95 protein-coding genes and 3 rRNA genes (1 of these 98 running past the window's edge) are annotated in these 114,932 nt (G+C 63.8%); 46 read left to right on the forward strand and 52 right to left on the reverse strand.

Annotated features, from left to right (window positions below):
- Positions 1-245: 245 nt before the first annotated feature.
- From ACTAQI_RS00005 to ACTAQI_RS00035, 7 genes are all read left to right on the forward strand, one after another.
- Positions 246-1,769 (forward strand): 16S ribosomal RNA (locus ACTAQI_RS00005).
- Between the two features lie 497 nt (positions 1,770-2,266).
- Positions 2,267-5,396, forward strand: a 23S ribosomal RNA gene (locus tag ACTAQI_RS00010).
- Positions 5,397-5,565: 169 nt separating this feature from the next.
- Positions 5,566-5,682 (forward strand): 5S ribosomal RNA (rrf, locus tag ACTAQI_RS00015).
- Together the 16S, 23S and 5S rRNA genes form the textbook arrangement of a ribosomal RNA operon.
- A gap of 157 nt (positions 5,683-5,839) precedes the next feature.
- The gene (locus tag ACTAQI_RS00020; RefSeq protein WP_457948674.1) at positions 5,840-6,643 is read left to right on the forward strand and encodes a phosphotransferase; all 804 of its coding nucleotides are present in this window, start codon (positions 5,840-5,842) and stop codon (positions 6,641-6,643) included.
- A gap of 189 nt (positions 6,644-6,832) precedes the next feature.
- Entirely contained in the window at positions 6,833-7,591 is a 759-nt protein-coding gene (locus ACTAQI_RS00025) for a LamB/YcsF family protein (RefSeq protein ID WP_457948675.1), read from the forward strand.
- Positions 7,592-7,593: 2 nt separating this feature from the next.
- Entirely contained in the window at positions 7,594-9,255 is a 1,662-nt protein-coding gene (locus tag ACTAQI_RS00030; RefSeq protein ID WP_457948676.1) for a 5-oxoprolinase subunit B/C family protein, read from the forward strand.
- Positions 9,248-10,996 carry an acetyl/propionyl/methylcrotonyl-CoA carboxylase subunit alpha gene (locus tag ACTAQI_RS00035; protein WP_457948677.1) on the forward strand — a complete coding sequence of 583 codons (1,749 nt, stop codon included), beginning with the start codon at positions 9,248-9,250 and terminating at the stop codon, positions 10,994-10,996. Before ACTAQI_RS00030 ends, ACTAQI_RS00035 begins: the two co-directional genes overlap by 8 nt.
- Positions 10,997-11,003: 7 nt before the next feature.
- Here the strand turns inward: ACTAQI_RS00035 and ACTAQI_RS00040 are convergent, their stop codons facing one another.
- Entirely contained in the window at positions 11,004-11,987 is a 984-nt protein-coding gene (locus ACTAQI_RS00040; RefSeq protein ID WP_457948678.1) for an adenosine deaminase, read from the reverse strand.
- A 69-nt stretch (positions 11,988-12,056) separates the two neighbouring features.
- Between ACTAQI_RS00040 and ACTAQI_RS00045 the strand changes: the two genes are divergently transcribed.
- Entirely contained in the window at positions 12,057-12,734 is a 678-nt protein-coding gene (locus ACTAQI_RS00045; protein WP_457948679.1) for a GntR family transcriptional regulator, read from the forward strand.
- Between the two features lie 54 nt (positions 12,735-12,788).
- Here ACTAQI_RS00045 and ACTAQI_RS00050 read toward each other — a convergent pair whose 3' ends face one another.
- On the reverse strand, positions 12,789-12,947 hold the full coding sequence (locus ACTAQI_RS00050) for a hypothetical protein (RefSeq protein WP_457948680.1): 159 nt from the start codon (positions 12,945-12,947) through the stop codon (positions 12,789-12,791).
- On the opposite strand from ACTAQI_RS00050, the gene ACTAQI_RS00055 reads away from it, so the two are divergent.
- The 4 genes from ACTAQI_RS00055 to ACTAQI_RS00070 all read left to right on the forward strand — a co-directional run bounded on the left by ACTAQI_RS00055 (position 12,946) and on the right by ACTAQI_RS00070 (position 16,191).
- The gene (locus ACTAQI_RS00055) at positions 12,946-13,659 is read left to right on the forward strand and encodes a DUF969 domain-containing protein (protein ID WP_457948681.1); all 714 of its coding nucleotides are present in this window, start codon (positions 12,946-12,948) and stop codon (positions 13,657-13,659) included. The two genes, ACTAQI_RS00050 and ACTAQI_RS00055, sit on opposite strands and share 2 nt — an antisense overlap.
- Complete coding sequence (locus ACTAQI_RS00060) at positions 13,656-14,627, forward strand: DUF979 domain-containing protein (RefSeq protein WP_457948682.1); 972 nt, start codon at positions 13,656-13,658, stop codon at positions 14,625-14,627. Before ACTAQI_RS00055 ends, ACTAQI_RS00060 begins: the two co-directional genes overlap by 4 nt.
- A gap of 34 nt (positions 14,628-14,661) precedes the next feature.
- Complete coding sequence (locus ACTAQI_RS00065; protein ID WP_457948683.1) at positions 14,662-15,741, forward strand: DUF2891 family protein; 1,080 nt, start codon at positions 14,662-14,664, stop codon at positions 15,739-15,741.
- Positions 15,742-15,930: 189 nt separating this feature from the next.
- Positions 15,931-16,191 carry a hypothetical protein gene (locus ACTAQI_RS00070; RefSeq protein WP_457948684.1) on the forward strand — a complete coding sequence of 87 codons (261 nt, stop codon included), beginning with the start codon at positions 15,931-15,933 and terminating at the stop codon, positions 16,189-16,191.
- On the opposite strand, the gene ACTAQI_RS00075 is transcribed toward ACTAQI_RS00070, so the two are convergent.
- The 6 genes from ACTAQI_RS00075 to ACTAQI_RS00100 all read right to left on the reverse strand — a co-directional run bounded on the left by ACTAQI_RS00075 (position 16,188) and on the right by ACTAQI_RS00100 (position 22,770).
- On the reverse strand, positions 16,188-16,415 hold the full coding sequence (locus ACTAQI_RS00075; protein WP_457948685.1) for a hypothetical protein: 228 nt from the start codon (positions 16,413-16,415) through the stop codon (positions 16,188-16,190). The genes ACTAQI_RS00070 and ACTAQI_RS00075 overlap by 4 nt on opposite strands.
- Before the next feature lie 48 nt (positions 16,416-16,463).
- Positions 16,464-16,622 (reverse strand): hypothetical protein, encoded by a 159-nt coding sequence (locus ACTAQI_RS00080; RefSeq protein ID WP_457948686.1) that lies wholly within the window; start codon positions 16,620-16,622, stop codon positions 16,464-16,466.
- A 19-nt stretch (positions 16,623-16,641) separates the two neighbouring features.
- Positions 16,642-17,256: a hypothetical protein gene (locus ACTAQI_RS00085; RefSeq protein ID WP_457948687.1), complete on the reverse strand. Its 615-nt coding sequence runs from the start codon at positions 17,254-17,256 to the stop codon at positions 16,642-16,644.
- Positions 17,257-17,359: 103 nt separating this feature from the next.
- Positions 17,360-20,188 (reverse strand): FAD-binding and (Fe-S)-binding domain-containing protein, encoded by a 2,829-nt coding sequence (locus ACTAQI_RS00090; protein WP_457948688.1) that lies wholly within the window; start codon positions 20,186-20,188, stop codon positions 17,360-17,362.
- Positions 20,189-20,202: 14 nt separating this feature from the next.
- Positions 20,203-20,955 carry a FadR/GntR family transcriptional regulator gene (locus ACTAQI_RS00095; protein WP_457948689.1) on the reverse strand — a complete coding sequence of 251 codons (753 nt, stop codon included), beginning with the start codon at positions 20,953-20,955 and terminating at the stop codon, positions 20,203-20,205.
- 69 nt (positions 20,956-21,024) lie between these two features.
- The gene (locus ACTAQI_RS00100) at positions 21,025-22,770 is read right to left on the reverse strand and encodes an L-lactate permease (protein WP_457948690.1); all 1,746 of its coding nucleotides are present in this window, start codon (positions 22,768-22,770) and stop codon (positions 21,025-21,027) included.
- 191 nt (positions 22,771-22,961) lie between these two features.
- Between ACTAQI_RS00100 and ACTAQI_RS00105 the strand changes: the two genes are divergently transcribed.
- From ACTAQI_RS00105 to ppsA, 5 genes are all read left to right on the forward strand, one after another.
- Positions 22,962-23,765: a (Fe-S)-binding protein gene (locus tag ACTAQI_RS00105; protein WP_457948691.1), complete on the forward strand. Its 804-nt coding sequence runs from the start codon at positions 22,962-22,964 to the stop codon at positions 23,763-23,765.
- Entirely contained in the window at positions 23,762-25,312 is a 1,551-nt protein-coding gene (locus ACTAQI_RS00110) for a LutB/LldF family L-lactate oxidation iron-sulfur protein (protein ID WP_457948692.1), read from the forward strand. The genes ACTAQI_RS00105 and ACTAQI_RS00110 overlap by 4 nt, the downstream gene beginning before the upstream one ends.
- Positions 25,309-25,947 carry a LutC/YkgG family protein gene (locus ACTAQI_RS00115; protein ID WP_457948693.1) on the forward strand — a complete coding sequence of 213 codons (639 nt, stop codon included), beginning with the start codon at positions 25,309-25,311 and terminating at the stop codon, positions 25,945-25,947. The genes ACTAQI_RS00110 and ACTAQI_RS00115 overlap by 4 nt, the downstream gene beginning before the upstream one ends.
- Before the next feature lie 9 nt (positions 25,948-25,956).
- Positions 25,957-26,775, forward strand: a complete 819-nt coding sequence (locus tag ACTAQI_RS00120) for a pyruvate, water dikinase regulatory protein (RefSeq protein ID WP_457948694.1) — start codon at positions 25,957-25,959, stop codon at positions 26,773-26,775.
- A 146-nt stretch (positions 26,776-26,921) separates the two neighbouring features.
- Complete coding sequence (gene ppsA / locus ACTAQI_RS00125) at positions 26,922-29,351, forward strand: phosphoenolpyruvate synthase (protein ID WP_457948695.1); 2,430 nt, start codon at positions 26,922-26,924, stop codon at positions 29,349-29,351.
- Between the two features lie 28 nt (positions 29,352-29,379).
- Here the strand turns inward: ppsA and ACTAQI_RS00130 are convergent, their stop codons facing one another.
- From ACTAQI_RS00130 to ACTAQI_RS00155, 6 genes are all read right to left on the reverse strand, one after another.
- Positions 29,380-29,895 (reverse strand): DinB family protein, encoded by a 516-nt coding sequence (locus ACTAQI_RS00130; protein ID WP_457948696.1) that lies wholly within the window; start codon positions 29,893-29,895, stop codon positions 29,380-29,382.
- 87 nt (positions 29,896-29,982) lie between these two features.
- Entirely contained in the window at positions 29,983-30,720 is a 738-nt protein-coding gene (locus ACTAQI_RS00135) for a hypothetical protein (RefSeq protein ID WP_457948697.1), read from the reverse strand.
- Positions 30,721-30,835: 115 nt separating this feature from the next.
- A complete protein-coding gene (locus tag ACTAQI_RS00140; protein ID WP_457948698.1) occupies positions 30,836-31,696 on the reverse strand; it encodes a carbohydrate ABC transporter permease in 861 nt (286 codons plus the stop codon).
- Between the two features lie 27 nt (positions 31,697-31,723).
- Positions 31,724-32,683 carry a carbohydrate ABC transporter permease gene (locus tag ACTAQI_RS00145; protein WP_457948699.1) on the reverse strand — a complete coding sequence of 320 codons (960 nt, stop codon included), beginning with the start codon at positions 32,681-32,683 and terminating at the stop codon, positions 31,724-31,726.
- A gap of 61 nt (positions 32,684-32,744) precedes the next feature.
- Positions 32,745-34,034: an ABC transporter substrate-binding protein gene (locus ACTAQI_RS00150; RefSeq protein ID WP_457948700.1), complete on the reverse strand. Its 1,290-nt coding sequence runs from the start codon at positions 34,032-34,034 to the stop codon at positions 32,745-32,747.
- Between the two features lie 40 nt (positions 34,035-34,074).
- On the reverse strand, positions 34,075-36,042 hold the full coding sequence (locus ACTAQI_RS00155) for a glycoside hydrolase family 127 protein (protein WP_457948701.1): 1,968 nt from the start codon (positions 36,040-36,042) through the stop codon (positions 34,075-34,077).
- A gap of 204 nt (positions 36,043-36,246) precedes the next feature.
- On the opposite strand from ACTAQI_RS00155, the gene ACTAQI_RS00160 reads away from it, so the two are divergent.
- Positions 36,247-37,263: a LacI family DNA-binding transcriptional regulator gene (locus tag ACTAQI_RS00160; protein WP_457948702.1), complete on the forward strand. Its 1,017-nt coding sequence runs from the start codon at positions 36,247-36,249 to the stop codon at positions 37,261-37,263.
- A gap of 2 nt (positions 37,264-37,265) precedes the next feature.
- On the opposite strand, the gene ACTAQI_RS00165 is transcribed toward ACTAQI_RS00160, so the two are convergent.
- The 3 genes from ACTAQI_RS00165 to ACTAQI_RS00175 all read right to left on the reverse strand — a co-directional run bounded on the left by ACTAQI_RS00165 (position 37,266) and on the right by ACTAQI_RS00175 (position 40,744).
- Positions 37,266-38,156, reverse strand: coding sequence for a potassium channel family protein (locus ACTAQI_RS00165; RefSeq protein ID WP_457948703.1), 891 nt, complete (start codon positions 38,154-38,156; stop codon positions 37,266-37,268).
- 143 nt (positions 38,157-38,299) lie between these two features.
- Positions 38,300-39,976, reverse strand: a complete 1,677-nt coding sequence (locus ACTAQI_RS00170; protein WP_457948704.1) for an FAD-binding dehydrogenase — start codon at positions 39,974-39,976, stop codon at positions 38,300-38,302.
- A 228-nt stretch (positions 39,977-40,204) separates the two neighbouring features.
- The gene (locus ACTAQI_RS00175; RefSeq protein WP_457948705.1) at positions 40,205-40,744 is read right to left on the reverse strand and encodes an SRPBCC family protein; all 540 of its coding nucleotides are present in this window, start codon (positions 40,742-40,744) and stop codon (positions 40,205-40,207) included.
- A gap of 186 nt (positions 40,745-40,930) precedes the next feature.
- Between ACTAQI_RS00175 and ACTAQI_RS00180 the strand changes: the two genes are divergently transcribed.
- From ACTAQI_RS00180 to ACTAQI_RS00190, 3 genes are all read left to right on the forward strand, one after another.
- Positions 40,931-41,740 carry a slipin family protein gene (locus ACTAQI_RS00180; RefSeq protein ID WP_457948706.1) on the forward strand — a complete coding sequence of 270 codons (810 nt, stop codon included), beginning with the start codon at positions 40,931-40,933 and terminating at the stop codon, positions 41,738-41,740.
- A 163-nt stretch (positions 41,741-41,903) separates the two neighbouring features.
- Complete coding sequence (locus ACTAQI_RS00185; RefSeq protein WP_457948707.1) at positions 41,904-43,289, forward strand: OFA family MFS transporter; 1,386 nt, start codon at positions 41,904-41,906, stop codon at positions 43,287-43,289.
- 1 nt (position 43,290) lies between these two features.
- Positions 43,291-43,437 carry an MFS transporter small subunit gene (locus tag ACTAQI_RS00190; RefSeq protein WP_457948708.1) on the forward strand — a complete coding sequence of 49 codons (147 nt, stop codon included), beginning with the start codon at positions 43,291-43,293 and terminating at the stop codon, positions 43,435-43,437.
- Between the two features lie 141 nt (positions 43,438-43,578).
- Here the strand turns inward: ACTAQI_RS00190 and ACTAQI_RS00195 are convergent, their stop codons facing one another.
- Genes ACTAQI_RS00195 through ACTAQI_RS00205 form a run of 3 tightly spaced genes read right to left on the reverse strand, consistent with a single transcriptional unit; the run spans position 43,579 to position 46,330 of the window.
- Positions 43,579-44,007, reverse strand: a complete 429-nt coding sequence (locus tag ACTAQI_RS00195) for a DUF2177 family protein (RefSeq protein WP_457948709.1) — start codon at positions 44,005-44,007, stop codon at positions 43,579-43,581.
- Positions 44,004-45,872, reverse strand: a complete 1,869-nt coding sequence (locus ACTAQI_RS00200; RefSeq protein WP_457948710.1) for an AMP-dependent synthetase/ligase — start codon at positions 45,870-45,872, stop codon at positions 44,004-44,006. The genes ACTAQI_RS00195 and ACTAQI_RS00200 overlap by 4 nt, the downstream gene beginning before the upstream one ends.
- The gene (locus tag ACTAQI_RS00205; RefSeq protein ID WP_457948711.1) at positions 45,869-46,330 is read right to left on the reverse strand and encodes a MarR family winged helix-turn-helix transcriptional regulator; all 462 of its coding nucleotides are present in this window, start codon (positions 46,328-46,330) and stop codon (positions 45,869-45,871) included. Before ACTAQI_RS00205 ends, ACTAQI_RS00200 begins: the two co-directional genes overlap by 4 nt.
- A gap of 141 nt (positions 46,331-46,471) precedes the next feature.
- Between ACTAQI_RS00205 and ACTAQI_RS00210 the strand changes: the two genes are divergently transcribed.
- Positions 46,472-47,341 (forward strand): DUF1295 domain-containing protein, encoded by an 870-nt coding sequence (locus ACTAQI_RS00210; protein ID WP_457948713.1) that lies wholly within the window; start codon positions 46,472-46,474, stop codon positions 47,339-47,341.
- A gap of 127 nt (positions 47,342-47,468) precedes the next feature.
- Positions 47,469-48,365 (forward strand): diacylglycerol/lipid kinase family protein, encoded by an 897-nt coding sequence (locus tag ACTAQI_RS00215; RefSeq protein WP_457948715.1) that lies wholly within the window; start codon positions 47,469-47,471, stop codon positions 48,363-48,365.
- A 61-nt stretch (positions 48,366-48,426) separates the two neighbouring features.
- Here ACTAQI_RS00215 and ACTAQI_RS00220 read toward each other — a convergent pair whose 3' ends face one another.
- The 3 genes from ACTAQI_RS00220 to ACTAQI_RS00230 form a co-directional block, all read right to left on the reverse strand.
- The gene (locus tag ACTAQI_RS00220; RefSeq protein ID WP_457948716.1) at positions 48,427-48,693 is read right to left on the reverse strand and encodes a hypothetical protein; all 267 of its coding nucleotides are present in this window, start codon (positions 48,691-48,693) and stop codon (positions 48,427-48,429) included.
- A gap of 145 nt (positions 48,694-48,838) precedes the next feature.
- A complete protein-coding gene (locus tag ACTAQI_RS00225; RefSeq protein WP_457948717.1) occupies positions 48,839-49,279 on the reverse strand; it encodes a hypothetical protein in 441 nt (146 codons plus the stop codon).
- Positions 49,280-49,542: 263 nt separating this feature from the next.
- Complete coding sequence (locus tag ACTAQI_RS00230; protein ID WP_457948719.1) at positions 49,543-50,064, reverse strand: hypothetical protein; 522 nt, start codon at positions 50,062-50,064, stop codon at positions 49,543-49,545.
- 125 nt (positions 50,065-50,189) lie between these two features.
- Between ACTAQI_RS00230 and ACTAQI_RS00235 the strand changes: the two genes are divergently transcribed.
- The 3 genes from ACTAQI_RS00235 (at position 50,190) to ACTAQI_RS00245 (ending at position 52,340) form a co-directional block, all read left to right on the forward strand.
- The gene (locus ACTAQI_RS00235; RefSeq protein ID WP_457948720.1) at positions 50,190-50,777 is read left to right on the forward strand and encodes a hypothetical protein; all 588 of its coding nucleotides are present in this window, start codon (positions 50,190-50,192) and stop codon (positions 50,775-50,777) included.
- Positions 50,778-50,857: 80 nt separating this feature from the next.
- On the forward strand, positions 50,858-51,244 hold the full coding sequence (locus ACTAQI_RS00240) for a VOC family protein (RefSeq protein ID WP_457948722.1): 387 nt from the start codon (positions 50,858-50,860) through the stop codon (positions 51,242-51,244).
- Between the two features lie 100 nt (positions 51,245-51,344).
- A complete protein-coding gene (locus ACTAQI_RS00245) occupies positions 51,345-52,340 on the forward strand; it encodes a squalene cyclase (protein ID WP_457948724.1) in 996 nt (331 codons plus the stop codon).
- On the opposite strand, the gene ACTAQI_RS00250 is transcribed toward ACTAQI_RS00245, so the two are convergent.
- Positions 52,328-53,389 (reverse strand): glycerophosphodiester phosphodiesterase family protein, encoded by a 1,062-nt coding sequence (locus tag ACTAQI_RS00250; RefSeq protein ID WP_457948725.1) that lies wholly within the window; start codon positions 53,387-53,389, stop codon positions 52,328-52,330. The genes ACTAQI_RS00245 and ACTAQI_RS00250 overlap by 13 nt on opposite strands.
- Positions 53,390-53,675: 286 nt before the next feature.
- Here ACTAQI_RS00250 and ACTAQI_RS00255 point away from each other — a divergent pair, with 286 nt between their 5' ends.
- The gene (locus ACTAQI_RS00255) at positions 53,676-54,548 is read left to right on the forward strand and encodes a GmrSD restriction endonuclease domain-containing protein (protein ID WP_457948727.1); all 873 of its coding nucleotides are present in this window, start codon (positions 53,676-53,678) and stop codon (positions 54,546-54,548) included.
- 8 nt (positions 54,549-54,556) lie between these two features.
- Here the strand turns inward: ACTAQI_RS00255 and ACTAQI_RS00260 are convergent, their stop codons facing one another.
- Positions 54,557-55,033, reverse strand: coding sequence for a hypothetical protein (locus ACTAQI_RS00260; protein ID WP_457948729.1), 477 nt, complete (start codon positions 55,031-55,033; stop codon positions 54,557-54,559).
- An 86-nt stretch (positions 55,034-55,119) separates the two neighbouring features.
- Between ACTAQI_RS00260 and ACTAQI_RS00265 the strand changes: the two genes are divergently transcribed.
- On the forward strand, positions 55,120-55,386 hold the full coding sequence (locus tag ACTAQI_RS00265) for a hypothetical protein (RefSeq protein ID WP_457948730.1): 267 nt from the start codon (positions 55,120-55,122) through the stop codon (positions 55,384-55,386).
- Between the two features lie 230 nt (positions 55,387-55,616).
- Positions 55,617-55,958, forward strand: a complete 342-nt coding sequence (locus ACTAQI_RS00270; protein ID WP_457948731.1) for a hypothetical protein — start codon at positions 55,617-55,619, stop codon at positions 55,956-55,958.
- Between the two features lie 99 nt (positions 55,959-56,057).
- On the opposite strand, the gene ACTAQI_RS00275 is transcribed toward ACTAQI_RS00270, so the two are convergent.
- The 3 genes from ACTAQI_RS00275 to ACTAQI_RS00285 are packed head-to-tail and all read right to left on the reverse strand — an operon-like array spanning position 56,058 to position 60,011.
- Entirely contained in the window at positions 56,058-56,657 is a 600-nt protein-coding gene (locus tag ACTAQI_RS00275) for a TMEM175 family protein (RefSeq protein WP_457948733.1), read from the reverse strand.
- 37 nt (positions 56,658-56,694) lie between these two features.
- Complete coding sequence (locus ACTAQI_RS00280) at positions 56,695-59,328, reverse strand: PEP/pyruvate-binding domain-containing protein (protein WP_457948734.1); 2,634 nt, start codon at positions 59,326-59,328, stop codon at positions 56,695-56,697.
- Positions 59,325-60,011, reverse strand: a complete 687-nt coding sequence (locus ACTAQI_RS00285; protein ID WP_457948735.1) for a DUF998 domain-containing protein — start codon at positions 60,009-60,011, stop codon at positions 59,325-59,327. Before ACTAQI_RS00285 ends, ACTAQI_RS00280 begins: the two co-directional genes overlap by 4 nt.
- Positions 60,012-60,313: 302 nt before the next feature.
- Here ACTAQI_RS00285 and ACTAQI_RS00290 point away from each other — a divergent pair, with 302 nt between their 5' ends.
- A complete protein-coding gene (locus tag ACTAQI_RS00290) occupies positions 60,314-60,634 on the forward strand; it encodes a GYD domain-containing protein (RefSeq protein ID WP_457948736.1) in 321 nt (106 codons plus the stop codon).
- 445 nt (positions 60,635-61,079) lie between these two features.
- Here ACTAQI_RS00290 and ACTAQI_RS00295 read toward each other — a convergent pair whose 3' ends face one another.
- Entirely contained in the window at positions 61,080-61,775 is a 696-nt protein-coding gene (locus tag ACTAQI_RS00295; protein WP_457948738.1) for a DUF2306 domain-containing protein, read from the reverse strand.
- A gap of 200 nt (positions 61,776-61,975) precedes the next feature.
- Between ACTAQI_RS00295 and ACTAQI_RS00300 the strand changes: the two genes are divergently transcribed.
- The 4 genes from ACTAQI_RS00300 to ACTAQI_RS00315 are packed head-to-tail and all read left to right on the forward strand — an operon-like array spanning position 61,976 to position 66,001.
- Complete coding sequence (locus ACTAQI_RS00300) at positions 61,976-63,256, forward strand: alpha-hydroxy acid oxidase (RefSeq protein ID WP_457948740.1); 1,281 nt, start codon at positions 61,976-61,978, stop codon at positions 63,254-63,256.
- Between the two features lie 16 nt (positions 63,257-63,272).
- The gene (locus ACTAQI_RS00305; protein ID WP_457948742.1) at positions 63,273-64,181 is read left to right on the forward strand and encodes an ABC transporter substrate-binding protein; all 909 of its coding nucleotides are present in this window, start codon (positions 63,273-63,275) and stop codon (positions 64,179-64,181) included.
- A gap of 6 nt (positions 64,182-64,187) precedes the next feature.
- Positions 64,188-65,237 carry an amino acid ABC transporter permease gene (locus tag ACTAQI_RS00310; RefSeq protein ID WP_457948743.1) on the forward strand — a complete coding sequence of 350 codons (1,050 nt, stop codon included), beginning with the start codon at positions 64,188-64,190 and terminating at the stop codon, positions 65,235-65,237.
- Positions 65,234-66,001 carry an amino acid ABC transporter ATP-binding protein gene (locus tag ACTAQI_RS00315; RefSeq protein ID WP_457948744.1) on the forward strand — a complete coding sequence of 256 codons (768 nt, stop codon included), beginning with the start codon at positions 65,234-65,236 and terminating at the stop codon, positions 65,999-66,001. The genes ACTAQI_RS00310 and ACTAQI_RS00315 overlap by 4 nt, the downstream gene beginning before the upstream one ends.
- A 30-nt stretch (positions 66,002-66,031) precedes the next feature.
- Here the strand turns inward: ACTAQI_RS00315 and ACTAQI_RS00320 are convergent, their stop codons facing one another.
- The 3 genes from ACTAQI_RS00320 to ACTAQI_RS00330 all read right to left on the reverse strand — a co-directional run bounded on the left by ACTAQI_RS00320 (position 66,032) and on the right by ACTAQI_RS00330 (position 68,642).
- Positions 66,032-67,294 (reverse strand): alpha/beta fold hydrolase, encoded by a 1,263-nt coding sequence (locus tag ACTAQI_RS00320; protein WP_457948745.1) that lies wholly within the window; start codon positions 67,292-67,294, stop codon positions 66,032-66,034.
- A gap of 182 nt (positions 67,295-67,476) precedes the next feature.
- Positions 67,477-67,965, reverse strand: coding sequence for a hypothetical protein (locus ACTAQI_RS00325; protein ID WP_457948746.1), 489 nt, complete (start codon positions 67,963-67,965; stop codon positions 67,477-67,479).
- 359 nt (positions 67,966-68,324) lie between these two features.
- Complete coding sequence (locus ACTAQI_RS00330; protein WP_457948747.1) at positions 68,325-68,642, reverse strand: hypothetical protein; 318 nt, start codon at positions 68,640-68,642, stop codon at positions 68,325-68,327.
- A gap of 250 nt (positions 68,643-68,892) precedes the next feature.
- Between ACTAQI_RS00330 and ACTAQI_RS00335 the strand changes: the two genes are divergently transcribed.
- Both ACTAQI_RS00335 and ACTAQI_RS00340 read left to right on the forward strand, forming a co-directional pair.
- A complete protein-coding gene (locus ACTAQI_RS00335; RefSeq protein WP_457948748.1) occupies positions 68,893-70,110 on the forward strand; it encodes a virginiamycin B lyase family protein in 1,218 nt (405 codons plus the stop codon).
- 387 nt (positions 70,111-70,497) lie between these two features.
- A complete protein-coding gene (locus ACTAQI_RS00340) occupies positions 70,498-70,749 on the forward strand; it encodes a hypothetical protein (protein WP_457948750.1) in 252 nt (83 codons plus the stop codon).
- Positions 70,750-71,077: 328 nt separating this feature from the next.
- Here ACTAQI_RS00340 and ACTAQI_RS00345 read toward each other — a convergent pair whose 3' ends face one another.
- The 8 genes from ACTAQI_RS00345 to ACTAQI_RS00380 form a co-directional block, all read right to left on the reverse strand.
- The gene (locus ACTAQI_RS00345; protein ID WP_457948751.1) at positions 71,078-71,827 is read right to left on the reverse strand and encodes an SDR family oxidoreductase; all 750 of its coding nucleotides are present in this window, start codon (positions 71,825-71,827) and stop codon (positions 71,078-71,080) included.
- Positions 71,828-71,930: 103 nt separating this feature from the next.
- Positions 71,931-72,443 (reverse strand): hypothetical protein, encoded by a 513-nt coding sequence (locus ACTAQI_RS00350; RefSeq protein ID WP_457948753.1) that lies wholly within the window; start codon positions 72,441-72,443, stop codon positions 71,931-71,933.
- A 71-nt stretch (positions 72,444-72,514) separates the two neighbouring features.
- Positions 72,515-72,970, reverse strand: coding sequence for a hypothetical protein (locus tag ACTAQI_RS00355; RefSeq protein ID WP_457950952.1), 456 nt, complete (start codon positions 72,968-72,970; stop codon positions 72,515-72,517).
- Positions 72,971-73,029: 59 nt separating this feature from the next.
- Complete coding sequence (locus tag ACTAQI_RS00360; protein ID WP_457948755.1) at positions 73,030-73,371, reverse strand: hypothetical protein; 342 nt, start codon at positions 73,369-73,371, stop codon at positions 73,030-73,032.
- A 245-nt stretch (positions 73,372-73,616) separates the two neighbouring features.
- Positions 73,617-77,102, reverse strand: a complete 3,486-nt coding sequence (locus ACTAQI_RS00365; protein ID WP_457948756.1) for a DUF3376 domain-containing protein — start codon at positions 77,100-77,102, stop codon at positions 73,617-73,619.
- Positions 77,103-77,681: 579 nt separating this feature from the next.
- On the reverse strand, positions 77,682-78,347 hold the full coding sequence (locus ACTAQI_RS00370; RefSeq protein WP_457948757.1) for a hypothetical protein: 666 nt from the start codon (positions 78,345-78,347) through the stop codon (positions 77,682-77,684).
- A gap of 295 nt (positions 78,348-78,642) precedes the next feature.
- Positions 78,643-80,301 carry a thiamine pyrophosphate-binding protein gene (locus ACTAQI_RS00375; RefSeq protein WP_457948758.1) on the reverse strand — a complete coding sequence of 553 codons (1,659 nt, stop codon included), beginning with the start codon at positions 80,299-80,301 and terminating at the stop codon, positions 78,643-78,645.
- Between the two features lie 119 nt (positions 80,302-80,420).
- Positions 80,421-80,924 (reverse strand): Lrp/AsnC family transcriptional regulator, encoded by a 504-nt coding sequence (locus ACTAQI_RS00380; RefSeq protein WP_457948760.1) that lies wholly within the window; start codon positions 80,922-80,924, stop codon positions 80,421-80,423.
- 93 nt (positions 80,925-81,017) lie between these two features.
- Between ACTAQI_RS00380 and hisC the strand changes: the two genes are divergently transcribed.
- Together hisC and ACTAQI_RS00390 are read left to right on the forward strand one after the other, a co-directional pair.
- Entirely contained in the window at positions 81,018-82,115 is a 1,098-nt protein-coding gene (gene hisC, locus ACTAQI_RS00385; RefSeq protein ID WP_457948762.1) for a histidinol-phosphate transaminase, read from the forward strand.
- Positions 82,116-82,160: 45 nt separating this feature from the next.
- On the forward strand, positions 82,161-83,573 hold the full coding sequence (locus tag ACTAQI_RS00390; RefSeq protein WP_457948763.1) for an amino acid permease: 1,413 nt from the start codon (positions 82,161-82,163) through the stop codon (positions 83,571-83,573).
- Positions 83,574-83,666: 93 nt separating this feature from the next.
- Here the strand turns inward: ACTAQI_RS00390 and ACTAQI_RS00395 are convergent, their stop codons facing one another.
- Both ACTAQI_RS00395 and ACTAQI_RS00400 read right to left on the reverse strand, forming a co-directional pair.
- Entirely contained in the window at positions 83,667-85,052 is a 1,386-nt protein-coding gene (locus ACTAQI_RS00395; protein ID WP_457948765.1) for an MBL fold metallo-hydrolase RNA specificity domain-containing protein, read from the reverse strand.
- Between the two features lie 42 nt (positions 85,053-85,094).
- Positions 85,095-85,559: an Hsp20/alpha crystallin family protein gene (locus tag ACTAQI_RS00400; RefSeq protein ID WP_457948767.1), complete on the reverse strand. Its 465-nt coding sequence runs from the start codon at positions 85,557-85,559 to the stop codon at positions 85,095-85,097.
- 277 nt (positions 85,560-85,836) lie between these two features.
- On the opposite strand from ACTAQI_RS00400, the gene ACTAQI_RS00405 reads away from it, so the two are divergent.
- Positions 85,837-86,583, forward strand: a complete 747-nt coding sequence (locus ACTAQI_RS00405; RefSeq protein ID WP_457948768.1) for a glucose 1-dehydrogenase — start codon at positions 85,837-85,839, stop codon at positions 86,581-86,583.
- A gap of 44 nt (positions 86,584-86,627) precedes the next feature.
- Positions 86,628-87,083: a universal stress protein gene (locus tag ACTAQI_RS00410; protein WP_457948769.1), complete on the forward strand. Its 456-nt coding sequence runs from the start codon at positions 86,628-86,630 to the stop codon at positions 87,081-87,083.
- A gap of 514 nt (positions 87,084-87,597) precedes the next feature.
- Here ACTAQI_RS00410 and ACTAQI_RS00415 read toward each other — a convergent pair.
- The gene (locus ACTAQI_RS00415; protein WP_457948770.1) at positions 87,598-87,933 is read right to left on the reverse strand and encodes an FCD domain-containing protein; all 336 of its coding nucleotides are present in this window, start codon (positions 87,931-87,933) and stop codon (positions 87,598-87,600) included.
- Between the two features lie 210 nt (positions 87,934-88,143).
- Here ACTAQI_RS00415 and ACTAQI_RS00420 point away from each other — a divergent pair, with 210 nt between their 5' ends.
- The gene (locus ACTAQI_RS00420) at positions 88,144-89,043 is read left to right on the forward strand and encodes an APC family permease (protein ID WP_457950953.1); all 900 of its coding nucleotides are present in this window, start codon (positions 88,144-88,146) and stop codon (positions 89,041-89,043) included.
- 47 nt (positions 89,044-89,090) lie between these two features.
- Positions 89,091-89,870 (forward strand): carbon-nitrogen hydrolase family protein, encoded by a 780-nt coding sequence (locus ACTAQI_RS00425; RefSeq protein ID WP_457948771.1) that lies wholly within the window; start codon positions 89,091-89,093, stop codon positions 89,868-89,870.
- Positions 89,871-90,113: 243 nt separating this feature from the next.
- Here ACTAQI_RS00425 and ACTAQI_RS00430 read toward each other — a convergent pair whose 3' ends face one another.
- Entirely contained in the window at positions 90,114-91,361 is a 1,248-nt protein-coding gene (locus ACTAQI_RS00430) for a hypothetical protein (protein WP_457948772.1), read from the reverse strand.
- A 234-nt stretch (positions 91,362-91,595) separates the two neighbouring features.
- On the opposite strand from ACTAQI_RS00430, the gene ACTAQI_RS00435 reads away from it, so the two are divergent.
- Entirely contained in the window at positions 91,596-93,383 is a 1,788-nt protein-coding gene (locus ACTAQI_RS00435; protein WP_457948773.1) for a DUF262 domain-containing protein, read from the forward strand.
- Between the two features lie 182 nt (positions 93,384-93,565).
- Positions 93,566-96,715, forward strand: a complete 3,150-nt coding sequence (locus ACTAQI_RS00440) for a DUF3427 domain-containing protein (protein ID WP_457950954.1) — start codon at positions 93,566-93,568, stop codon at positions 96,713-96,715.
- Positions 96,716-97,095: 380 nt separating this feature from the next.
- Here the strand turns inward: ACTAQI_RS00440 and ACTAQI_RS00445 are convergent, their stop codons facing one another.
- The 7 genes from ACTAQI_RS00445 to ACTAQI_RS00475 form a co-directional block, all read right to left on the reverse strand.
- Positions 97,096-98,235: an IS30 family transposase gene (locus ACTAQI_RS00445; RefSeq protein WP_457950955.1), complete on the reverse strand. Its 1,140-nt coding sequence runs from the start codon at positions 98,233-98,235 to the stop codon at positions 97,096-97,098.
- 1,200 nt (positions 98,236-99,435) lie between these two features.
- Positions 99,436-102,495, reverse strand: a complete 3,060-nt coding sequence (locus ACTAQI_RS00450) for a type I restriction endonuclease subunit R (protein ID WP_457948774.1) — start codon at positions 102,493-102,495, stop codon at positions 99,436-99,438.
- A 28-nt stretch (positions 102,496-102,523) separates the two neighbouring features.
- Complete coding sequence (locus ACTAQI_RS00455; protein ID WP_457948775.1) at positions 102,524-102,871, reverse strand: hypothetical protein; 348 nt, start codon at positions 102,869-102,871, stop codon at positions 102,524-102,526.
- On the reverse strand, positions 102,868-104,970 hold the full coding sequence (locus ACTAQI_RS00460; protein WP_457948776.1) for a GmrSD restriction endonuclease domain-containing protein: 2,103 nt from the start codon (positions 104,968-104,970) through the stop codon (positions 102,868-102,870). The genes ACTAQI_RS00455 and ACTAQI_RS00460 overlap by 4 nt, the downstream gene beginning before the upstream one ends.
- Positions 104,967-106,133: a restriction endonuclease subunit S gene (locus ACTAQI_RS00465; protein ID WP_457948777.1), complete on the reverse strand. Its 1,167-nt coding sequence runs from the start codon at positions 106,131-106,133 to the stop codon at positions 104,967-104,969. Before ACTAQI_RS00465 ends, ACTAQI_RS00460 begins: the two co-directional genes overlap by 4 nt.
- Positions 106,134-106,189: 56 nt before the next feature.
- Positions 106,190-108,232, reverse strand: a complete 2,043-nt coding sequence (locus ACTAQI_RS00470; RefSeq protein ID WP_457948778.1) for a type I restriction-modification system subunit M — start codon at positions 108,230-108,232, stop codon at positions 106,190-106,192.
- Between the two features lie 338 nt (positions 108,233-108,570).
- Positions 108,571-109,776: an HNH endonuclease gene (locus tag ACTAQI_RS00475; RefSeq protein ID WP_457948779.1), complete on the reverse strand. Its 1,206-nt coding sequence runs from the start codon at positions 109,774-109,776 to the stop codon at positions 108,571-108,573.
- A 499-nt stretch (positions 109,777-110,275) separates the two neighbouring features.
- Here ACTAQI_RS00475 and ACTAQI_RS00480 point away from each other — a divergent pair, with 499 nt between their 5' ends.
- Positions 110,276-111,343, forward strand: coding sequence for a helix-turn-helix domain-containing protein (locus ACTAQI_RS00480; RefSeq protein WP_457948780.1), 1,068 nt, complete (start codon positions 110,276-110,278; stop codon positions 111,341-111,343).
- 912 nt (positions 111,344-112,255) lie between these two features.
- Here the strand turns inward: ACTAQI_RS00480 and ACTAQI_RS00485 are convergent.
- On the reverse strand, positions 112,256-113,686 hold the full coding sequence (locus ACTAQI_RS00485; protein WP_457948781.1) for a hypothetical protein: 1,431 nt from the start codon (positions 113,684-113,686) through the stop codon (positions 112,256-112,258).
- A 728-nt stretch (positions 113,687-114,414) separates the two neighbouring features.
- Here ACTAQI_RS00485 and ACTAQI_RS00490 point away from each other — a divergent pair.
- On the forward strand, positions 114,415-114,932 hold the 5' portion of the coding sequence (locus ACTAQI_RS00490) for a hypothetical protein (protein ID WP_457948783.1). It continues 133 nt past the right edge of the window; 518 of the gene's 651 nt are visible here — the first part of the coding sequence; it begins with the start codon at positions 114,415-114,417; its stop codon lies off the right edge, out of view.

Consider the following 114,932-nt stretch of genomic DNA (forward strand, 5'->3'; position numbering starts at 1 on the left):
ATCGGTAAGTTTGAAAAGTTGCTCCGGAGCGATCCTGAACGAAAGTTTGGGTGGTGCCGGGTGTGTCTGTTGTTTGAGAACTCAATAGTGTGCCAAGTTTGTTGATACCGATTTTTTATAAAAATTGGTTGATTGTGCTGGGTTTGTCCACCCCGTGGATGGGCCTGGTGTTTTTAGCTGGTTTCAAATTTTGTGCAGCTGTTTCCGCCGTTATTTCCGGTGGTTGTGGTTGTGTCTGTTTGTTTTCAACGGAGAGTTTGATCCTGGCTCAGGATGAACGCTGGCGGCGTGCTTAACACATGCAAGTCGAACGATGAACCTCACTTGTGGGGGGATTAGTGGCGAACGGGTGAGTAACACGTGAGTAACCTGCCCTTGACTCTGGGATAAGCCTGGGAAACTGGGTCTAATACCGGATATGACCGACTATCGCATGGTGGTTGGTGGAAAGCTTTTGTGGTTTTGGATGGACTCGCGGCCTATCAGCTTGTTGGTGGGGTAATGGCCTACCAAGGCGACGACGGGTAGCCGGCCTGAGAGGGTGACCGGCCACACTGGGACTGAGACACGGCCCAGACTCCTACGGGAGGCAGCAGTGGGGAATATTGCACAATGGGCGCAAGCCTGATGCAGCGACGCCGCGTGAGGGATGACGGCCTTCGGGTTGTAAACCTCTTTCAGTAGGGAAGAAGCCGCAAGGTGACGGTACCTGCAGAAGAAGCGCCGGCTAACTACGTGCCAGCAGCCGCGGTAATACGTAGGGCGCAAGCGTTATCCGGAATTATTGGGCGTAAAGAGCTCGTAGGCGGTTTGTCGCGTCTGCCGTGAAAGTCCGGGGCTCAACTCCGGATCTGCGGTGGGTACGGGCAGACTAGAGTGATGTAGGGGAGACTGGAATTCCTGGTGTAGCGGTGAAATGCGCAGATATCAGGAGGAACACCGATGGCGAAGGCAGGTCTCTGGGCATTAACTGACGCTGAGGAGCGAAAGCATGGGGAGCGAACAGGATTAGATACCCTGGTAGTCCATGCCGTAAACGTTGGGCACTAGGTGTGGGGGACATTCCACGTTTTCCGCGCCGTAGCTAACGCATTAAGTGCCCCGCCTGGGGAGTACGGCCGCAAGGCTAAAACTCAAAGGAATTGACGGGGGCCCGCACAAGCGGCGGAGCATGCGGATTAATTCGATGCAACGCGAAGAACCTTACCAAGGCTTGACATGAACCGGTAACGCCTGGAAACAGGTGCCCCGCTTGCGGTCGGTTTACAGGTGGTGCATGGTTGTCGTCAGCTCGTGTCGTGAGATGTTGGGTTAAGTCCCGCAACGAGCGCAACCCTCGTTCTATGTTGCCAGCACGTGATGGTGGGGACTCATAGGAGACTGCCGGGGTCAACTCGGAGGAAGGTGGGGACGACGTCAAATCATCATGCCCCTTATGTCTTGGGCTTCACGCATGCTACAATGGCCGGTACAAAGGGTTGCGATACTGTGAGGTGGAGCTAATCCCAAAAAGCCGGTCTCAGTTCGGATTGGGGTCTGCAACTCGACCCCATGAAGTCGGAGTCGCTAGTAATCGCAGATCAGCAACGCTGCGGTGAATACGTTCCCGGGCCTTGTACACACCGCCCGTCAAGTCACGAAAGTTGGTAACACCCGAAGCCGGTGGCCTAACCCCTTGTGGGAGGGAGCTGTCGAAGGTGGGACTGGCGATTGGGACTAAGTCGTAACAAGGTAGCCGTACCGGAAGGTGCGGCTGGATCACCTCCTTTCTAAGGAGCACCTACAACGATCACGTACCGGCGCATGTTGGTGTGTGGTGTTGTCAGGAAGCAAGCCCGCAGCATGGACGATTGTTCCGTGGCGGGTGCTCATGGGTGGAATATCAACAAATAGGTGCCTGGTGGCACGGACCATTGTTAGTACGGATGCTTTCCTTTGTGGGGGTTGTCCTGGAACGCGGTTGGTTTGTTGCTGCTGGGTAGTGTTTGGCACACTGTTGGGTCCTGAGGCAACAGGGCCGGGGGTTTTTGCCTTCGGTACTTTGTTTCTGGTTTCCCTGCCATGGCGGTCCGTGCACGTGTTTGTGTGTGGGGTGTGTGGTGTGGGGTTGTTGTTTGAGAACTACATAGTGGACGCGAGCATCTTGTATAAGAAGCAATTTCCAAGATTAATGAACCTGGATCTGGTTCGTGTGCTGTGACTCTTTTGGGGTTGTGGTGCGTGGAACGGTTTTCATGGTTCTCTCGAAAATGTTTTTGATCTTTGTGGTCAAGTTTTTAAGAGCACACGGTGGATGCCTTGGCATTAGGAGCCGAAGAAGGACGTAGGAATCTGCGATAAGCCTGGGGGAGTCGATAACCGGACTGTGATCCCAGGGTGTCCGAATGGGGAAACCCCGCCGAGCGCGCGAGTGACTCGGTGACCCGTACCTGAACACATAGGGTGCGTGGGGGGAACGCGGGGAAGTGAAACATCTCAGTACCCGCAGGAAGAGAAAACAATAGTGATTCCGTTAGTAGTGGCGAGCGAACGCGGATCAGGCTAAACCGTTCCATGTGTGATAGCCGGCGGGCGTTGCATGGTCGGGGTTGTGGGACTTTCCATACCAGTTCTGCCGGGCTGGTGGGGTGTGATGTGCGCGCATAGGTGAACGGTTTTGAAAGGCCGGCCAGAGAGGGTGTTAGTCCCGTAACCGTAATGTGTTTGTACCGCCTGTGAGAGTATCCCAAGTAGTACGGGGCCCGAGAAATCCCGTGCGAATCTGTCAGGACCACCTGATAAGCCTAAATACTCCCTAATGACCGATAGCGGACCAGTACCGTGAGGGAAAGGTGAAAAGTACCCCGGGAGGGGAGTGAAACAGTACCTGAAACCGTGTGCTTACAATCCGTCGGAGCCAGTCTGATTCTGGTGACGGCGTGCCTTTTGAAGAATGAGCCTGCGAGTTAGTGTTACGTCGCGAGGTTAACCCGTGTGGGGCAGCCGTAGCGAAAGCGAGTCTGAATAGGGCGTGTGAGTGGCGTGATCTAGACCCGAAGCGAAGTGATCTACCCATGGCCAGGTTGAAGCGACGGTAAGACGTCGTGGAGGACCGAACCCACTTCAGTTGAAAATGGAGGGGATGAGCTGTGGGTAGGGGTGAAAGGCCAATCAAACTTCGTGATAGCTGGTTCTCCCCGAAATGCATTTAGGTGCAGCGTTGCGTGTTTCTTGCTGGAGGTAGAGCTACTGGATGGCTAATGGGCCCTACAAGGTTACTGACGTCAGCCAAACTCCGAATGCCGGTAAGTGAGAGCGCAGCAGTGAGACTGTGGGGGATAAGCTTCATAGTCGAGAGGGAAACAGCCCAGACCACCAACTAAGGCCCCTAAGCGTGTGCTAAGTGGGAAAGGATGTGGAGTTGCCCAGACAACCAGGAGGTTGGCTTAGAAGCAGCCACCCTTAAAAGAGTGCGTAATAGCTCACTGGTCAAGTGATTCCGCGCCGACAATGTAGCGGGGCTCAAGTACACCGCCGAAGTTGTGGCATTCAAGCATTGACTAAGCCTTCGTGGTTCAGGTGTTTGGATGGGTAGGGGAGCGTCGTGTGGGCGGTGAAGTCGCGGTGTAAACCAGCGGTGGAGCCTACACGAGTGAGAATGCAGGCATGAGTAGCGAAAGACGGGTGAGAAACCCGTCCGCCGAATGATCAAGGGTTCCAGGGTCAAGCTAATCTGCCCTGGGTAAGTCGGGACCTAAGGCGAGGCCGACAGGCGTAGTCGATGGACAACGGGTTGATATTCCCGTACCGGCGAAAAACCGTCCATGTTGAACAGGGGATACTAACCGCCCGAGACCTGACCGATCACCCTTGTGGTGTGAGGTTTTTGGTGGAGCGCGGGACCTGATCCTGGGAGGCAAGCGTATTAACAGGTGTGACGCAGGAAGGTAGCCGAGCCGGGCGATGGTTGTCCCGGTCTAAGGATGTAGGGCGAGTGGTAGGCAAATCCGCCACTCATTGTGCCTGAGATCTGATGGGACCCCCGTTTGGGGGGATTTGGTGATCCTATGCTGCCGAGAAAAGCATCGACGCGAGGTTTTAGCCGCCCGTACCCCAAACCGACACAGGTGATCAGGTAGAGAATACTAAGGCGATCGAGAGAATTATGGTTAAGGAACTCGGCAAAATGCCCCCGTAACTTCGGGAGAAGGGGGGCCCCAACCTTGAACGGACTACGCGTCCGGGAGGGGATCGGGGCCGCAGAGACCAGGGGGAAGCGACTGTTTACTAAAAACACAGGTCCGTGCGAAGTCGCAAGACGATGTATACGGACTGACTCCTGCCCGGTGCTGGAAGGTTAAGAGGACCGGTTAGCCTGTAAGGGCGAAGCTGAGAATTTAAGCCCCAGTAAACGGCGGTGGTAACTATAACCATCCTAAGGTAGCGAAATTCCTTGTCGGGTAAGTTCCGACCTGCACGAATGGAGTAACGACTTCCCCGCTGTCTCAACCATAAACTCGGCGAAATTGCAGTACGAGTAAAGATGCTCGTTACGCGCAGCAGGACGGAAAGACCCCGAGACCTTTACTATAGTTTGGTATTGGTGTTCGGAGTGGCTTGTGTAGGATAGGTGGGAGACGTTGAAGCCCGGACGCCAGTTCGGGTGGAGTCATCGTTGAAATACCACTCTGGTCACTTTGGACATCTAACTTCGGCCCGTAATCCGGGTCAGGGACAGTGCCTGATGGGTAGTTTAACTGGGGCGGTTGCCTCCTAAAAAGTAACGGAGGCGCCCAAAGGTTCCCTCAGCCTGGTTGGCAATCAGGTGTCGAGTGTAAGTGCACAAGGGAGCTTGACTGTGAGAGAGACATCTCGAGCAGGGACGAAAGTCGGGACTAGTGATCCGGCGGTACATTGTGGAATGGCCGTCGCTCAACGGATAAAAGGTACCTCGGGGATAACAGGCTGATCTTGCCCAAGAGTCCATATCGACGGCATGGTTTGGCACCTCGATGTCGGCTCGTCGCATCCTGGGGCTGGAGTAGGTCCCAAGGGTTGGGCTGTTCGCCCATTAAAGCGGTACGCGAGCTGGGTTTAGAACGTCGTGAGACAGTTCGGTCCCTATCCGCTGCGCGCGCAGGAAATTTGAGAAGGGCTGTCCTTAGTACGAGAGGACCGGGACGGACGAACCTCTGGTGTGTCAGTTGTACTGCCAAGTGCACCGCTGATTAGCTACGTTCGGATGGGATAACCGCTGAAAGCATCTAAGCGGGAAGCTCGCTTCGAGATGAGATTTCCATACACTTTATGTGTGAGAGGCCCCCAGCCAGACCACTGGGTTGATAGGCCGGATGTGGAAGCGAGGACTAACGACTCGTGAAGCTGACCGGTACTAATAGGCCAACAACTTACACCACACAGAAACATACAAAACACTGTGCTTGCGTCCACTATGTGGTTCCCAACCAACAACCCCGCCACGGGGAACGGTTACACGGAACCAACAACTGAATAACAACACCACAAATGTTGTAACCACCAGTCTTCCCACCCCCAAAGCATCACCGGGGGACCGGGTAAAAGGGTTACGGCGGTCATAGCGTGGGGGAAACGCCCGGTCCCATTCCGAACCCGGAAGCTAAGACCCACAGCGCCGATGGTACTGCACCCGGGAGGGTGTGGGAGAGTAGGTCACCGCCGGACACACATTAAAAATGGTCGAGGCCCCAACCACACGGTTGGGGCCTCCCACATTTAACCCCGCCGATACCGGCGGATTCGGGGCTGCCGGCGCGCAGGATATTCTGCAGGAATGCAGTCCTGGCACCTGAACCGTCTGAGTATGAGGCAGGCTGAGCTCGTGGAAGCCTGGCTCCCAGGCGTTCGCCTGGTCAACGATCTCTCCTGGAACCTCGTGGATACTGCGGTACTCGAGGTGGAACATGAGGAGTACAGATATATCGTCAAAGCGGGCGTGCCTTCCAACCACCACATAGGGCGTGAGATCGAAGCCCACCAATCCTCCACCGGTGTTTTGGCCCGTCGGAATCGCGCACCGAAGCTCATTCGCTCAGACCGTTTCTTGAACATCCTGGTGACGGGATACTTGGAAGGTTGCCTCGTTGAAGGCACCGACGCCGAGTATGCGATAGACACGTATATCCAGGCCGGGCGTCTCCTCCGTGCTTTTCACGACCAAGCCGGTCGCAGCGACGAAAACTATGAGTTGGCAGCCACTGCCAAAGCTGTGGCTTGGCTGGATGCACCCCACCGCATCGAAGAGTCCGTCGCAGCGAAGGCGAGGGCCATACTCGGCGCCTATGAGCCGGAGCCAGTTGTTGTCGTCCCTACTCACGGTGACTGGCAACCACGCAACTGGCTCATCGACAAGACCGAGTTAAGGGTCATCGACTTTGGCAGGTATGAGCTAAGACCAGCTGCCAGCGCTTTCTGCCGCCTCGCCGTACAACAGTGGAGAACGGCTCCCCAGTTGGAGTCAGCTTTTTTCGAGGGTTACGGGACAGATCCCAGGGATAATGAGCTCTGGAACGCGATGCTACTGCGCGAGGCGGTTTCCACTGCTGCTTGGGCACACCAGGTTGGCGACCATGAGTTCGAGAGACAAGGCCACCGGATGCTCCGTGACGCCTTGGACAATTTCTGAAGCACTCCCTTCCGGGCAGTCCACCCAGGCCTGAGTGTGTAACCGCAGGTAGTGATGGAGGATGCCAGGGAAACCGGCAGGATCTGATGAGGCGTCTGGAAGGTGCGCGGTAATGGGTCCGTAGGATTGTTGAACAATCCGAGTTTTTAGGGCATTCTTGAAGGACAGCAATCCGAGACGGAGATCACAATGCCCAGCATCGACCTGAACAGCGACGTCGGCGAGTCCTTTGGGAACTGGTCCTTCGGCGATGACGCCGCCATTTTTGAGAGTGTGTCCAGCGCAAACGTAGCCTGCGGCTTCCACGCGGGCGACCCCGTGGGCATCATGGCCACCTGCCAGGCCGCGGTGAAGGCCGGCGTCACCGTGGGTGCCCACCCCGGCTACCGGGACCTGGCCGGCTTCGGCCGCCGGTTCGTGGACATGACGCCGGAGGAGCTGACCGCAGACGTCGTCTACCAGATCGGTGCGGTCCAGGCCGTTGCCCTGGCGGCCGGAACGGCCGTCCGTTACGTCAAGCCCCACGGTGCCCTCTACAACACCATCGTGAACCACCCGAAGCAGGCCGGCGCGGTCGTTGCCGCCATCCTGGCCGTGGACCCCACCCTGCCCCTCATGGTGCTCCCCAACTCGGAGATCCAGCGCCAGGCGCAGGCCGCCGGGCTGCGGACCGTGGCGGAAGCGTTCGCTGACCGCGCCTACAACCCGGACGGCACGCTGGTCTCCCGGCGCGAACCCGGCGCCGTGCTGCACGAGGTGAAGGACGTCGTCGAACACGTCCTCCGCCTGGCCGGCGACGGCGTGGTCCGCGCCACCGACGGATCGCTGGTCACCGTCAAAGCCGAGAGCATCTGCCTGCACGGTGACACCCCCGGCGCCGTGGCGATGGCCGCCGCCGTCCGCACCGCACTGGTAAATGCCGGCATCCAGATCCAAAGCTTCGCCTAGCCATGCCCATCACGCAGCAGCAGGCAACCAGTCCGTCCGCACACGCCCAACTCACCGGGATCCGGCCGGCGGGGGACCGCGCCATCCTGGTGGAGCTGTCCTCGCTGGACGCGGTCCTCAGCCTCCAGGCGCAGCTCACCGCGCATCCGCGGCCGGGCCAGATCGATGTCATCGCAGCAGCAGCAACCGTGCTCATCACCGCGGATTCACCCCAAGCCGTCCAGGCCCTGGCCCGGCACGTCAGCGGCCTTGACCTGCAAGCCCCCGCGGAGACCGACAGCATGCTGGTCACCGTCGACGTTGTGTACGACGGCGAGGACCTGGACGAGGTTGCGGCGCTCACCGGCCTGGGCCGCGAGGCAGTAGTGGCCGCCCACGCGGGCCAGCTGTGGACCGCTGCCTTTGCCGGCTTCGCGCCCGGATTCGCCTACCTCACCGGCGAGAACTCCAGCCTTGAGGTCCCGCGCCGCCATTCGCCCCGCACGGCTGTCCCTGCCGGAGCCGTGGCCCTGGGTGGCGCCTACTCCGCGGTCTACCCCCGCCAGTCACCCGGCGGCTGGCAGCTCATCGGCCGGACCGACGCCGCCATGTGGGACTTGAACCGGGAAAACCCTGCCCTGATCCGCCCCGGCGATACCGTCAGGTTCAACGCAGTCCGTGCGCGGGCCGCGCTGGTCCAGCAGCAGGAGACCCCCACCAACCAGGCCCCGGCAGGGGAACAAGCTCCCGCAGGCCTTGCCGTCCGCAAACCCGGGCTGCAGGCCACCGTCCAGGACCTGGGGCGCCCGGGGTACGCATCCCTTGGCGTCAGCAGCGCCGGTGCCATGGACCGCGGAGCCCTGCGCCGCGCCAACCGACTGGTGGGCAACACGGAGGACGCCGCCGGGATCGAACTGCTCTTCGGCGGACTCGAACTTGAAGCCCTCAGCGACCAGGTCCTTGCCGTCACCGGAGCCACTGTTGCGCTCCAGATCACCCCGGAAGGCGAGGCATCACAGCGGACGACGGCGGCACGGCAGCCCGATTGCGACGTCCCCTTCCCGCTGCTGGCAGGGGAGAAGCTGACCGTGGGAACCCCCACCGCCGGGCTGCGCTCCTACATTGCGGTCCGCGGCGGACTGGGTGGCCCCGAAGCCCTGGGAAGCCGTTCCACTGACACGATGTCCGGGATCGGTCCCGAACCGCTCCAGGCCGGGGCCATCCTTCCCGTCCAGGCCCCGAAGCCGGGCAGCGTGGTGGGCCACCCCGAGGTATCACCCCTCCCGGACCAGGACCACGCCACCGTGCTGCGCGTGGTCCCCGGACCAAGGCAGGACTGGTTCAGTGCCGACACGCTGCAGACCTTCCTGTCCCAGGAGTGGACCGTCACGCCGCAATCGAACCGGATCGGACTGCGATTGAACGGCCAGGCACTCACCCGCAACCGGGACGGCGAACTTGCCAGTGAAGGCACCGTCCGCGGCGCCGTGCAGGTGCCGCCCGAAGGCCAGCCAGTACTCTTCCTCTCCGACCATCCCGTGACCGGCGGGTACCCGGTGATTGCCGTCGTCGTCCATGCCGACCTGGACAAGGCCGCGCAACTTCCCCCCGGCACCACCGTGCGGTTCGCCGCTGCGGCACCCCAGGCAGCACTGCCCGAAACACCAAAGGAATCCCATGCGTAAAGTCCTCATTGCCAACCGCGGCGAAATTGCCGTCCGAATCGCCCGGGCCTGCGACGATGCAGGCCTGGACAGTGTGGCCGTCTATGCCGATCCCGATGCAGACGCGCTCCATGTCTCCGCAGCCACCGAGGCATACTCCCTGGCCGGTGCGCGGCCGCAGGAAACGTACCTGGACATCGAAAAGATCCTGGCGGTCGCGGCGAAGAGCGGCGCTGACGCCGTCCACCCCGGCTACGGTTTCCTGTCCGAGAACGCCGGCTTCGCCCAGGCAGTGATCGACGCCGGCCTGACCTGGATCGGCCCCTCCCCGGAGACCATCCGGCTGCTGGGGGACAAGGTCAGTGCCCGCGAGGTAGCCGTCCGCGCCGGCGCGCCGCTGGCACCCGGCAGCGACGGACCGGTGGCCAGCGCCGCCGAGGTCCGCGCCTTTGCTGAGCAGGTTGGCCTGCCGGTGGCCATCAAGGCTGCCTTCGGCGGCGGCGGCCGCGGCCTCAAGGTGGTCCGGAACCTGGCCGACGTTGAGGAAAGCTTCGACTCCGCGGTGCGCGAATCCCTGGCCGCCTTCGGCCGGAGCGAGTGCTACGTGGAGAAGTTCCTGGACCGGCCGCGCCACGTGGAAGCCCAGGTCATCGCGGACACCCACGGCAACGTGGTGGTGGTGGGCACCCGCGACTGTTCGCTGCAGCGCCGCCACCAGAAACTGGTGGAGGAGGCCCCCGCTCCCTTCCTCACCCCCGAACAGCGGACCGCAATCCACGCCTCGGCCAAGGCCATCTGCCGGGAGGCCGGGTACGTCGGCGCCGGCACCGTGGAGTACCTGCTGGACGGTTCCGGCTTCCTGAGCTTCCTGGAGGTCAACACCCGGCTGCAGGTGGAGCACCCCATCACCGAGGAAACATCCGGCGTGGACCTGGTGGCTGCCCAGCTGGCCATCGCTGCGGGGGAGACGCTTCCCATCCTGGAGGACCCCGAGCCGCGCGGGCACGCGTTTGAGTTCCGCATCAACGCCGAGGATCCAGGCCGCGGCTTCCTGCCATCCCCCGGAGCAGTCACGGAGTTCGAGGTGCCCACGGGGCCCGGGATCCGCCTGGACACCGGCGTCCGCGCAGGATCCGTGGTGCCCGGGCAGTTCGACTCGCTGCTCGCCAAGCTCGTGGTGACCGGCGCGGACCGGCAGCAGGCCCTCCGCCGCGCCCGCCGCGCCCTGCACGAGTTCCGCATCGGCGGCCTGGCCACCGTGCTGCCGTTCCACCGGGCCGTGGTGGATGCCCCCGACTTCACCCGTGTGGACGCCCTGGGCGTCTACACCACCTGGATCGAAAACGAATTCACCACCGCCCTCGAGGCTGATCCCGCGTTCAGCCCCGCCGCCCCGGAGGAACCCCGCCGGACCATCGGCATTGAGGTCGACGGCAAACGCATGGAATTGGGGCTGCCCAAGGCGCTGCTGGATTCCCTGCTGGATGGCGGCGGCCGGCGCGGTGCCGAGGCTCCGGAAAGCCGGGCGGAGACTGCGGCGGAGAAGAACGACGGCGACCTGCTGGCCACCATGGCCGGCACCGTGGTCAAGTGGCTGGCTGAGCCCGGGGCCAGCGTTGCGGAAGGCGACACGGTGCTGGTGCTCGAAGCCATGAAAATGGAAACGGCCGTTGCCGCCCACCGCGCCGGCACCCTGGGGGAGCAATTCGCTGCCGCCGGAGACGCCGTGGCGCCCGGACAGGTGCTGGCCACCATCGGGTGAGCCGGCCTCACGAGGGCATACGCGCGAACACGCGGCACACTGCCAGGCTGAACCAGAGCTGGAGGTCGTGGAACCTGTCCCGGAGCAGGTGGCCGGTGAAGAGCCCGGACGGTTCCTGGTGTGCGGCCAGCCAGTCGCGCGCCTGGTCGGTTTTTTCCGATCTGAAGCCGGGGCGGATGATGCTGATGGCGTCGAGGGCGGAAACGAGGTCCGTCATCCAGAAGGGAAAGCTAAATTCGGTCCAGTCGGAGACGCGGCCCTTATCCGGATAGGCGTCCGGCTCGAAGAAGCGGCCCGCCAGCAATTCCGCAGCCTTCTGGGCGGAGGTGCCTGCGCGGTGCCTGGGATGGGCTGCGTAGGCCCTGAGCACGACCCCGGTGATCAGGTGCGAGAACGGCTGTGCAGGATCGCCGGGGACGGTCTGCGGATCCTCGAGCGCGTCGAGATTCCTCCCTCGGGTGCGCAGCGGAAGGGCCCAGCCACCGTCGTCCTGCCGGGACGCCTCAAGCCAGCTAAACGCGCGTTCCACGCGGGGGTCGTCGCAGTACCCCGCTTTGCTCAGGAGCCCGATGAGGGCCGCCGTGTAGTTGGGAGACACCTGGTTGCCGTAAATCCCTCGAATATCACCTTGGGCGGACTGGTGTGAGAGCACATGGGCGGCGGCTGCGGCGAGAGCCGGGTGCCGGTGCGTCAGCCCGAACATCTCCACGAGGAACCCGAGTTGCCGGTAGGTCTCCAGCAGGTCGTAGTCCGTGCTGGCCCGCGGCCGCCTTCCCGGATAGGCCCACGAACCGTCGGCCGCCTGGCGCCGCAGGATCCCGCGCGGGATCGGAAGGTCCCAGAGTGCCTCGTCGGGTGCTCCTGCCGGGGTGGGTGGCAGCCCTGCCGGCCCGGGAAGCAGCTCCCGGACGGCCCAGGAGCGCACGGCAGGGTGCCCGCTGGACAGCAGCGGGGCGATTGGGTCGAACTGGAGGCCGTCCAGCCACGTCATGGTCACCATGATGGCGGAATACGTTCGGTGCGGACAGAGTGCCGGTATCCGGCCCGATATCGTGGTGCCATGACGTTTGACGAGGTACTGGCCGATCTCCAAGCCCAGGCCAGGACCACCAAGCACGCCGAAACAGGCCTCTGGGTGGCCGCCCAGCTCCGCAGCCGCATCGCCGCGGGCCAGCTCGCGCCCGGCTCCAAGCTCGCGGAGGAAGCCCTCCGCGAGGCCCTTGGCGTCTCCCGCAACACCCTCCGGGAGGCGTTCACAGCGCTGCACGCCGAGCACATCGTCACCCGCATCCCCAACCGCGGCGTGTTCGTTGCCCACCCCACGGCGGACGACATCCGCGAAATCTACCGCGTGCGCCGGTTCCTGGAGCCCGCCGCGGTGCTGTGGTCCGGCGAAGCCTCGATGGAGTCCCTCACGGGCATCATCAAGGCCGCCAGGGCCGCCGCCGTGGAGGGCGACATTCCCGGCATGGCCGGGGCCAACCAGGACTTCCACCGCGCCATCGTTGACCGCGCCGGAAGCGAGCGGCTCAACAGCCTCATGGACCAGGTCCTGGCCGAAATGCGCCTGGTCTTCCACTCGATGGCCGCCAACCCCGCGTTCCATGAGCCCTACGTCGAGGACAACGCCCGGATCGTGGAACTCCTGGCAGCCGGGGACCGGGCCGCGGCAGCGGACTTCCTGGCCGCCTACCTGGACCGTGCCGAAGCCCAGCTGCTCGACGCCGTCGGCCGCTAGCCAACACCTTCCCCCAAAAGGGGGTTGCAGGATTGTTGAACAAAAAGCTATGCTTTAGATCACACCGTTGTTCTGCAGCTCACTTAACCCTGCAGCGCCAACGTGCCGGGGCTCCCGCCCCTCGGCGCCGTCACCCCAACTGACCAACCCCATGGACGCGCCGGCCCCCACTTTCGCAGACCCGTCACGGGTCCCCTGGGAAGGGATAATCATGCTTGTACTCATCGGGGTGCTGCTGGTGATCGTTGGCTTCGCCATCCGCCTGAACCCCCTGATCGTCGTCACCGTCGCCGGCATCGTCACCGCACTGCTGGGCGGAATGAACCCGGCGCAGATCCTCGACTCGTTCGGCACCGGCTTCGCCAGCAGCCGATCGGTCACCATCTTCGTTGCGGTGCTGCCGGTGGTTGGCATCATCGAGTTCTTCGGGCTGCAGGAGCAGGCCAAGATCCTCATCGGACGCCTGGCCAAACTGACGGCAGGCCGCGTCCTGATCGGCTACCTGGCAGTGCGCCAGCTGACCGCCGCCGTAGGCCTGAACAGCATCGGCGGCCACGCCCAGACCGTCCGCCCGCTGGTCTTCCCCATGGCCGAGGGCGCCGCGCTGCGCCGCTACGGGCACGTGCCGGAAAAGATCAGCGAGAAGATCAAGGGCCACTCCGCCGCCGCGGACAACGTGGGCGTGTTCTTCGGCGAGGACGTGTTCGTGGCGGTCGGTTCCATCCTGCTGATCACCACCTTCGTTGACACCACGTACCACCTGCACCTGGAACCGCTCCAGCTGGCCCTCTGGGCCATCCCCACCGCCATCGCGGCCTTCCTCATCCACGGCTTCCGGCTCCTGCGCCTGGACAAGCAGCTGGACAAGGAATACCGCGAGTACGAGCTCACCGCCCAGAAGGAAACCGCAGGAGAAGCCAAATGATCAACGTTGAAGCCGTCTACTGGCTGATCGGCATTCTGTTCGTCGCCTGGGCATCACTGATTGCCGCCGACACCAACCACCCCCGCCGGTGGGGCAGCTCCGCCTTCTGGGGCCTGCTGGGCCTGTGCTTCTTCTACAGCACCTGGGTCCAGGCCGGCACCGCGCCGGGCTGGATCCTGGGCATCGCCGTCCTGGTCCTGGTGGTGCTGGCATCCACCGGCCTGCTGGGCCACGGCAAGCACCGCTCCTCCACCGGCCCCGAGCGCGAGGCCTACGCCAAGCGCTTCGGCAACAAGCTCTTCATCCCGGCGCTGACGCTTCCCCTGGTTACCGTGATCCTGGTGCTCGCGGCACCCCTGCTGTCCATCGGCGGCACCCCGCTGCTCGACCCCAAGAACACCACGCTGGTAGCCCTGGCCATTGGCGCGGTGGCCGCCGTCGTCGTCGCCCTGGTGATCCTCAAGCCCAAGAACCCGGCCACGCCCATTTTCGAAAGCCGCCGCATCCTTGAGTCCATCGGTTGGGCGGCGCTGCTGCCGCAGATGCTCACCACGCTGGGCATCCTCTTCACCAAGGCCGGCGTGGGCACCGCCGTGGGCAGCCTCGCCTCCGGGCTGCTGCCCAAGGGCTCGCTGATCGCCGGTGTGATCGTCTACTGCGTGGGCATGTTCCTGTTCACCGTGCTGATGGGCAACGGCTTCGCGGCGTTCCCCATCATGACCGCGGCCATCGGCTGGCCCGTGCTGGTGGAGACCTTCCACGGCGACCCCGCCATCGTCTTCGCCATCGGCATGCTGGCCGGCTTCTGCGGCACACTCTGCACCCCCATGGCCGCCAACTTCAACCTGGTGCCGTCCGCGCTGCTGGAGATGAAGAACAAGTACGGTGTCATCACGGCGCAGGTGGGAACGGCCATCCCGCTGCTGGCGGTCAACATCGCACTGATGTACTTCCTGGCCTTCCACTAACCCTGCCTTCCCCTGACCTGCCTTTCAAAGGAGCATGATGGACAACGATCTTCGCGCACAGGCGGCGCCGGACTACGCAGCCGTGGTGCTGGGCAACCTTTCCGAGCCCTTCCCGCACTCGGCCCACCACACCCAGGTGTCCGCCGACGACCGGCCCACCCCCGAGCAGATCCACCCCGCCTTCTGCACCTCCTTCGACTGGCACTCCTGCGTGCACATGCACTGGCTCGGCGCCAGCCTGCTGGGCGGGGCTTCGCCTCAGGCAGGAGCGTCCGACGGCGGGACGGCGGCCTGGGTGGATGGCGCCACTGAAGCATCACTTCGGGAAGCGCTGGGCGCCAACCTGACCGCGGCCAAGCTGGCGGTGGAGCGGGACTACCTGCTGGCCAATCCGTCCTGGGAGCGGCCGTACGGGTGGGCCTGGCTGATGCGGCTGGCCGCCACATGTGCCGCCTCCTCCGATGCCCAGATCCGCGAGTGGGGCACTGCCCTGGATCCGCTGGTGGATGCCGTGGCGGACCTCAGCGCCGCGTGGATGGTCAAAGCCCAATATCCGGTGCGGCACGGGCTGCACACCAACGCCGCGTTCGGCGTGGGCTACATGCTGGATGCGTTCCGGTCGCTGGGCCGCGATGATGCCGCGAAAGCGTGCGAGGAAGCCGCGCGCGGCTGGTTCGGCAACGACCGCGGCTGGCCGGGCGACTGGGAGCTCAGCGGCCAGGACTTCCTCTCCGCCGGCCTGAGCGAGGCGGACCTGATGCGCCGCGTGCTGCCGGCAGACGAGTTTGCTTCCTGGTTCGCAGCGTTCCTCCCGGAGCTTTCCGTGGAGTCGCGGATCCTGCAGCCCGTGAGCGTGACGGATGAGACCGACGGCTACCTGGTGCACCTGCACGGGCTGAACCTCACCCGCGCCGGGCAGGTGGCACGGATCATCGCCACGCTTCGGGCATCCGCCACACCGGAGGCTTCCACCGCTGCCGCCGTGCTCAGCGAGGCACTGGACCCGCTGTTGAAGGCCGGGCTGTCCGGGCTGGAGAGCGGCGACTTCATGTCCACCCACTGGCTTGCCAGCTTCGCGTGGGACGCACTGGGTTCGGTGGCGGCGCTGGACTGAGTTTTTCCGGGCCCGGCATGCCCACCGGCGCCCACGGGACGGGCAGTCACACTCCGTCCCGTGGGCGCCGGCTGTGCATTCCGGGGTACCGGCGCGTTAGTCTTGCTGCACCACGCCGGAGGGCGTGACCTGGAGCAGCGGGCAGGGTGGTAATGAGCTGACCATCCGCCCGCGAGCCCGAGGAATCCGATGCGCCAGCACCCCACCCCCTGCCCGTCAGACCTTGCCATGGCGGGGGAAACCGCCACGCTCCGGCCCCGAAGGAAGCGGACCAGGCATCCACGGCTGGCGGTGGGGGACCGCGTCCGCTTCGCCGAAGGAACCCTGGCCGGCACCGGCGTGGTGGACGCCGTGACGTCCGACTATTCGGTCATCTGGGTGTGGGCCGACGAAGGCCAGGGCCGCCGCATGTTCCTGCAGGGCTACGGAAGCATCGTCTCGGCAATTTAGGTACGACGGCGGGCACCCGGCGGCAGGGGACGTCCGGCCACGAGCCACGCAACTCCGCCGAGCACGCTTCCGAAGACGAGGAGCACCAGCCAGACGTCCCTGCTGAAGGTGCGGATGTCCCGTTCGTCCGTCTGGCTGAAGTCGATCAAGCTGTAACCCCAAATGGCCACGCACGGGATGAGGACCAGCCAGGGCAACCACCACGTGGCACCTGTCGCGTTCATAGGACCAGTATGCGCCGGTTCTGTCGCAGCAGGCATGGGGCGGGAGTGTCAGCGGACGGTCCCGTCAGGTTGTTCTGAACGCTTGGCGCGGCGCTCGTCGGCCTGGCCGATCCCGTCGCGGACCGCGGCGCGGATCACGCCGTACAGGATGTAGAAGAAGATCGCCCCGAAGAGCACAAACAGCACAAGCCCGGCCACGTCACCCATCGTTGCGCTCCTCCTCCGGCTAGTACGGCTGAACGGACGCCGCCGCCTGACGCAACGTCCCGCCGTCGAGCATTAATGACGTTTCTTCCAGGCCGAAATCCGTCCACTGGCAAACCAGCCGGAGATCCCCGGCTGGGGGCAGCGGCCACAGCCAGAGCGTGCCGCTGCCGGAGAATTCGTCGTCACCGCCGCTGCCGCCGCCGTTGTTCAGGACGAGGGTGGGAGGCTCAGGCTCCTGGCCCCGCTCCATCAATCCATGAGGCCCAAGGGCACCGGTGCTGGCCTTTGAACCATCAGGGAATTCGACGCCGAACATCAGCCCGGTCTGCCGGCCACTGCCGCGGCGGATGCCCCTGCCCGGCTGGAAAAACAAGTGCTGCAGGTCTGCCCAGTCCTCCTCCGTCTGATCCGCCCTGCGAAGGACCCAGGACAGATTGAACAAGCACCCTGTGGAGAACACGTCCGCGCCCTTGATCGCCACCACCATGCTCGGGCTCCGGCTCACGAACCTGCCCAAATGGACGGCGGCCGGCAGCTCGTAAACCGGGGCCGCTGCCCACGGCGGCGGGACGTACCTCGTGGTCCGCGGCCGAGGCGGCAGGGGAGGGACCGGAAAGTCCTGGAAGAAAGTCATGATGATCCTTGGGTCCGCTGGCTGCGACCGACCAGCGGAACAGCGGCAGCGCCGCCCAGGATCCCCCAATCCGTCCTTGCCCGGCCAGTCTAGCGGGGAAGCCTCAGGGCCGCGTGGCCTCCTCAAGGATTTCCAGCAGGTGGCGGTACGAGTGACCGGTCGCCTTGGACATCCCCAGCTCGCAGGTGCGGTTGGTGGAGGCATAGGCGTCGAACTCCCGCTCGTTGATCTCGCCGGCCTGCCGGTTGGTCGCGGAATCGGTGAGTTCAGGATGGAGCAGGCCCCGGTCGCCTGCGAACGCGCAGCAGCCCCAATTCAGCGGCACGAACACATCCTCCGTGACAGCCTTGGCAATCTCCAGCAGCGCCGGGTTGGTCCCCATCTGCGTGGATGAGCACGTGGGGTGCAGCGCGATGGAACCCAGCGGGGCAGTTACCGTGAGCTGGCCCAGAACGTGTTCGTGCACAAACTCCACGGAGTCCACAAACCGCAGCCCGGCGTACCGTTCTCCGCCCGCACCCGCAAGGCGCTTCATGGTGTCCAGGCCTTCCGTGCAGGAGGCGGCATCGCACACCACCGGCAGCGCGCCCCGGCCGCTGGCCTCGTACAGCCGGTCCAGGACCTTAACCGTCATGGCCTCGTAGCCCTGGGAGAAGCCCTTGGACTTCCACGGGGTCCCGCAGCACAGGCTGTCGATGCCTTCCGGAACGGTGATCTGCACGCCGGCGCGTTCGCAAAGGTCCAGGAAGGCCTGGGCCGAGCCCTTCGCGGCGCCTTCCGGAGCATCGGCCGGGCCGAACATGGTGCCGATGCAGGCGGGGAAGAACACCGCGATGCTGCCTGGGTCCCGGCGTGCCCGGCGCCTGAAACCACCGCCGGGCAGTACGTCGGCGTAGGCAGGTACCGCTTCGGGCCCCAGCAGGGCACGGCCGACGGCGGTCGCGGCCTTTGGCAGCGGGCCCGGCATGGCCTTCGCCACGGTTAGGGCCAGCCCGCCGGCGGCGGTCACGGCGCCCCAGCTTTCGGCGGCCTTGTTCCAGCCGGCCGCGGCCACGGTGTTCGCGTTCTCCTTTCGCAGCCGCCGCACCAGGTCGCCGGTGTTGATGAGCACCGGGCAGGCGGTGACGCACATGCCGTCGGCGGCACAGGTCTGCACGCCGTCGTAGTCGTAGTCCTTGCGGAGGCTGGCGGCGAGGGCATGGTCGCCGCGTTGCTCAGCGGCAGCAATGTCGCGCCGGAGCACAATGCGCTGGCGGGGTGTGAGCGTGATGTCCTTGCTCGGGCAGACCGGTTCGCAGTACCCGCACTCGACGCAGCGGTCCACTTCCTCCTCCACCGTCGGTGCCACCTTGAGGTTCTCGATGTAGGAGAGCGGCTCATCGGCGAGCAGCACGCCCGGGTTCAGAAGGTTGAGCGGGTCGATCAGCCGCTTGATCTCCTGCATGACTCCGTAGAGCTCGTCGCCGTACTGGCGGCGGACAAAGGGCGCCATGATGCGCCCGGTGCCGTGCTCGGCCTTGAGCGAGCCGCCCGCGCCGAGGACCAGGTCCACCATCTCGTCGGTGAAGGCCTGGTAGCGCAGGAGCTGGGCCGGATCGTCAAAACGCTCGTTGAGCATGAAGTGGACGTTCCCGTCCTTCGCGTGTCCGAAGATCACCGATTCCTTGTAGCGGTGCTCGTGGAAGAGCCGCGTCAGTTCGCCGCAGGTGTCCGCGAGGGCGGGGACCGGCACCACGATGTCTTCCAGCAGCGCGTTGGTTCCCGACGGGCGGGCACCGGCCACAGCGGTGTACAGGCCTTTGCGCACGTGCCAGAGGGCAGCCCGGTCTTTGGGGTCCGAGGTCAGCGCGAAGGGCGTGGCCAGGTCCAGCGAGTCGAACAGCTGCTGCGAGCCTGCCCGCTTGCCGGACAGCTCCGCGGCGTCCGAGCCCTGGTGTTCAACCAGCAGCGCGGCGTGTCCCTGGACGGGCAGTGTCCGGATGGCGGCGGGGGCATCGGCGGCACCCTGGGCGACCTTCAGGGCCGCCGCGTCCATGAGTTCGATGGTGGCCAGGCCGGTGGAAACCAGGTCCGGCAGGGCTGCGGTGGCCGCGTCCAGGGTGTTGAATACCAGTAGGCCAGTGGCGACGGCGGGCTTGACCTCGACGGTCCGGAAGACAGCCTCGGCTACGAAGCCCAGGGTGCCTTCGCTGCCGATCATGAGGTGCATCAGGATGTCGACGGCCCGTTCATAGTCCAGGAACGAGTTCACCCCGTAGCCCATGGTGTTCTTCATCGAGAACAGCGAACCGATGATGCGGACGGAGTCTTCGTTGCCCACCACCCGGCGGCGCAGCCTCAGCAGCCCGTCGTGGAGTTCCGGTTCCAGCGCCCGCAAACGCCCGTCGGCGTCGGCGTCCGCTGTGTCGATGACCGTTCCGGAGGGCAGCACCAGCACCATGGATTCCAGCGTCCGGTAGGTATTGAACTCGGTGCCGCACGCCATCCCGGAGGAGTTGTTCGCGATGACACCGCCCACGGTGCAGGCGATCTCGCTCGCAGGATCCGGGCCGAGTTTGCGTCCAAAGGCGGCCAGCCGGGCGTTGACGCTGCGCACCGTGGCGCCGGGCTGGACGCGGACCCGGGCGCCGCCGTCGAGGACCTCGATGCCCCGGAAGTGCTGGCGGGTGTTGATCAGCAGGCTGTCACTCAGGGCCTGACCCGACAGGCTGGTGCCGCCGGACCTGAAGGTGGCGGGAATCCTGAGCTCCCGGCTGCGCTGCAACAGGGCGCCGACGTCTGCGGCGTTGCGTGGAGTGGCTACTCCCTGCGGGACCAGGAGGTAATGCGACGCGTCGTGGGCCATGGCATGGCGGTCCAGGTCCCGCGTGCTGACGGTCTCCAGGTCCAGCTGTTGGATGGGGGATTCGGCTCCTGCCGCTGTGGTTCTCATGCGTGCTCCAAAAATCAGGTGACGGTGCGGGGCTGGGGCGCGGTGGCGTCCCCGGCCCGCTGGTAGAACCATTCGATGTGCTCGCGCAGCAGGCGCGCGGCGAGCTCGCCGTCCCGGGACTGGACGGCATCAAAGATTCCGTGGTGTTGGGTGCGCAGGACTGCCAGGACGGCCGGCCAGTCCTCCATCGCGTCCATGGCTCCCTTGACGTAGCCGACGATCGAACCGCTGAGGGACTCCATGATGGTGGCCATCACCTCGTTGCCCGCGAGCGAACTCAGGGCCACATGGAACCTGGCATCCAGCTCGTGGAAGGCTGCGCGGTCCACCTCGGGGTGGTCCATGGCTTCGAGCAGTTTGCCCGCCTCTTCCCGTTCCGCGTCACCGCCTTCGCGCGCCGCGCCTGCATGCGCCGTCCAGGTTTCCAGGAGGATACGGGTTTGGACGATGTCCTGGACCGGCAGCCGGCTGCTGGCAACATGCAGCCGGAGGGCGGAGGAGAGCCCGGCGGACGGATCGGAGACCACGATGGCGCCGGAGGTGGGGCCTGAGCCCACCGAGCTGCGGACCACGCCCATGGCGTCCAGGATACGGATGGCTTCGCGTACCGACGCCCTGGAGATCCCGTAGTTTTCGGCCAGGGTCCGTTCGCCCGGGAGCCGGTCGCCGACCTTGATTTTTCCGTCCCGCAGGTCCGCTTCAATGTCTTTCAGGAGCGCGTCGTGGGTTCGGCGTCGGGGGGTTGCTCCGGCTGCGGCGGTTGTCACGGGCCATCCTCTGGGGTGGGGGAGTGCGGGCCGGCGGGCCCGCACCCCGGTTGTGCGCGGGTGGTTGGGCTACGGAAGCATCCAGCCCAGGACTGGGGTGGACTGCAGGTAGACGATGGTGCACAGCACCAGAAGCAACCCCACGCTCCATCCGACTACCTTACGCAGAAGGACCGACTCCTGGCCGTCAAGGTTGACGGCGGTGGCGGCAATGGCGAGGTTCTGCGGGCTGATGAGTTTGCCCACCACCCCGCCGGCCGTGTTGCCGGCCACGAGCAGGTTGGGATCGATGCCTGCATTCACGCCGGCAGTCTGCTGCAGCTTGGCAAACAGGGCGTTCGCGGAGGTGTCCGAGCCGGTCACGGCCGTGCCCAGCCAGCCGAGCACGGGGGAGAGGAACGCGAAGAAGCTCCCGGTACCGGCCAGCCAGACGCCGATCGAGACAGTCTGGCCGGAGTTGTTCATGACGTAGGCCAGGGCGAGCACCGTGATGATGGTGAGGCCGGCCCAGCGCATCTTGAAGATGGTCCGTCCGATTTCGGCCACGGCGTTGCCTACAGTCATGTGGAAGCGGCCGTGGTCATCGAAGCGGGCGTAGACCACAGCCACAATCAGGCCCGTGATCAGCAGGAGCGTACCGGGGCTGGACAGCCACTGGAAGACGTAGGTGGTGGAGGACAGCGGCTTGCCGTCGGCGCTTACCAGGGCGTCGTGGAGGACAGGCCACGGGACCTTGACATCGGTGGCGGCGAGGACGGCGGGAAGGTCGACGCCGAGCTTCCACAGTTTGGCGATACCGAACACCACAATGACGAGGAAGTAGGGAAACAGCGCGAGCCACGTGCGTGCCGGGGTGAGGCCTTCGCCGTCCGCGGCGTGTACGGTGGCGACGCTTCCTGCGCGGGCGCTTCGCGAACCCTGGTTTCGCGCCCTGGTGCCAGCGGCGGTGGCTTCCACGGCGACGCCCAGCCGGTCACGTGCCGCCGCGGTGCCCCTGGGCTTCCAGAAGCGGAAGAACAGGACGGCCGCGCCCAGGCCCACCAGCGAGGCCATGATGTCCGTGAGTTCGTAGGAGAAGTAGTTGGAGCAGAGGAACTGAGCTGCGGCGAAGGAGAATCCGATGACCACAGCGGCGGGCCAGCAGTCTTTCAAACCCTTGCGGCCGTCAAGGATGAAGAGCAGGATCAGCGGGACGAAGGTCGCCAGCAGCGGGGCCTGGCGGCCCACCATGGCACCAATGTCCGTCGCGTGCAGGCCGGTGAGCCCGGCAGCGGTAGTGATCGGGATGGCCATGGCACCAAAGGCCACCGGTGCGGTGTTGGCAACCAGGACGGCGGCAGCGGCCCGCAGCGGCGGAAGGCCCAGGGCCAGGAGCATGGTGGCGGTGATGGCCACCGGCGCGCCGAATCCGGCAAGGGCCTCGAGCAGCCCGCCGAAGCAGAACGCAATCAGGACGCCCTGCAGGCGGACATCGCCGCCGCCAATGACATCGAAGACCCTGCGGAGGTCTTCAAAGCGGCCGCTGAGCACCGTCACCTGGTAGAGCCACACGGCCATGACCACGATCCACAGGACGGGGAAGGCGCCGAAAACCCCGCCTTGGGTGGCGGACAGGAGCGCCAGGCCGGCCGGCATCTTGAAAGCCAGGATGCCTACCGCCAGGGCCACCAGCAGGGCAAACGCCCCCGCCACGTGGGCTTTGGTCTTGACGACGGCGAGAAGGACAAAGAAGGTCAGCAGCGGCAACAGGCCGACGATGGCCGACCAGGCAACGCTGTTCAGCACCGGGTCGGTGCTTGGGGTGAAGTGGTCCACGGAGTTCCTCCACGTTGAGGGCGATGGGGATGGCTTTGGTCAGACCACTATGGTCCGACCACGGAAGTGTAGCCCACAATCTGCCCCGACTGTGAGCCCGTTCACCATCGGGCGCCGGGGTTGTACGTGGCGGCCATCACGTGGTCTACTGTGGTCAGACCATACGCTCAACCCCATTCTGGAAGGCCGTCATGAGAATTGCCTTGTTCGCCACCTGCATCGTGGATGCGATGTACCCGGCCACGGCGAGGGCTACTGTCAGGATCCTGGAGCGGCTGGGACACGAAGTGGTGTTTCCCTCCGGCCAGGCCTGCTGCGGCCAGATGCACGTCAACAGCGGCTACCTCAAGGAGGCCGTCCCCGTGGTGGCCAACCACGTGGCCGCATTCGATACCGCGGACTACGACGTTGCCGTGGCCCCCTCCGGTTCCTGCGTGGCCTCGGTCAAGCACCAGCACCCCATGGTGGCCCGCTCCTGCGGCGACGCCGCGCTGGAAGCCCGCGCCACCGCCGTCGGCGCCAAAACCTACGAGCTGTCCGAACTGCTGGTGGACGTGCTGGGCGTGACCGACGCCGGCGCGCAGCTGGGCTCCTACTTCCCGCACCGGGTGACCTACCACCCCAGCTGCCACGGCATGCGCCTGCTGCGGCTCGGGGACCGGCAGTCCCGCCTGCTTCGGACCGTGCAGGGGATTGACCTGGCCGACCTGCCTGAAGCGGACCAGTGCTGCGGCTTCGGCGGCACGTTTTCCATGAAGAACGCCGATGTTTCGTCGGCCATGCTCCAGGACAAGGCGGCCAACATCGAGGCCACCGGCGCCGAGCTCTGCACTGGGGGTGACGCTTCCTGCCTGATGCACATCGGCGGCGGCCTGTCCCGCCAGGGCAGCCCCACCACCACCCTCCACCTGGCCGAAATCCTCGCCAGCACCATGGAAGAACCGGCGTCCGTCACCGGCGAAGTCCGCGTCTCCACCGGAAAGGCCCTGCGATGACCACCTTCCTGGGAATGCCCGCCCTTCCCGCCTTCGGCTCGGGCAACCTGTTCGCGGGGGAGTCCTTCCCCAAGGCGGCGCACCGCGAACTGGGCAACGCCCAGCTGCGCGCCAACCTTGGCCATGCCACGCACACCATCCGCGACAAGCGCCAGGCCGTGGTGTCCGAACTGCCGGACTGGGAACAGCTGCGCGATGCCGGGTCCGCCATCAAGCAGTCGGTGATGGCCAGGCTGCCTGAACTCCTTGAAGAGTTTGAAGCGAACTTCACCGCCCGCGGCGGCGTGATCCACTGGGCCCGCGACGCCAACGAAGCCAATCAGATTGTGGCCGGACTGGTCCGGGACACCGGCGAAACCGAGGTGGTCAAGGTCAAGTCCATGGCAACCCAGGAAATCGGGCTCAACGAGTACCTCGAGGAGCAGGGAATCGAGGCCTTCGAAACGGACCTTGCCGAGCTCATCGTCCAGCTGGACCACGACAAGCCCAGCCACATCCTGGTTCCCGCCATCCACAAGAACCGCACCGAAATCCGGGACATCTTCCTCCGTGAAATGCCCGGCGCGGACCCCGCCCTCACCGACGACCCTTCCGTTCTGGCCATGGCTGCCCGCGAGCACCTGCGCCGGAAGTTCCTTACCGCCAAGGTGGCAGTGTCCGGGGCCAACTTCGCCCTTGCCGATTCCGGCACCCTGGCGGTGGTCGAATCCGAAGGCAACGGCAGGATGTGCCTCACCCTTCCCGAAACGCTGATCACCGTGATGGGCATCGAGAAGCTGCTGCCCACGTGGCAGGACCTGGAAGTGTTCATGCAGCTGCTCCCGCGTTCTTCGACGGGGGAGCGGATGAACCCGTACACCTCGCTCTGGACCGGAGTGACGGAGGGCGACGGGCCGCAGAACGTGCACCTGGTGCTCCTGGACAACGGCCGCAGCGCCGCACTGGCCGATGAAATGGGCCGTTCCGCCCTGCACTGCATCCGCTGCAGCGCGTGCATGAACGTCTGCCCGGTGTACGAGCGGACCGGCGGCCACGCCTACGGCTCCACGTATCCCGGGCCCATCGGCGCCATCCTCTCACCCCTGCTCACCGGTATCGAGGCGGAGGAAAACAGCTCCCTGCCGTACGCTTCTTCGCTCTGCGGGGCCTGCTACGACGCGTGCCCCGTCAAGATCAACATCCCTGACATCCTGGTGCACCTGCGCAGTGTGGACGTGGACAGCAAGCGCGGAAAGAAGAAGGTCCCCAGCCAGATGGACGTCGGCATGAAGGCCGCCTCCTGGGCACTGTCGTCCGGCAAGCACCTGGGCCTGGTGGAGAAGGGGCTGCCGCTCGGCCGGCTGGCCGCCGGACGGGACAAGAAAATCAAGAAGCTGCCCGGCATCGCCGGCGGCTGGACCCAAAGCCGGGACATCCCGGCGCCGCCGGCACAGTCCTTCCGTGATTGGTGGGCCAAGGAACATCGGAACGCCGGCGGGTCGCACGGCCAGACGGACACCGGGCCGTCCCACACGCCGTCACCAGATACAAAGGAAGCCCAGCAATGACCGCACGCGAAGACATCCTTTCCCGGGTCCGGGCCGCACTGCAGGACAGCCCCGAGGCACCGCAGATTCCGCGGGAATACCGGGCCGCATCAGGGATGGGCGCCGACGAGCTCATCGACTTGCTGGTGGACCGGCTGGTGGACTACAAGGCGCAGGTGGCTGTGGTGCCGGAAACCGAGGTGCCTGCCCGGATTGCGTCGCTCCTTGACGGGGCACGGACCTACGTGGTGCCCCAAGGGCTCGACGGAGGGTGGCTGGCAGGGGTAGACGACGGCGGCAGCGGCGGCTCCCGCCGTCGGCTGGACTCCCCGGCGGAACCGCTCAGCGTTGCCGAGCTCGATAGCATCGATGCGGTGGTGACCGGCAGCGCCGTGGCCGTGGCCGAAACCGGAACCATCATCCTGGACGGCAGCGCCAACCAGGGCCGCCGCGCCATCAGCTTGGTCCCGGACCACCACATCTGCGTGGTGAAGGCCGCGGACATTGCCGGGATCCTGCCCGAGGCGCTGCGCCGGATCGACGGGACCCGGCCCATCACCATGATCAGCGGGCCCAGTGCCACCAGCGACATCGAGCTTGAACGCGTGGAGGGGGTCCACGGCCCGCGCAGGCTTGACGTCATCATTGCCCGCTAGAGTTCTGCCATGACCACTGCTGCTCTACGGCCTGTCTACTTCCTGTCGGACAGCACCGGCATCACCGCGGAAACCTTGGGGAATACGCTGCTGACGCAGTTCCCCGTGGACAACTTCGACCGCGTCACCATCCCTTTCATCACCACGGCTGAACAGGCGCGGTCCGTGGTGCGGACCATTGACGGCCTTGCCGCCACCGGGCCGCAGCCGCTGGTCTTTTCCACCGCCGTCAGCAGCGAGATCCGCCAGATCCTGGGCGGCTGCAAGGGCGTCATCGTGGACCTGATCGGGACCCATGTGGGCGTCCTGGAACAGGCGCTGGGGGCACCGGCCAGCGGCGAACCGGGCAGGGCGCACGGGCTGGGGAACGCCGCGCGCTACCAGTCCAGGATGGCGGCGGTGGAGTATGCGATGGAGCACGACGACGGCCAGAGCCTGCGTGCGCTGGAGAAGGCACAGGTGATCCTGGTGGCCCCGTCCCGGTGCGGCAAGACACCCACCACTATGTACCTGGCCCTGCAGCACGGAATCTTCGCCGCCAACTTCCCCCTGGTGGATGAAGACTTCCAGCGGGACGGCCTGCCCAAGCCGCTGCAGCCGTTCGTGTCGAAGTGTTTCGGCCTGTCCTCCAACCCGCTGCGGCTGAGCCAGATCCGCACTGAACGGCGGCCCAGTTCGCCGTACGCGTCGCTGCGGCAGTGCGGCTTTGAGCTGCGCAGTGCCGAGCAGCTGTACGTTTCGCACCGGATTCCGTACCTGAACTCGGCCACCGTGTCCGTGGAGGAAATGGCGGCCACCATCCTGCAACGGATGAACCTCAAGCATTAGCCCGTGAATTCACAAACGTGGCGTAGCGCACATCATGTGGAAAGTCCGTAGAAGACCTGAAACTGTTAGCAGGGTTTTTCTTCCGGCCGGCACTACCGTGACCGGCGGGCAATGCCTACGCCACCCTCTGCAAAGGAGCAGTAAATATGACGACAGACGTTCTGTGGTTCTCTGAACTTGGACTCAACGACCTGGACAAGGTGGGCGGCAAGAACGCCTCCCTGGGCGAGATGGTGCAGAACCTGACCTCTGCCGGCGTCCAGGTCCCGGACGGGTTCGCCACCACGGCAGACGCATACCGCAGGTTCCTGTCCGATTCGGGCCTGGACCAGAGGATCGCCGACCGGCTGGTGGGGCTGGACACGGACGATGTGACGGCACTGGCCGCTGCCGGCCAGGAGATCCGGTCCCTGGTCCGCGATACGCCCTTCCTGCCGGACTTCGAGGCGCAGGTCCGCGAGGCGTACCAGCAGCTGGTGGACAAGCACGCCGGTTCCGCCGACCTGTCCTGGGCGGTCCGCTCCAGCGCCACGGCAGAGGACCTTCCCGATGCCTCGTTCGCCGGGCAGCAGGAAACCTTCCTGAACGTCCGCGGGATCGAGAACATCCTGCAGGCCATCAAGGACGTCTTCGCCTCGCTCTACAACGACCGCGCCATCGCCTACCGCGTGCACCACAAGTTCGAACACGCCGAGGTGGCACTCTCGGCGGGCATCCAGCGGATGGTGCGTTCCGACGTCGGTGCTTCCGGCGTCATGTTCACCATGGACACCGAGTCCGGCTTCCAGGACGCCGTCTTCGTCACCTCCTCCTACGGGCTGGGCGAAGCCGTGGTGCAGGGCGCCGTGAACCCCGACGAGTTCTACGTGTACAAGCCCGCCCTGGAGGCCGGCCGCCCGGCGATCCTCAAGCGGGGCCTGGGCGAGAAGGCCCTGCAGATGACGTACACCGACAGCAGCGAGATCGGCCGCACCATTGATTTCGTGCCGGTGCAGGCTTCGCTGCGCGCGCGCTTTAGCCTGACGGACGACGACGTGGAGCAGCTTGCGCGCCACGCCGTCGCCATTGAGAAGCACTACGGCCGTCCCATGGACATTGAGTGGGGCAAGGACGGGATCGACGGCGGCCTGTACATCCTGCAGGCGCGTCCGGAGACCGTGCAGTCCCGCCGGGCGCCCGGCAGCCAGAGCCGTTTCCGCCTGAACGCCACCGCCCAGGTGCTGGTGGAAGGCCGCGCCATCGGCCAGCGGATCGGTGCCGGAAAAGTCCGGATCCTCACCGCGATCGACCAGATGGCCTCGTTCCAGACCGGCGACGTGCTGGTGGCGGACATGACCGACCCCGACTGGGAACCGATCATGAAGCGCGCCTCCGCCATCGTCACCAACCGCGGCGGACGTACCTGCCACGCCGCCATCATCGCCCGCGAACTGGGGATTCCCGCCGTCGTCGGCACCGGCAACGCCACGGACACCCTGGCGGACGGCCAGGAAGTCACCGTGTCCTGTGCCGACGGCGAGACCGGGAGCATTTACGAGGGCCTGCTGGACTTCAGCGTTGAGGAAACCGGCGTCACCCAGCTGCCCGAGGCGCCGGTGAAGGTCATGATGAACGTGGGCACCCCGGAGCAGGCATTCACCTTCGCGCAGCTGCCCAACCACGGCGTGGGCCTGGCCCGGCTGGAGTTCATCATCAACCGGCAGATCGGCATCCACCCCAAGGCGCTGCTGAACCTGGACAGCCAGCCGGAGGACGTGGCCGCCGTGATCAGGGAACGGATCAGCGCCTACAGCAGCCCCCGCGACTACTACATCAAGCGCCTGGCCGAGGGCGTGGCCACCATTGCCGCGGCGTTCGCGCCGGAACCGGTGATCGTGCGAATGTCCGATTTCAAGTCCAACGAGTACGCCAACCTGATCGGCGGCCCGGCTTACGAGCCGCACGAAGAGAACCCGATGATCGGTTTCCGCGGCGCCTCACGGTACCTTGAACCGTCCTTCCGGGACTGCTTCGACCTTGAGTGTGAGGCCCTGTCCTTCGTGCGGAACGAGATGGGCCTGACCAACGTCAAGCTGATGATCCCGTTCGTCCGGACCCTGGACGAGGCGCGGGGCGTCATCGAACTGCTCGCCGAGAACGGACTGCGCCGCGGCGAGAACGGCCTCGAGGTGATCATGATGTGCGAGCTGCCGTCCAACGCGCTCCTGGCCGACGAGTTCCTGGAGTACTTTGACGGCTTCTCCATCGGCTCCAACGACATGACGCAGCTGACCCTTGGCCTGGACCGGGACTCGGCGATCGTGGCCAACAGCTTCGATGAGCGGGACGCGGCCGTGAAGAAGCTGCTCAGCATGGCCATCAAGGCCTGCCGGGCCCGTGAAAAGTACGTCGGCATCTGTGGCCAGGGCCCCAGCGACCACCCCGACTTCGCGGAGTGGCTGGTGAAGGAAGGCGTCAACTCCATCTCCCTGAACCCGGACACCGTGGTGGACACCTGGCTCCGGCTTGCCGGGGCGTCGGAGGATGCCGTGAACGGTGACGCGAACGCCGCTGCGGTTGCCGCCGTCGGCGCCTAGCCGGTTATCAGTCCCCTGGGCGGGCCCGTCACGGCTGAAAGGCCATGACGGACCCGCCCAGGATCTGCTCGCGGAGGATGTCCGCATGGCCGCAGTGCTGCGCCAGTTCCCGGAGCATATGCAGGTAGACCCAGCGCAGCGGCACGGGTCCCCGCCGGTTGCCGGTCACCACGTCATCCAGGCGTAGAGGGGCGGCCGCCGTCCGGGACGCGGAGCACGCTGCCAGGTGCGCGGCCCGGATGGACTCGATGGTGTCGCCGTCGTCCAGGATGAATGACTCGTCCGGCGTGGCAGGGATGCCAATTTCGCTGCGCGGCCGGCCGGTGAAGGCCTCATCGAACCAGACTTTCTCCACGAAGGTGGCGTGCTTCACCAGCCCCATCAGGGTGGTGCGGGAGGGGACCAGCCTGCGCCGGGCCTGCTCCTCGGTCAGCCCGTCCAGAGAGTCGTTGAGGGCGGCCCGGTGCTCATCCAGGAAGAACTCGAACTGGACGCGCTCAGGTTCGTTGATGACGTCGTCCATCGAGTGGGAGAGGGATGCCATACGCAGACCCTAGCAAGCGGGCACGGCAAAACACCCCTGCAGGTCTATACCGGTGGCGCGGCCAACCGTCCCGGAGGCGGGCCTCGCCTATGGGGCGTTGCGGGCGGTGGCTGGGAGATGCTGAGTTGGGTCGAACTGGTCGAAGGACGAGGCGCCGATCACGAAGATGCCGCGTTGGGGGATCCAGAAATCGCCCAGCCGTGACTGGACGGGCAGCGGCTGCGGGCTGCCCAAGTCCTCGCCGCCAAGGGTTGCTGAACTTCGGGTGATGAACCACATCCGGCGGGGTTTGGCCCGGAAGCCCTGCCTGTTGGGTACGCGTCCCGCCAGTCCTAGCCGTCCGGCGCTGAGCATGGGGCCGGCAGCGGAGCCCATGGTTTTGAGGAATGCCATGCTGGACAAGAGTGTGTTGGGCAGTGCCGTCATGAACGCAGTCATGGCAGCCGTGACGGCGGTGGACCCCAGCTCCAGTTTCCATGTCAGGTCCACATCGCCGCCGATGCCCACCGTAAAGGAGTTGTCGGTGGTCCAATCGACACTGATCCGGCACTGGACCGCGTCCTCCAGGGCTGACCCGAAGTAGCGTGCGCAGGAAACGTCCGGTGCTGCGTCCGCGTAGATGGTCCAGGTTCCGGTGGGCCGCCGCAGCCAAACCGAGGTGTAACCGGGCCCCACGCTGGTGACGGGGAAGCGACGCATGGCCAGGACGTAGCCGGAGCTGAAGGGCAGTCCCATCACGCCGTACCCGGAAAACCGCTCATCGTTACCCGGCCCGAGCGCGGCCTTCTGTTCAGCCTGGATGGCCTGCGTCCGGATGCTCTTCATGGCTTCCCGCCTCCGTGTGGATGGTGGGGTGAGTCTACGCCGGGGCCTTCACGGCGACAACGGACTTCGTGGCCGGCTGCTGCCACGGGTGCTGGCTGCCCTTGCCGTGACGGGTCTACTTCATCGCCCCCGTCAGCATGCCTCCCACGTAGTACTTCTGGAGCAGGACGTAGATGACGATGCAGGGGATGATGGTCACCGCGACGCCCGCCTGCAGGGCACCCCAGTCCAGCGTCCCAAAGGTGCCGCTGGAGAGCACGTTCAAGGCAACCGGAAGGGTGTACTTTGACTGGTCTGTCATCAGGATCAGCGCGGCGAAGAACTCGTTCCACGAGGCGAAGAAGGTGAACAGTGCGGTGCTGATTACCCCCGGGATAGCGACCGGAAGCAGCACCCGGACCATGGCCCGCAGCACCCCGCACCCGTCCACCAGGGCGGCTTCCTCAATGCTCGACGGCAGTGCGGCGAAGGAGTTCCGCATCAGGAAGATACCGAAGGGCAGGTTGAAGGTGGTGTAGACGAGCATCAGGCCCAGGAGGTTGTTCGTCAGGCCGATCTGGTGCAGCACCAGGTACAGCGGAGTGATGACCGCCTGGAAGGGAATCATGAAGGTGGCCAGCGTGGCGAAGAACAGCACGTTGCTGCCCCTGAACCGGAGCCTGGCGAAGCCGTAGCCGGCGAGCGTGCTCAACACGATGGTCAGGAGGGTGGCCCCAACGGAGACCAGGACGCTGTTGCCCAGTTGCTGGATGAAGCCTGCACCGCCGTTCTCGTTGCTGAACAGCTTGGCGAAGTTCCCCCACGAGAAGGAGCCGGGGAACAGGGTGGGCGGCGCGGCGGCAGCCTCCGCGGGCGATTTGATCGACTGGGAGAGCACCACCCAGAACGGATAGAGGAACAGTGCTGCGAGGCTGGCGTTGATGATCCACCAGGCTGCGCGGGGCACCGGGCGGAGACTGGACTGCAGTGAAGTCATGGAGGGGTCCGTTTCCGATGTGGTGGACTAGTTGTGGTCCGAGTTGCGAAGGATGAGCATCTGGACGGCGCTGACGATGGCGAGCACGATCATCAGCAGGGCCGAGAGCGCGGCGCCGTAGCCGAGCTGGAAACCCTGGAAGGAAACCCGGTAGATGTGGTACACCGCGGTGATGGTCTGGTTCGCCGGACCGCCGCTGGTCATGATGTAGAACTGGTCGAAGGCCAGCAGGGAGCCGGCCACCGAGAAGACAAGCACCAGGGCGAGGGTGGGCCGCAGCAGCGGCAGGATGATGTAGCGGAATACCTGCGTCCGGCTTGCACCGTCGATCCTGGCCGCTTCCTCGAGCTCAACGGGAATGGACTGCAGCCCGGAATTCAGCAGCAGCATCTGCATGCCTGCAACCTTCCAGACCACCATCGCGCACACGATGCCCAATGCGGTGGCAAAGGTGCCGAACCAGTTGTCCGAGTGCGAGGCCAGCCCGCTGCGGGTGAGCAGGTCCAGCAGGGGCCCGATGTTTGGCTGGGCCATGAAAAGCCACAGGTAACCGGCGGCGGCAAAGCCGACGACCACCGGCAGGAAGTAGATGGACTGGAAGACCCTGGCTGCTTTCCCTGGGCGCCGGATCAGGAGTGCCAGCGCGATTCCAATGACCAGCAGCAGGGGAGTCATGATCAGCGTGTAGAGAAGGGTGAAGCCGGCTGCCCGCAGGAAGTCCTGGTCCTGGAACGCGGCCGTGTAGTTGCCCAGGCCGATGAAGCTGATCTTTCCCAGCAGCGGCCAGCGGTTCAGCGACATCCACAGCATCAGGACCACCGGCAGGAAGAAGAAGACGGTGAGGAGGATCAGCGCGGGGGTGACCACCGCGGCGCCGAGCCTGCTGCGCGAGGTGGAAAGGGTCCGGCGGCGCCGCTGTGGGTGCGGAGGCACCGACGGGCGTCCGGGCTTGCGGGGCCGCGCCGTCACGATGGTGTTGTGTGCCAAGGTAGTTCTCCTTTAGGACAAGACGGGTGCTGCCGCGGCCCGCGGCAGCACCCGTGGAATGTCAGGGTCCGGTCTGGATGATCTGCTGGGCGGCCTGCTGCGCCTTCTGCTGTGCTGCCTGGACGTCGCCGCCGAAGACGGCCTCGTTGATCATGGTGGCCCAGGGCCCGTTGTTGTCGTTGAACAGCTTGTTTTCCACGACGCTGTACGGGGTCTTTCCGGTCTCCAGTGCCTTGCTGAAGATCTCGTTGCGGGGGTCCGCCGAAGCGTAGACGCTCGTCACGAGGTCAGTCCTGACCGGAACGATGGAGTTCTTCGCCAGCAGGGTCTGGGCCTCGTCGCCGGTGGCCCACTTCACGAAGTCCCACGCAGCAGGCTTGTTCTTCGACCCGGTGGTGACCGCGATGTTGTCGCCGCCTGCGAAGGAGGCCGAGCCGCCGTTCTCACCCGGGATGGGGGCGATGCCGTAGTCGATCTTCTTATCCGTGTTCAGCGTCTGGGTGAAGAAGGCGCCGAGCACCACCATGCCCACTTTTCCGCCCTGGAACAGGGCTGGCTGGGCTGTGCCGGAATCGGTCTTCGCCGCCTCAGGCATCACGCCGGCGTCGTGCATCTGCTTGTAGAACGTCAGCGCCTTGGTGACCTCGGGGGAATCCAGTTTGGCGGTCTTGCCGTCGGCGGAAAGCACGTCGCCGCCGCTGGCCCAGACGCTGGGGGTGAACTCGAAGATGTTGCAGCCGCCGCATTGCCCGGCCATGGTGAAGCCGTAGGTGTCCGGACCCAAGGCGCGGATCTTCTTGGCCGCGTTGAGGATTTCCTCGTAGTTGGCCGGCGGCTTGGCCGGATCAAGGCCTGCCTTTTGGAAGAGTTCCTTGTTGTAGAACAGCACCGACGCTTCCGCCGTAAAGGGCAGGGCATACGTCTTGTCCTCCCAGGTGGAGAGGCGTTCGTGGGACGGGCTGAGCTTGTCCTTGTAAGGCAGCTTCGATGCCTCGTCCGTGATGTCCTGCAGGACCCCGGTGGAGGCGAAGTAGGGCAGGTAGACCAGGTCGATCGAGGCCACGTCCGGTCCCGACCCGCCGGCGGTGGCCGTGCCAAATTTCTGCACGAAGTTCCCGCTGGGCACGATCGTGACCTGGACCTGCGCCTTGTGCGACTTGTTGTACGCGTTCGCAAGGATGTCCATGAACCCTTTTTGCGAATCGCGTGCCCAGAGCGTGATGGTCCCGCTGGGCTCCCCGCCGGAGGAGGCCTGCAGCGAGCCGGAGTCGGAGGGTCCGCCGCAGCCGGTGGCCGTGAGGGCGAGGGATGCCGCCAGCGCCAGTGCTGCGGCGAGTTTTGTGCGTTTCATGTGCCGTTTCCTCTTCATAGGGATGGGGGTGGAGGTGCAACTAGGCCACGGGGATCCAGACCCGCATGGCGGCCGGCCCACGGTTGGCCCAGCGGAAATACGGAATGGCAGTCAGTGTGACGGAGCGCTGTTCCGCGGCATCTTGTCCGGCAACGCTGTAGAGCGACTGCTGCGCCGGGGGACGGGCCACGCCTGCGGCCTTAAGTACCGTGCGCACCCCTGGGATGCCGTCCGCCGTTGCGATCCCAACCGGCGCCGTTGCGTCGATGGCGAGGTCTTCGAGCACGACGCCGTCTGGCTGGTCATGCTGTTCCAGGCAGTAGACCACGGGTCCACGGACCAGGGCGACGGTACCGCGCACGGCATCCACGCGGGGATGAGCGCTAACAACCTGGACCGGCATGGGCAACGTGAGCAGGACGGTGGTGCTGCCTTCCCAGTCGCGGCGCAGGCGCAGGTAGCCGGACGCGTCCGGCACTGCCTCCACGGGAGCGCCGTCGATGGTTACCTGCGGGTCTTTGCACCAGGCGGGGATGCGCACAGCCAGCGTCCATTCGCCGGCTGGGGCCGTGACCGCGATGCTGGCGGTTTCGTCCCACGGATATTCCGTCGTCGTGGACACCGTTACTTCACCGCCGAACGGCTCGCCCGACGCGCGTACTTCGCCGTCGTGCAGCAGCTGAAGCTGCAGTCCGGACTCATCCTGCGTGGCCACGTAGTGGTGCAGGGATGCCACCAGGCGTGCCAGGTTCGGCGGGCAGCAGGCGCATGCGTACCAGGACAGGCGTTCCGACGGTGCGTCCTCGGTGGATCCATCATGGCCCGTGCGCAGCTGCAGGGGGTTGGAGTAGAAGAAGCTGGTGCCCTCAATGGAAGTCGAAGCGGCGATGCCGTTGTAGAGCGCACGCTCCATCTCATCGGCGTATTTGCCATTGCCTGTGGCGAGCAGGAGCCGCCAGCTGAAGTGCAGGCTCGCGATGGACGCGCACGTCTCGGCATAGGCACGGTCCGGCGGCAGTTCGTAGGCATCGCCGAACGCCTCGTCCCGGTGGCGTGATCCGAGGGCCCCGGTCAGGTAGGCCTTTTCGGAGAAAATGTTCTCCCACAGCGCTTCGGCGGCCTCCAGCAGGGACGGGTCGCCGTTCTCGAGGTAGGCATCGGCGACTCCGGTGGAGAGGTACACCTGCCGCACCGCGTGCCCTGTTGCCTCGTGGGCGGCCTTGCGGATGGGAAGGTGGTCCTGGAAATATTGGCGGCCGAACCTGTCATCGGGCAGGATGCCGTGACCGCGCAGGTCCAGCTGCCGCACCGCAGTGTCGAGGTAGCGCTTGTCTCCGGTCAGGCGGTAGAGCTCCACCAGGGCGGTTTCCACTTCCGGGTGTCCGTCAATCTTTTCAACGCCACCGGGGCCGAAGGTCTCCACGATGCAGTCAGCCACCCTGCGGGCGACCTCCACAACGGTTTCGTTTCCGGTGGTGCGGGCCACTGCCACGGCTGCCTGGAGCAGGTGGCCGGCGCTGTACAGCTCGTGGCTCCATTGCAGCTTGTCCCAGCGCTGGCCGGGCTCGACACCCTGGACCCAGGTGTTCAGGTAGCCGTCCGGCTCCTGGACTTTGGCCAGCAGCGCGCCCATGGATTCCACGTATTCTTCCCACCGCGGGTCGGCCTGGCGCCCGGCCTCCCAACCCACAGCCTCCAGCGTCTTGTAGAGGTCCGTGTCCTGGAACCAGAAACCACGGAAGGCCGCGTCGGTCTCGCCGGCCAGCCGCCGGAAGTTGTCCAGGGCGCCGCTGGATTCCACGTTTTCCATGCAGTGGGGGATGGTGGCGGTCCGGTTGAGCTCCTGCCAGCCGCCCAGGTGTCCCTCAGGGCGCAACCGCACCGAATCGAAGGCCAGCGGGCGCAGGGCGTAATGTCCGGACGCCGTCGCCCCGACGGGTCCCGCTGCGGTCCCGTGGCCGGCGTCCTGCCCTATGGGCGGTGCCGGAATGTGGTGAACAGATGTCATCAGTGACCTCTTCCAAGGTGTGTCGAAGGGTGATGCGACAGAATCCGGAAACCCGGAAACGGAAAATTCGGAAATCGTCTTCCGAGGCCCGACTCTAGGTGACCTGCGTCTCACCTGTCAACGGTTTCTGGTAGGATACGTAAGGATTACGAGCATCAGATGCGGAACGGGGGAGCTTGTAGGCCCGCGTCAGGAGAGGGTGGCATGTCGGAAAATAGTTTCCGTAATTCCGGCATTGCGGCTGTGGCCGCGCTCGCGGGAGTTTCGACCGGAACGGTGTCAAAGGCCCTGAACGGCACGGGCCAGCTGCGGGAATCGACCCGGCTGCGGGTCCGCGCTGCCGCCGAGGAGGTTGGCTGGCTTCCCAACGGCGCGGCGCGGAGCATCCGCAGTGGCAGGACCTACACCGTGGGGGTGATCACCACCGACAGTTACGGCCGCTTCAGCATCCCGATCCTGCGTGGCGTCGAGGATGCGCTCGGCCTGGGGGAGATGCTCTGCTTCCTGTGCGACAGCCGGGACGATCCCATCCGGGAGCAGCACTACTTGCGCACGCTGCTGGCCCGGCAGGTGGATGGAATCATCGCCGTCGGGCGCAAAGTGGATCCGCGGACGCCGCTCGGGGAGAACCTTCCCGTGCCGGTCATCTACGCCTTCGCGCCGTCGACCGATCCGCAGGACTGCTCCGTCACCGGGGACGAGCGCGGCGGCGCGCGCCGTGCCGTTGACCACCTGGTGAAGACCGGCAGGCGTCGGATCGCGCACATCACCGGCCTGGAAAACCATGCCTCCGCGGCGCTGCGCGCGGAGGGCTTCCTTGCCGCCATGGCCGATCAGGGACTGGAGCCGGTAGGGGATGTCTGGTACGGAAGCTGGACCGAGGAATGGGGACACAACGGGGTCCGCGCGCTGCTGGCGAACCACCCGGACGTGGACGCCATCTTCTGCGGCAGCGACCAGATTGCCCGGGGCGCCGCCTACGAACTAGAGCGGCACGGCCGGTCCATCCCGGACGACGTGGCCCTGATAGGCGTGGACAACTGGTCCCCGTTCACCGATGGGTACCGGCCGCATCTTTCCAGCGTGGACCTGAACCTTTCCACCATCGGCCGGCGCGCGGGTGAGGCGCTGCTGTCAGCGCTGGACGGGGTACCCCGCCCGGGAATTCATATCGTGGACTGCGACCTCATCGTGCGGGAGTCCTCCGGTCCACGGGGATAGCGTCACCGTCGCTGTTCCGGCGGCCGCCGGTGTCTGTGGTGGAGCTCGTAGTGGTCGAAGACGTCTGATGACGTGTCGCCCACATGGCCGAACTTCCCGCGCAGCACTTGTGCCAGGTCATCCAGCGCCGCGTAGAGCATGCGCCCGGCGAACCGGAGTTCGGGGTTGTCGCTGCCCCGGGCGTCCAAGGCCAGCTGGTGGGCGTACGCAATGGTGGCCGGAAGGGAGCCCCGCTGCTCCACCTCATGGAAGTAGTAGGTCTCGTGGAAGGACAGGAGATCGATGCTCACGGAGGCCACGTTCTCAGCCATGGACTCCAGTAACCCCGCCGCATGCCGGGCCTCCAAGGAAGCGACGCCGGAGGGCCCTGCCGCTTCCCGGAACAGGTTGAGCTGGTGGGCAAGGGCGCGCCGGCGGCTCAGGGCCGGGTAGGTCTGCAGGATCCAGGACACCGTGGCGGTTAGCAGGCCAAAACCGGCCACAGCCTGGAAGGCCATCACCAGCCGAAGCAGCGGGTGGGTGGCAACGATCTCGCCGAATCCTGCAGTTGAGAGGGCCACCAGCGAGATATACAGCGCTTCCGGGAAGTCAGCCTGCCGGGGGATACCTGCCGAGTAGGTGAATCCGTCCGGCAAATGGGGGAGGTACAGCAGGGCCCAGCCCACGGCGGCAAGGGCGGCCCAGGCGGCGATGACTGCAGCCATGGCCAGCGGTGCGGCGATGGAGGAGGCCCCGCCCCTGAGTTTCCTGGACAGCAGCCAGAACCCGCGCATGATGGTCCTGCCCACCGGACCCGAGCCATGCGGGTAGAGCAAGGTGTTGAAGACGTCGGCGATCATCAGCAGAATCAGCGCGGCGCCTACCGCAGTCAGGAGCACGTCTTCGAAGTCCATGCCTCATCTTAGGGGCCCCGGTTCACCGGACCTGCGGGCGGGGCAGGCAACGTACGACGGCGGCACCTGGGCTGGGTGCCCGGGTCCACTGGCTACGCTGTAGTACGACGACCGCGCTGGGCTTGGCTCCGGTGCCCTGAGTTTTACAGCGCTTTCGCGAGGGAACGTCCAGCAGTCCTGCCGGTGAAGATGCAGCCGCCCAGGAAGGTGCCTTCGAGGGCGTTGTAGCCGTGGGCACCGCCGCCGCCGAACCCGGCTGCCTCGCCTGCGGCATAGAGCCCGGGAATGGGAACGCCGTCGTGGCCCAGTGCCTGGCCGGAGAGGTTGGTCTGGATCCCGCCCAGCGTCTTCCGCGTAACCACATGCAGCCGCACGGCGATCAACGGGCCGGCGGCGGGGTCCAGGATCCGGTGCGGTTTGACCGTGCGGAACAGCCTGTCGCCCAGGAAGCGGCGGCTGTTGCGGATGCCCGCCACCTGGGTGTCCTTGGAGTACGGGTTGCGGATCTCCGCGTCGCGCTCCCCGATCTGCCGCCGGAGCTGCGCGTAGTACAGCAGCGGCTCCTCCGTCAGTCCGTTCATCCCGCGGACCAGGTCCTGCAGGTTGTCCGCCACCACGAAATCGGCGCCGTGCTCCTTGAACGCCTCGATGGGGCCGGACGCGCCGCGGCCCAGCCGGGTCTTCAGCAGCAGCTTGAGGTCGCGGTTGGTGATGTCCGGGTTCTGCTCCGAGCCGGAGAGGGCGAATTCCTTTTCGATGATGCGCTGGTTGAGGATGAACCAGGAATGGCTGTGCTGCTGGAGCTCCAGGGTGGTCCGCAGGAGCCGGAGGGTGCCCATGGTGTCGTAGCCGGGCAGGCCGGGCGAGGGCAGGCGGCGGCCCAGGGCATCGAACCACAGGGATGAAGGGCCGGGCAGGATGCGGATGGCGTGGTCCGGCCAGATGGGGTTCCAGTTCTGGATCCCCTCGGTGTAGTGCCACATGCGGTCCCGGTTTACCAGCCGCACGCCGGACTGATCCGCGATGTCCAGCATCCGCCCGTCCACGTGCTGTGGCACCCCGGTGACCATCTTCGCCGGCGGCGTCCCCAGCCGGTCGGGCCACCAGCGGCGCACCTGCCCGTGGTTCCCGCCGATCCCGCCGGAGGCAATCACCACAGCCTGCGCCCGCAGCTCGAATTCGCCCACGACATCGCGGTTGGACGACACCCCGCGCGGGGAAACATCAGGCGCCAGCACGGCGCCGCGCACCCCGGTGACCGTGCCGCCGTCGTACGTTAAACCGTCCACCCGGTGCCGGAAGAAGAACCCGACGCTGCCCGCCGACGCTGCTTCCCGGGCCTTGTCCGCGAACGGCTCCGACACACCGGTGCCGGTACCCCACGGGACGTGGAAGCGGGGGACCGAGTTGCCGTGGCCGCCGGCCCGGCCGTCGCCGCGCTCGGCCCAGCCCACCAGCGGCGTGAACCGGATGCCCTGTTCCCTTAGCCACCCGCGCTTCTCACCCGCTGCGAATTCGACGTAGGCGCGGCCCCACTGCTGCGCCCACTCATCCTCGGGGTGGGTGCCGGACAGCCTGTCCCACTGCGCCGAACCCTGCCAGTCCTGCCACGCCAGTTCGAAGGAATCCCTGACGCCCAGGCGGCGCTGCATCGGCGTGTCCACCAGGAATAACCCGCCCAGTGACCAGAACGCCTGCCCGCCCAGGTTGGCCTCGTTCTCCTGGTCCACGATGGCCACCCGCTTGCCGGCCCGGACCAGCTCGTTGCTGGCCACCAGCCCGGCCAGCCCGCCGCCGATGATGATGACGTCCGCGTCCATGCCGTACCTGCCCCGGGTTCGAAAGCTGCTGTGAATACTGGCCCAAGCTACCGCACGCCTGGGCTTGCGCCCCGGTTTTCCGAGTTTGCCGCGTAGCCGCCGCGGCATGAGGCGTCCGGCAGCGTCACACTGGCCCAGTTTTCAGGGAGAAACGGCGGCGGGAACCGCGGATTTTTTGAGACTTAATTGTGAAAACTGGGCCAGTCTGACGTCACGCTGGGCATGCTTTCACGGCAATTGACGACGGCGAGCCCCGGGTTTCCAGGGTTTCGTCCCCGCGGGTGGGTTGAAAGTCTGCTCTGCGTGACGCGGCTCCACACCGGCGCTCCGGGCGGCCACACCCAGCTTTTCAAACGAATCGCTCCACCCGTTCCGGTGCAGGGCCAGCCGCTCCTCGGTCAGGAACGGTCCCTGCGAGAGGACCACCCGGGTCCCGGTTCCGGTACTCGCCAGGGAGAGGTCCACCAAAGTCTCCCGGTCGTCCGGCGCCGGTTCCTCCCAGGCGAAGGTGTAGACCAGACGCCAGGGCGGATCGATCTCCAAGGACTCGCCCGAGAGGTGGAACGGCTCGCCCTCCGGCGGGGCCATGCGGAACCGGTAGCGGCCGCCCACCACCAGGTTGACGTCCACTTCCGGGATGCTGAAGCCGTGCGGGCCCCACCATTCGGCAAGCCGGACCGGGTCCGTCAGCAGCCGGAACGTTGCCTCCGGCGGGGACGGCACCGTGCACTCCAGGTCCAGGACCAGGCCGGCGGGTTGCTCACTCATCGTCCCACTCTGCCACCCGCTGCCGCCGGCCGAAAGCAGGGCGGCGCGGGACCACGGCAAAAGGCAGATTCCGGCAACCGATTCAAGGCTTCCGCCCGCTGGTTGGTGGGACAATGGAGCCAGGACACCTGTCACGACGCCGTCCCCGGCGACGGCACGTCCCGCCACTTATAGGAGGGGATCCTGATGGACCCCACCACATTAGTTGTCATCGTCCTGGTCATCCTGCTGCTCATCGTCGCGAGAATGTCCATCCGGATCGTGCGCCAATTCGAGAAGGGCGTGCTCTTCCGGCTTGGCCGGGTCATCGGCGTGAGGGAGCCCGGCCTCCGGCTGATCATCCCGGTCATCGACCGGCTGCCGCTGGTCAGCCTGCGGATCGTGACCATGCCCATCCAGTCCCAGGGCATCATCACCCAGGACAACGTGAGCGTGGACGTTTCCGCGGTTGCCTATTACCGGGTAGTGGATGCCGTGAAGTCCGTCATCGCGATCGAGAACGTGGCAGCGGCCATCGACCAGATCGCCCAGACCACCCTGCGGAAAGTCGTGGGCCAGCACACCCTGGACCAGACCCTGTCCGAAACCGCACGGATCAACGCCGACATCCGCGAATTCCTCGATGTGCTCACCGTCGACTGGGGCGTCGAAGTCACCTTGGTGGAACTGAAGGACATCCAACTGCCCGAAAGCATGAAGCGCGCCATGGCCCGCCAGGCTGAAGCCGAACGCGAAAAGCGGGCAAAGATCATCGCCGCCGAAGGGGAGGCCATTGCCGCAACGGCCCTCGGCGACGCGTCCGACACCATGATGGCCCACCCCCTGGCGCTGCAGCTCCGGAACCTGCAGTCCCTGGTGGAGATCGGCGTGGACAAGAACACCACCGTCGTCTTCCCGGCGCCGCTGATGAGCACCATCGGCGAGCTGTCCGCCTTCCTGGCCCGCGAAGGCCAGGCGGCTTCCTCCAGCAGCACCTCACCCATCAAAGCGGCCTGACGCCGCCGCTCGGCACAAAAATCCCGCCGCTCGGCGCGCCAACAGTACGTTTACTGATGATTTGCATGATGATGGCCGAAGGCAACGGGCCCGGCAAATGAAAGGCCTTTAGCCTCTGGATCGAGCAGACACCGACGTCTTCGACAAACAAAGGGAATCAACCATGGGCTTCCTGGACCGTGACCACTCCATCGCCCCGCCGGGCTTCAACCGCTGGCTGGTGCCGCCCGCCGCGCTCGCGGTCCATCTGTGCATCGGGCAGGCCTACGCCACCAGCGTGTACAAGACCGCGCTGGTCAAGCACTTTGGCGCCAGCCTCACCGAGATCGGCGTGATCTTCTCCATCGCCATCGTGATGCTCGGCCTTTCCGCCGCGGTCATGGGTACCTGGGTGGACACCAACGGGCCGCGCAAGGCGATGTTCACCTCGGCCATGTTCTGGGTGGGCGGCTTCCTGATCGGCTCGCTGGGCATCTTCACCCACCAGCTCTGGCTTGTCTATCTGGGCTATGGCTTCGTGGGCGGCATCGGGCTGGGCATCGGCTACATCTCGCCCGTGTCCACCCTTATCAAGTGGTTCCCGGACCGGCCCGGCCTGGCCACCGGCATGGCGATCATGGGCTTCGGCGGCGGCGCGCTGATCGCCAGCCCGGTGTCCCAGGCACTACTCAAGGCGTACGACCCCAACTCCGGTGCCCAGGGCTGGGTGGCCAGCGGCGACGCGGTGGGCAAGCTCTTCCTGACCCTCGCCGTCGTCTACCTCGCCTACATGCTCTTCGGTGCGTTCACCGTCCGGGTGCCGGCAGAAGACTGGCGGCCCGCCGGGTTCGACCCCTCCAAGGTCAAGGCAGCAAAGCTGGTCACCACGGAGAACGTCTCTGCCAAGAACGCTATTAAGACGCGGCAGTTCTGGCTGGTGTGGGTGGCGCTGTTCTGCAACGTCACCGCCGGGATCGGGATCCTGGAGCAGGCCGCGCCCATGATCCAGGACTTCTTCCGCCAGTCAGACGGCAAGTCCCTGGTCAGTGCCGGCGTCGCGGCAGGCTTTGTGGGGCTGCTGTCCATCGGCAACATGACGGGCCGGTTCGCCTGGTCCGCCACCTCCGATGTCACCGGCCGCAAGCGGATCTACATGATGTACCTGGGAGTCGGTACCGTGCTGTACACGGTGCTGGCATTTGCCGGTTCCAGTGCCACCGCGCTGTACGTGGCGCTGGCATTCGTCATCATCTCGTTCTACGGCGGCGGCTTTGCCACGGTCCCGGCGTACCTGCGGGACCTTTTCGGGACATACCAGGTGGGCGCCATCCACGGCCGGCTGCTTACCGCATGGTCCGCGGCCGGGGTGGCGGGACCGCTGATCGTCAACGCCATCCTGGACGCGCAGGGCAAGCCGGGCCAGCTGAACGCCGCGTCCTACCAGCCGGCGCTGCTGACCATGGTGGCGCTGCTGATCATCGGGTTTGTGGCCAACCTGCTGGTCAAACCCGTCGACGCCCGTTTCCACGAACCCCGCCCCGAGCGGCACACATCTTCCATGGAGGCCTGACATGAGCAGCACTGCACAAACCCCCGGCGCACACCAGCCGGCCAAGCGGTCCACCGGAAGGCTGGTCCTGGGCTGGGTCTTGGTGGGAATCCCGCTGGCCTACGGGGTCTTCCAGACGCTCACCCAGGTGGCCGCCCTCTTCGGGTGACGCTCGCGCTTGGCGTGCGTGTCACGCCGAGCAGGCTTTCATGGCAACGGACGACGACGAGCCCCGGGTTTCCGGGGTATCGTCCGCACGGGTGGGTTCAAAGGCTGCCCGGCGTGACGCAGGGGACGAAGCGAAGGCGCGTCAGGGCGCCCGTGTCTCGAGCCGCCGTCGGAGGGTCACCGAAGTCACCCACGTAACAAGGCTGCAGGCTGCGGCACCCCAGAGGATGTCCGTCACCGCCACCAGCGCCGTGAAGTCCTTGAGCACGGCGAACCCGGTCAGCGCCCACGTGGCATAGGTGAAGAACCCGAACAGCGCGGCGCCCGTGACCCGCTGCCGCACCGTGGCATCGGGGTTGTTGGGCCGGACGCCGTAGTGCACCATTCCCGCCACGAAGATGACGTAGAAGAGGACGGCGCCGGGCAGGTTGGCCTTCGGCGCCAGCAGGTGGCCGATCTGGTTCTGGTACAGCGGGTTGGCCACCAGCAGGATCCACACCACGTCCAGTACGGCGAAAATCAGGGCGCTGACAATGTAGGCGGTCAACCAGTTCTTGGTGCGGGGGCTCATGCTTGGCTCCTTGCGTCGGTGTACAGGTGGTCCACAAAGTGGCGGGTGCGCTCGGTGAACACCGTGCGTTTGAGCTTCATGGTGGGGGTGACCAACCCGCGGGACTCGTTGAGGTCGGCGAGCAACAGCACGAACTTCCGCACCTGCTCCGACCGTGCCAGCCGGGCGTTGGCGCCACTGACCGCCGTGCCCACCACGCTGAGGAGCCGGTCGTCCTCGATCTGGACCGGGCCGCCGTCGTCCGGTATCCGCAGCCCGGCCAGATCGGCAATGCCTTCCCGCTCCGCCCAGGCAGCCACGGACTCGGGGTCCAGCAGCACCAGCCCGCCCAGATAGGGCTTGCCCTCGCCCACCATGACGGCGTGTGCCACCAGGGGATCACCCTCCACATAGCCTTCCCAGATGGCGGGGGTGACGGTCTTGCCGCCAGCGGTGACGATCACGTCCTTGATCCGGCCCTTGAGGGTGAGCCGGCCCTGGGAGTCGAGCTCGCCCAGGTCACCGGTGCGGAAGAACCCGTCAATGAACGCGTCGGCGTTGTCGGCGGGCCGGCGGTAGCCTGCGAACACGCCCACGCCGCGGGCCAGCACCTCGCCCTGGTCCGAGATCCGGAGGGTGGTTCCGGGCATGGGCACGCCCACGGACCCGGAGCGGATGGCGCCGGGCAGGTTCCCGGTCAGCGGAGCCGTGGTCTCGGTGAGGCCGTAGCCCTCGATGACGGGCAGGCCCAGGCCGCGGAAGAAGAGGGACAGTTCAGCGTCCAGCGCGCCGGCGCCGGAGAGCAGGCAGTCCAGCCGGCCGCCCACCAGGGTGCGCAGGCGGGCGTAGAACAGCCGGTCAAACACAGCGTGCCGGGCACGCAGGCCGAGCGGTCCACGGACCGAGGCGTCGGCGTCGTGCGCTTCCGTGAACCTGCCCCATTCCACAGCCGTACGCTGCGCCAAAGCCCAGGCCCGGCCCAGGTGCTTCTGAGCGGCGGCTGCGGCAGCGGATGCCTGGATCTTCTGCAGCACGCGGGGGACCACCACCAGGAAGGTGGGCTTGAGGGCGCCAAGGGCGGGCACCACGTCCCGGGGATCGGACAGGTGCGCGATGCGCATGCCGTTGGCCAGGCAGATCAGCTGCAGGCCGCGGGCCAGGACGTGCGCCATGGGCAGGAAGATGATGGTGTTGCCGCCCTCATGGACCACGGACGTGTAGGCGGCGCCCACATTGCGGATCTGGCCCACAAAGTTGCCGTGCGTGATCAAGGCGCCCTTCGGCGCGGCGGTGGTGCCGGACGTGTAGACGATGGTGGCCACCGATTCCAGGTCCGGCAGCAGGCGCCGTTGCCCCACCTCGCCGTCCGGGATGCCGGCGCCGCGTTGTACCAGGGCGTCGAGGTCAGCGCCCGGGCGGCCATCCATGGTCCAGACGCCCAGGTTTTCCAGCCCCGCCTGCGCGAGCCCTTTGTCCAACAGGGCGGCATGCCCGGCGGTCCCGGCAATGGCCAGGCGGACCCCGGCGTCGGCCAGCACGGCGGTCACCTGGGGTTGGGCGGAGGTTTCGTAGACGGGGACCACGACGGCGGCGGCGAACCACGCAGCCATGTCCGCCACCGCCCATTCGTACCGGGTGGGGGACATAATGGCCATTGAGTCGCCGGGCTGCAGGCCGACGGCGATCAGGCCCTTGGCCAGGGCTTTGACCTCTTCCACGAACTGCCGGGTGGTCACCTGCCGCCAGGGATCGGTGATGGAAGCGCCCTCGGTCCGCACCTCGAAGGCGATGTGCTCCGGGGAGGTGTGGAAGCGGTGCATCAGCAGGTCGGTGGCGTTTCGGTGGCCGGACAGGTCAGCCAGCGGCGGGGAGGTGAAGTCTCTCAAGGGGTGTCCTTCCCGGAAAGTGTGTGGAGGTGCTCCTGCATGAGGGTCAGGGCGACGTCCAGGAAGTTCCCGACGGCGTCCTGCTGGGCGGCGGGGAGAGTTTTGATGTGCTCGCTGGTGGCGTCCATGAGGGGGCGCATCAGGTCCATGATTTCCTTGATGGCCACGGACGTTGCATTCACGTGGACGTGGCGGCGGTCTTCTTCCGAGCGGAGGCGCTCGGCATAGCCACGGGCCTCAAGCCGGTTCACGATGGCGGTGGTGGTGGCAGCCGTAGCGCCGAGGGTTTCGCCGAGCGCGCCCGCCGTGACAGGCCCGGACTGGGCCAGTGCCGAGAGGGCGCGGTAGTCGGTGAGGTTCAGGTCCAGCCTGCGGGCCACTTCGCGTTCGATTTCGTTGGCGAGGTTGAACAGTCCCTGGAGCGCGGACGTGGCCGGGTGGTGCGGCAACAGGCTCACGGTTCCTCCTCGGCTTTCCAGCATCTATAGTAGTTATTGCTCTCTAGTGATCAAAATAGATTGAATACAAGGAAGGCTAGCAGGAGTGGTGGGACCGGCCGTGCAGCAGCGCGCGGCGGCCCAGGGGAAAGGAATCTGTTCGTGGACGAAAAGAGCCGCAAGGCGCTCATCAGTACCGTTATTGCCGTGGTGGTGGCGGTGCTCATCGCCATTGCCGGAAGCCAGGACGGTTCCAGGATCGGCGGGTTCCCGGTGTTCGCGCTGGGGGTGGCCATTGCCTTTGTGATCCAGTGGCTGGTGTTCATCCCGTCCTACAAGGCGCAGACGGAGAAGTTCTACGATCTCACCGGCGCCCTGACGTACATCTCCATCACGGTGTTCCTGGTGCTGGCCAGCCCGGGCGTGGATGCCCGCGGCATGCTGCTGGCGGCCATGGTGGTGCTGTGGGCCGCGCGGCTGGGCAGCTTCCTGTTCCTGCGGATCAGCAAGCACGGCAAGGACGACCGCTTCGATGAGCTCAAGCCTGACTTCTTCCGCTTCCTGAACACGTGGACCATCCAGGGCCTGTGGGTGGTGCTCACAGCGGCGCTCGCGTGGGTGGCCATCACCTCGGACAAGAAAGTGGGGCTGGACTGGTTCTTCTGGGTGGGCCTGCTGGTGTGGCTCACGGGCATCACCATCGAGACCGTGGCGGACGTCCAGAAGAACCGGTTCAAGGACGACCCCGCCAACAAGGGCCGCTTCATTAACACCGGGCTGTGGTCCAAGTCGCGCCACCCCAACTACTTCGGTGAGATCACCCTGTGGGTCGGCGTGGCCATCATCGCCCTGCCGGTACTGCAGGGCTGGCAGTGGGCGGCACTGGTTTCCCCGGTATTCGTGGCACTGCTGCTGATCAAGGGCAGCGGCGTGCCGCCCCTGGAGAAGAAGGCCGACAAGAAGTGGGGCGGCCAGGCGGACTACGAGGAGTACAAGAAGAACACTCCCGTGCTTGTACTGAAACTGAAGTAGGGCTTCTCCCTGCAGGACGGACGACGGCGGCACCCGGCTTGGGTGCCGCCGTCGGCGTCTCCTTCGGAACTACGGGGTCCAGGGCTAGGCTGGAAACCGCACCAGGAACCGGGAGAACGGGCACGCCATGGCTGATGACAGAGCACCCGCCGCGCCCTTTGACCGCGCCGTGGTGATCTTCAACCCGGGCAGGGCGGGGATGGGCCAGCGGATAGAGGCCCTGCGGCGGGAACTGGCCGCGGACCTGCCGGGTATGCCTGTTGACCTGCGGCCTACCGACTATGCCGGGCACGCCCGCGGGCTTGCCCGGACCGAGGCCGGGCGGGGTGCTCCGCTTCTTGTATCGGTCAGCGGTGACGGCGGGTACAACGAGGTGGTCAATGGCGTGATGGACGTTCCCGGCAGCAAGGCGGTCTGCACCGTGCTTCCTGCAGGCAACGCCAATGATCACTTCCGGAGCTTGCCGCCCCGGCCCCTCCGTGATGCTCTTCGGACCGGCGGTGTCCGGCACATCGACCTGCTGCGGGTAACGTTCCGCACCGCAACTGGAGGGCAGGTCCAGTACGCGCACTCCTATGTGGGGTTCGGGCTCACGCCCTTGATGGCCATCGGCATCGAAAAGGGCGGCAAAGGAAAAGTCCTGGAACTGGTTTCCGTTGCCCGCACCCTGTCCGGCCTGAGGCCGTTCGAGCTGGTGCGCGACGACGGGGCCACCGCGAAGTTCGACAGCCTGATCCTGGCCAACATCTCGCGCATGGCAAAGTATGGAACGGTGAGCGAGTCCCACTACCCGGACGATGGCCGGTTCGAGGTGGTGACGCTGCCCCATGCAGGGCTCATGAAGATGGCGCTGATGACGCTCCGGGCCGTCACGCTGGGACTCGGGCATCAACCCAGCGTCACAAGCTTTGCCTTCTCCACGCGGGATGCTGTCCCGTGCCAGATTGACGGCGAGGTGGTGCACATTCTGGCAGGAACCCATGTTCTGGTGGAAAGCGCCAAGGGCGCCCTGGCCACTATCTGACCCATCGCCATGGGACGACGCGGACAGGGTTCCGGGTGCGCGGGGTTCGGGCCGGATGTGCCTACGGCTGGACGGAGTCGAAGAACGTATAACCGGGGTCCGGCTGTCCGGACTCGGCCTCACGGGACTTCATGCGGATGAAATCCAGGTCTTCCTGGCACAACGTGGTCTCGCCGTGGGGATCGGTATTGACCGCTTCGCCCGTGGCTGCACTGATTTCCGCGGAGATTGTCCGCGGAAGGATCATGCAGCCGGGATTTTCCATCAGCCACTGCGTCACAGGGGAGGGAAGCCGGTTCCACTGGTTTCGGATGCTCAAATCTGTCATGGTGTGCCTTTCGGGGGCTCTGGTTCATGGGTCGGCGGGCTGGCGAAAAGACTGGACAAGGGAGAGCGCCGGGCGGTTCACCCCCCGGGATGCGCCACGGGGTTGCCGGCCGCAACTCACACGGCCGCCATTGAATTGCCGGGGTTTAGTCGAAGTGGATCTCGGAGGCCGCCCGGCGGAGCGACTCAAGACGCTGTTCCTCGACCAGCCCCAGGGCTTCCAGTTCTTCGCTGCGGTCAGTACGTTCCTGTGCGGCCTGGGCGGAGATGTCGTGCAGGATCACGCCAAGGAGGTGGGCCAGTCCCGACTTGAGGTCTGCCAGATTGGTGTTGGTGATCAGGAGGCGGCGGTCCGACACATGGACGTCCACGTCGCCGTACCCGGCCTCGGCGAGGCGGCGCTTGGTGCCTGCGCCGTGCAACAGATCGATCTCCCGGGGCTGGGGCCGGCGGGAGAAGACAGCCGGGACGGTGTAGCGCGTGGGCCCCTGGGCGGTGCCCAGATCATGCGGCAGCGCGGATGCGAGGACTCCGCTGAGCGTTAGTGCCGAGTCGGCACGGACGGCAGAATCTTGGGTGGTGGTCATGGTGTTCTACCAGCGTTCTAGAAGATGCACTGCCGGATCCCGTGAGGTGGCGGCTGTGAAAGGCGGCAGGGGACCCGGGTCCGGGCCGGCTGCGGGGAGGGAACGGCTGGATGCCGTTTGGGCCTTTGGTTCGATCTTGGCCGCCCTCGTCGTCCTAATTCCCTGAAGCGCCGGAGTCGAAGTCGCTCGGTACGGCGCTGGTCAGCAGCCCAGGAGAGCTGCAGAGAGAATTGAACTCGTTTCTCGGTAGACCGGACGTCCAGTCACGGTGTCCCGAGGTAATTTGAGTCTACGCTCATTAGCGCGTCTTCGTGGGGCGGAAGGGTACCGGTGCCCCCGAATGAGGGACGACTGCCAGACCGGTAGGCAGAGTCGATGACCGATTCGAGTTCGTCCAGCACAGTGTGGTTTCCGGGGAGAACCACGTGGGCCAAAAATTCTGATTCAAGGGTGGCGATGCCGGCCGCCGCCGCTCCGAGCTTGGCGTCTATGGTCATGGCAAGGGCATGCCAGGATTTGCGGTTGGCGCGTTCCAGGACTTTTGCGTTCGCTTCGTGGAGCCGGCTGTCTGCGATGTCCCCGCGAATAGCAAGCGCCCCTTCGGACTGCAGTAACGGCATGACAATCCGGAATTGCCTTCCGTCACCCCTGAAGGCGAGGGCGCCCTGGTTCCCCCGTTGGGTGAAGAGGATGTCCGTTGCCCCGTAGTCAGTGAGCGCCTGCCTGATGTGTTTCCGGGAAGCTTCGCTGCTGAAGGAGTCGCCGCGGGTGTAAGGGCTAGTCATCTCCTAACTATGCGCCTCGCCGCCGCTCTTTCCTAACGTTGCCATAACGCATCAGGGGCAGAACGGCAATGGACCCGGCAAACGGTGCAATGCATCCGCTGCCGGGGCGCCCCTAAGCTGTGGTCATGGACATAACACCGATGGGTTCCGCGAAGCCGATGAAGTCCCTGCTCTACTGGCGAAAGAGCATGATCAACGGAGCCAAGACCGTTCCTGTCATAGTGGGCATGGATTCAGCGGGCACGTTCAGCATGCGAGACGCCGCCGGGGTGCCGGTATTTTCCCTGCCGGCATCCCAGGCCACAGTCCGGTTCACGAGTATGGGGACCATGGTCGTCACGGCCCAAGGCCGCAAGCACGACATCCTGGGCGTCGGCGCTTCATTGTCGCCAAGCCCGTCACCATGGCAGATGGCAGAAATGGCAGCAGACTCCAGCGGCCACTCTGACCACACCGGCCTCAGCCGCGCCGGTTCAGCGGGAGCGGCCATGAGCGGTGCGGGGGGAATGGGCGCGGTGGCAGGCGTAGCCGGCAGCGCCGCCATGATGTTTGCCTACTACCAGGGGCTTGAGGCAATAGAGGCCTGGCAAGAGGTGCTTCCGGAGACCGGCGCCGCCGTCCAGAAGAGCTCGATGAAGGCCGGGGTCTATCTGACGCTGGGGCTCGTCGCAGCAGTCGTTATCGGCTTAGTGGTTGCGCTAAGCCTCCGCTGACCGTCACCAGCGCGCGCTCTTGAATCTCAGGGGTCCTGGACGTCAGATGGTGTCAGAGAACCACAGCCAGGGAGGCCACCATGACGGTCACTTTCAACCACACCATCGTCTACGCAACTGACAAGCACCGTTCGGCGAAGTTCCTGGCCACCGTGCTCGGACTGCCGGAACCCCAAGCCATGTGGTCTTTCATGACCGTACCCCTTGACGATGGGGCAGCCCTCGATTTCGCCACGGCAGACGGTCCCATCGCCCCGCAGCACTACGCCTTCCTGGTCAGCGAGGAGGACTTCGACGGAATTTTCGCGCGGATCCAGGCCGGGGGCATCCCCTACTGGGCGGACCCGGGCCGGTCCCGCCCACAGCAGATCAACCACAACGACGGCGGACGCGGCGTCTACTTCGCGGATCCTGACGGACATTTCCTCGAGGCGATCACGCGTCCGTATGGATCGGGGTCCACTTGAGCTGTGCATTCCTTTGAAGAAGATGCTGAGTTAAAGCGCCCGCTGGTCGCCCCGGACAGTAGCGGGCTGGCCTGCCGGGCGCAGTGGTAGTGTCCCCGTTATGGCCGCAGACCCCGGACTGATCAACTGGCTGCTCGACTCCGATCCTGCCCTGAAGTGGCAGGTGGAGCGTGACCTGGCAGGTGCGCCGCCGGCCCAATGGGAACGTACCCGTGCCCGAGTTCGGACCGAGGGATTCGGCGCCGAACTGCTGGCGCTGCAGGACCCGGACGGGCAGTGGGCCGGCGGCGCGTACTTCCCCGCGGACTTTGACTTCGAAGGGCCGGAGGCCGCGGCCGATGCCGGCCAGCCGTATACCGCCACCACCTGGTCCCTGAACATGCTGCGGGAGTGGGGGCTGGACGCGGCTGCGCTCGCCGGCACGGCCGAAAAGCTCGCCGCCAACAGCCGGTGGGAGTACGAGGCCTTGCCGTACTGGGGCGGCGAGGTGGATTGCTGCATCAACGCGTTCACCCTGGCCAACGGTGCATGGCTGGGGGCGGACGTTGCGGGGCTTGCGCGGTGGTTCGTGGAGCATCAACAGGAGGACGGCGGCTGGAACTGTGAGTGGGTGAACGGGTCCCAGCGGTCCTCGTTTCACTCCACCATCAACTCGCTCGAAGGCCTGCTGTACTACGAGGGGGCCACTGGCGGTTCGGCGGAGCTCCGGGCGGCCCGGCACCGCGGCGAGGAGTACCTGCTGGAACGCAAGCTGCTGTACCGGATGGCCACGCGGGAGCAGGTGGCACCATGGGTGTCACACTTCGCATACCCGTTCCGGTGGTTCTACAGCGCGCTGCACGCGCTGGATTACTTCCGGGCTGCGGCACTGTACGACGACGCGGCCCCGGATCCCCGGTTGGCCGACGCCATCGAGCTGGTGCGGTCAGCCCGGCAACCCGACGGCACGTGGATCCAGGAACGCCGGCACCTAGGCCGGGTGTGGTTCGAGGTGGACGTGCCGCCGGGTGAGCCGTCCAAGTGGCTCACGTTCCATGCCAGCAGAGTGCTGGACTGGTGGGACGGGCCCGCCCCGGCGCAGGCTCAGACCCCGTAGGCCTTCGGCAGCTTCAGGCCGCGCTCCTCCATCAGCGTGCGCAGGCGGGTGGGGTAGTCGGTGATGATGCCGTCCACGCCCAGGTCCATCAGGCGCGCCATGTCCGCAGTCGTGTTCACGGTCCACGGGATGACGGCAAGTCCCAGCTCGTGGGCGTCGGCGATCATCTTGGGGGTGACCGAACTGAACGTGGGGGAGACGACGTCGTACCCCTGGGCAGCTGCCGCCTTGGGAAGGGAACCGTCGTAGTCGTCGATGTCGACGCCGCCCAGGTTGGGGCTGGCGCCGGGAATCCCCACGCCCATCCAGGCGTCCCCGCTGGACAGGGCCACGAGTGTCAGTTCGGGCGCGATCTTCTTGGTCAGGTTCAGGGAGGACCAGTCGAAGGACTGCAGGGTGGTCCGGTCCGACATGCCTGAATCCCGGATTTCGGCAACCACCGCGCGGGTGAGGGACTCCATGCCGGCGCCGCCAATTTCGCTGTCATTGACTTTGGTTTCCACGTTGAAGCGGACCTTGTCAGCCTTGCGGTCGCGGGCCAACTGGTAGACGTCCTTGAGTTCGGCGATCCGGTTGCCCTCCACCACGTCCTGCTCCGGGAAGCCGGGCAGCTGCTTGAAGCCGCAGTCCAGCGTCTTCAGCTGCGCCAGGGACAGGTCGGCCACGCGGCGGCCCACGTAGGGGAATTCGGGATCGCCTGCTGCAGCCGGTGCGGTGTCGGTGCACTTGTTGGCCTGGATGGTGTCGTCGTGCCACACCACCACCTTGCCGTCCTCGGTCAGGTGCGTGTCCAGCTCGAGGGTTGTCACGCCCAGCGCCAGGGAGTTCCCGAATGCCGCCAGGGACTCCTCGGTCCACTGGCCGCGGCCGCCGCGGTGGCTTTGCAGGTCGAACGAGCCGTTGCGCTCGTTCACCTTCAGGGCGGAGGTGGCGGCTCCGGCAGCGTTCGACGACGGCGCGCCGGCTTCGTTGCCATCGGCGGCGACGGCGGGGCTCGCCATGGCGGCGATGAGGGCGGCGGCTGCCGCGGCAGTCAGGACGTGGCGCATGGGTGGTTCCTCCAAGGGGTGCGGGGCCGGCGGTGGGCCGGGTGACCCGTCCACGCTAGGGAAGGCAGGTTGCGCGGCGGGTGCGGCGAGTTGGAGCGGAGGTGAACGCGAGGTGCGGGGCCCGGTTGAAGCCGCCGCAGGATACCCGCAGGAGTCGGGAAGGATTGGCCCAGTTGCTCCGGAACCGGCAAATTCAGGGCTCCACGGCCGCTAGGCTCATCCGTGGCGTCAGCGATCATGGGGGCTGACGCACCTAACCTTCATGCAAACAACCTGGGGAACCTGCATGTCCAGCCACACGTCCTTGCCCGAAGCCGCTCCTGCGTCCGGCACCCGGTGGGCGGCCGCCGTCGCCCTTTCCGCCGTGCTGGCGCTCTTCGGCGCAAACCTGCCGGCGGCTGCTGCCGACGCCACCACCACGGCCGGCGCATCGTCGGATACCGTCCAGGCGGCGGACCTGCTGGAGACCCTCCCGGTGAAGGGCCGGGCGCCCAAGACCGGGTACGAGCGCTCGCTGTTCGGGCCCACGTGGGCGGACGTGGACCAGAACGGCTGCGACACCCGCAACGACATCCTCCAGCGGGACCTGACCGAGGTGACCTTCACCGGCAGCGTGCCCTGCACGGTCAAGACCGGGGTGCTCGCGGACCCCTACACAGGCACCGTGATCGACTTCGTGCGCGGCACCACCACCAGCAGCGCCGTGCAGATCGACCACGTGGTGGCGCTCAGTGACGCGTGGCAGAAGGGTGCCCAGCAGCTGAGCTTGGAGCAGCGAACGGCGTTCGCCAACGATCCGCTGAACCTGCAGGCCACCGACGGTCCCATCAACCAGCAAAAGGGCGACGGCGACGCCGCCACCTGGTTGCCGCCGGTCAAGGGCTTCCGGTGCGGGTACGTGGCGCGGCAGGTGTCCGTGAAGGCCCGGTACGGGCTGTGGGTGACGCAGGCTGAGCACGACGCGATCGCCGGCATTCTGGCCGGATGCCCGGGGCAGCTGGCGCCGACCACCGTGGCGGCCGCTTCCAGTTCCACCGTTGTCTACTACGCCAACTGTGCCGAGGTGGTGGCTGCCGGAGCGGCACCGCTGTACGCCGGCACCGCCGGGTACCGCGCAGGCCTGGACGGCGACGGCGACGGGGTGGCCTGCGAGGGGTAGCTGCGGGCCTAAAACTCGGGGGAGGGGTTGGGCCCGGTCTGCGGCGGTCTGTCCTTCAGCAGGACGGTCGCCGCGATGAGACCGCCGGCAGCGACAAGGACCAGCGGCGTCTGGCAGATGGCGCCCAGGATGGCGAACCCGGAGTCTGCCATGGGCTTCGACGCCGCGACCAGCCCTGCAAGGTCCATCGCCAGGGCCACCAGGTAGCCGGCAACGAAGACCACCATCAGCGCGGGCGGCCGGTAGACCTTGGTGAAGGCCCGCACTGCTGAGTCGTAGGCCAGGTATTTGAGCCCGATCAGCGTGGGCGTGAAGGTCAGGACGAAGAAGTGGTCGACTTCCTGCGGGAATTTGATGAGCGGGACGTTCGACGTGCCCCGGTAGACGCCCTCGGAAAAGAACCACAGGCTGCCCAGATGGACTCCGATCAAGACGGCCGAGACCAGCCCGTACCGCAGCCACGTTCCCCGCCGTGTCATCCCCATGGCCCAGTATCGCACCGGCCGTGGAGGGGTTTTCAAGGGATCTGCGGCAAACTTGAGTCTGCTCCCACGAACGAAAGCAGGACCCCGTGATCACCCTCCAGCAGGACGCCGACGGCTTTATCCGCATGAACCGGCACTACCCGGCCAGCGTCCGCATCCGGATCGCCTTCAACGACGGCAGCACCGGCGAGTTCTCCGGGCTGACCCTCAACAACGCATACGACGCCGCGCTCGCGGAGTTCCGCGCCAAGAACGGACTGGATGCGCGGGGATTCAACCGCGCCCCCGCGCGCCGAACCAACTCCGGAAACAAGGTGGACTTTGTTCCCGTGCACCCGGGCATGGGGGAGTAGCCGGCGCCTGGCGCTAAGCGGAACGGGTGGCACCCGGGGCGGGTACCGCCGAAGCGTGCCTGATGGGGAGAGCTCCCCATCCCGCCCCCTGTATTTCATTTATTAAAGGCCTTTCGCTGCTGGTCGCTGTCGGGGCCACAACCGGCGCCTCCCTAGTGGCGGCGGTCCCTGCCACCGCAGCAGGCCCATGCGGCACGGGATACACGTATATCGGCTCGCACCCCATTACCGTGCCGACCTACAGCAAGGACTACCGCTACGGAAAACCGGGCACCAAAACCGGATCCATTGACGTGTACTGGAACTCCACGGCACGCAAGAACTGCTCTGTGGCGTACGCGTACGGCCCCACCTACGGCGTGCGGATGTACCGCGAGAACATGATCGGGAGGTACCCCTCCCACGGCCCGGACGATGTCTCGCACGATTACTACTCTTACTATGCGGGACCGGTCTACACGGACACACAGCCGGTCGGCGGCCAGTGCATCACCCTGGACGCGAGCTTTGGGCCGAACGCAACCGACAAATTCAGCTGGGGTGCCGCGTTCTACAGCCCGGTTCATTGCTGACCCGCTGACGTCGTCTTTGCGAACGTTCGACGTCGGCACCCGGGGTGGGTGCCGACGTCGCGGGCTTCTGCGGCAAACGTGAGGCCCGGTCGGGCCCAGTTATCGGCCGGCGTCGCTTTCGTGGGCCTTGACGACGAAGTGTTCCACGCGGCGGTCCGGCACCAACCAGATCAGCGCCACGATGGTGAAGACGGCGACTCCCAGCAGGGGCTGGACCAAGGTGAGGGCGATGCCGAGAAGGTAGATCAGTGGCGAGGCTTTACCCTTCCAGTCCTTTCCCACAGCCTGGGCGAGCGCCCCTTCCCTGCCCTGCACTGCGATCAGCCGCCGTTCCAGGATGAAGTAGGCGATCGCGGCGCACAGCAGGTTGATTCCGTACAGCAGCACGGGGACCTGCATGAAGCCGGACTCGTCCATCCACCGCGTGGTGAATGGGAACAGCGACAGCCAGAACAGCAGGTGAAGGTTGGCCCAGAGGATGGTCCCGTTCACCCGGCTGGCGAGGTGGATCATGTGGTGGTGGTTGTTCCAGTAGATCCCCACGTACACGAAGCTCAGGAGGTAGGTGAAAAGCGTGGGCAGGACGGCCGCGACGCCCGCCCACGTTGGTTCGTCCGGGGTGTGCAGTTCGAGGACCATGATGGTGATGATGATGGCCAGTACGCCGTCACTGAAGGCTTCGAGCCGGTTTTTGTTCACCCGAATATCATGCCCGCAAAGTCATCCGGCCGGAGCATCACAGGATGGTGACCGTCCCTGCGTCGCCGTCCACGCTCACTTTCTGGCCGCCGGCCAGCCGCTGCGTCGCCACCCCGGTGCCCAGGACCGCGGGGATGCCGTACTCGCGGGCCACGATGGAGCTGTGGCTCAGGGGGCCGCCAACGTCCGTGACCACACCGGACGCCATCGCGAACAGCGGCGTCCAGGCGGGCGTGGTCATGCGGGCCACCAGCACCTCGCCGGGCTGCATTTGGCCGAAGTCCTCGGGGCCGCGGAGGACGCGCGCGGCTGCAGTCACGCGGCCCGAGCTTGCGCCGGCACCCTTGATCACGTCGCCGGACTGGTGCTGCGGGCCCGCCGGCATCAGCGAGCCGAAGGCCTTCTCCATCCACGCCTTCTGGGGGAGCATCTGCGGGGCGGCGGCCTTCGCCTGGCCGCGCCACAGCATCCTGCGCTCCGCCACGGCGGCGGCACGGACGGGCCGGGATGCACCGGCAAGGGAAATCTCCGCATCCGCCTCCGCCAGCCCGAACTCCACCGCACTCTGGAGCTCCTGGAACCGCAGCCAGAACACGTCATCAGCTGATGCGATCACGGAAGAGGCAACCAGCCGCCGTCCCAGTTCCAGCAGTATCCGGCGCAGCAGCGGCCAGGCGAGTCCGACGTCGGCCAGCGCGTCTTCGCGGACCGGTGCGGTCTCCTGCGCCCACTTCAGCACACGGAGGAACAGGGCCCGGCGCCGCGGCCCCAGCCGGTCTGCCATCCCGCGGGTCAGCTCCTCCCGGCGTTCGGTGAGCAGCCGCTGCCGCTCATGTGGGTCGGTGCCCTGCCCGCGCAGGTAGAACTTGACGGTCTCCAGCTGGGCGGACGGGTTGTCGGCCGGGACCGGGGTGGCGAAGTCCAGGTTGTAGACCGCGTGGCCGAACAGGTCCAGATGCTCCTGGAAGGTGAAGCGCCATTCCTGCCACAGGACCCCGTCCACCCCTTCCGGCGCCGAACCCGTGCGCTGGCACTCGGCGAGTTCCGTCGTCGGCCGTTCCAGCAAAGCCTTTACCAGCCCGGGGTCGCTGCGCGCCCAGCCTGCGAGATCGTACAGCGACTTTTCCGCCCGGATGGGTTCGCTGTCGAAGCCCAGCAGGAACGCCTGGGCCGGGGGATCGCCGTCGCGCCGGACCGACTTGTAGAAGGCGCGGAAGGAAAGTTCGCTCATGTCGGCCAGCGGAATGATGGACTGTACGGCGGTGTAGTACACGGTCCCGGCGTCCAGGAGTGCCTGCACGCCCGCCAGCAGCTGTCCGCCGGAAAGCTCCGTGGGCGGTTTCGCTGACCAGTCCTTGATGATCCGCTCGTAGTGCGGATGCGAATAATTCCGCCAGCCCGCGATGCCCATGTGCGCTTTGCCGCCGAACAGCGCGCCGAGCGCGGGCACCGTCCGGCCGGTCATCCGCAGCATGGGCCAGGTGCGGTAGTAGTAATAGGCGTAGCCGTTGATGGTGGGGAACCGGACGTCGCCCTCGCGGAGGGAGCCCGGACCCAGCGCCTGGTTCATCAGGGCGGACAGCGAGCGGGACACCGAGCCGTCGACCAGGTCGGCGAAGAGCGGGGAGAGCGGCTCCGGCATCTGCTCCACGATGCTCGCCCGGAAGTAGAGGCCCTTGGGGTAGGGGACGGGCCAGTCCGTTGGGGTGTCGGCCGCCGGTTCGGGCAGCGCGGTGATGGGCCGGGACTGGAGCAGGAAGAACTTGCCGCCGGCCCGCGCCCACTCGATGTCCTGCGGTGCCCCGAAGTGGTCCGCGATCCGCTGGCCGTGGGCGGCGAGCTCGGCTGCCGCGGCGTCGTCAAGGACAGGTGCACGACGGCGGGCGTCCGCCACTTTTTCCTCGGCCGTCCCGTTCTCCGTGGGTATTGTCATGACCTCCTTGTCGGCTGTCTGCCGGGCCAGGACTGTGCCCGTTTCGGTGTCCACGGTCAGGTCATCGGTGGTGACCTGTCCGCTGACCACGGCCTCGCCGAGGCCCCAGGCGGCGCTGATCACCGTCTGGTCGCGGCGGCCGTTCGCCGGGTTGGCGGTGAACATCACCCCGGCTGCGTCGGCCTCCACCATGTGTTGGATCACGACGGCGAGCCGCACCTGGTCCGGCCGCACGCCTTCGCGGGCACGGTAGGCCATGGCGCGCGCCGTCCAGAGGGAGGCCCAGCAGTTGATGACGGCTTTGGTGAGCGCGTCCATGCCGCGGATGTTGAGGTAGCTTTCCTGCTGCCCGGCGAAGCTTGCCGAGGCGAGGTCCTCGGCGGTGGCGGAGGAGCGGACCGAAACCGGTGTGTCCCCGCCGCCCAGGCGTTGGTAGGCGGCCTCGAGTTCGGCTTCGATGCCGGCCGGCATGCTGCCTTTGCTGAACAGGGTCCGGATCAGCGCGGAGGCGTGCTCGTACTCCTCCGGCGACGCTTCGGGTGAGAGCACTGCGAGGTCCTGGATGGCTGCCCCGAGGTTGTTGTCGGTGACGAAGTCAGCGTATGCGGTGGTGGTCAGGACCACCCCCGGCGGGACCGGCAGCCCGGCCTGGATCAGGCCGCCGAGGCCCACGGCTTTACCGCCGGCTTCGGGGATGTCGCTCCGGCCCACGTTGCCCAAGTCGTTGACGTAGGTCATGACGCTGCCTCCTTACTGTCCGTCGCCGTCGGCCGTTTCCAAAGCACGGCCGCGAGGACCGCCACCCACAACAGGAAGGCGCCGATGCTGATGCGCTCGCCGACACCCAATACGAGGTTCGGTCCCGGGGCTGCCATAAACGCGACCATACCCATGAGCGCAGACATTGCGAGCGAGACGACCGAGTAGATCCGCATCGGGCCGTGGAATCCCGCTGCCACGAAGCACATGGCGGCGACCATGAGCGCGAGCTGGACGTTGGTGGCGACGATACGCATGGGAATGGACGCGTCGTCGCCCAGCCGCAGGGGGAAGAGGGCGCCCATGATGTTCCAGAGTCCGTACGCTGTGAGCAGTCCGCCGGCGATCCGCAGTGCACGGTTGCCGCGGACGGCGGTCCAGACGCCCACCCCAAAGGCCGTGAACAGAATTGTGTAGATCCACGTGAACGGAACAAGGACGTCCCGGCCGGGGGAGCCGACGGCGAACAGTTCGCTCACCATCTGTTCGGTGCGGCGGTACCCGGCCCATTGGGACGCCGCGATGCCGTCGGTGAACACCACGTAGAGCAGCGAGGACAGCGGCCCGGCGGCCAGGAAGCCCAGGCGCAGGGCGTCACGGCGGTGGCTTCCGGACAGCGCCGTCCGCCTGCGCCGCGGGAGCCGTCCACCTGCAACTGACATGATGGGATGTCCTCAGAGCCCGCGCTCCAGCAAGCGGCATGGCGCAGGGCACGCGGGCCTTGGCCCCGGCGCCTACCTGTACCAGCCTGTGCCGGGCGGCCGGACCCTGCTAGGGCCTAACGGCCTTGGGTGCGCTGCCGTTCCTACCTCCTTTGGGGCGCTTGCCCCCACCGTTTGGCATTAGGTATCCCGGCATCTTGACTGCCTGGGGGCATCGGAATACGTTCCGGCTTAACGGCGTCAGATGCCCGTGATCCGCGGATAGAGTCGCCGCCGCGTTGACTATGCCAGGAGGAAAGACCATGCCGAAGTATCTGTTTGAAGCGACGTACGTGGGCCAGGGCATCAAGGGGCTCATGCAGGAAGGCGGCACCAAGCGGCGCGATGCCCTGACGGAGGCCCTGAAGTCCGTGGACGGAACGCTGGATAGCTTCTACTACGCGTTCGGTTACTACGACGTGATTGGCGTTTTCGAGGTGCCGGACGATTCCAGTGCTGCAGCGCTGTCGCTGCTCATCAATTCGACCGGGAACGTCAATGTCCGCCTGAAGCCGCTCCTCACGGTGGAGGACCTGGACGAAGCCGCCAAGAAGACACCGTCCTACCGGGCTCCCGGACAGTAGGGGAGTTACGCACCTTGGCCAGCGGGCCGACGTCGTGAAAGTACGACGGCGGTCCGCTGGCTTTGGGCGGCAGGGCTGCCGGGGGTGCCGGCCAGTCCGTTCGCTCCGGATCCTACGTGGTGGGTTGCGGACGCTGTCCGGCTGCGAGGAGGGCGAGATCGTAGATCAGCTGCTGAACTTCGCGCTCGCGGCCGCTGATCCTGGCGGGCGGGGCTGGGAGCCTAGTTGGAGGAGCAGGAACGGGCCGGCGGGCCGCAGACAGTGCGCTGCCGTCATCACCGCTATTTCGTGCAGATGCGTCCATGGTTAGCAAGATGTCCCCCTAGCTGAGCTTGGGAACACCTTAGGAAGCGGGAACTCCATTCGGAAGGGCCATTGTCCATCCGGGAGATTTATTGCCTGAATCTTGAGGGAAAGCGATCAAGGATGGCGTACGCAGCCGGGCTCACGCGGGGTGGACGGAAGGGCGGGGCTTGGGAGCCGGTCCCTGGGCGCGGCGGTAGATGAAGTACTCGGCCACCGCCAGGCTGAGCACCCAGGACGCCCCGATCAGCAGCGCCCGGCTCAGCTCCGTGACCGGTCCCACCAGCAGGATCCAGGGGACGGTCACCACAACGATGGTCCCCTGGGCGATGCCGATGGCGTACGCCCGGGACATCCACTCGCTGTGCCGGACGTAGTTCCGTCGCCGCACCGCGATGAATCCCAGGACAATGAACGCCACCATGGCCGATCCAAAGACCAGCCGCAGGGCCAGCAGGAGCGGACCGTCCAGGGGTGGGAGGTCGTAGAAAACGGCCATCCACAAGCCCGAGAGGGCCGCGAGCAGCCCGGCGGGCGCGAGAATGCGGCCGGCAACCTTGTGCCAACTCGTCCGGCCGCGCTTGCCCTGCCGCAGAGAGGGAACGAACTGGAACGCGCCCAACACCAGGTAGACCGTGACTGCTGGAATGTGGATCAGCACCGGAACGGGCGAATCGAAGAACCTGGCGTTGTCCGGCCTTACCTGGCCTCCCGCGAGCTGGGCCAGGCGGAGGCTGCCGGCGAGGACGGGAACGAGGCTGAGCAGGATCAGGGCGGCAGGAACCAGCCACCGGGTTTTGGGGCTTGGGCGGGAACGGGTAACGGCTGCAGTTGTCATGGGTTTGCTTCTTCGGTCTGTGCACCCAGGCGCCCAGCAGCATCCTGTTCTACGGCGTACACCCAACGTACTGCGGCCGGTGCCCGTAAGGGATAGGCCAAAGGCCTCTGCCGCCGGCGCGTATTGTGCGCGGTAATCGTAGTGAAGCAGCCGCCGGAGTCCGACGCCGGAGGTTGAGTCATGTAGCTGGAAGGACCCACTTGAAAGTCAGCGAAGCCAGGCAGCTCGTCCAGGTTAAAGCGCCCGTATTCTCCAGGCGGCGCCGGGTGCTGGCTAACGCATTCAATGTGGAGGAATACCGGAAGGCGGCACGGCGGGTCCTGCCGGCAGGGATCTTCGATTATCTCGACGGCGGCTCCGAGGACGAGGTGACCCTCCGGCGCAACCGCGCCGTCTTCGACTCGTGGGCGCTCATGCCCAGCTGGGGACCGGTGTCCGGCCCCGACACCAGCACCACGCTGCTCGGGAAACCCAGCGCGCTGCCCCTGACGCTGACGCCTACCGGTGCAACCCGGCTGTTCCACCCGGATGGGGAGTCGGCGGTGGCGGCCGCGGCAGACCGGGCGGGCATTCCCTATGGACTTGCCGGGTTGAGCACCGTGCCCATGGAAACCATTGCGGCGGACAGTCCGGGGCTGGACCGCTGGTTCAACATCGGGCTGACCCGGGACGCCCGGGCGTTGAAGGACAAACTGTCCCGCTGCGAAGCCGCCGGATTCCGCACCCTCATTGTCGGCGTCGACACCCGTGCGCTGGGCGCCCGGGAACGGGACCTGCACAACGGCTTCACCGCGCCGCCAGCGCTGACCCTGTCATCCATTGCCGATATGGCCCGCAAGCCGTCCTGGTGGATCGGCTTCCTGACGGCGGACGGGATCAGTTTCCCCAACCTGGATCCCCGCAGCGCCGCCGCCACCTCCATGGTCACCCCGTCCATGTGGCAGCAGCTCCTGGAGCACTCGGATGCCACCAGCGGATGGAAGGAGCTGGAGGCGCTGCGCCAGGCCTGGGACGGCAAGATCGTGCTGAAGGGGTGCGTCAATCCGGCCGACGTCGCCAAGGCTGCCCGGATCGGCTTGGACGCCGTCCAGCTGAGCAACCACGGAGGCCGCCAGTTGGACCACATGCTCAGCCCCATGGATGTGCTGCAGGAATCACGCCAAAAGGTGGGCGACTCGCTGGAGATCTACGTGGACTCGGGAATCCGGCGCGGCAGTGACGTCCTGAAGGCGCTGGCCCTGGGGGCCGACGCCTGTTCCATTGGCAGGGCCTATCTGTATGGATTGGTCGCGGCCGGCTCGCCCGGTGTGGAGCGCATTATCCAGATCCTGGCGGATGAACTCAGGCGCACCATGACATTAGTGGGTGTTTCCAGCATTCCCGAGCTAAAGGCCCGGGGCGGCGAGATCCTCCGTGACATGCGCCGTTCCGGCGACATCCTTGCAGCAACAGCAGCAGGCACGAATTCCGAGCACAAGTGAACAGCTAAGGAAACCCATGCGTACCCGATACATCCTCCCCGTCCTCACCCTCGGCACGGCGCTCGCCCTCTCCGGATGCGTGGACAACAGCCAACCGGCCGCCACAGGTTCGGCAGCGGCGAGCGCTTCCGCCGCCGCCGTCGACGTCAAAAAGGATGACGCCATTGCCGCGGCCGTGCCGGCGAAGATCAAGAGCGCCGGCGTGCTCAACGTCGGAATGGCCAACAACTACCCGCCCAACGAGTTCAAGGATGACAACGGGGCGCCGGCGGGCTGGTCCGTGGACCTCACCAACGCGCTGGGCAAGGTGATGGGCCTGAAGGTCAACTTCGATATCGGCACTTTCGACAACATCCTGCCGGCCGTGCGCGGCGGCAAGGATGACATGGGGATGTCCTCATTCAGTGACACCATAGAACGCGAAAAGCAGGTGGACTTCGTCAATTACTACTCCGCCGGCATCCAGTGGGCGGCACCCAAGGGCAAGACCGTGGACCCCAACAACGCCTGCGGACTGAAGGTGGCAGTCCAGGCCACCACCTACGAGGACACCGATGAGGTGCCCAAGAAGTCGAAGGCCTGCACCGATGCCGGGAAGCCGGCCATCCAGATCTTCAAGTTCGATGCGCAGGACCAGGCCACCAACGCCCTGGTGGTGGGGCAGGTGGACGCCATGAGCGCTGACTCACCCGTGACCCTGTACGCAATTTCCAAGACCAAGGACAAGCTGCAGACCGCCGGCGACGCTTTCGAGGTGGCCCCGTACGGGATCCCCGTGCCCAAGGGCAGCGACTTCACCCCGGTCCTGCAGAAGGCCCTCCAGTCACTGATCGACGACGGCAGCTACACCAAGATCCTCTCCAAGTGGGGAGTGGAAGCCGGCGGGATCAAGACGGCGGACGTCAACGTGGCAGCCAAGGGGTAGCCGGACATGAGCAGGCCGGACACCGACGGAATGACCGCGGCGGAACCCGGCGAAGGCCCCCGGACCGGCAGTGCGCGCGTGGCGGATGACGCGGCGGCCGAGGCCATCGTCGCCATTCCGCTGCGCCACCCGTGGCGAATCCTGATCGCCGTGCTCCTGGTGCTGGGCCTCGCGGTGTTCATACTGGACGCGGCTCAGCGCCCGGACTACGGCTGGGCGGACGTGGGCAAGTACATCTTTGACCGCCGGATCAGCCAGGCGGCGTGGGTGACGTTGTCGCTGACCGTATACGCGATGATCGGCGCGATCGTCATCGGGCTGCTGCTGGCCATCATGCGCCTCTCGCCCAACCCGGTGCTGAAGAACATCGCCTGGCTCTACATCTGGATCTTCCGCGGCACCCCCGTGTACGTGCAGCTGGTCTTCTGGGGCCTGGTGTCCCTGATCTACCCGGTGTTTACGCTGGGCATCCCGTTCATGCAGCCGTGGGTCACCATCCCCAATTCGATCTTCACCAACCTCTTCATCACCGCCGTGATCGGGCTGGGCCTGAACGAGGCCGCCTACATGTCAGAGATCGTGCGCGCCGGGCTGCTCTCCGTGGACCGGGGCCAGGAGGAAGCCGCCACGGCCCTGGCCCTGTCCTGGGGCCAGACCATGCGGTTCGTGGTGGTGCCGCAGGCCATGAAGATCATCATTCCGCCCACGGGCAACGAGGTGATCTCGATGCTGAAGACCACCTCCCTGGTGGCGGCGATCCCGTTGAGCATCGACCTGTACGGCGTGTCCCGCGGCATTTCGGCGGTGACGTTCACCCCGGTTCCGCTGCTGATCGTGGCGTCCCTCTGGTACCTGCTTTTCACCTCGGTCCTGATGGTAGGCCAGCACTTCATTGAAAAGCGGTTCTCCCGCGGCACCGGCCGGGCGGACACGGGCAGGCAATCGCCGACGTCGGGACCGGCCCAAGCGGGCGCGGCACCCGCGGCGCATCCCGGGACGCCGCTTCCGGGGGAGCCGGGCGCCCCGCTGGGCAATGAGTTTGGAGGCAAGGGATGACGGGCGTGCCCATGGTGCTGGCCGAGAAGGTCTCCAAGAACTTCGGCGCAAACAAGGTCCTGCGGGGGATCAGCCTGGAGGTGGGCCGCGGCCAGGTGCTGTGCATCGTGGGGCCCAGCGGATCGGGCAAGTCGACGTTCCTGCGCTGCATCAACCACCTGGAACGGGTGGACGGCGGCCGGCTGTCCATCGACGGCGAGCTGGTGGGGTACCGGCAAAAGGGCGGGAAGCTGTACGAACTGAAGCTCTCCGAGGCGGCCTTCCAGCGCCGGGAAATCGGGATGGTGTTCCAGCGGTTCAACCTTTTCCCGCACCTGACCGCGCTGGAGAACATCACCCTGGCGCCCATGCGGGTGAAGGGCCTCTCCAAGGCCAAGGCCACCGCCCGGGCCAACGAGCTGCTGGAACGCGTGGGGCTGGAGGACAAAGGGGGCGCCTACCCCGCGCACCTCTCCGGCGGGCAGCAGCAGCGGGTGGCCATCGCCCGAGCCCTGGCCATGGACCCCAAACTGATGCTCTTCGACGAGCCCACCAGCGCCCTTGACCCGGAGCTGGTGGGCGAGGTGCTGGAGGTCATGAAGGAACTGGCGAAGAGCGGGATGACCATGCTGGTGGTGACCCACGAGATGGGCTTCGCCCGCGAGGTGGCGGACACGCTGGTCTTCATGGACGAGGGCGTGGTGGTGGAGGCCGGGCCGCCCCGGCAGATCCTCACCAATCCGCAGCACCAGCGGACCAAGGAGTTCCTGTCCAAGGTCCTCTGACGCTGGGGTGACCGGGCCGGCCCAGCGGGGTCACCCCGCCAGCGGGGCGCCGCCCCGGAGCGAGGTTACGACGTCGAGGATCGCCTGGGTGGTGACAGCGGCGCCGGCCTGGTCGGCAACAAGCGCTTCATGGCTGGCCCAGTCGATGGTTCGGTGAACGCTGTTGGTGGAGAGCCTGGCCAACGCGTCCTGCGCGGCTTGGTGTTTGCTGCCGTTTCCGACGCCTGCTGTCAGCACCACGAGTGGTTTGCTGCCGAAGTCCCGCAGGGAGGCAGCCTCCTGCATCGACGTGTTCGCCTGGATGTACTCGTCGAGGGTGCTGCGCAGGTTCTCCGGGCTCGCGATGTTGGCGCGGACCTCGTCCCGGGGTCTGGCCGGCAGGGTGCCGACCTCGAGTGGGGCGTACACCCGGCCCAGGCCGAGCCGGGCCGACGTCGAGATCAACGCCGCGAGCCGGCCGAGGGCGTCGTAGCTACCTGGGCCGGCAGTCACGCCGGGGTTGTCTGTTGCTGCCCGGTCTGTGGCGTCCATCAGCACCATGCCGGCCACCTCGTCGGGGTAGCGGGCGGCGAAGGTGAGTACGTAGAGGCCGCCGAAGGAATGGCCGGCGAGCACGTAGGGTCCGGGGACGTTTCCGCGGTGCAGCAGGGTGTGGAGGTCGGCGGCGATCTGGGTGGCGTCCTGGGCGTTGTCAGCGGGCTCGCTCCACCCCCGCCCGGCACGGTCGTAGACGCAGACCCGGGTGTTGTTGGCGACGGCGGCGGCGATCCACCCGTGGTTGGAGGACATCTCGCCGGCGCCCGGCTGGAGCACCACCGTGGGGCTGCCCGAGCCGGTGCAGTTGAGGTGCAGCCTGTACCCGCCGACGTCCACCAGCTGGCCTGGCGCCGGGAAGGCCCTGGCATCCGCCGCTGTCCCCAGTGTCTGGTAGCCGCCGCCGATCGAAGCCGAGGCCAACACCACCAACACCGGGTAGATCAGCCAGGCTTTGCTCCTGCTGTGCAGGTGCCGGCGGACACGGACGAACATCCAGATCACCAGGGCCAGGAGGGCGGGAGGCCACACCCAGCTGAGCGTCCCGTCCACCGTGGGGCCGAACAGCAGCAGGAGAAGACCGCCGGCGCCCATGAAAACGGCAGGGACAAAGGCCCAGCGCTGCGGCTGGTCAGTGAACCGTACCGACAGGCTGGCCAGCAACGCCCACCCCACGGCAAAGCCACACAGGATAGCGCCGGTTATCTCGCTCTCCCGCGCGGGGATGAAGGGAGCGGCCGCCAGGAGCAAGGCTGTCACGATCCCCGCGGCTAATGAGAGGGCCACAACCCGGCCAATGCGCCACCTCCGCGCCCGGCCTGGACGGGCGGGTATCTGCGGGCCGCTCTTTCCGGAGCCGGGATTGGGGCGGGGTGTCTTGGGGGTGGTGGCCACGGTGGGCTCGATTCATGGGGAAGGTGGCGTTGCACGAGTGGTGCTGGCTACGACCGTGCCTGCCGGATGGAGGGCACGCGGGGTGGCCGGTGCAGCTGCAGCAGGTTCCTCGGGTAGTCCTCCCGCAGCAGCCGCACCAGGCCCGCGGCGAAAATTAGATTGGGCAACGTCCAGATTCCCAGTGGAGTGGTGACGATCAGGAAGATGATGGCGCCGAGCAGGCCCAGCTTGGCCTGCCTGCCCCCACTGAGTATCAGCAGCCCGATGGCAGTTTCACCCGCCGCGGCCAGGATCCCCACGATCTGCGGCGCGGGGGCCACGAAATTCTCGAATGCCCAGGCGTAGAAGGGGAGCAGTGCAGTATCCGTGCCGAGCTTCACGAACTGGTCCGGGGCGGCAATGCTCAAAACGGCGTTGACGCCGATGGCCATGATGATGAAGAAGATCCCGACAAAGATCCGGGCCGCCCGCGGCTTCACGAGGCAAAGTACCAGGACTGCGGTGCAAAATGTCGCCCAGGGAATTAGCTGCTCCATCTCATCCGCCTCCTGGCTTCAGTGCAGTGGAACATCCTGCGAATCAGGAATCCAGAAATGTGTCCTGGTAAAGAAGGATCGCCCCTGAGGTATCCCCAGGAAAGAGCCAAAGGTCCTCACCGCTTGCTTAGCCACAGGCCCCGGAGACGGCACATTCGGTAGGGTCGGGGGGACTGCCGCACGCCGGCCGGAGTTTTGGGGGAAACTATCGTGAAAATCACCGCAGCGGCAAGCTTGCCGAGGTTGAGGGCCTGGCCGCCAACGGTGGCCAGCGACGCTGACGCCAAGTCGCTGAGATCAACAACAGGACCGTGCCGTCGACGTCCCGACCCGGATTGTGAGTCAGGGAAGTCCTGCTGCTAGGCGTTGTCTGCACCTTGTCCGGAGTCCTCCCACATGACATCCAGGTTGTGGAAGATCACGGGTCCGTCGCACAGTGCGGCCATCCGGGCAGCGAACTCGGACGTTTCCGGTCGGCCGGAATTCTCCATGGCCGAGTCGAACGAATCGAAGTCCACAATGGTGAAGTAGTGCCCGGCGTGGTCCCTGTCCGCCGTGGCAGCAATGCGGCGGAACGTGGGCGCGGTGCTTCCCTCGGCTCGCGAGGGGCGGCCCAGCGCTTCGATCTCCTTGATGCGGGAGGACGTGAACTCGATGATCTGCACAAACCCGGCCATGATGGCTCCTCGACGGCGGTGAACGCTGATGCGGATCACGCTAACCCCGCCGGCGGCCGGGGCACAGGGGAGAAGTGCCCTACTTTGGCCGCTGCCGCGTCTGAGGTTAAGCACAGGCCCCACATTGTCGGCACCAGCTCCACCGGCGCGCCCCGCGTTCAGCCTCTGTTTGGGCCCGAACACCTGTGGGGAACGGCAGGTAGGATCGGAGCATTGCCGACGGGGTCGGCACCATTCTGGGGGGACATTCATGACATCCACACCGTCACGCCTGCACGCCGTTTTGCTGGTGACTGCCCGTCGGGCGCTGCTGGCAGGCGCCGCGCTGGTGTTGGCCACCGCCGTCGTGGCTGTCCCTGCCTCCGCCGGTGATACCCGGACCATCAACGTCGCCGGTGAGCCGCTGGGCGTTGCTTCCGGGCCGGACGGCACCATGTATGTCAGCAATTATCTGTACGACGGCGGGATGGGCGCCTACAAACCGGGGGAGACCGCGCCGTCGCGCACCATCAGGACCGGCCACTCACCCAACTCCGTGGCCGTGACGCCGGACGGGACGCTTTACGTTGCAGAATACGACGGCGCGCAGGCCGGGATTGGGATGGTGGCGCCGGGCGCGGACGAAGTCTCCCTGGTCCTGAAGGTGTCCCGCGGAACGCACTGGCTGACGGTGGGGCCGGAGGGATCGCTCTATGTGGTCAACCCGGACGAGAATTCGGTATCCGTGGTGGAGCAGGGCAACGCGTGGGTGCAACGGACCATTCAGGCCGGACCATATCCCGTGCGGCTTGCCGTGGGCAAGGACGGAACGGCATACGCCACCAACGAGCTCGCCGGCACTGTTAGCGTCATTCCCGCGGGTGCGGCATGGCCGTCGCACACCGTCGACGTGGGATTGCAGGGCCATCCGCACGGGATCGCGGTGGCCCCGGACGGGACCGTTTACGTTGCCAACATTATGACTAACGACGTTGCGGTGATCGAGCCAGGCGGCAGCACGGTGGCGCGGCGGATCCCGGTGGGCGAGGCGCCGCAGGAGGTGCTGGCCGCTGCCGACGGGACCGTGTACGTGACCAACAGCCTGGCCGACTCGGTCTCGGTGATTCGGGCCGGGGCGGCAGTCAAAACCATCGCGGTGGGTGACGATCCCGGGCGCCTCGCCGAACGGGCGGACGGGTCTGTGGTGGTGGTGAACAGGCACAGCAAGTCACTGACAGTGCTCGACGGCGGATCGGCAGGGTCTGCTGCTCCGGTCACCCCGGGCGCGGAAGAGTCGGCGGCGGCAGCCGACGGCGTCACGTCAGACGGTGCCATCATCGCCAAGGGTTCCTTTGACGTGGCGCTTCCGGCCGTCGCCGCCGGAGCGGGTCTATTGTTCCTGGCCGGCGCTGCTGGCCTCGTTGTTGTGCTGCGGCGCCGCAGGAAGGTCAGCGGGGCGGGCGGCTCCGAGACCTGGGCGCTGGACTGACTCAGCTCGCCGCGCCGGTGATTGCTGACCGTCCCCTGCTTTCGATTGCCCTCCGCAGCGCAGCATGGAGTGCCGGGGCAACAATCCGGGGCTGTCCCTGGGTCGAGGGGCATCAGGCCGTGCGCCATGTGTATCAACGGTGGCGTCCGAATAGCTCCAGGATTGGCGGCTGTGGTGGCCATCCCAGGGGTCGGTGAGCCCGCCCACGTTATTTCGACTAGGTCGTGATAAGCGGTAAATTTGATTACAGGTCACCGCCGCCCTTGAGTGCCGCACCGGTGAACATTCCCGGGCCAGCAGGGCATGCGAGATCCTCGCAACCGCCCTTCCTGCTTGAGCGGCACAACAACCCGAATGGCCCTCATCCAAAAAATCCGAGGAGAACCCATGACTGTGCTGGCCGAACGACCCGCAAAAACCTTCCCCACCAATCAAGCCACACCCGCACCGCGCGGTGGCAGCTACGTGACTCTTCCCGCCGGCAGCGTGACCGTCGGCCGGGGCAGCTATGTCACCGTTCCCGGCAGCCGAAACCTGCCCCGCCCCACCCGTGGCAGCTACGTCACGGCAGACAACACTCCCGTTGTCCCCGCCAACACCATCGAGGGCAGCTACCTCACGCTCCCGGCGGCGGCCTAAAGCCCAAGCTCCGCGGCAGCCTAGCCCACCGCGGCAGCAATCAGGAGGCCGACGTCGACACTCAGCGTCGTCGTCGGCCTCCTTTCTCGTGCGCCGAGGCGCGCTCGGCCGAGGTCGCGTCACTGTGGCGGCTTGTCAACCAATAGTCTCCAAGGGAAGTGCCCCGCCAGGCGGGCGCGGTGGTCTTGCGCGGCCTGGGGCTTATTGGGTGCGGTCCCATTGATTGCGGCTGGTAGGTAGTCATGGGCACATCCTTTTCTCCATGCCGTGAGCCGAGGACCGGGCCGCAGCAAGGGCAAGGGGCAACTGCCCCATTTGGCATCGGCTTTTACGCGGCGTCGAGGGCTTCGAGCCACTCCAGGAACGTCTGGCGTCCGACGGCGGATCCGGGCACCGGGATCAGGCCGCCGTTGCGCATTGCCTTGCCCATGGGGCCGGGAAGGTGCAGTGGAACGATCCGTTTCTTCTGCTGCGTCTTGGCCAGATAGGCCGTGACCAGGCCTTTCAGCTGTTCGGTCCGCGGGCCGCCGAGGTCCGGGATGCGTCCCTTCGGGCCGGCCTCGGCCGCGTCCACCAGGGCCGCGGCCACCTCCTTTGCCGCCACCGGCTGGGTGACCATGGTGGGCACGAAGACCAGGGGGCCCAGTGAGGCGGCCTTGATGGACATCGGCACGAACTCGTGGAACTGGGTGGACCGGAGGAGGGTCCAGGGAATGCCCCCGTGCTTCACTTCGTCCTCCTGCACCAGCTTCCCGGCGTACAGTCCTGAGTCGGCTTTATCGATGCCCACAATGGACAGCGCAACATGGTGCTTGACGCCGGCCTTTTTCTCCGCCGCCAGCAGGTTCTGGGTGGCATTGGTGAAGAAATCCACGGCCTTCTTGGTGGACACCGTCTGCATGCCGGAGACGTCGATGACGGTGTCGACATCCTGGAGTGCCTGATCGAGCCCCCGCCCGTTGACCAGGTCCACTCCTTCGGCGCGGCTGAGGCTGACCACGTCGTGCCCTCGCTCCCTGGCAATGACCACCACGTGGCGGCCCACTGTACCGGTTCCCCCGGCAACGGCAATCCTCATGAAAGGAATCCTAAGCCGGTTCTACCCAGGGAGTCAGGCACCTTGGCAAGTGGGCCGTCGTCGTAATTTACGACGACGGCCGGTCGGCGCGCGGATTAGGTGTTCAGTGCGTCGATGGCCTTGGAAGCAGCCTGGATGCTTTCCCAGCCGCCGCAGTGAGGGGGTCCGGCGGGGTGCCCTTGTTCTGGAGGATGGCGACGAAGGTTGCGTTGACCACGTCCTCCCGGAGCTCAGTGAGCCAAGGACCGCGGATGTTTGGCATGACTGGCGCCCGGGCGCGGCAGGTCAGGAAGTGTCCGGCGACAACGGCGAAGGCAAAGCAGGAGATGCCGACAAGCAGGAGCCTCAGGATGTCGTCCGGGCTGGTTGCCACGATGTATGCAGGAGGACCGATCAGCGCGGCCATCAGCCCCAACCGCAGTGCCAGGACTTCCCGGCTGCGGCCCGCGGACCTGCGCCGCGCCCAGATACCGGCCAGCTGCTTATCCCGGACAGCCTGGGCTTTAATGCGCCACTGCCGCTGGGAGCCGAGGTGAAGCCGGACGAGGGGCGCGGGCTGCAGCCAGTTCGTCGGGATTGTCGCGCCGGAGTGCTTCCACAGCCGGGTCTGGTTCATCCGCCCATGCGCTCCTGAGCCGGCGGTCAATGGCGGCTGCCATCACGTCCAGGCTAAGTTTGGCAGCGCCCTCAACCACCTCCGCGGGAGCAGCGAAGGACGTCGCCGTCTGGACTGCGCCAGTTGAATCCGTGCGGTGGCCATAGCGTGGCGATCCGTCGGCGAGTTGGTATCCATTGTTCATGGTTCCCCCCAAGAAGGCCCTGCCGAGGCAGTAGCCCTGAATTTTGTTCTAGTCCTTTGAAGAAGGTCTTCGCATTGGCTGCTGAAAATATCGTGTGCGAGGCAGCAGGCGCAAAGCGCAATTCTTGGCGAAACCTTCGCGGATTTTGAGCCTGGATTGAGGAAGCGCAGGTCTCCGGTGACTTGTCGTGCAGCGTGCGAACAAGGCCGTGATCCGGGCAACCGCGTTCGAGCCAGACCCGGTCGGCGCGGACCAGCAGGACGCCGGACAGGCGCCGCACCTGCGCGAGCGGAGGGTTTGTCTCGTGGCAGCGGGGACAGAAGGCACTGACGTACCGGTGGATTCGGTCTCCGCGCGGCGGCTAGCCGGGGCCGGGCAGTGTCCGTCGAGACGATGACGCAGTCATATTTGGCTCCTCATCTGGGAAAGGGCAAGAACGCAGATTCCGCCGCCGAGCAGGATGAAGATGCCCAGGCCAATGAGCAGCCCCGCACCCAACCCGGAAGTGCGCGGCCAGACTGCCAAGGCACCCGCTATCGCCAGATATGCCCCGAGGGGGATAAAGACGGCAGGCCCGGCGAGGGGTGTCTTATAGCCTTCATCCGGCGCGATACCACGAGTTGTCCCGAAGTAGAGGGCATAGAGGGCAGTAGCTCCTGCCAGGATTCCGAGCAGCATGAGGAGGCGGCCCCCGGACTTATAGGGCGGCTCCACGTCCTGTGGCATTGAGTTGTCATCGCTCATGATGCTGCTCCTTCCACCTCCGGGCGGAGTGATTTCCCGAATACCCGCAGCATCCGCCCGAGCAGCAGGGGGAGAACCAGCTAGGCTCTTCGCGGTTCCCGGGGAAACGGGTTCCCGGAGAGAGCGTCATGTCGCCGGTAGAGGTTTCGGTGGCGACAGTGGGGCAGGTACGGGAGTTGTTCCCGACGTTCCGGCAGAGGGACTTCTCTGTCTGCCAAGTTCACGCCGCCCAGCACCAGCGGCCGTCATCCATGGTCTGGTTTGCGGGAGTCTGGAATGTCGTTCACCTCAACAGCTCCGTAATTCCCGAGGCCGGGAATGCTTCCTGCCCACCAAAGGTAGTGAGCCGCCACAGCATAGAGAATCAGCGAAGTCCAAATTGTACCGACTCCTGCTGTCTTCAGCCAGAACGCCACCCCACATGTGACCAGGCCACTACCGAGTGACAAGAGAAACCATTGGATCCAAGCCTTTCGTGGTCTTTCCTTATATGCGGATACGAGCCACAAGCTGAGCACTGCGGTGATGACAACTGTCGCGAAAGGGCCCGTCAGCCAAATTGGCAATAGCGCTGTTTGCCTTTGCTGATTTGTAAGGAAGATGAGGCCGACTGCGAGTAGACCTGACAAAATGCAGGCAACAGTCCATGCAGTAGCCGCCGTTTGATTGGCCACTTCGGACGGGAGGCAGACAAGATTCCACCAACTAGTGACGGACAATGAAAAGGTCACTATGAGAAATATGAGTGTGCGGGCTGACCATCCGTCGTGGAATCCCACGGCCACTGAGGCTACCCCTGTGAGTAGTGCTCCCCAAAAATACCAACGAGACCATTTCTCCCCTCTCGCCATGCGTGCGGCCAGATCACAATATAACCGCTCTTTAATACTGTCTATGGGCCCGGAACTACTGTTTTTAGACTCGCAGTTGATCAGTCTCTTTCTTCGGAGCCTGGCTTTCCTTGTAGACAACAGCGGAATTAAACACAGCACTGCGAGGATGATTATAAAGATGCTTGCGTATACGGACGGGCTTCCGGAAGTGGACGAGAGGGAAATGGCAACAGCGATCACCGAGGCAGAGAAAATTGCTGGGAGGTGCACCAGTGAGAAAGGAAGCAAAACAAGAAACAAGGGCGCTATGACCTTGACCAACGCTTCACAAATCTTCATTGGCCAACTGTCTCCTATGTCAAAGGAGCGGAGAAGTAGACGGCTGAGGCGATGCAAAATAGCTGCCACGTAGGCTGGCTGAAGGCGAAACAGATCCCCGGGGCCGGAAAGGAGGATTGGGTCTCCCTCAGGTCCAGAGGTTCCCCGAGGCTGCAGTTGTTTCACCTGAGCGACGACCTCGGACTGAACTTTCCGGGCGTCCGTATCAGGGGCGCCTGCGAAAGAGTCTGGATCATCAGTCGCGAGCGGCGGGGGGTCTAAATCTGCAAGCATTCTCACTATCCCAGCGGACGCGTCGACTCTCCCCCACCACCAGTCGTTAGTGCGCCAACGTTCTGAGAAGAAGGCTGCGAAGTTGAACAACGAGGAGCCAGCGAGCTTTGAGTCAGCGTCCAGTTGCTCCGGCAAGCCCTGATTTAGAACCGCTTCACCGAAATCCTCATCAAGGGCAATTCTCAAGTATTTCTCGGCTTGCCGCGCTCGGCGAGCCGCAAGCAATTCTGCGAGGTCGATTCCCGAGTCCAAGGCCGTCGGCTCTGACGCGGTAATCGCAGTGAACCCCACCGCTTCATGCCCCTCTGATCTAAAGGCCAGCGCGACGAAGGGTGTTAGGTCCCACGATCGCCAATTCTGAGGAAACGCAGCCCACGGGTTGACGGGAGTCGAATTCTTCGTCGAGAGCTCTCTGAGGCACTCCACTACGTCATCAAGCTCGGCCCATATCGGCGTGCATCTTTCCAATCTCGCGTCCTGCTCCCGCAACCATCGTTCTTTCGCGGTGCTGCTTTCCGTGTCCTTCAGAACTCCTAACACACAGGTGTCCCGGAGATGGCGAGCCTGCGCCTGAAGTTTGTAAAGGTTCTCCCTGATAGATTCCTGACGACCTGGGGGATCGAGCCGAGTCATCTCAGTTTTGCCAAAGGCCTGTTCCTCTTGGGCCCTGAGCCATGCCAGAGCAGCCCACACTGTTTCCAGCAGAGCCTGAGGGCCCTGGAGAACCGATGGCCGCTCCCTTGAACTTACTGATGCAAGCATGCTCTGGTAGCCCGACTTTAAGTCCCGCTCCAGAGTTCTCTTGACGTTCTGCGAAGTGGGTTGAAGGCTCGGCCGGTCCAGGCTCTCTGTGTCCAACAACCAGCGCTCTGGATCCTCCATTGCCTCTCGAAGGAGGGCTAAATCTGTAACTGCACGTGCAACAATGTATGCGTCCTGCAGTCCTTTGCGGTTCGCCGAAGAGGCGGATGTGATCATGGAGGCCTGCTTCCAGGCGCGTAGACGTGCCTCCTGGGCGAGTGCCCGAAGCCTGTCTTTCGCCACCTGCTCGATCTCATCCTCTGCCGACTCCCGGAACCGTCTGATCGACTGCGCAGCGAGGAGGACCTGAGTGAAGCGGGACAGTCTGTCCTTGCGTATGACCTCCCTGTTGGCCCAGCTTGGAGGGTCTACGCTAACTGCGGCAGGTGGGATGATTCGGGCATCTGGGCTTGGATCGAGGTAAAGCAGACGCCGGGTGTCGTAAGTATCCGTGGGTGAAGTGCGAACCGCATGAAGCGCCCGATCAATGGGAACGTTGTCAAGGATTCCCCCATCAATCACCCTGAAAGGAATCCCTGGAAGATTCCCGCGCCGCGCGGCGAACTCCACACTCATGTCAACCGGTCCGTCTTCAAACGGATCGTTGTCCTGATACTCCTCCTCGAGGGCGTGAGACCATATCAGCGCAGGCTCAAACGCCCCAGGAAACGAAGACGTTGCGCGCGCGGCGTATGCAAGCTTTTTCACAAGATTGTTCTTGCGGAGACAACCGTCGCCATCTTCGATTTTTGAGGGCGGGAGGACAAAACGGAAGTGCCCCCTACCGCTATTCTGGGCCAAATAGTCGGGGTCTGAAATAGTAGCGGACAAATGAACTGATAACTTATCGGACTCGTGCAATCTGTTTCTTGGGCCGAACCTAATCGTGTTAATCGCAGACTCCACGCCGGACCAGAAGTACCCATCACCTCGAAAGACCGATGGAACCGCGTGCAACCCGTTTGGCTGGAGGAGCGCCCATATTGCTCCCTGCTGCTGCCAAACAGAAAGCACTTGGTCAAAGCTGCCGCCCACTCTTTGGGAAACGGCGTAGAGGACTGAGTTTAGGCCGCCCGCACTTGCGCCGGCGAGTATGTCTACTTCGACGCGATCATAGCGCTGCTTATCAAGCCATGCCGCATAAGTCTGGGCCCGGGATCGTACATGCGGATCTACCGTCTCGCCAGGCTCTTCTAGGACATAGAACCTGTGCACCCCAGATCCCGTTCGGATAAGGCGCACCCTTCGAAGAACGTCGATTTCGGCGACTGCTCCTCCGATCCAAACTGCCAGACTCACCCCGCCCTTGGCAGCCAAGGCCAAACGCAGGACTCGTCCGTAAGCGGACCCCTGCGAACTTGCACCTGAATTGGTGATTAGTGCGGCAACGTCCTCGGCAAGCGGGCAGTCGTTCGGGCCCAGATATTCGACTCGTCTATCCATCAAAATTCCTCGGGAAAGTTGCTTTTTCTTGGGAGTGGCCATCAGCGCTTGGTGACAAACCAATATGGTCAACATCGCGGTAGTTATGAGGAAATTCAGGCTATCTAAAATAAACAGTACGAGAGGATGATAAAAGTACGCGCAGGAGTTTGCTAGGGACTTTAGTCCCCGCGTGAAAGCGTGCTACCGGGACCTCACAGCGATGGCACTAATTAGCTGCAGAAGGCAGAGGCAAGGGGCAACCGGTTCAGGCCCAAGGCGCAAGAAGTTTCTGGCTTCCGGAAAGCAACAATTGTCACTGGGAGTTTGGATCGATGATAGGCGCAAGGAACTGCCGCGGGCAGGCGTCTCGGAACTCGAATCTCGGCTGTCAGCAGGATGCGGGTGACATTGAGCATGACAAGTCCTCTTCCTCCGGGATGTGTTGGCCCTGTATGCCTAGGGGTGACGGCACCTGCGGCGTCGCGGGTCACGATGAAGGTGGCTGCGCCGAGGCCGGCGCCGAGCGTTGCTGTTCGGCTGGTTTCCGCATGTGCGGTCGCCGGGCCTTGACAGCTTCATGGGGGAGGGCTTCGCGACCAAAGGGTCAGCCGGAAACAACTCCAGCTACATCCTCGATAGTCAACTTTTTGTTGGCCTCCGCGGAATGACTCCAAGCCGTTCAAGCTCGGTGTCTCTCTCCAAGATCACGTCGGCTTTTGCATGGTCCCACGCGGCGTTGCTGACGGACACCATGCTTGCCATGATTCCTCGCAACTCTGTCTCCACGTCGTTAACGTATGTTTCGGACCCGGCGGCGTGTGTCTCGATGTCACGCTGAATCTTGCGGTGCAGCTTGTGGAAGGCATCGGCTTGATCGTTCAGAGCCTTGATGCGGCTTCCAGTCCAAGCCTGAAGAGCCGTGATAGCGGTTGCTAAGACCATCACTACCCCTACCAGCACCCGAGCAGTGATCGAGAACTCCTCGTTTTGAAGACTTGTGAAGATTTCCGTCGCTGTGATCGCGCTGAGGACAGCTGTCGCTCCTCCGAGCCAAGGCACCCAGTGATGCGCGCCTACGTACTTTGAGGTTGCTTTACAGTAGGTCCAGGCATCAGTCCATGTAGACACCAGCAGTCCGGAAATCGGCGGAGTGTTTGCGGCAGCTACAGTTTTGATGACTCCCTGAGATTCCATCCGGGCGCGGCCCTTGGCACCATCAGGGGTCACGGGGTCCTCTGCCTCTACCGAGAGGATGACATATGCGGGAGAAGATGAAGATTCTGGGTTTGGTCCTGTCTCGGTCATCCTGACCACCTCCACCTTTTCTACTTTGCGACCTCCACTTTGAGACCTGGGCAGGTAACTCGACAAGGGCCCAAAGACCCGCTGAAACATCTAAAACACTTGAACAGGAGGAACCCCAACAGGGTGAAGCCGCAGCGTTAGTGCACCTGCTTACTGGGCAATCCTTTTCTCAAGCTACTGCGAGGGAGGAGCGTCTGAGGCAAGGTCACGACGGTCGCACGTTTGGCAGCGCGACTGATCCGTCCGAGCCGCATGTCGTGGCCGGCCGAGCCTAAGTGAGGGGCGGAAAGGATTCTTAGCTCCCCACCGCCGCCTTGGCGGCCCGGGTTGCGTTCATCCACTCGGTCAGCCACGGTGCCCGGACGTTGGAGGTGATCCGGCAGTCGGCCACGAAGGTTCCCTTTGCGCCGTCGGAGATCCAGTCCTGAAGCGCGGAAAGGTCGTCCAGCGAGCGGATCACAGCGGACGCAGCCCCGAGAGCCAGCGCCACTCCACTGAAGTCCACCTCCGGGATCAGCATTGGCTTCTCGGTCAGCCCCTGCGAGCCGTACTGGTGGATCTCGGCCCCGTAGGCGGCGTCGTTGTAGATCACCACAATCGCGCTGTGGGCCGCACCGATCAGCGATTCGAGGTCGGAGAGGCCCATCAGGAATCCGCCGTCGCCCGAGGCCAGCACCAGGGTGCGGCCGTCCTCCACCGCACGCGCTGCCCCGACGGCGCTCGCCAGTCCCAGCCCGATCGACTGGAACGCGGTCCCGACCATCACCAGGTCCTGCGGCCGCGGGATGTTCCAGTACATGGGTGCCCAGCCGATGAAGTGCCCGCCGTCCTGGACCACCGTGCGGCGCTCCGGCAGCACAGCATCCAGCGCGGTGGCAAGGGCGCGCGGGTCCAGTCGGCCGTCAGTAGTTTCCACAGAGCCAGTCTCATGCCCCGGTCCCGCAGCCAGACGCTTGGAAGCTTCGACCCGCCAATCAGCCACAGCAAGCTCACCGTCAAGCAGCGCCAGGAGACGCGAAGCAGCAGCCTTCGCGTCCGCCTGAACGAACAGGTCCACCCGCGGGTTGGTCGGCTGAAGGGCGGTGTCGATCTGGATGACGGTGCTGTCCCGGCCCAGCAGGTGCCCGAACCGCAGGGTGAACGGGCTCAGGCTGGCCCCGGCCACCAGGACCACGTCGGCCTCGCCCATGAGCCCGGCCGCGGTGTCGGTGCCGAAACCGCCGGCCACGCCCAGGTAACCCTCGCCGTTGAGGAGGTTGAGCGCCAGGGCGGTTCCGGCGGTCAGTGCGCCGAGCCGGTCGGCGAGTTCGCGGAGCTCCGGGCCGGCACCGGCGAGGTGCGCACCCCGGCCGGCCAGGATCAGCGGGCGCCTGGCACCGGCGAGAAGGCGGGCCACCTGTCCAAGGTCCGTGCCGCCGTCGTGCATCACCTGGGGTGCCGACGGCGCCGGAAGTTCCTGGTCCTCAGCCTCGAGTGCGGCGAGGTCGTAGGGGATGGCAAGCACGACGGCGGTGCGCCGGGTGAGTGCGTACTCCACCGCCTGCCGGGTGACGGTGCCCGCGGCGTCGCGGGTGACGGTGAAGGTGGCGGCGCCGAGGCCCGCGGCGATGGCGGCCTGGTCCACGTCCCAGGGCCGGGCGCCGCTGGTGGGGGCGTCCCCGGTGACCAGCACGACGGGGATCTGCGCCTGGACAGCCTCGGCCAGGGCGGTCAGCGCGTTGGTGTAACCGGGGCCGTAGGTGGTGGTGCCCACGGCGAGCCGTCCCGAGGCCCGGTAGTAGGCGTCGGCTGCGGCGATGGCGGCGCCCTCGTGCCGGACGGGGGTGAAGCGGAGGCCCTGCTGCTCCGCGGCGTCCAGGAAGTAGACGTTGCCGTTGCCCATGACGCCGAAGACGTCGCTGACATAGCTGCTGAGAACCTGCGCCACGCGGCCGGAGACGGTAAGTGAAGTCATGCAGGCATCGTGTGTCCTGCATCTCACATTTGCAATACCGCTGGATGGAGGTGGGACTTTTGGCAGCAGTTGTAGCCAAGGCTGACAATTTGACCACTTGTGGTCCCAGTCACCTGTGATTACTCCGTAGGATGCGCTTCCTGTTCCGACAACCGGCTGATGAGGCCGTCGTAGCGGGGCGGCATGAGTTCCAGGATGGAGATGGCCGTGCTGGTCCGCTCGATCCCGTCGATCTCCAGGATCTCGTTGGTGATGCGGTAGAGGTCGGCCGTGCCGCGGGCCACCACCTTGGCCATGAGGTCCGCGTCCCCGGTGGTGGCGTGCACCTCGATGACCTCCGGGATGGCGGCGAGGCCGTTCTCCACCGAGCCGGTGCGGGTCTGGCTGATCGAGAGGGACAGGAAGGCCATCAGTTCGTAGCCCAGGGCGGCGGGGTCCAGCCTGCGGCTGAAGGAGCGGAGGGCGCCGCTGCGCTCCAGCCGCGCCAGCCGGGCGTGGACGGTGTTGCGGGCGACGCCGAGTGTCCGGGAGAGCGCCAAGGCGCTGGCTTCGGGGTCCTTGTCCAGGGCAAGGATGATCCTGCCGTCGAGGGAATCGAGCGTGCGAGAGTTTGCGATGGTCATATTTTCACCAGAAGTACTAGAAGTTGAGCAGAAGTCCCAAGCACCGGAGCCTACCTTGCATTGTGGTCCGGGTCACTTCCATGATCGGACCTCATGACCAGTGATCAGCTTTTGGCCGTACCCCAAACTGCGGTGCCCACCCTGCGCGACGCGGTGACCGGCCTTCCGTCCTACGTCCCGGGCCGGCGCAGCGCCGGCGCAGACATCGCCGCCCTCGCCAGCAACGAAAGCCACTACGAACCCCTTCCCGCCGCCACGGCTGCGGTGGCCGAGGCGGCCGGCAGGATGAACCGCTACCCGGACATGGCCGCCGTCGAACTCCGCGAACGGATTGCCCGGCACCTGGCCGTCACCGCGGAAGAGGTTGCGGTGGGACCCGGCAGCGTGGGCGTCCTGCAGCAGATCATCACCGGACTGTGCGACGCCGGGGATGAAGTGGTGTTCGCGTGGCGCTCCTTCGAGGCGTACCCCATCCTGGTGGAGCTGGCAGGCGGCCGCCCGGTCCGTGTCCCGCTGGATGACGCTGAGGGACACGACCTCGAAGCGATGGCCGCCGCCGTCACCGACCGCACCAAGGTGGTCCTGCTGTGCACGCCCAACAATCCGACGGGTGTCCCGATCGGCCATGACCGCCTTGAGGCCTTCCTGCAGGCTGTGCCGTCCAGCGTCCTGGTGGTGATCGACGAGGCGTACGTGGAGTACGCCGACGCCGGCAGCGGCCCGGATTCCCTGGCGCTCTACCGCCGGTACCCGAACGTCTGCATCCTGCGCACCTTCTCCAAGGCCTACGGGCTCGCCGGCCTGCGCGTGGGCTACGCAGTGGCGGCCCCCGCCATCGCCGAGGGACTGCGCCGGACCGCCCTTCCCTTCGGCGTGAGCGCGCTGGCCCAGAAGGCAGCCATAGCGTCGCTGGACGCGGGGGAGGAGATGGCAGCGCGAGTTTCCTTGGTGAAGCAGGAGCGCTCCCGGATGGCCTCCGAGCTGGAGGCACAGGGCTGGACGCTGCAGCCGAGCCAGGGCAACTTCCTGTGGATCCGCGCCGAGGCTGACCTTCTGGCGAGGCTGGTGGACGCGTTCGATGCCGCCGGCATCCTGGTCCGGGCCTACCAGGGGGACGGCATGCGGATCACCGTTGCCGACCCCACCTCCAACAATCGCGTGCTCCGGCTTCTCGAAGCCCACGCGGCCTGAACTTTTTATCCCCAACAGTTCCACCTACAACCAAGAGGAATCCCCATGGAACAACAGACAAAGACGTCTGCCCGCCCACTCGGCGCGGCCCTCAAACCCCGGCAGCTCACCATGATGGGCCTGGGCAGCGCCATCGGCGCGGGCCTGTTCATCGGCTCCGGCGCGGGCATCCAGGCCGCCGGCCCGGCGGTGCTGATCTCCTACCTCGTGGCCGGCACGCTCATCATCCTGGTGATGTGGGCACTCGGCGAGATGGCCGCGGCCAACCCGGACAGCGGCGCCTTCTCCGTCTACACCGCCAAGGCCTACGGGCCGGTGGCCGGTGCGACGGTGGGCTGGCTGTGGTGGCTGCAGCTGGTGGTGGTGATCGCGGCCGAGGCGCTCGGCGCGGCAGGCCTGCTGGCCACCATCTTCCCGGCGCTGCCGGTGTGGCTGATGGCTTTCGTGTTCATCGTGGTGCTCACCGCCGTGAACCTGACCAGCGTGAAGAACTTCGGTGAGTTCGAGTTCTGGTTCGCCCTGCTGAAGGTGGCGGCGATCGTCGGGTTCCTCCTGGTGGGCGCTGCCCTGCTGTTCGGCTGGCTGCCGGGCGTCCAGTCGCCGGGCCTGGCCAACTTCACCGGTGCCGGCTTCGCGCCGAGCGGTTTCGCCGGGATCGCAACGGCGCTGTTCGTGGTGGCGTTCGCGTTCGGTGGCACCGAGATTGTGTCCGTGGCGGCAGCCGAGACGGCCGAGCCTGCCCGCAGCGTGAAGAAGGCGGTCCGGACGGTGCTGTGGCGGATCCTGGTCTTCTACATCGGTGCGATCTTCGTGATCGCGGCGGTGGTCCCCGTGGGCTCGGCAGGACTGAAGAGCCCATTCGCCGCAGTGCTGGATGCTGCGGGCATGCCAGGTGGGGCCACCGCCATCACCCTGGTGGCCGTCGCAGCACTGCTCTCCGCGCTCAACGCCAACCTTTATGGTGCTTCCCGGATGGCGTACTCGTTGGCCGAGCGGGGCGAAGCGCCGCGCTGGCTTGCCTTCGTGTCCAAGGCCCGCGTTCCGGTGGTTGCAGTCCTGGCCAGCGTTGCCTTCGGCGTTGTCACGGTGGTGCTGGAGCTGGCCTTCCCCGAGAAGGTCCTTCCGGTCCTGCTCAATATCGTGGGTTCGACGTGCCTGCTGGTATGGACGTCCGCGCTCCTGGCCCAGCTCGCCCTGCGCCTTCGCGCCGACCGCGAGGGGACGAAGCTTCCCCTTCGGATGCCCGGCTTCCCCTGGCTCACTTCACTTGGTCTGCTGATCCTCGCGGCGATCTTCACCGTGGGCTTTATCGGCGAGGATTCCCGCCCTCAGCTCCTGAGCACGTTCGGGCTCGTGGCGGTTCTTGCAGTGGGCGGTTGGATGAATCACCGGTCTGGGAAGACGGCGGGCGGGGTTGCCTCTTCTGGCGGTGAAAAGCAGCCGGTCCTCATCGACTGAACCAGGAGCTGAATCAGGCCGCTCCCTGCGCGTGAGAGGTGCGTCCGGCTATAGCCGGGCGCACCCTTCGCAAAGCGGCTCAAGCTAGTCGGATCAGCGGGGGGATTCGAGGGAGATTGTTTCCAGGTGCTCGGGAACGCGGGCTCTCCATCCAAGTTGGCGTTTGATGCGGGCCCGGAGGGCGTCTGAGGCGTCTGGCTCTCCATGCGTCACGTAGGTCATGGCTGGCGCCCGATCGGCGGTTTTCATCCATTCGATCAGTTCGTTGGAGTCGGCGTGGGCGGAGAGTCCTTCCATTTGGATGACTTCTGCCTCAATGTCGATGTCCTGTCCGTAGATGCGGAGGTGCTTTTCACCTGCGGCAAGTGATGCTCCCCGTGTTCCTCCAGCCTGGTATCCGCTGAGGATGATGGCGTTGCGCCGGTCCGGTCCGTAGGCCGCAACGTGGTGCAGGATCCTGCCGCCGGTGAGCATTCCGCTGGCGGAGATGATGATCATGGGTCCGCCGCGGAGGTTCAGCAGTTTGGATTCGTCTGCGCTTCGGATGGGAACCGCCACTTTGTACATGGCTTCGAATTCGTGTTGTTCGAGCCTGTGTTCTTCGCCGTGGCGCTGGTACATGTCGGACGCGTCGATGGCCATGGGGCTGTTCAGGTAGATCGGGATGGCAGGGATCGCGTGCCTGGCCAGGAGGCGTGAGAGGTGCAGCAGGACTGTTTCGGCCCGGCCGACGGCGAATGCGGCGATCATGATGACCCCGTGTCGTTTGGCCACGCGGTTGATGATTTCGCCGAGTTCGGCTTCGGGGTTTCCCGTCGGGTGCGCCCGGTTACCGTAGGTGGATTCCGCGACCAGCACGTCAACGGGTTCAAGCGCGCGGGGCGGATACATCAGGGGGTCGTGGGTGCGGCCCAGATCGCCGGTGAAATGGATCGCCCGGCCGGCGAGTTGGAGGTGCACCTGTGCTGCGCCGAGGATGTGGCCGGCCGGGAGGAACGTTGCTTCGATGCCCCCGGGCAGGGGGAACGGCGAGTCGAAGCCCCGGGTTTTGAAGCTGTCGAGAGATCGGACGGCGTCTTCTGCTGTGTACAGGGGCAAGGGCGGATGATGGGTTGAAGATGCCCTGTGATCTGCAAAGCGGGCTTCCTCTTCCTGGAGATAGCCGCTGTCGGGAAGCAGCAGCGTGCACAGTTCGGATGTGCCAGGGGTCGCGTAGACAGGGCCGTGGAAACCGTCACGCACCAGCGCCGGGATATAGCCGCTGTGATCCAGATGGGCATGGGTGAGGACAACGGCGTCGATGTTTGCGGGACTGATTGGGAATGGGACGCGGTTACGGTCGCGCAGGTGTTTGTAACCCTGGAACAGCCCGCACTCGATAAGGACCCGGTGCCCTTGCGAACTGATCAGGTATCTGGAACCCGTCACTGTGTCGATTGCGCCGAGAAACCGCAGCGTCGCGGAATGCTGTTCCCTCATTTCCGCACCTTTCGGGCACCGCGCTTGGCCGGGGCTTCCTCGTTATCCGCGGGCGATGGGGAGTTTCTTCGGTTCCGCGGGCTGGGCCTGTTCGGGCAGAGGGGTGCGAACTTCCAGAACTCCGTTGGTGTAGGTGGCTTTAATGTCTTCTTCCTTTACGCCATCAGGGAGCGGGATATTCCGGCTGAAAGACCCGTAGCGGAACTCAGACCGATAGCTGCCCTTGTCCCTGTGTTCTTCCTTTTCCTGGCGTTCGGCGCGGATCCGCAGGAACCCGTCATGCATGGTGACTTCAACATCTTTGTCGGGATCGACGCCGGGCATCTCGGCACGAACCACAAGGGTTTTACCGTCGACGAATTCTTCGACCCGGATGGGGGAGGGGCTGACCGGTGATTGGAACATGCGCTCCATGGAGTCCAGCAGGTCCGCCGGCGAACGTAAAACGGTGTTGAAGGGGGAGGTCCACCGGGACGCAAAAGGGGACCATTTGAGCAGATCAGACATGACAAATTCTCCGGATTCGATGCAGGAAGGGTCCCGGGTAAGGGCCGCTGTCCCACCAGTAGATACCTGCGCGGGAAGGGGCAACAGGGACAAAAGGCCCTCGCTGCAGACCGTGCACAACGCTGCTGAGCAGGGGGAAAGGCTCCGGGGACCTTGGACTCTACTACCCGGATCGGTGTGGACGTCCGATGGAACCATGGCAGACGGGACAGGACTCCATATGCACGCTGGCCCTTGCGCGGCCAGATGACGGTCAGCATCACCGAAGGAGCACCACATGGAACGGGTCATCGACAAAGTAGCACTGGTCAGCGGGGGTGCCCGCGGGATTGGAGCTGCTGTGGCATCGCGGCTGCATGGTGAAGGGGCGAAGGTGGTCCTAGGTGACATCCTGGACGACGAGGGAAAGGAAACCGCGGAGCGTATCGGCTCCGGAGCCCTTTTTGCTCACCTCGATGTGACCAGCCCGCAGGACTGGGAAGCGGCGGTGGGCGCCGCCGTCGAAACGTTTGGTGGGCTCAACATCCTGGTAAACAATGCCGGCATCGTGAACTTTGCCTCCATTGAGGATTACACGTTGGAACAGTGGAACACTGTCATCGCCGTGAACCTGACCGGCACGTTCAACGGGATCAAGGCCGCCATCCCGGCGCTGAAGCAGTCCAAAGGCGGGTCGATCATCAACATTTCCTCGATTGCCGGCATCCGCGGCTATGAGCAGATCCCTGGATACACCGCCTCGAAGTTTGGCGTGCGCGGACTCACCAAGAGCGCTGCGCTGGACTTGGGACCCCACGGCATCAGGGTCAACTCGGTTCATCCGGGAGTCATCTCCACCCCCATGACGGCTGACATCGTGTCGGACATGAGTCACGTGGCACTGGGCCGCGTAGGCCATCCGGGGGAAGTCGCGGACCTGGTCTTGTACCTGGCTTCCAACGAATCCTCGTTCGTTACCGGGGCTGAATTCGTCATCGATGGCGGTGACACCGCGGGGACCGTAGCCCGGCACGAGGAAGCCTAGTCCCCAAGCGGTAGGGCCCAGCGAGGCAGTGAAAGGAAAGACAAATGACCAGTACCGGTTCATTCACAATTGTTGTCGGTTTCGATGGTTCCGAATATTCCCAGGCAGCGCTGGACTGGGCCATGGATGAGGCGCGCCAGCGCAACGGCCAGGTCCGCCTCATCACAGCCTGGAATAAGCCGCCGATGGCATGGTATCCGGCCGTCCTGGAAACGGCGGCAGGCGAGCTTGCCGCCGAAGAGTCTCCGGAGCAAATCGCACGGACGCTCCAGGGCCAGGCAGTGAAGTCCGCCGAAGATGGGGGCGTGACCGCCACCGGGCAGCTCGTGGACACCCATTCACCTGCTTCGGCAATTCTCGACGCTGCCAAGGATGCGGATCTTATTGTCGTCGGCTCCCGGGGTCATGGTGGATTTCCCGGGTTGCACCTGGGCTCGGTCTCCACCCAGGTTGTCAACCACGCACAATGTCCTGTCCTGGTGGTCCGCTCCAAGGCGTGAGAGTTTGGGCGGATTGGGTCTGCCCCTGTTGGAGGTGCGGGTACGGTCGTAGACTTGAAGCGCCTGCAGGTAACCATCAGATGACGCGGGTTGTTCAGGACATGAGAATGTCCGAGCCGTCTCTTAGCGAGATCGCGAAGGTACCTGCGGGTTCTGCGTTAAAGGACCGCTGTGGGGCTGCGCGTAGAGGAATCCCCTGCAGCCGCGGAGCTTTCAGTGGGGTTCGGAAAACGTGGCCGCCATCGGGAAATTCGGCTCTTGTAACCCCGCACAACTAGGCGTAACACTGTTAGTACGTTCTTCGAAAGAAGGGCGGGAACGAACAGCAGGGAAACTCTGGAACACACCGTTGGATTCGATCCAGGTGGTCTGCCGGTGACGAGGCAGGAAGCACCAGGATTCCCGCAAGTTCGGGAGATGATGTTCGTCATAACAGAATCAAAACAGTCGAAGCCCCTTCAGCATTGCTGGTGGGGCTTCCCCTATTTACTGCCAAGCCACGCTGAACTCCAGTTCAGGCCCCAGATGGCGGATTTGCGCCCTCCGCCAGCCCCATAAACATCGTCCGGTGCAGGATGTCCACGTGCTTCCGGGCCACCTCCACCGCTTCCTCAACGTCGCCGGCACGGAGGGCAGCCACCAAAGCGATGTGGTCCTGGTTGGATGTGTGCAGCTTCTCGATGGGGTAGGGGATGAAGTAGTCGTAGAGTTCGGCGAGCGTCTCGTGGTAAACCTCGACGGCGGAGTCCAGGCACGACGCCGTGCCCACCAGCTGATGGAACTGTTCGTCCATCCGGTGGTAGTAGGACCAGTCGGTCGCCTCGGCCATCTCACGGGTCAACCGCTCCATCGATCCCCGGGTGTGGGGTTCCTGGTGGGCTGGGCCGTGCTGCTCGACTAGCTCTTCCTGCCCATGGTCATCTGACTCATCGGCGGCTCCTACCTGACCGCCCAGTTCCCCGGCATCCCCATCGGCGTCTGGGTGGTGGGCTTCATCGTGATCACCACGCTGCTGAACATCCTTGGCATCAAGGTGGCGGACAAGGCCAACTAGGTGCTGATGGCATTCCAGCTGCTGGTCCTCGTGTTCTTCGTGGCGCTGGCCATCGGCAGCGTGGTGTCCGCCAACGGCTCCGGGGGACTGGCCAGCGGGCAGCCGTTCTTCAATGACACGTCCAGTTTCACCACCATCTCCGCCGGATCGGCCATCGCCGCGTACTCGTTCCTGGGGTTCGACGCCGTCACCACCCTCACCGAGGAAACCATCAATCCCCGCCGGACCGTGCCGCGCGCCATCATGCTCGTGGCCCTGATCGGCAGCGGCATCTTCGTGGCGGCGTCCTACGTGACCCAGCTGGTGCACCCCGGCGGGGTGTTCGAGGACTCGGCCTCCGCGGCCAGCTCCATTGCCCTGCAGATCGGCGGGCAGCTGTTCGGCGCGGTGTTCCTGGCCGGCCTGGTGGTGGCGCAGTTCGCCTCCGGCCTCGCCGCGCAGGCCAGCGCTTCCCGCCTGCTGTACGCGATGGGCCGCGACTCCGTCCTGCCCAAGGCAGCGTTCGGCCAACTCAGCGAGAAGTTCCACACCCCGGTGGCGAACCTGGTGATCACCGGCATCGTGGGGCTGATCGCGATCTTCCTGGACGTGGCCACGTCCACGTCGTTCATCAACTTTGGTGCCTTCACCGCCTTCACGCTGGTGAACGCCTCGGTGGTGTTCCACTACGTGCGCCAGCGCCGGGCCGGGCAGCAGCTGAACCCGGTGTCCTACGTGGTGGTCCCGGTGATCGGCGCGATTATCTGCGCCTACCTGCTCTCCCAGCTGGACAGCAACGCCATTACGCTGGGACTGTCCTGGCTGGTGCTGGGCGTGCTGGTCCTGGCCCTGATCACGCGGGGCTTCAAGGCGGCGCCACCGGAAATGGCTGCTACGGAGAAGGCGACGGTCGAGGCCGCGGCCTGAGCCTGTCAGTCTGTAGTGCGGCCGCCGGGCCGAGGGAGGGAAGAGCTGTGCGGATAGCGTTGGGGCAGCTGGAGTCGGGTGCCGACATCCGGGCCAACCTGGCCGCGATCGGCCGGTTCGCCGCCGAGGCAGCGCGCGACGGCGCCGCGCTGGTCGCCTTCCCGGAGTACGCCACCTACGAGAAGAAGAAGGTGGACGCGACGTTCCCCGCGGTGGCCGAGCCGCTGGACGGACCCGTCTGCCAGGAGCTTGCCGCCATTGCCCGCCGCCACCGCATCGCGCTAGTGGCGGGCGTGGTGGAAACCTCGGATGAGCCGGGCAGGGCGTACAACACTCTGGTGGCCTACGGGCCCGACGGCGGCCGGCTGGCCTTCTACCGGAAGATCCACCTTTTCGACGCGCAGGGCTTCGGGGAATCCACGTTCATCAAGCCCGGGCCGTCCACTGACCCGGTGGTGTTCGAGCACGGGGGAGTGCGGTTCGGGCTGATGACCTGCTACGACCTGCGGTTCCCGGAGCTGGCCCGATCACTTGCCGACGCCGGCGCGCAGGTCCTGCTGGTCTGCTCGTCCTGGGTGCCGGGCGAGCATAAGACGGAGCAGTGGCTGGCTTTGAACGCCGCCCGGGCAATCGAGAACAGTGTGTACGTGGCAGGGGTGTGCCAGGCACCGCCCGTGTCCGTGGGGCGGAGCGTGCTGGTGGATCCGATGGGGGTTGTTGAGGCCGACCTTGGGTTGGAGCCGGGTGTGCGGGGGGTGGAGGTGTCGCTGGAGACGGTGGACCGGGTGCGGGAGTCGTTCCCGATGTTCCGGCAGCGAAGGTTGTAGAGGCTTCACGAACTCAATTCCGACAGGTCCAGTTCCGGGCCCTATTCCTACTTCCGGTGATCATATCCAGAATCGACAAAGCGATAACGATGGAAGAAGACGAGCACCTCTTCCACTGCCGCCGTCTTGGCTGCCGGGGATCCTCCATCCATTCGCTCAGCCATGGTCCAGATTGCTAGGTGTGCTCGGCAGACGGGCTGTGACGCTACCCTTGGTGTCGGCATCTGTCCAGACCTGAGATTCCTAAACGTGCAGGGTAGGTTGTTCCTCCAACTGCGACCGACGCGTCAGTGCGCGCCGAAGCGCGTCTACTTGTGCCTCTGCCCGTTTTCGGCGAAGCTGTTCCGCCTTTAGTTCCCGCCCTCGCTGCAGGTCACTCACGACAAGCCATGCATAGTTTTTCCAATCTTTCGTGCCATGAAATCCTTTCCTAAAAAGCGGCATCAGCAGCGGAAAAACTAGTGCCAATCCAGCGCACACGGGAATAATTAGATGAGGCGCCCACACCTCAGGAGCAACCTTTTCGATAATTACAATAACTACAAATGCAACTGCGACGAGATATACCAAACCGGAAAGTGCGTTAAAAAAGCGCTCCATAACATCAATGCGCCGGATAATATTGGCCACAATCGTCATCACCGCAAAGACGGGAATGAAGCAGAACACCGCTATTTCAATAGGTGCCAACATCAGTGAAAATAAATTTCCAACTCCCATTAGAATTGCGATGAGGACAACCGCTGATTGCGCCGCAGTAAGGATAAGACAGAGCGTAAGAAACGGTCTATAGTGCACTCCGCGGCCTTCCGCCGCTGGGCTTATAGCCCAGAAGCGATCCCATTTCTGGCATGCCCTAGTGTGCTGCTTTTCAAGCTTCAGGATGCCTCGGTAGAGCATCATTGCCTCAAGTTCCATCTGACGTTCCCGGCCAACTGACAAGATTGAAGCAGCTAGGGCCGTTGCGAGGGCAAGAGGCAGGAGTGCTGACTGAAATTTCTCGTTTGTGGAGCCCCAGTTTAGTGCGGTGTAAAAAAACAACATGAGCACAATGGCATTGCAGCAAACTCCCGTAAGTGCCAATAGCCATGCTTGAACACGGTACCTCACGTATGAAACGTCGGGTTGGATCGTCACGCCGCTATCGCGGAATCCTGCGGATAATGTGAAGACTACGACAACAAGTACAGCCAGGGACGCAAACGCGTGGTCTGGCTGAAGAGCGAAGATTCTGTATGTCTCCAACGTGAACCCTCTGAACACGTACGGTTGACCGGTAATAGCTCCCGTGATCGTCACCCCAACACCGGAACCTATAAAAAGTGCACCGGCGGCCACTAGCCAATACGCCAGCCATTGCACGGCGTAGGAAATCACTGCTGACTTCAGCTGGACGGAGAGGGCTTCGTCTGGCTGCTTCACGACTGACGTGACGACGCGCGGCCTGGCGCATGGGTTGTCATGTTCGTTGGAACGAGTAGCTGGGGTCACCAGTACATTGTTTGTGCTTTGAGGGCGAAAGCACGCCGACACGCTGTGTTTGCCGCCGACGTCTGGTGCTTACCGGTTCAAGCGAAGACTCCCTTGTAGTTCGTACGAAGACTGGATTCTTCTCGATACCAGTTCTGTTAGGTGGCGATTGAGTGTCCCTGCGGCCAAAATGTGGCTGAGGTCATAGAGTTCTAGTCATATGCATTCTCAACCCGGTGGCCTTGGAGGTAGCGCTTGAAAGCTCAAGATACGAAGATCCAACAGCTTATTCGTACGGATCATCAGTTTGTTATTCCGGTATATCAACGACCCTACGTCTGGGAGGAAAAACACTGGGATTCTCTTTGGACGGATATATCGATGGCAGCTGAAGAAGCGGAGCGAGCTGCCGCAGCCCCGCATTCGGAGAAGTCTCCCAAAACACATTTTGTGGGCGCGATAGTCATTGAACCCATGGCAAATCGGCCTAGTAGGGTCAATAGGTCCCTGGTAGTGGATGGTCAGCAGCGGCTTACGACCCTCCAAATTCTGATGTCAAGCGCCGGCTTCCAAGCCAAGGAGCGCGGCTATCTGAAGTTGCAGCGCAATCTGCATGCACTGGTATTTAACCAGGACTACTGGGAGCATCCGGAGGATCGACCCATGCTGGTCCCGTCTTTAGCTGATAGAGATGACTTCTTCTTGGCTACCTCCGAGTTTCCGTTAAGGATTGAGGCAACCCGTGGACCGCTTGGCGCACGCTTCTTTTTTGACGAGGCAATCGCTGAGTGGTTGGACGAAGCAGCCGATCCGGAACTACGGCTAGAGGGCCTTTCCTCAGCCATCCGTAACCGGCTGGCAATCGTTGAGGTGCTCCTGGATGAAAAGGATGATCCCCAGGTCATATTCGAAAATCTTAACTACGAAGGTCAGCGGCTTTCGCCCTCGGACCTAGTAAAGAACTCCCTGTTTCGGCAGATCCAACGAGAAGGCGGGAATGCGGATGAACTTCATCAAAAGTACTGGGTACAGTTCGACCGAGCTGAATGGCAGCAGGAAAGGACTCTCGGTCGCTTCAAACGAAGCAAACTAGATACTCTAGTCTCGAATTGGCTTGTAATTGAGAAAAAGACGACCGTTTCTACGGCAGGTTTCTTCAGCGAGTTCCGCGAGTGGCTGGAGGACTCAAAGGAGGCGGCTTCAGATGTAGTTCGCTCCATTCACGATTTGAGCCAAGTTCAATTCGCGCTTGAAAATTCGCCGATCGACACTTCAACGGGCCGGCTTGTCGATCGCCTAGCCCATATGCAGATATCGGTTGTGTGGCCGTTTCTCCTCAAACTGCAGACGCTTCCTTCACTTCAGGCACATGGTCGAGATTCAATTATGGATATGCTTGATTCATACTTCTTCCGGCGAATGATATGCAGGTTATCCACAAAGGATTACAACCAGCTCACGGCTGAGCTTCTTCGAGTAGTGAGCCAGGATGGCGTGGACCCAGTGGTATCGGTTCGTGATTACCTATTACGCCAGTCCGCAAGCTCCAGGGTCTGGCCCACAGATTCCCAGGTCGCTCATAGACTGGAAAACTACCCCATTTACAACACGATGTCGCGTCTAAACACTCGCATCCTGCTGGTTGGCCTTGAAAACGTCCTGCGTCAGAAACGTGCGGAAGCGCTTTTTGACCGCTCAATAGAGTTGTCCATTGAACACCTTCTTCCTCAAGAATGGGAACAGAGCTATCCCTTGGCCGATCCGTCCCTCGAAGTGAAGCAGCGAAGAGAATCGATGATAAATCGCCTCGGAAATCTCACTCTCCTAACACAAGGACTTAACTCCATGGTCGGCAATGCTCCTTGGTATAAAAAGCGTGTAGGAATTCAAAAAAATTCTGTAATGTTAATCACGTCGGCGTCTGTGCTGCAGGCGCCGCCTGGCATAGAAGACCCAAATTGGTTAGAGTCATGGACTGATGAAAAAGTTCAGATTCGTAATGACTATTTTGCAAGATTGATTCTCGAAAATTGGAGACGGTGATTCCGTAGATTGCAGAATCGGAAGCTACCAAGAGGGTGCGGCTAGAAAACCTGCCGAACGCGATTGTTCGGCAGACTAAAGCGCCCGTGACGGTATCGGGCTGTCGTCTTAGAGGCAAGGATGTCCGGGGAACTGGGGTGGTTGGCCTTTCTCGATTGCCGCTATAGCCTGGCGCAGTGAGCATGCTAAATGGGGAACTGGGCTTGGAACAATTATCAGAAGGTCTATACGAACTGCTGGGGACCGAAAGGCTAGCGGTGAGCCTGTCCCAGGTTTCGGACCTGGAGCCGCACTTCGAGCCAATAGAGGACGAAGACTCCCCAGATGTCCTATCGCGTCATGTAGGAGGCATTGTTCGGAAGGCTCTCGCTGAGGCAAAGCCAAATGACAGGGTCGCTTTGGTAAACCGACTTCTCGAAGAGCTTCGGTACGACGACCGCATCACGGATGTCCCTACCCAGCTGCAGTCGCTCCATCGCCCGGACTTGCTCAAGCGTCGCCAACTCCGCCGGCCCACCACAAAGTTGAGCGACTCAGCGCTTCTTACCAACAGCAAGGACGACCCCAACCTGGCCGCCGAGCTCCGGGCCGAGATGGAGTCAGCCGACACAGTGGACCTTCTCTGCGCCTTTGTCCGCTGGACCGGACTCAGGCTCCTGGAGTCCGCCCTAGAGGAACTTAAGGATCGCGGAGCCAGGCTGCGAGTCATTACCACCACCTACATGGGCGCAACGGAACGTCGGGCCATCGACGAACTCGTCAACCGTTATGGGGCCGAGGTAAAGATCAGCTACGAAACCCACGCGACGAGGCTGCACGCCAAGGCATGGTTGTTCCGCCGGAACACCGGTTTCGATACCGCATACGTAGGCAGCTCGAACCTTAGCCAGGCTGCACTCCTGGACGGGCTGGAATGGAACGTCCGGCTTAGTTCCGTCGCAACACCCGCCCTCCTGCAGAAGTTTGAGGTCACCTTCGACAGCTACTGGGAGCAGCGGGCTTTCCAGAGCTATGACCCGGAGCGTGACGGCGAAAAGCTGGACGCTGCGCTGGAGCGGAACGGCGGTCGTCGCACAGCGGCGCCGGATGCAACTACTGGTCTTGAGGTTCAGCCGTTTCTTCACCAGGAGGAGATGCTGGAGGACCTGGAAGCCGAGCGGCTCAAGGGCTTCAATCACAACCTCCTGGTCGCCGCCACGGGCACCGGAAAGACGGTCATCGCGGCATTGGACTACAAACGGTTAAGCGAAGCCGCCGGCAGAGACCTAAAGCTTTTATTCGTCGCCCATCGCCAGGAGATTCTCCGGCAGGCGATGCGCACCTACCGTGACGTCATGCAGGACGGCGCCTTCGGTGAGCTCTACGTGGGGGAACATAAGCCGCGGCAGTGGAAGCACATCTTCGCGTCCGTCCAGTCGCTGTCCTCGCTCGGCATCGAACAACTGGAGCATGACTTCTTCGACGTCGTCGTCATCGATGAGTTCCACCACGCCATGGCGCCCACGTACCGCCGCCTGCTGGACCATCTGAAACCGCAGCAGCTCCTCGGACTCACCGCGACCCCGGAACGTGGCGACGGCGTCGACGTCGCCAAGCAGTTCTTCGATGGCCGGACAGCCAGTGAGCTTAGGCTCTGGGACGCTCTCGATGCTGACCTGCTGGTCCCGTTCCACTACTTCGGCGTCTCGGACGACGTCGACCTGAGCCAGTTGGAGTGGAAGCGTGGCAACTACGACACCACCCAGCTGAGCGCCCTTTATACGGGCAATGACGCCCGTGCCGCCAAGGTGATCCGCGAACTCCGCGACAAGGTCACCAGCACCGACCAAATGCGGGCCATCGGCTTCTGTGTCTCGGTGCAGCACGCCCGCTACATGGCCGAGGTGTTCAATAGAGCCCGTATTGCCTCCGTCGCCGTCGACGGCACCACTGACAATGCTGACCGCGAGAAAGCGCTCAGGTGCCTGGGGCAGCGGGAGATCAACTGCATCTTCGCCGTCGACCTCTTCAATGAGGGCCTGGACCTACCGCAGGTGGACACCATCCTGCTACTCCGCCCGACGCAGAGCGCCACAGTCTTCCTCCAGCAGTTGGGACGCGGGTTGCGCCGTGCCGAGGGCAAAGCGGTGCTGACGGTCCTGGACTTCATCGGCCAGCAGCGACGTGAGTTCCGCTTTGATCTGCGCTACCGGGCGCTGACCGGCTACGGCCGCAAGGAGCTGGAGAAGGCGGTCGAGGAGGAGTTTCCATGCCTGCCCTCCGGCTCGCAGATCGTGCTGGACCGGGTGGCGCAGAAGGTGGTCCTGGACAACATAAAGGCACAGCTTCGGTTCAACCGGGCACAGCTGGTCCGGGACATCGCCTCGTACGCCGAGACCGAGCTGGAGTCCTATCTGGAGCGGTCGGGGAATGACATGAAGACGATCTACCGGTCCACCAGGGACTCATGGACCGGCTACCTCCGGCAGGCTGGGCTGATTGAGGGGCTTTCACCCCTTGAGACCGTGCTGCGGGGGAAGCTCGAGGAACTGTCGGACGCGGAGGAAAAGAAGCTGCTGGGCCGCATGGCCGCGCTGATTCACGTGGACGATCCGGAACGTGCTGCCGCCTATTCCATGCTGGTCGCTCCCGACGCGCCCCGCTATGCGGAGCTCGGCATCCGCGAGCAGACTTTTGCACGCATGCTTTTTTACACGCTGTGGGATGACGGCGGCGGGTTCAAAACGTACGACGGCGGCCTGGATCACCTGCGCGGCTACCAGTTTGTGTGCCGCGAGATCCGCCAGGTGGTGAAGCTGGGAGTAGCGGCATCGAAACATGCAGCGAAGAGCCTTGGTGCAGGGCTGCAGCACATCCCGCTGCTGTCGCATGCCACCTATCGGCGCGAGGAGGTGCTGGCGGCGCTGCAGTACGGCTCGCTGGAACAGGGCAAGAACGTGCAGCACCGCGAGGGCGTTGCGTGGTGTCCGGCGACGTCGACCGACGCATTTTTTGTCACCCTCAACAAGGACGACAAGAAGCATTCAGCGACCACGATGTACAAGGACTACGCGATCAGTCCGGAGCTGTTCCATTGGGAATCTCAGAATGCAACGTCTCCGACGAGCCCGACGGGACGCCGCTATCTTGACCGAGCTTCTCATGGTTCGCGGGTCTTGATCTTCACGAGGGACACAGCCGACGACGAGACCGGCCTGACCGTTCCTTACACATGCCTCGGGCAGGTGGACTACGTGCAGCACAAGGGTGAGAAGCCGATCGCCATTACATGGAAGCTGCACCGGCCGATGCCGGCGGATGTTTTTGCGACGGCGGCGGCGGTGGCGCAGTAGCGATCGGACCGAGCACTGTCTTAAGGGCCGTGATGGCGAGCGGGACACCCGGTTGAACGCCATTGTCACTTTAGTCGTCGGGGTTCGCTGCCAAGAAACTTCTGAGGAGCCGGACGGCTTCATTGAAAATGATGTATGGCTAGCGGCTCGTGGGGTCCGTCATAGCTCAACGGATCCATCAGTAGCCACTTTTCAGAATCGGAAAAGAGGTGGAAGTAGTGGTAAGCGGACTGCCGTGCTCCGCTTATATAGTCCCCTATATTCTCCTTCGGTCTTCGACTGGCGCTGCAGCATAGTGTTTTCCCGATCACTCGCTGTCGGTGACGGTCGAAAAGTGAGCCATTGTGACGGCGGCGGAATTCAGCGGTCGTTGCAACAATTTATGGTTCGGTCGATGGTGAAGTCAGTCTAGTCAGGTGCTCCATGGGGCTCTGCCATCCGAGGATTTCGCGTGGTCGCTGGTTGAGCTCGGCGGCGACTCTAGCGAGGTGTTCGTGGGTATGGACGCCCAGATCTGTTCCTTTCGGAAAGTATTGGCGGAGAAGACCATTGGTGTTCTCATTCGAGCCGCGCTGCCAGGGGCTTGCGGGGTCACAGAAGTACACAGGGATAAGTGTCTTCCGGGTGAAGTCCTGGTGGCAGGCCATTTCAGTGCCCTGATCCCATGTCAGGGATCGGCGTAGATGAGCCGGGAGCGGTCTCATCGCTTCGGTCAATCGATCGCGTAAGTTCTCAGCGCCTCGGTTCCCCGCCAGGTGCACGAGGATGATGAAGCGAGTGGTCCGTTCGACCAGTGTGGCGATGGCCGAGCGGCCATTTTTTCCAATGATTAAGTCGCCTTCCCAATGCCCTGGTACTAATCTGCCGATCACTTCCGCAGGTCTGTCCCGGATCATGACCATGTCCGGGAAGCGCTTGGTCCGGTGTTCCTTCCGACGACGCGGCCGGCGGCCTGTCCGCCCGCTGCGCAGGGAGACTCCAGGATCTACGGCTAAATCCAGGCTTCCACGCCCGTACAGGGCTTGATAAACAGTCTCCGGAACGACGTGCATTTCCGGTTGTCCGGGGAACTCCGCGCGCAGGCGGTTGCTGATCTGGCGGGGGCTCCAGCGTTGCTGCAGGTGTTCGCGCACGAACTCCTGCAGCTCCGGGTTGGCGGCGATCTTCCCGGTCCGCTGGCGGCTCCGTCTACGTTCGGCGCTGCGCTGGGCCGTTCGCGGGCGGTAGTTGCCGGAGGGCTCGTGAATATTCCGGCGGATCTCTCGGCTCACAGTTGACGGACTGCGCCCGAGTTCGGTGGCGATAGCGCGAATGCTTCGCCCGGCATGCAGGAGGTCCGCGATCGTGATCCGCTCCGACTCGGAGAGAAATCGGGCCGAGATTACGACCGGTCTCTGATGCGAGATCGGAGCAATTCGTTTGATGTCTCCGGACTTCAGGACAACTGAGTGGCCGTGACGCCATCGAGTGCCCGAACTACGGCTGATTCCCACGATCCGGCAGGCCTCAGAATTGCCCATCCCCTGTTTCATCAGCTGATCATAGTGAGCCCGGGCAGCGTTCTTTGGAGGGGCACCCCGCGACTTTCTTGGTCGTTTCATCTCTCCCAATTGCAACTCCTAAAAGCTCAGGTGTTGCAACGACCACTAGACGCCAAGCCCGCGAAACGGCTCACTTTTCGACCATCGCTGACACTCGCCACTTCTTCCAGCACCCGAAGGTATTCACGGAGTGACCGATTCCGATCGTGACGCCTTGCTCTCGCATCTTTTGCCGGGGCCTCGAGTCGGTCTGCTTTCGCCTTTCGGACATTCAGCCAGTCCGTTAGGCCGCTAGACCCAAGTCCTACGACCAAACTCGCACTGATCGTCAGCCAATCTTTCAGTTCCACGGAGAACCCCTTTTTGCAATAGATGGGTATTGCGGAGTAAGCAGGTTAGCTTGTTGGTTTGAGGTCATTTTGACGCGCTAACTGAATCCGCACCCGCTGTCAGATGGTACGACTAGCGATCAACATGGTCATCTCACCTTTGATTACGGTGCAGACGGACAGGACTCTCGTTTGCAATTCTTCGACTCTCGCGTTCGGCTTGCCAAAGGCGGCGTCGCTCTACTTATCGAGCACGAGCACAGGATGTCAGTTCCCTCGGTTCTCCAGCTCCCAACCGATAACGTCCCAAGCGCGCAGGGGCGTGATTCTTGGCGCCGGAGCGATAGCGGCAATGTCGCAGAGCGGGCAACATGCTCTCACTTCCTCCTCTTGTAACCGATGCCGGTCCACCACTTGCGGATGGGGTTCATCTTTAGAGGATCCTCGTGGTTCAGAAGAAATAGTCGCAATGCGGGTAGCTCGTCAGCCCTAGTTTGGGTCAGGCCGTCTGCATATAGGGGTCGAGAACACTGGCTGACCATCCCTTCCGCCCAAATATCCCAAGTCTTCGTTGATATGAAACCGTTGCGTCGCAGGTCCAACTCGTCCTCGCAAAGCTGCAGATAGCTTAGAACCTTTGTACGGTCTTTTCGGGACAGTGATCGAACGGATTGGGCAGCCCACGGGTCCCCTTCGAAGCTGTCCATGAGATTCCAATACCGCTGTACGTAAAGGTTCTCAAAATCACGGTGCTTTGCAGCGCGAGCTCCAATCAATTGGATGATGGCGAATATGAGGGCAACGGGAGTTGCAAGCTGCGCCACAATCTCTACCCATTCCCACCCTGCCGTCATGACTGCATGTCCTCGTAAACCAGCTCGCTCAGCATCTTCAGCAAAGCCTGCATTTTCGTCTTATCGCCCAGTGCCTGAATGCTGAGGTTGCGGTGGCTCTCCATCGAGTTAATGACTGCGGTGCTCACCGCTCCGTGGAGTTCAGGACTGGCGTTGAAATGGCTTCTCGTGTTGTTCTTTGCCTGCTTCTGGAGCGTTTCGTTCTTCACGAGCTCGCGCCGCACACCTTCGACGAAGTGCGCTACCGCGTCCAACTCCTCGTCTTCGAAGGGCAGGTTGGCCTGCTGGATGATTTCCTCCCACGTCGCCAGGACAGGATCCTTGGCCTGACCGGTACCGGGCTCCGTCAACGGCTTCAACAACTCACCCTCGCCGGAGAGCTGCAACTGGGCTTGACCCTTGTCCTTGAGCGCATACTTCGCCAGCACGACTCCGGAAAGATCCAGCGCCACCTTTGCGTCGTTCACACGGAGAACCGGCAGGAGGTGCTTGTAGTAGATCGAGCGCTTCTCCAGGTCCGTGTCCGCGAAGTCGACGATCTGCGAGAGGAAGTCGTAGGCGCGGATAAAGGATCCGAGGTCCTTCCGGAACAGGTCCAGCTCGTCCTGCGCGGCTTTGTCGCCCTCGGCCACGGCGGCGTTGTACCGGGTGTTGAAGCGCGACTTGGCCGGTGCAACCCAGCCGGAGAGCGCGTTGTTGCCGGCCTCAAGGACATAGGCCGTCACCAGCCCGTCTACCTCGGACTCGAGGTAGATCTGGGCGGCGTCGAGCTTGTTCTGCAGATCGTGCACCACGTTCGGATCGGAGACGCCTTCCAGCGCAGCCTCGCGGAAGTAAGGTTGAAAGGAGGCGAGGATTTCGTCCGGATTGTTGACGAAGTCGAGGACGAACGTCTGGTCCTTGCCCACAGCGGTGCGGTTCAACCGGGACAGAGTCTGCACCGCAGAGACACCCGAGAGCTTCTTATCCACGTACATCGCCACGAACAGCGGCTGGTCGAAGCCGGTCTGGAACTTGTTGGCCACCAACATGATCTTGTACTCGTCGGTGGCGAACGCCTCCGGCAGTGTGCGCCCCTTGAGCCCGGGATTCATGTTGAGCTCGGTGTACGGTTCGGGGCCGGATCCGTCGTCGATGACTTCGCCCGAGAAGGCGACCATGGTGCCCAGGCCGGAGTAGCCGGCGTCGTTGATGTACTTGTCGATCGCGAGCTTGTACCGCACGGCTTCCTTGCGGGATCCAGTGACCACCATGGCCTTGGCCTTGCCGCCGAGCCGCCAGGCGACGTTGGCGCGGAAATGCTCCACGATCACCTGGACCTTCTGACTGATGTTGTACGGGTGCAACTTCACCCAGTTCATCAGCGACTTCAGCGCCTCGGACTTCTCCACCTGAGCATCGTCCGAGTCGAAGTCTCGGCCCTCGTGGGTGAGCCGATAAGCCACCTTATAGCTGGTGTAGTTCTGCAGCACGTCCAGGATGAAGCGCTCCTCGATGGCTTGCTGCATGGAGTACAGGTGGAACGGCTGCGGCACCCCGTCCGTACCCTTACGGCCGAACAGTTCCAGCGTCTTGGCCTTCGGCGTCGCGGTGAAGGCGAAGTAGCTTATGTTCTTGGCATCCGCCCGCTCGGCCATCTCGGCCGCCAGATAGCTTTCGACGTCGAAATCGCCGCCGTCGTTGACGTCGGCCAGTTCCTCGGCGGAGAGAACCTTTTTGAGCTTGTTCGCGGTGGACCCCGTCTGTGAGGAGTGCGCCTCGTCCGCGATGATCGCGAAGTTCCGGCCCTTCAGCGCCTGGGATTCGGCGATAGCCTTCAGCGCGAACGGGAAGGTCTGAATGGTGACGACGATGATCGGTGTCCGCGCCGCCAGCGCGGTGGTGAGTTCGGCTGACTTGGAGCCGGCGTTCCCGCGGATCGGGACGACGACGCCGGACTTGTGCTCGATCTGGTAGATCGCGTCCTGCAATTGGGCGTCCAGCACGGTCCGGTCGGTCACGACGATAACGGAATCGAAGATCTTCTCGTTGAGGGCGCTGTGCAGGGAGCTGAGCTGGTGCGCGGTCCAGGCGATCGAGTTGGTCTTGCCGGACCCGGCGGAGTGCTGCACCAGGTAGCGATGGCCAGGACCCTCGGTGCGGGCGGTCTCAATCAGCTGGTTGACCACGTCCCACTGGTGATAGCGGGGGAACAACAGGGATTTGCGGACTTCCCGTTCGCCGGTAACGGGGTTGGTCTTATCGCTGATCTGCAGGTGCAGGAACTTGCCGATGATGTTCAGCCAGGAGTCGCGCTGCAGGACGTGTTCCCAGAGGTAGCTGCTGGCCGACCCCTTGGGGTTCACCGGGTTGCCGGCGCGGCCGTCGTTGCCGACGTTGAAGGGCAGGAAGTAGGTGTCCTTGCCCTTGAGCTCGGTGGTCATCTGGATCTCGTCGTTGCTGACGGCGAAGTGCACCAGGGCGCGGCGGCCGAAGGACAGAAGCGGCTCGTCCTTGTTCTTGCCATTGCGGGGCAACCGGTCCTTGCGGTATTGCTCAACGGCGTCATTGATGTTCTGCGTGAAGTCCGTCTTGAGCTCGATGGTCGCGACCGGCAGTCCATTGACGAACAGGACCAGATCGATGCTCTTCATGGTGTCGACCATGGAGTAGTGGACCTGCCGTATCACCCGGAGGCGCACCTTGCCGTACCGCTCCAGCGTCTCCGGGTTCAGGCCTATAGCCGGCTTGAACTGGCACATCTCAAACTGGGCCGCGACGTCCTTGAAGCCGGTGCGAAGGACCGAGAGCATGCCAGCTTCCTTGGCAGCCGGTTTGTCCAGGACCTTGCAGAGCCGGTCCAGGAGCAGCCGCTTGGCGACCTCGTGCTCGGCGGGAGAGTCCGTAGGCTTGAGGACCTTTGCCAGCTGCTCCGGCTGGGTGTCCGCTAGCCACGCGAAGACGTCTTCCGGCACGAGCGCGCGGGTCGCGTCGTAGAGCTCGGCAGCCTTTCTGTGCGGCTCGTAAATCCACCCCTCGGCGGCAAGAGACTGGCAGATCTCGTCCTCAAATGTCACTTCATTGTGCTGCGCCAAAATGAGTCCCCTACTCGTTCGTACGAATATCGCGCAGTGATGTTCCGTCCGCGTCACGCCACAGCTTTAGAGGCTCCCGCACATGACCGCCGTTCATCAAATCGACTGCCTGTCCAGGACCCGCGAAAATGTAATCCTGTTTCAGGACAAATCGATCGCCAACAACTTCGGCGACGCTATCCGAGATGAGTCGGCTTCGGCGACTCAGGATTGTCTCAGGCGCGCCGGGCCTAGCCTCGGCTCGGGCGGACGAGCCTGCGGCGACGAGCATCTGCTCACCGACGAGGCGACCTTCCAAATCGCAGCTACGGTGGCGAAAGTAGTACGTTGTGCCTTGAGCGGGCGAAGATTCGTTCATGGCGAAACTCGATCCATGAGACCTTGTACCGCTACCGGCTCGCCCTCGTTGTTTTCCACCTGCCAAAACTCCGATCCGGGGACGTTATCAGCGCCGGCGTGATGGGCTGCGGCGTCCAACGTGGCAAACTCATGTCCATCGATGACGACCACTCCGTCTTCCGTGACCTCGGCCCGCATCCTGATGGAGTCGTCTGCGGGGCTGAGGAAATCACCGGGCGAAAGGATGCCCGCTTCGACGAGGTCAGCAACATCGGAGTCAACATGGGTGGCAGGTTGTGCGATCACCTGAATGGCAGGAGATGCGACCGACTGGCCGGACTTGAGCCGTTCGTAACCGGCCCTCGTGACTTGGGCCATGAGGATCCGGCGTTCCTGCACGAATTCGTCGTAGCCCATCGTTTCCCAATCCTCGGGGAGAGCATGCCAAAACATCTGCTGCCGAAGGGCGTCGCCACTGAAACCACGTTCGGAAACTAGCGCCGGCCAATATTCGGCCGGCTCTCGGTCGGAGATCAGGATGTTGGTGCTCCAGTCGGTCGGGGCGAAGTTGGCGACCTGGTTAATCCTTTTGAGGTCCTTAATACCGACGACGTTTTCGAGGTATTTGCGAGGGTTGAGGTGGTGCCCCTCGGTTCCCTTAGTGGCCGGCAGCGCCGGGTCCATCCACTGTTGGACTTTATTCCTCAGCATGAACATGTCCGCATCGAGAATATTCAGTGCGGCTAGGTAGGCCTGGTACGCGGGGGACAACGCGGACGACGACGTCACAAGAGAGTCCGGCATGCGCAGGGTCCAGAAGTCGTCCGATAGTTCGGCGGAGATGACTGCCTCAAGCGTGGAGACGAAGCTGCTCGAATCACTGCCGTGGATGGCTGTCAAACGGTCCAGATCCTTCTGGAGCTGGGTTTCCGCGCTTCCGGTATAGCGACCCGACAGTTGGGACATGAATAGCCAGCGGGCCATGAGGTTCCGCAGGGTGGTCACATCCACGCCGAAGCGGGTGCGGCCCAGTATCCAGAGTGCGTAACTGGACAAGATATTCATGTCGGACGTGACCATTTTTCGCGATTTGAAGCCGGCCACGGCTAGGCATCGGATGAACTCCGTCCAGTGCAAATCCTTGAGGACAACGGGCAGGGCGATCTGTAGCTTCGCAAGCTCGGCTTCTTGCCGCTCAGGCACGACGAAGCCAGTGCTACGGTCCTTCGCCTGGAGTGCGTTATATGCGTCGCCGAGCTTAGCTCTGTTCTGCCCGACGGCCACCAGAACGCGCACCAGTTGGCCGGCGTCAACGGCAAGGTAGTTATTGATGGGCGTCCAGGACACCGTACGGCCCGCGATCTCGCTGGCCCGCTGGGGCGTCAGTCGAGAATCTCGAGCGAAACTTTCGAGACGCTCACGTCCTTCCGGCCAGAAAACACTAAGCCACGTGAGGATGAAGTCCGATGCCTTGAGGCTGACTCCCTCGGAGTTGATCCGGACGAAGATGTCAGCGACAACCTTCTTGTCCGCGTCCGGCTGGATCTCAACGACTGTGAACTCGTAATTGCGCAGGCTATCGAGTCTCCCGAGGCGCTCTTCGATGAGCTCTTCCATCTCCTCGGTGAGCTCGCCTCGGGCTTCTTCATATCTTTTCTTGAACGACCTACGGATTTTGAAGGGGTTGTCGAAGAACTCCGAAACGTTGCCGATCCAGTCAGCGGATTTCTCGATGGCGGTGTTGGTCACCTCGAACTTCTCCGTGACCGGGTTGAAGGCTATGGACATGGTTTTCGAGTTGTAGTCGGCATCTCGGACAGCCGCCCCCTTGAAAACGGCATACAGGCTGGTGAGCCGCTGCTGCCCGTCAATGATTTGGTGCGCGCCGATCCGTCCTGTGGCCCCAGAGATCGTTCGAGACGATTCATCCTGCGAGACATTCCAGAACATCAGTTCGCCGACCGGGTACCCGCGATACATGGAGTCGAGCAGGTCACGGATCTTCGACTTGGGCCACACGAAGGGCCGTTGCAAGTCGGGTAGTTGGATAACCCCTGATTCGACCGAGTCCACAAGGCCCTGGACCTTCCATCCAACTGGCTTGAATACCGTGCTCACGCCGCAACTCCTTCGTTAGTGACATTGATCTTGCCGGTGACAGCGGCGGAGATAAGTGCGGAGCGGCGCTCATACAGGATCGCCGCTGTTGACGATGCTTTATCGATCAGCTGGTCGATCTTGGCTGTTCGTAAGTCCAAGTCGCGCACAATCCTTTTCTGTGCGGCGAGATCCGGGAGAGCCATCCAAATTCGAATCATTCGGGTGAGGCCCAAGTCCTGGTTGGTGGCACCTCGCGTGTGAAGCTGGGACTGGTCGTAGCCACCGTGACTATTCAGCGCATACGCGACGTAGTGCGGATCAGCTAGCTCGCGCCGAATTTTGAGGACGGCGACGTGTACCCAGACCTGGAATTTCTGGTCGAGATCGACAACGCGAGCAATTCCGGTCGTGCCGCCTTTCGTGTACAGAACATCACCTTTTTCCGGCACGATTCTCTTGGAGAACTCTTCATAGTCGGACTCAGAAACGAATTTTGCGTCTGTCAACGACCATGAATCGACGCGTATGTTTCGTGCCGAAAGGAACATAACACCGCCGTTATCGACGTACTGCGGCGAGAAGTGAGGCCCGTCTGCGACTTTCCGCGTAAGCCGTCCCAACTGGATGGGCTCGAAATCGACCCCGATGTCGCCGAGCCAGGGGATGCCGGAGGGTTTGGTGGTGGCGGTGGGGTCGAGGCCCTTGGTGACGGCGTGGGTGATCATGGCCTGGCGCTTCTCGGCGAGCAGATCGATGAGCCGCTCCTGCTTCTCGATCAGTTCATCGATCTGGGCGGTTTCGCGGCCAAGGAACCGTGCGATCGCCCTCTGCAGGTTCGAATCGGTCACCGGGACAGTGAGATTGGCGATGTCCGAGGCAGGAATAGCAGCGAAGGTGGACCCCGTGGACTCAGCTTGGAGCACTTCCACCTGGGTGTGCAGCCACCACCAGAGGTATTCGCTGTCTATCACCAGAGGACGGACCGCGGCGAGCCCTCTGCCGATGCCATAACTTCGATCGGCGATATTCAGCGCTCCGACAGGTGCTCGGACTGAGACCAAAACATCACCGGTCCTAGCCGATTTTGGGGGTGCCGAACACTGGAATTTTGCCGATGGATGCCGTGGCCCGAACTCGGCGTTTCCCTGCAGGAACGGAATATCGGCTTCGAGTTCACTCACGTCCGCCGATTCGGGCGACTGTCCAGCGATGACGCGAGCCGAGTACTTAAGGCGAATCACTTTTCGACCTCGGCCAAAAGCATCGTAATCTCGGAGATGAGCTTGTTGAGGTCCGTGTCGATTTCCTCCAAAGACCTAGGCGCCACGTACTTATAGAAGTGCCGGGTGAAGGGGATGTCGTAGCCGACCTTGGTCTTGGTTTCGTCGATCCAGGCGTCGGGGACGTGAGGGAGGACCTCCCGCTCGAAGTAGCCGTGAATATCTTCGCCAAGCGGGACATTCTCCGTGTCGCGAAGGTCCGTATCGGCTTCCGGCGTACCCTTGGGGCCCTTGCAGACGTCGGCGGTCTCGTCGCGTTCGGACAGCGCGGCGAGGACGGCTTTCAGGACCGGGGCGCCGAGCTTCAAGCCGGCGCTGGCGAGTGCTGGCTTGAGGACCCTGGCGAAGCCCTCGCGGTTCTTCCAGCGTTTCGTTTCGTTTTCGCCGAGGCGGGTGAGCGTCTTCTCCAAAAGCTGCCGGTCGTCGTCGGACAGTTTCTCGACCGGCTTCTGAGCCAGAACGGCGTCGACCCGCTCGGGCGCGCAGGAGAAGTTGAGCTTCAACGGACGTTCGACGGTGATGGTGGAGTAGCCGAAGTCCTGGTTATTGAAGATCTTGGAGGTCTCGCCGTCGTCCTCAAAGGCACCGTAGAGCTGGACGATGCGCTCGATGTCCTTGGCCCCGAGTTCCTTGCGTTTGGAGCCGAGGCTCTTGCGCATTTTCTGGAAGAAGTCGACGCCGTCGATGAGCTGGATCTTGCCGGCGCGTTCCGCGTGCTTCTGCTTCTTGTTGTTGGAGAGAATCCAGATATAGGTGGCGATGCCGGTGTTGTAGAACATGTCCGTGGGCAGCGCGATGATTGCTTCGACGAGGTCGTTCTCGATCACATACTTGCGGATCTCGGACTCACCGGAGCCGGCGCCTCCCGTGAACAGCGGCGAGCCGTTCAGGACGATCCCGATGCGGGAGCCGCCGTCGTGCGCGGGACGCATCTTGCGAATCAGATGCAGGAGGAAAAGTAGGGAGCCGTCGCTCACGCGCGGCAGGCCCGGGCCGAATCGGCCCTCGAAGCCGTACTGCTCGTGCTCCTTCTGGATCTGCTGCTGGATCTTCTTCCACTCGACGCCGAACGGCGGGTTGGAGAGCATGAAGTCGAATTGCTGGCCGATGTTCTGGTCGTTGGCGAGGGTGTCGCCGACGGAGATCTTGGAGATGTCCTGGCCCTTGATCAGCAGATCCGACTTGCAGATGGCGTAGGACTCGTCGTTGATCTCTTGGCCGTAGGCGACGAGGGAAGCGCTCGGGTTCAACGCGTGGAGGTGTTCCTGGGCGACGGTGAGCATGCCGCCCGTGCCGGCGGTGGGGTCGTAGATGGAGCGGACGATGCCCTCCTTGGTGAGGACGTCGTCGTCATAGTTCAGCAGAAGCTGGACCATGAGCTGGATGACCTCGCGCGGGGTGAAGTGCTCACCGGCGGTTTCGTTGGAGGCCTCGGCGAATCGACGGATAAGCTCCTCGAACATGAGGCCCATCTCGATGTTGCTGATGATCTCCGGGTGGAGGTCGATCGCCGCGAAGTCCTTGGTGACGTGGTAGAGCAGGTCGGCGCTGTCCAGCTTTTCGAGGGTCTTGTAGAACTCGAAGCGCTCGAAGATGTCCCGGGTGTTCTCCGAGAAGCCCTGGACGTAATTGAGGATGTTCGCCTTGATGTTGGTGGGGTCATCCAGGAGCTTGGCGAAGTTGAACATGGAAACGTTGAAGAAACTGTGGCCTGAGGCCTTCTGCAGGAAGGTGTCCAGCGGGATGTTCAGGTTCTTCTTGGCCTCCGTTTCCTGCAGGACAGCGTCCTTGGTCTTTTCGAGAACGCAGTCAAGGCGGCGGAGGATGGTGAACGGGAGGATTACCGAGCCGTACTGCGCCGGTTTATAGGTGCCCCGCAGAATATTCGCTATGCTCCACACCAGGTTGGCGTTGTTGTTGCCGGCCACAGCTCCCACTTCCCTTGCTGCGGGCAGTGGGGAGGCGCTGCCTTCTTGGCTTGCCGCTGGCATCGTCCCCATTGCCGTGCAGCGTTCATCGATCTCGCACGTACTTGCTATGCATTGTATGGGTGTGGATGTCGGCGATCATGCCTCAACACTGTCCGGTTTGGAACTTCCACATCGCCGGAGAAGCGGCGGGCACATAACTACAATGCTGTGTGCCCGCCGCCCAAGGAGACCATCCACGACCGCTCCAAGGTGCTCTACGTCGGCGTTCGTAAGGAACTGCCGACTTTGTACCTGGGCCGACAACCGGGAACTTCGATGCCTCATATCTCGGTCTGCCCCGCCCCGCTGGCTGGGGAAGACGGGGCCACGGCGAGCTTGGGCCGGGAAATGCGATGCGCCGCTGAAATCTATGCGGCGCATTCCTCGTCTGGTTTGCTGAAGAAGAGCTCCGTAAGTTGGATCGCGCGCAATAGCTCCGGAAAAACCGTGGCCTGGGTGAGTACAGAAGGAAGTGGCCCAGCCTCGTCCCGCCATACGGCCGGATTCCACGGGTTACCTTGGCTTCCGCGAGGCGCTTCTTTGTTCCAGCGAGGCTTCCCTCCTAATAGTTTGGGTGCCCACTCGAATAAAAGGAGGCGATCCCTTTTCGATGAGTTGCATGCGCCACAGGCAGGAGTGATGTTGGAGAGTCGGTGCGGGCCTCCCTTAACAAGCGGAACAATATGGTCCATCTCCAGGTCGTTTGGATGAAACTGGCCGCCGCAGTACGTGCAGGTGCAGTCCAGGGAGTCTACGAGGTCCAACCATTCCTCCATGCTGAACTTGAGATACCCCGGGTTGCCCAGTTTCTGAGCCTTCCGGCGTCCACTGTACTCGCGTGCACGGAAGCGTGCTGCGTCAATATTTCTATCTCTTGACGCAGCCGAGGTACATCTGCCACTGCAGTACTTTGAATTGCGACGGGCGTACGACATGTCCCTGCCGCATTGTGGGCAAATCCGCTCCCCGAGGTCATTTCGTCTTACCTCTCCTCGTCGAATGCGCAAGTAGTGCATGGTGCATAGGACCGCAAGCGCGTAGAACCTATTAGGTTCAGTCTCCGGCGTGACGTCGCAATCTGCGTCACTGCAAACTAAGTTTGGGGACGCTGCCGAACCATACGTCTTCACTCGCTCGAAGTGCAGCCGGCACATGCTGTCGTAGAGCCGCCCCGAAGGGCCACAGTCCCCGCGCACTACTTCGGAGCATTCGAGACCCGCCCGCATAGTAGCTGCCTGATGTGCCTGATAATGCTTGTCACATCTGCCTTGTACGAATTTGTTGTAGTCGACGCTGGGTACCCGGGTGCAGCCGTCCTCCACGCATGGTTGTGGGTCAGCGTAGAAATAATGCTCACGGCACTTGCCGTCGGCGCCGTACAGCCGGACATCTTTGCCGCACTCTGCTCCGCCGATTGCGCATAGGGGATCGTAACGGCCCCATCTCTGCATCCGCTTGTGGTGTTTGGGGCAGACGCGGTCGGGGCCGCAAAGCTGCCGCGGCGTACCGCAGGCGTTACCACCGACAGCACACACCTTCACTGTTCTTTGCCTCATGATCACAGGGCCTTCCATTTAAGAGTACGGGTCATGATGATTGCCAGCCGCTTTAACGTATCATTGTCATCACCCCTAGGCCTAATCAGGCAAGGCGCATAAACATTAAGTTAGGTGTGGCCAACGGCAGATGGCCGGGAGGACACAGCCACGCGGTAACGGTTCTCCACGAGCTGGGGCCACACGGCGCAGAATGGTGTCTCGCTGTTTCCGCAACGGGTGTACCTGCCCCGCAGGTACACTGGACGAATGGTTAGGAGGACTGGGTCGATGAACCGCGTTTATGGCATTCGTTGCTGCCCGGGCACAATGGCCGATCGGCGAATTCTGCTGCTTGTCTTGACCGATGCGCTGAAGGCATTTGGGTGCCAATCAAAAGTGACAATCCGGCCACGCTGAGAGAGAGCTGTGATCCGTCCACCGTACGGGCGCGTTTTGGGTTGTCCTTCTGCATCGACGGGCAAGACGACTGCAAGGATTCTGGAACTAGTTGAGGACCGGCTTAGAGGATTTTGTGATGAATGCTGTGTCGGCTGAGGTTGTTCCAGCTGGCGAATACCTTGCCAAAGAGCTGGATGAGAGGGCCTGGACACAGGCAGAGTTCGCTGAGATTTTGGGGCGCCCTGCGCAATTCGTCTCAGAGATCATTTCTGGCAAGAAGGAAATTACGCGTGAGTCGGCCGCGCAAATCGGCGCAGCCTTGGGCACTCCTCCCGAAATGTGGCTGAATCTCCAAGACAGCTACCTGCTCAAGACCCAGCTACAAAATAAGAAGACTCAGAGCGAGCTGCACGACGTGCGGCTACGAGCCCGGCTGATGGAACTCGCGCCTGTGTCCGTTCTTCGTAAACGTGGCATTGTTACGGAAGCGTCTCCGCAAGGACAGGCCGAGCAGCTTCTAAAGCTCTTTCGACTCAAGTCAATCAATGACACGCCACAACTGCCTGTCATTGCTCATCCCGCAAAACGTGATGAGAGCGTAAGTCCCGCACAGATGACCTGGCTCGCATGTGTGCGGCAAAGGGCTGAGGACATGAAGGCTTCCGCATTCACACTCGATGGTTTACGGGAACTCGCGGAAACGCTCAGCAGAAAAGTCAATTCTCCCCCTTCATTCGCCCAGCTGCCGAAAATGTTCGCTGCAGTTGGCGTACGCCTCACCTTTGTTGAGGATTTTCCATACAGCAAGGTCGACGGGGCGTCCTTTGTACTCCAGGGATCACCAGTAATTGGCATATCTGGTCGTGGACAGAGACTCGACAAAGTGCTTTTTTCACTCTTGCACGAGGTTGCTCATGTCACTCTGGGTCATGTCGACGACTACTTGATTATTGATGTCGAAGGTCGGCGCGGGGCCGCAGAAGAGGAATCTGCAAACGATTTGGCTGCAAGATGGATTTTGCCGCAGGTTCCCTCTCATATGCCAGAACGCGTTACTGAGAGATGGGTGGCTGCCGTCGCTAGAGATCAAGGCGTGCATCCTATTGTTGTGGTCGGTCGCCTCCAAGACCTTGGACTGCTCAGCTGGCGCAGCACGCTGACCAAGGGTGCCCCGTCGGTTACAGAGTTCCTGCAGTCGTGGTAGTTCAAGGGAACGGGGGCCGGCAGGTTGCCTCTCTCGTCCTCGCCGACGCCTAGCTTGCGTAATCGGCTTGCATCCCGGCAGCTGTTTCCGAAAGACCCATCAGTTCTCCGAATCTAGGCTTTTCCTGGCCTTTGCAGCCATCGCGTAAAGGCGAACGCTATCCGTTGGGAACCAGTCGAATCCGGCGTTCTGCATGTCGACCCATCCGCGGTCTAAGGCTCGACAAGTATGTCTTCTATGCCTTCTGTTGGAGTGCCCGAGCTCAGCCCACGTAACCGTCCTCGGCCTGTGATCCCAGCTCGTGTGTAATAAATATGGCTGGTGGAGACGGCCGTACCCAATTGTCGACACGGGAAGTGTGTAGGAGTGGAAGTCGAGGTAATGGTGAGGAGGCTATCAATCCGGGCATCGACTTCCGGGCCGTCCGCAAGAATCCCCGCCGAGATGGTGCCGAAGGCGTCAGCCACCTTGCCCTCCAAAACACGGACCTAAACGGCGGTGAAAGTGCTAGTGCACCCTTAGGGCTGTGGCGGACGGCAGGACCTCAGGGGAGCGGCTGCCGTTCGCCGGCGCCTACCGGGACGACGGCGAAACGTAGTCCCGCGGTCGTCGTTGCAAACGTCGCTGCTGGCCGGCAACGGGATCAAGGCACGCTTCTGGAAACCCGAGAACCAGAGCCGGTCTTTTGTAGGCTCCTCGTCCCAAAGAGATGAGCGACCCAGCTCGCCTTCACATGGACTCGGATTGGCGAGGCGGGACCGGGTTGATTACAACGGCCGCATCTTACGTCGATGCTGAACAGCCCTGTGTCACTTTATGTAGTAGAACCGCGCGCAAGCTTCGATAGCGACGGTTCTCGTCTGGGATATGTTGTACTCCGCTTCACCAACATTCGTGTTAAGGGCATTCATCCTACGTTGGAGAATCCTCGACTCCATCAACGGGAACGGCGGGGTCCGACGCCTGCGCGGCGGCGGTGACGGGTATTGCCATTTTGGCCGCGTGCGAGGACCTAACCCAGTTATCGGCGGGGAGCTCGTAGGATTTGAAGCCAAACGAGTGATTGAGGAAGCTATCCAGCCTAGCGTCGACTTCTGGGCCTCCTGCGAGAATTTCCGATGCGATTGTCGAGAAGGCGTTAGCAACTTCCGGGTCCAAGACTCGGACCTGATCGCAAATCTCGCGGGCAGCCAATCTGGTTACAACCTCCAACGCGTTTCTCCGTGCCGTATGAGGTGCGGTCTCCGGGGTTGCGTCTGGATTTAGCAGCTTCAAGAGCTCGAAGGCAGGACCCCATTTAACATCAGGTCGGAAGTGAGAGAACTCGCCGAGAGCACGGTTAAGGGCGGAGAGGCGCCCCCAGCCAGCCCGGGCCAGCCATCGCGAAGGATTGCTCAATAATTCGAGATCGGAGCCATACTTGGGTTTAAGTCTCCAAACCCTGAGGCGGGCGCTCTGCTCCAAGACGACGCGTACAGTGGCCATGGACCTTAAGTCGTCCTCAAGCCACAGCCAATACGAACCTCTAAGAGCGTCTGCTATGGTCGTGGCCGCCGCCCGTGCTGGCGAGCCATCGGGTAGCCAGGACGCTAGTTTAGCGGCCATTTCGCTGACCAAAACGGGCGGAAGCTCACTGCCGGATAAATCGTTTTGCGTCAGTGGGCCGACGATTTGCGATTCTGCATCGAAAGCAAGCGATGCATGCTGCAGACTGCGCGCTCTGTAATGCGCAAAGCACAGGAGCATCATTTCGGCATCATTGTAGAGGCGGCCGGCTGGACGTGCACCATTATGCACCGCCTCATACTTGGCAGCTTCCACAGCGACTTTATCCGCGCCGCCCTCTTGAATGAGGAGCAAGTTTGCAGGCCATAGTGATTCACTTAGAGGAGTTAAAGCGACTAACGGCACGTGTGGGCGCATCCGTACGAAGGTGGCGTCATCGTGCTTCCCTTGTTCCTGCAACAGCGTGGATATGCAGATAGTGAGTTGATCGACAGATAAAAGGAGTGCGTCTGTGACTAGATGCACCGCCGCTATGGCATCTTCGGAAAGGTCTGCATATCCTTCATTCGCCCACGATATGGCTGCTATATGTTGCTCTCCGTGAATAACACGGTTCAGGCCCCGCATGACTAGTCTGGGGTTCACCTCCTCCCCGCAAACCTCAACGGTGTCGCCAGAAGCTATTTCCAGACCGAGGAAGTTCAGTGGATGAAGGAGCCAAACGCGATGGGTGTACTCCTCCATCGACTCACCAACGCGTTTTTCTGTCTTCAGATTGTGCGCGCGGTTCTCCGTCCACCTTTCCAATTGGCCACGGGCGATGACGGCAGCTGTCACTATTTGACCCGCCAGTAAGAGACGCACGGATTGTTGGATGCTATCCAATCCCCAACGGAGGTGCTCATTCCAATCACCGGAGTGATCCGAGGGGTGGCTCGTTAGGTCAAGTCCGCTCTTACGGAGCCCTGCATAAAGAAAAGTCATGTGCCGGAGCGGTCGCCAGCAGACCGCAAGGTATCTGTGCGGGAGCCGACCGCACGAGATCATGCGTACATTGTGGTTAGCAAGTAGGCGCTGTCGAATCCAAGCACTCCCGTCGATAGCAGCCGCTGCGGAGAACTCTGGAAGCGTTTGTCCAAGCTGCAATCCACGCTGCTGCAACCACAGGCCGCCAGCCTTTCGGCGCCGTGACTCCGGCGACCTGGGCCTGCCTGCCACTTTCTGTTCGCGACGTTCTCGACTCCGACGTCCCATTAGATTCCCCCAAAGATGTGATTGGATAAAAAGATCTTACTCAGCTGTGTCCCGTAAATGGCGACTGGGACCAGATTCAAGGGGAACGGCGGCTAGTGGATGTCATGTTCTTTTTCAAAAGCATTGCAGAGCTGCAGCAGGACCGATGCAGGATCAACCAGTCCTCGGCGTTGTTGCAGCTCGCCTCAGCACCGTTAAGTCAGAATATTCATGCCAGATATGTGCACACTGCTGAGGCACAGCTTTGGCCTGATTGAATTCCTGGACTCGTCCGGATAAATACCACTAGCGTTCAGCGCAATTCATTCAAGATGAAGCGATTGACCCGGAAGAGTGGTAGCCGGCAGCAGGCTCTGCCGTTCGGCATGCTGCTCGCCTCGATGCAGGAAAAGCCCTTCCCTTCTGTTAGATATGTACTCATGCCTCCATCTGATATCACCGTCCACCTTGTCAGCGACACCCCTAGCTGGCTCACCCCTGCGATCGCCGCTGGCGCTGCCATTTTGGCCGCATTCCTGACGTGGCTCGGCGCCCGTATCAATGACGAAGTCAAGCTAAAACGCGAGAAGCATGAACGGTGGGACTCCTTCATTGTTGAGGAAGCTGCAAAATTTCAGCGGGACTGCGAGATTTACCATAAGTTCCGACTCAATGGAAATAGTCCTGATGCTGCTGAAGACCTGTACATCGAGGTCACTGCCGGATACAACCAGCTTCTGATTGTTTCAAGTAAGGAAGTCGCTCAGGCCACAATGCGGCTCTATGCCCTCGTGATTCAACACAGTGCGTGGGACTATGACAAGCACAGAATTATGCCTAACCACAACGC

It is taken from the genome of Pseudarthrobacter sp. alpha12b (genome assembly GCF_054130495.1).

Excerpts from the sequence above, each read along its gene's own strand:
- ACTAQI_RS00335 (WP_457948748.1), top strand. The coding sequence starts at position 68,893 with ATGACATCCACACCGTCACGCCTGCACGCCGTTTTGCTGGTGACTGCC.
- ACTAQI_RS00255 (WP_457948727.1), top strand. The coding sequence starts at position 53,676 with ATGTCCAGCCACACGTCCTTGCCCGAAGCCGCTCCTGCGTCCGGCACC.
- hisC (WP_457948762.1), top strand. The coding sequence starts at position 81,018 with ATGACCAGTGATCAGCTTTTGGCCGTACCCCAAACTGCGGTGCCCACC.
- ACTAQI_RS00390 (WP_457948763.1), top strand. The coding sequence starts at position 82,161 with ATGGAACAACAGACAAAGACGTCTGCCCGCCCACTCGGCGCGGCCCTC.
- ACTAQI_RS00155 (WP_457948701.1), bottom strand. The coding sequence starts at position 36,042 with ATGACATCTGTTCACCACATTCCGGCACCGCCCATAGGGCAGGACGCC.
- ACTAQI_RS00310 (WP_457948743.1), top strand. The coding sequence starts at position 64,188 with ATGAGCAGGCCGGACACCGACGGAATGACCGCGGCGGAACCCGGCGAA.
- ACTAQI_RS00250 (WP_457948725.1), bottom strand. The coding sequence starts at position 53,389 with ATGCGCCACGTCCTGACTGCCGCGGCAGCCGCCGCCCTCATCGCCGCC.
- ACTAQI_RS00065 (WP_457948683.1), top strand. The coding sequence starts at position 14,662 with ATGATGGACAACGATCTTCGCGCACAGGCGGCGCCGGACTACGCAGCC.
- ACTAQI_RS00400 (WP_457948767.1), bottom strand. The coding sequence starts at position 85,559 with ATGTCTGATCTGCTCAAATGGTCCCCTTTTGCGTCCCGGTGGACCTCC.
- ACTAQI_RS00380 (WP_457948760.1), bottom strand. The coding sequence starts at position 80,924 with ATGACCATCGCAAACTCTCGCACGCTCGATTCCCTCGACGGCAGGATC.
- ACTAQI_RS00175 (WP_457948705.1), bottom strand. The coding sequence starts at position 40,744 with ATGAGTGAGCAACCCGCCGGCCTGGTCCTGGACCTGGAGTGCACGGTG.
- ACTAQI_RS00230 (WP_457948719.1), bottom strand. The coding sequence starts at position 50,064 with ATGACTAGCCCTTACACCCGCGGCGACTCCTTCAGCAGCGAAGCTTCC.
- ACTAQI_RS00365 (WP_457948756.1), bottom strand. The coding sequence starts at position 77,102 with ATGGCCACTCCCAAGAAAAAGCAACTTTCCCGAGGAATTTTGATGGAT.
- ACTAQI_RS00140 (WP_457948698.1), bottom strand. The coding sequence starts at position 31,696 with ATGACTTCACTGCAGTCCAGTCTCCGCCCGGTGCCCCGCGCAGCCTGG.
- ACTAQI_RS00195 (WP_457948709.1), bottom strand. The coding sequence starts at position 44,007 with ATGAGCCCCCGCACCAAGAACTGGTTGACCGCCTACATTGTCAGCGCC.
- ACTAQI_RS00295 (WP_457948738.1), bottom strand. The coding sequence starts at position 61,775 with ATGACAACTGCAGCCGTTACCCGTTCCCGCCCAAGCCCCAAAACCCGG.
- ACTAQI_RS00220 (WP_457948716.1), bottom strand. The coding sequence starts at position 48,693 with ATGACAGATTTGAGCATCCGAAACCAGTGGAACCGGCTTCCCTCCCCT.
- ACTAQI_RS00045 (WP_457948679.1), top strand. The coding sequence starts at position 12,057 with ATGACGTTTGACGAGGTACTGGCCGATCTCCAAGCCCAGGCCAGGACC.
- ACTAQI_RS00280 (WP_457948734.1), bottom strand. The coding sequence starts at position 59,328 with ATGACCTACGTCAACGACTTGGGCAACGTGGGCCGGAGCGACATCCCC.
- ACTAQI_RS00080 (WP_457948686.1), bottom strand. The coding sequence starts at position 16,622 with ATGGGTGACGTGGCCGGGCTTGTGCTGTTTGTGCTCTTCGGGGCGATC.
- ACTAQI_RS00470 (WP_457948778.1), bottom strand. The coding sequence starts at position 108,232 with ATGGGGACGATGCCAGCGGCAAGCCAAGAAGGCAGCGCCTCCCCACTG.
- ACTAQI_RS00330 (WP_457948747.1), bottom strand. The coding sequence starts at position 68,642 with ATGGCCGGGTTTGTGCAGATCATCGAGTTCACGTCCTCCCGCATCAAG.
- ACTAQI_RS00190 (WP_457948708.1), top strand. The coding sequence starts at position 43,291 with ATGAGCAGCACTGCACAAACCCCCGGCGCACACCAGCCGGCCAAGCGG.
- ACTAQI_RS00135 (WP_457948697.1), bottom strand. The coding sequence starts at position 30,720 with ATGAAGAGCATCCGGACGCAGGCCATCCAGGCTGAACAGAAGGCCGCG.
- ACTAQI_RS00185 (WP_457948707.1), top strand. The coding sequence starts at position 41,904 with ATGGGCTTCCTGGACCGTGACCACTCCATCGCCCCGCCGGGCTTCAAC.
- ACTAQI_RS00130 (WP_457948696.1), bottom strand. The coding sequence starts at position 29,895 with ATGGCATCCCTCTCCCACTCGATGGACGACGTCATCAACGAACCTGAG.
- ACTAQI_RS00165 (WP_457948703.1), bottom strand. The coding sequence starts at position 38,156 with ATGGACTTCGAAGACGTGCTCCTGACTGCGGTAGGCGCCGCGCTGATT.
- ACTAQI_RS00180 (WP_457948706.1), top strand. The coding sequence starts at position 40,931 with ATGGACCCCACCACATTAGTTGTCATCGTCCTGGTCATCCTGCTGCTC.
- ACTAQI_RS00325 (WP_457948746.1), bottom strand. The coding sequence starts at position 67,965 with ATGGAGCAGCTAATTCCCTGGGCGACATTTTGCACCGCAGTCCTGGTA.
- ACTAQI_RS00260 (WP_457948729.1), bottom strand. The coding sequence starts at position 55,033 with ATGGGGATGACACGGCGGGGAACGTGGCTGCGGTACGGGCTGGTCTCG.
- ACTAQI_RS00340 (WP_457948750.1), top strand. The coding sequence starts at position 70,498 with ATGACTGTGCTGGCCGAACGACCCGCAAAAACCTTCCCCACCAATCAA.
- ACTAQI_RS00050 (WP_457948680.1), bottom strand. The coding sequence starts at position 12,947 with ATGATTATCCCTTCCCAGGGGACCCGTGACGGGTCTGCGAAAGTGGGG.
- ACTAQI_RS00120 (WP_457948694.1), top strand. The coding sequence starts at position 25,957 with ATGACCACTGCTGCTCTACGGCCTGTCTACTTCCTGTCGGACAGCACC.
- ACTAQI_RS00345 (WP_457948751.1), bottom strand. The coding sequence starts at position 71,827 with ATGAGGATTGCCGTTGCCGGGGGAACCGGTACAGTGGGCCGCCACGTG.
- ACTAQI_RS00420 (WP_457950953.1), top strand. The coding sequence starts at position 88,144 with ATGGCATTCCAGCTGCTGGTCCTCGTGTTCTTCGTGGCGCTGGCCATC.
- ACTAQI_RS00090 (WP_457948688.1), bottom strand. The coding sequence starts at position 20,188 with ATGAGAACCACAGCGGCAGGAGCCGAATCCCCCATCCAACAGCTGGAC.
- ACTAQI_RS00030 (WP_457948676.1), top strand. The coding sequence starts at position 7,594 with ATGCCCATCACGCAGCAGCAGGCAACCAGTCCGTCCGCACACGCCCAA.
- ACTAQI_RS00305 (WP_457948742.1), top strand. The coding sequence starts at position 63,273 with ATGCGTACCCGATACATCCTCCCCGTCCTCACCCTCGGCACGGCGCTC.
- ACTAQI_RS00405 (WP_457948768.1), top strand. The coding sequence starts at position 85,837 with ATGGAACGGGTCATCGACAAAGTAGCACTGGTCAGCGGGGGTGCCCGC.
- ACTAQI_RS00225 (WP_457948717.1), bottom strand. The coding sequence starts at position 49,279 with ATGACCACCACCCAAGATTCTGCCGTCCGTGCCGACTCGGCACTAACG.
- ACTAQI_RS00350 (WP_457948753.1), bottom strand. The coding sequence starts at position 72,443 with ATGAACCAGACCCGGCTGTGGAAGCACTCCGGCGCGACAATCCCGACG.
- ACTAQI_RS00085 (WP_457948687.1), bottom strand. The coding sequence starts at position 17,256 with ATGACTTTCTTCCAGGACTTTCCGGTCCCTCCCCTGCCGCCTCGGCCG.
- ACTAQI_RS00315 (WP_457948744.1), top strand. The coding sequence starts at position 65,234 with ATGACGGGCGTGCCCATGGTGCTGGCCGAGAAGGTCTCCAAGAACTTC.
- ACTAQI_RS00115 (WP_457948693.1), top strand. The coding sequence starts at position 25,309 with ATGACCGCACGCGAAGACATCCTTTCCCGGGTCCGGGCCGCACTGCAG.
- ACTAQI_RS00035 (WP_457948677.1), top strand. The coding sequence starts at position 9,248 with ATGCGTAAAGTCCTCATTGCCAACCGCGGCGAAATTGCCGTCCGAATC.
- ACTAQI_RS00110 (WP_457948692.1), top strand. The coding sequence starts at position 23,762 with ATGACCACCTTCCTGGGAATGCCCGCCCTTCCCGCCTTCGGCTCGGGC.
- ACTAQI_RS00480 (WP_457948780.1), top strand. The coding sequence starts at position 110,276 with ATGAATGCTGTGTCGGCTGAGGTTGTTCCAGCTGGCGAATACCTTGCC.
- ACTAQI_RS00375 (WP_457948758.1), bottom strand. The coding sequence starts at position 80,301 with ATGACTTCACTTACCGTCTCCGGCCGCGTGGCGCAGGTTCTCAGCAGC.
- ACTAQI_RS00025 (WP_457948675.1), top strand. The coding sequence starts at position 6,833 with ATGCCCAGCATCGACCTGAACAGCGACGTCGGCGAGTCCTTTGGGAAC.
- ACTAQI_RS00070 (WP_457948684.1), top strand. The coding sequence starts at position 15,931 with ATGCGCCAGCACCCCACCCCCTGCCCGTCAGACCTTGCCATGGCGGGG.
- ACTAQI_RS00395 (WP_457948765.1), bottom strand. The coding sequence starts at position 85,052 with ATGAGGGAACAGCATTCCGCGACGCTGCGGTTTCTCGGCGCAATCGAC.
- ACTAQI_RS00415 (WP_457948770.1), bottom strand. The coding sequence starts at position 87,933 with ATGGAGCGGTTGACCCGTGAGATGGCCGAGGCGACCGACTGGTCCTAC.
- ACTAQI_RS00040 (WP_457948678.1), bottom strand. The coding sequence starts at position 11,987 with ATGACGTGGCTGGACGGCCTCCAGTTCGACCCAATCGCCCCGCTGCTG.
- ACTAQI_RS00360 (WP_457948755.1), bottom strand. The coding sequence starts at position 73,371 with ATGAGCGATGACAACTCAATGCCACAGGACGTGGAGCCGCCCTATAAG.
- ACTAQI_RS00240 (WP_457948722.1), top strand. The coding sequence starts at position 50,858 with ATGACGGTCACTTTCAACCACACCATCGTCTACGCAACTGACAAGCAC.
- ACTAQI_RS00370 (WP_457948757.1), bottom strand. The coding sequence starts at position 78,347 with ATGACCGAGACAGGACCAAACCCAGAATCTTCATCTTCTCCCGCATAT.
- ACTAQI_RS00290 (WP_457948736.1), top strand. The coding sequence starts at position 60,314 with ATGCCGAAGTATCTGTTTGAAGCGACGTACGTGGGCCAGGGCATCAAG.
- ACTAQI_RS00440 (WP_457950954.1), top strand. The coding sequence starts at position 93,566 with ATGCTAAATGGGGAACTGGGCTTGGAACAATTATCAGAAGGTCTATAC.
- ACTAQI_RS00245 (WP_457948724.1), top strand. The coding sequence starts at position 51,345 with ATGGCCGCAGACCCCGGACTGATCAACTGGCTGCTCGACTCCGATCCT.
- ACTAQI_RS00445 (WP_457950955.1), bottom strand. The coding sequence starts at position 98,235 with ATGGGCAATTCTGAGGCCTGCCGGATCGTGGGAATCAGCCGTAGTTCG.
- ACTAQI_RS00455 (WP_457948775.1), bottom strand. The coding sequence starts at position 102,871 with ATGAACGAATCTTCGCCCGCTCAAGGCACAACGTACTACTTTCGCCAC.
- ACTAQI_RS00475 (WP_457948779.1), bottom strand. The coding sequence starts at position 109,776 with ATGGAAGGCCCTGTGATCATGAGGCAAAGAACAGTGAAGGTGTGTGCT.
- ACTAQI_RS00150 (WP_457948700.1), bottom strand. The coding sequence starts at position 34,034 with ATGAAACGCACAAAACTCGCCGCAGCACTGGCGCTGGCGGCATCCCTC.
- ACTAQI_RS00105 (WP_457948691.1), top strand. The coding sequence starts at position 22,962 with ATGAGAATTGCCTTGTTCGCCACCTGCATCGTGGATGCGATGTACCCG.
- ACTAQI_RS00235 (WP_457948720.1), top strand. The coding sequence starts at position 50,190 with ATGGACATAACACCGATGGGTTCCGCGAAGCCGATGAAGTCCCTGCTC.
- ACTAQI_RS00410 (WP_457948769.1), top strand. The coding sequence starts at position 86,628 with ATGACCAGTACCGGTTCATTCACAATTGTTGTCGGTTTCGATGGTTCC.
- ACTAQI_RS00160 (WP_457948702.1), top strand. The coding sequence starts at position 36,247 with ATGTCGGAAAATAGTTTCCGTAATTCCGGCATTGCGGCTGTGGCCGCG.
- ACTAQI_RS00075 (WP_457948685.1), bottom strand. The coding sequence starts at position 16,415 with ATGAACGCGACAGGTGCCACGTGGTGGTTGCCCTGGCTGGTCCTCATC.
- ppsA (WP_457948695.1), top strand. The coding sequence starts at position 26,922 with ATGACGACAGACGTTCTGTGGTTCTCTGAACTTGGACTCAACGACCTG.
- ACTAQI_RS00215 (WP_457948715.1), top strand. The coding sequence starts at position 47,469 with ATGGCTGATGACAGAGCACCCGCCGCGCCCTTTGACCGCGCCGTGGTG.
- ACTAQI_RS00055 (WP_457948681.1), top strand. The coding sequence starts at position 12,946 with ATGCTTGTACTCATCGGGGTGCTGCTGGTGATCGTTGGCTTCGCCATC.
- ACTAQI_RS00060 (WP_457948682.1), top strand. The coding sequence starts at position 13,656 with ATGATCAACGTTGAAGCCGTCTACTGGCTGATCGGCATTCTGTTCGTC.
- ACTAQI_RS00285 (WP_457948735.1), bottom strand. The coding sequence starts at position 60,011 with ATGTCAGTTGCAGGTGGACGGCTCCCGCGGCGCAGGCGGACGGCGCTG.
- ACTAQI_RS00170 (WP_457948704.1), bottom strand. The coding sequence starts at position 39,976 with ATGGACGCGGACGTCATCATCATCGGCGGCGGGCTGGCCGGGCTGGTG.